101 protein-coding genes (2 of these 101 only partly in view) are annotated in these 111,990 nt (G+C 73.9%); 41 read left to right on the forward strand and 60 right to left on the reverse strand.

Features of this window, described 5'->3' with window-relative positions; all coding sequences use genetic code 11:
• The 3 genes from ABZ873_RS03030 to ABZ873_RS03040 form a co-directional block, all read right to left on the reverse strand.
• On the reverse strand, positions 1-311 hold the 5' end (the start) of the coding sequence (locus tag ABZ873_RS03030) for a radical SAM protein (RefSeq protein WP_360864276.1). It extends 556 nt beyond the left edge of the window; only the first 311 of its 867 coding nucleotides appear in the window; the start codon lies at positions 309-311; its stop codon lies off the left edge, out of view.
• Positions 312-611: 300 nt separating this feature from the next.
• On the reverse strand, positions 612-836 hold the full coding sequence (locus ABZ873_RS03035) for a hypothetical protein (RefSeq protein WP_360864278.1): 225 nt from the start codon (positions 834-836) through the stop codon (positions 612-614).
• A gap of 84 nt (positions 837-920) precedes the next feature.
• Entirely contained in the window at positions 921-2,096 is a 1,176-nt protein-coding gene (locus tag ABZ873_RS03040) for a helix-turn-helix transcriptional regulator (RefSeq protein WP_360864280.1), read from the reverse strand.
• A gap of 115 nt (positions 2,097-2,211) precedes the next feature.
• On the opposite strand from ABZ873_RS03040, the gene ABZ873_RS03045 reads away from it, so the two are divergent.
• Complete coding sequence (locus ABZ873_RS03045) at positions 2,212-2,745, forward strand: flavoprotein (RefSeq protein ID WP_360864282.1); 534 nt, start codon at positions 2,212-2,214, stop codon at positions 2,743-2,745.
• A 283-nt stretch (positions 2,746-3,028) separates the two neighbouring features.
• Entirely contained in the window at positions 3,029-3,874 is an 846-nt protein-coding gene (locus ABZ873_RS03050) for a nitroreductase/quinone reductase family protein (RefSeq protein ID WP_360864517.1), read from the forward strand.
• On the opposite strand, the gene ABZ873_RS03055 is transcribed toward ABZ873_RS03050, so the two are convergent.
• The 4 genes from ABZ873_RS03055 to ABZ873_RS03070 all read right to left on the reverse strand — a co-directional run bounded on the left by ABZ873_RS03055 (position 3,768) and on the right by ABZ873_RS03070 (position 9,847).
• Complete coding sequence (locus tag ABZ873_RS03055; RefSeq protein ID WP_360864284.1) at positions 3,768-5,114, reverse strand: HAMP domain-containing sensor histidine kinase; 1,347 nt, start codon at positions 5,112-5,114, stop codon at positions 3,768-3,770. The genes ABZ873_RS03050 and ABZ873_RS03055 overlap by 107 nt on opposite strands.
• 169 nt (positions 5,115-5,283) lie before the next feature.
• Entirely contained in the window at positions 5,284-5,487 is a 204-nt protein-coding gene (locus ABZ873_RS03060) for a hypothetical protein (RefSeq protein WP_360864286.1), read from the reverse strand.
• Positions 5,488-5,599: 112 nt separating this feature from the next.
• Positions 5,600-7,327, reverse strand: coding sequence for an MFS transporter (locus tag ABZ873_RS03065; protein WP_360864519.1), 1,728 nt, complete (start codon positions 7,325-7,327; stop codon positions 5,600-5,602).
• 612 nt (positions 7,328-7,939) lie between these two features.
• A complete protein-coding gene (locus ABZ873_RS03070; RefSeq protein ID WP_360864287.1) occupies positions 7,940-9,847 on the reverse strand; it encodes a D-alanyl-D-alanine carboxypeptidase in 1,908 nt (635 codons plus the stop codon).
• A 1,643-nt stretch (positions 9,848-11,490) separates the two neighbouring features.
• Here ABZ873_RS03070 and ABZ873_RS03075 point away from each other — a divergent pair.
• From ABZ873_RS03075 to ABZ873_RS03085, 3 genes are all read left to right on the forward strand, one after another.
• Positions 11,491-12,228: a GPP34 family phosphoprotein gene (locus ABZ873_RS03075; RefSeq protein ID WP_360864289.1), complete on the forward strand. Its 738-nt coding sequence runs from the start codon at positions 11,491-11,493 to the stop codon at positions 12,226-12,228.
• Positions 12,229-12,437: 209 nt separating this feature from the next.
• Positions 12,438-13,319 (forward strand): helix-turn-helix transcriptional regulator, encoded by an 882-nt coding sequence (locus ABZ873_RS03080; RefSeq protein WP_360864291.1) that lies wholly within the window; start codon positions 12,438-12,440, stop codon positions 13,317-13,319.
• Between the two features lie 222 nt (positions 13,320-13,541).
• Positions 13,542-13,751: a DUF397 domain-containing protein gene (locus tag ABZ873_RS03085; protein ID WP_360864293.1), complete on the forward strand. Its 210-nt coding sequence runs from the start codon at positions 13,542-13,544 to the stop codon at positions 13,749-13,751.
• A 292-nt stretch (positions 13,752-14,043) separates the two neighbouring features.
• Here ABZ873_RS03085 and ABZ873_RS03090 read toward each other — a convergent pair whose 3' ends face one another.
• Entirely contained in the window at positions 14,044-14,925 is an 882-nt protein-coding gene (locus ABZ873_RS03090) for a hypothetical protein (RefSeq protein WP_360864295.1), read from the reverse strand.
• Between the two features lie 70 nt (positions 14,926-14,995).
• Complete coding sequence (locus ABZ873_RS03095; protein ID WP_360864521.1) at positions 14,996-15,499, reverse strand: hypothetical protein; 504 nt, start codon at positions 15,497-15,499, stop codon at positions 14,996-14,998.
• A 514-nt stretch (positions 15,500-16,013) separates the two neighbouring features.
• Between ABZ873_RS03095 and ABZ873_RS03100 the strand changes: the two genes are divergently transcribed.
• From ABZ873_RS03100 to ABZ873_RS03115, 4 genes are all read left to right on the forward strand, one after another.
• Entirely contained in the window at positions 16,014-16,796 is a 783-nt protein-coding gene (locus ABZ873_RS03100; protein ID WP_360864296.1) for an SDR family oxidoreductase, read from the forward strand.
• Between the two features lie 40 nt (positions 16,797-16,836).
• Positions 16,837-19,425: a bifunctional FO biosynthesis protein CofGH gene (locus ABZ873_RS03105; protein WP_360864298.1), complete on the forward strand. Its 2,589-nt coding sequence runs from the start codon at positions 16,837-16,839 to the stop codon at positions 19,423-19,425.
• Between the two features lie 598 nt (positions 19,426-20,023).
• A complete protein-coding gene (locus tag ABZ873_RS03110) occupies positions 20,024-21,064 on the forward strand; it encodes an ADP-ribosylglycohydrolase family protein (RefSeq protein WP_360864300.1) in 1,041 nt (346 codons plus the stop codon).
• Positions 21,065-21,130: 66 nt separating this feature from the next.
• On the forward strand, positions 21,131-21,991 hold the full coding sequence (locus ABZ873_RS03115; protein WP_360864303.1) for a TIGR03619 family F420-dependent LLM class oxidoreductase: 861 nt from the start codon (positions 21,131-21,133) through the stop codon (positions 21,989-21,991).
• Between the two features lie 15 nt (positions 21,992-22,006).
• Here the strand turns inward: ABZ873_RS03115 and ABZ873_RS03120 are convergent, their stop codons facing one another.
• The gene (locus tag ABZ873_RS03120) at positions 22,007-22,630 is read right to left on the reverse strand and encodes an NAD(P)H-dependent oxidoreductase (RefSeq protein WP_360864305.1); all 624 of its coding nucleotides are present in this window, start codon (positions 22,628-22,630) and stop codon (positions 22,007-22,009) included.
• 171 nt (positions 22,631-22,801) lie between these two features.
• Here ABZ873_RS03120 and ABZ873_RS03125 point away from each other — a divergent pair, with 171 nt between their 5' ends.
• A complete protein-coding gene (locus tag ABZ873_RS03125; protein WP_360864307.1) occupies positions 22,802-24,154 on the forward strand; it encodes an acyltransferase in 1,353 nt (450 codons plus the stop codon).
• Here the strand turns inward: ABZ873_RS03125 and ABZ873_RS03130 are convergent.
• From ABZ873_RS03130 to ABZ873_RS03140, 3 genes are all read right to left on the reverse strand, one after another.
• Positions 24,140-24,961, reverse strand: a complete 822-nt coding sequence (locus ABZ873_RS03130; RefSeq protein ID WP_360864309.1) for a hypothetical protein — start codon at positions 24,959-24,961, stop codon at positions 24,140-24,142. The two genes, ABZ873_RS03125 and ABZ873_RS03130, sit on opposite strands and share 15 nt — an antisense overlap.
• 74 nt (positions 24,962-25,035) lie before the next feature.
• Positions 25,036-25,326, reverse strand: coding sequence for a hypothetical protein (locus tag ABZ873_RS03135; protein ID WP_360864311.1), 291 nt, complete (start codon positions 25,324-25,326; stop codon positions 25,036-25,038).
• Between the two features lie 137 nt (positions 25,327-25,463).
• Positions 25,464-27,023, reverse strand: coding sequence for an APC family permease (locus tag ABZ873_RS03140; RefSeq protein ID WP_360864313.1), 1,560 nt, complete (start codon positions 27,021-27,023; stop codon positions 25,464-25,466).
• A 314-nt stretch (positions 27,024-27,337) separates the two neighbouring features.
• Here ABZ873_RS03140 and ABZ873_RS03145 point away from each other — a divergent pair, with 314 nt between their 5' ends.
• The gene (locus ABZ873_RS03145; RefSeq protein ID WP_360864315.1) at positions 27,338-28,426 is read left to right on the forward strand and encodes a DNA alkylation repair protein; all 1,089 of its coding nucleotides are present in this window, start codon (positions 27,338-27,340) and stop codon (positions 28,424-28,426) included.
• Between the two features lie 18 nt (positions 28,427-28,444).
• Here ABZ873_RS03145 and ABZ873_RS03150 read toward each other — a convergent pair whose 3' ends face one another.
• The 5 genes from ABZ873_RS03150 to ABZ873_RS03170 form a co-directional block, all read right to left on the reverse strand.
• Positions 28,445-29,920: an aldehyde dehydrogenase family protein gene (locus tag ABZ873_RS03150; protein ID WP_360864316.1), complete on the reverse strand. Its 1,476-nt coding sequence runs from the start codon at positions 29,918-29,920 to the stop codon at positions 28,445-28,447.
• The gene (locus ABZ873_RS03155) at positions 29,917-31,656 is read right to left on the reverse strand and encodes a D-aminoacylase (protein WP_360864318.1); all 1,740 of its coding nucleotides are present in this window, start codon (positions 31,654-31,656) and stop codon (positions 29,917-29,919) included. Before ABZ873_RS03155 ends, ABZ873_RS03150 begins: the two co-directional genes overlap by 4 nt.
• 31 nt (positions 31,657-31,687) lie before the next feature.
• A complete protein-coding gene (locus tag ABZ873_RS03160; protein WP_360864320.1) occupies positions 31,688-32,809 on the reverse strand; it encodes an LLM class flavin-dependent oxidoreductase in 1,122 nt (373 codons plus the stop codon).
• Positions 32,810-32,904: 95 nt separating this feature from the next.
• Positions 32,905-33,690, reverse strand: a complete 786-nt coding sequence (locus ABZ873_RS03165) for an SDR family NAD(P)-dependent oxidoreductase (RefSeq protein WP_360864322.1) — start codon at positions 33,688-33,690, stop codon at positions 32,905-32,907.
• A gap of 18 nt (positions 33,691-33,708) precedes the next feature.
• Positions 33,709-34,653 carry a TIGR03619 family F420-dependent LLM class oxidoreductase gene (locus tag ABZ873_RS03170; protein WP_360864324.1) on the reverse strand — a complete coding sequence of 315 codons (945 nt, stop codon included), beginning with the start codon at positions 34,651-34,653 and terminating at the stop codon, positions 33,709-33,711.
• Between the two features lie 166 nt (positions 34,654-34,819).
• Here ABZ873_RS03170 and ABZ873_RS03175 point away from each other — a divergent pair, with 166 nt between their 5' ends.
• Together ABZ873_RS03175 and ABZ873_RS03180 are read left to right on the forward strand one after the other, a co-directional pair.
• Positions 34,820-35,077 (forward strand): hypothetical protein, encoded by a 258-nt coding sequence (locus tag ABZ873_RS03175; protein WP_360864523.1) that lies wholly within the window; start codon positions 34,820-34,822, stop codon positions 35,075-35,077.
• A gap of 32 nt (positions 35,078-35,109) precedes the next feature.
• The gene (locus ABZ873_RS03180) at positions 35,110-35,451 is read left to right on the forward strand and encodes a hypothetical protein (RefSeq protein WP_360864525.1); all 342 of its coding nucleotides are present in this window, start codon (positions 35,110-35,112) and stop codon (positions 35,449-35,451) included.
• Positions 35,452-35,454: 3 nt separating this feature from the next.
• Here the strand turns inward: ABZ873_RS03180 and ABZ873_RS03185 are convergent, their stop codons facing one another.
• A complete protein-coding gene (locus tag ABZ873_RS03185) occupies positions 35,455-36,279 on the reverse strand; it encodes a hypothetical protein (RefSeq protein WP_360864326.1) in 825 nt (274 codons plus the stop codon).
• A gap of 128 nt (positions 36,280-36,407) precedes the next feature.
• Here ABZ873_RS03185 and ABZ873_RS03190 point away from each other — a divergent pair, with 128 nt between their 5' ends.
• Positions 36,408-36,851, forward strand: a complete 444-nt coding sequence (locus tag ABZ873_RS03190) for an NUDIX domain-containing protein (protein ID WP_360864328.1) — start codon at positions 36,408-36,410, stop codon at positions 36,849-36,851.
• Between the two features lie 17 nt (positions 36,852-36,868).
• Here ABZ873_RS03190 and ABZ873_RS03195 read toward each other — a convergent pair whose 3' ends face one another.
• The gene (locus ABZ873_RS03195) at positions 36,869-37,723 is read right to left on the reverse strand and encodes a trypsin-like peptidase domain-containing protein (RefSeq protein WP_360864330.1); all 855 of its coding nucleotides are present in this window, start codon (positions 37,721-37,723) and stop codon (positions 36,869-36,871) included.
• A gap of 243 nt (positions 37,724-37,966) precedes the next feature.
• Here ABZ873_RS03195 and ABZ873_RS03200 point away from each other — a divergent pair, with 243 nt between their 5' ends.
• A complete protein-coding gene (locus tag ABZ873_RS03200) occupies positions 37,967-39,370 on the forward strand; it encodes a ricin-type beta-trefoil lectin domain protein (protein ID WP_360864332.1) in 1,404 nt (467 codons plus the stop codon).
• A gap of 78 nt (positions 39,371-39,448) precedes the next feature.
• On the opposite strand, the gene ABZ873_RS03205 is transcribed toward ABZ873_RS03200, so the two are convergent.
• Positions 39,449-40,684 (reverse strand): amidohydrolase family protein, encoded by a 1,236-nt coding sequence (locus ABZ873_RS03205; RefSeq protein WP_360864334.1) that lies wholly within the window; start codon positions 40,682-40,684, stop codon positions 39,449-39,451.
• A 131-nt stretch (positions 40,685-40,815) separates the two neighbouring features.
• On the opposite strand from ABZ873_RS03205, the gene ABZ873_RS03210 reads away from it, so the two are divergent.
• From ABZ873_RS03210 to ABZ873_RS03225, 4 genes are all read left to right on the forward strand, one after another.
• Complete coding sequence (locus ABZ873_RS03210) at positions 40,816-43,866, forward strand: BTAD domain-containing putative transcriptional regulator (RefSeq protein WP_360864336.1); 3,051 nt, start codon at positions 40,816-40,818, stop codon at positions 43,864-43,866.
• A gap of 234 nt (positions 43,867-44,100) precedes the next feature.
• Entirely contained in the window at positions 44,101-44,304 is a 204-nt protein-coding gene (locus ABZ873_RS03215; RefSeq protein WP_360864338.1) for a hypothetical protein, read from the forward strand.
• A gap of 150 nt (positions 44,305-44,454) precedes the next feature.
• Complete coding sequence (locus ABZ873_RS03220) at positions 44,455-45,186, forward strand: class I SAM-dependent methyltransferase (protein WP_360864340.1); 732 nt, start codon at positions 44,455-44,457, stop codon at positions 45,184-45,186.
• Positions 45,187-45,299: 113 nt separating this feature from the next.
• Positions 45,300-46,136, forward strand: coding sequence for a hypothetical protein (locus ABZ873_RS03225; RefSeq protein WP_360864342.1), 837 nt, complete (start codon positions 45,300-45,302; stop codon positions 46,134-46,136).
• 9 nt (positions 46,137-46,145) lie between these two features.
• Here the strand turns inward: ABZ873_RS03225 and ABZ873_RS03230 are convergent, their stop codons facing one another.
• Positions 46,146-47,756, reverse strand: a complete 1,611-nt coding sequence (locus tag ABZ873_RS03230) for a FadD3 family acyl-CoA ligase (RefSeq protein ID WP_360864344.1) — start codon at positions 47,754-47,756, stop codon at positions 46,146-46,148.
• Between the two features lie 93 nt (positions 47,757-47,849).
• Between ABZ873_RS03230 and ABZ873_RS03235 the strand changes: the two genes are divergently transcribed.
• From ABZ873_RS03235 to ABZ873_RS03245, 3 genes are read left to right on the forward strand one after another with little or no spacing between them, the layout of a single operon-like run.
• Complete coding sequence (locus tag ABZ873_RS03235) at positions 47,850-49,001, forward strand: lipid-transfer protein (RefSeq protein ID WP_360864345.1); 1,152 nt, start codon at positions 47,850-47,852, stop codon at positions 48,999-49,001.
• Positions 49,002-49,008: 7 nt separating this feature from the next.
• A complete protein-coding gene (locus ABZ873_RS03240; RefSeq protein ID WP_360864347.1) occupies positions 49,009-49,476 on the forward strand; it encodes an OB-fold domain-containing protein in 468 nt (155 codons plus the stop codon).
• A complete protein-coding gene (locus ABZ873_RS03245) occupies positions 49,473-50,249 on the forward strand; it encodes an enoyl-CoA hydratase/isomerase family protein (RefSeq protein ID WP_360864349.1) in 777 nt (258 codons plus the stop codon). Before ABZ873_RS03240 ends, ABZ873_RS03245 begins: the two co-directional genes overlap by 4 nt.
• 73 nt (positions 50,250-50,322) lie before the next feature.
• Here ABZ873_RS03245 and ABZ873_RS03250 read toward each other — a convergent pair whose 3' ends face one another.
• From ABZ873_RS03250 to ABZ873_RS03260, 3 genes are all read right to left on the reverse strand, one after another.
• On the reverse strand, positions 50,323-50,817 hold the full coding sequence (locus ABZ873_RS03250) for a peptidylprolyl isomerase (protein ID WP_360864351.1): 495 nt from the start codon (positions 50,815-50,817) through the stop codon (positions 50,323-50,325).
• A gap of 68 nt (positions 50,818-50,885) precedes the next feature.
• On the reverse strand, positions 50,886-53,285 hold the full coding sequence (locus ABZ873_RS03255) for a PQQ-binding-like beta-propeller repeat protein (RefSeq protein WP_360864353.1): 2,400 nt from the start codon (positions 53,283-53,285) through the stop codon (positions 50,886-50,888).
• Positions 53,286-53,476: 191 nt separating this feature from the next.
• Entirely contained in the window at positions 53,477-54,268 is a 792-nt protein-coding gene (locus ABZ873_RS03260; protein WP_360864355.1) for a VOC family protein, read from the reverse strand.
• 356 nt (positions 54,269-54,624) lie between these two features.
• Here ABZ873_RS03260 and ABZ873_RS03265 point away from each other — a divergent pair, with 356 nt between their 5' ends.
• Entirely contained in the window at positions 54,625-55,272 is a 648-nt protein-coding gene (locus ABZ873_RS03265; protein ID WP_360864357.1) for a TetR family transcriptional regulator, read from the forward strand.
• A gap of 36 nt (positions 55,273-55,308) precedes the next feature.
• On the opposite strand, the gene ABZ873_RS03270 is transcribed toward ABZ873_RS03265, so the two are convergent.
• Together ABZ873_RS03270 and ABZ873_RS03275 are read right to left on the reverse strand one after the other, a co-directional pair.
• Positions 55,309-55,791, reverse strand: coding sequence for a nitroreductase family deazaflavin-dependent oxidoreductase (locus ABZ873_RS03270; RefSeq protein WP_360864359.1), 483 nt, complete (start codon positions 55,789-55,791; stop codon positions 55,309-55,311).
• Positions 55,791-57,017, reverse strand: coding sequence for an acyl-CoA dehydrogenase family protein (locus ABZ873_RS03275; protein WP_360864361.1), 1,227 nt, complete (start codon positions 57,015-57,017; stop codon positions 55,791-55,793). The genes ABZ873_RS03270 and ABZ873_RS03275 overlap by 1 nt, the downstream gene beginning before the upstream one ends.
• A gap of 135 nt (positions 57,018-57,152) precedes the next feature.
• On the opposite strand from ABZ873_RS03275, the gene ABZ873_RS03280 reads away from it, so the two are divergent.
• Positions 57,153-58,343, forward strand: coding sequence for an acetyl-CoA acetyltransferase (locus ABZ873_RS03280; protein ID WP_360864364.1), 1,191 nt, complete (start codon positions 57,153-57,155; stop codon positions 58,341-58,343).
• Positions 58,344-58,420: 77 nt separating this feature from the next.
• On the opposite strand, the gene ABZ873_RS03285 is transcribed toward ABZ873_RS03280, so the two are convergent.
• Together ABZ873_RS03285 and ABZ873_RS03290 are read right to left on the reverse strand one after the other, a co-directional pair.
• Entirely contained in the window at positions 58,421-58,777 is a 357-nt protein-coding gene (locus ABZ873_RS03285) for a MazG-like family protein (protein ID WP_360864366.1), read from the reverse strand.
• A gap of 481 nt (positions 58,778-59,258) precedes the next feature.
• Positions 59,259-59,465 carry a DUF4287 domain-containing protein gene (locus ABZ873_RS03290; protein ID WP_360864368.1) on the reverse strand — a complete coding sequence of 69 codons (207 nt, stop codon included), beginning with the start codon at positions 59,463-59,465 and terminating at the stop codon, positions 59,259-59,261.
• A 162-nt stretch (positions 59,466-59,627) separates the two neighbouring features.
• Between ABZ873_RS03290 and ABZ873_RS03295 the strand changes: the two genes are divergently transcribed.
• Both ABZ873_RS03295 and ABZ873_RS03300 read left to right on the forward strand, forming a co-directional pair.
• Positions 59,628-60,206, forward strand: a complete 579-nt coding sequence (locus tag ABZ873_RS03295) for an HD domain-containing protein (protein ID WP_360864370.1) — start codon at positions 59,628-59,630, stop codon at positions 60,204-60,206.
• 58 nt (positions 60,207-60,264) lie between these two features.
• Positions 60,265-60,963: a pyridoxal 5'-phosphate synthase gene (locus ABZ873_RS03300; RefSeq protein WP_360864372.1), complete on the forward strand. Its 699-nt coding sequence runs from the start codon at positions 60,265-60,267 to the stop codon at positions 60,961-60,963.
• A 30-nt stretch (positions 60,964-60,993) separates the two neighbouring features.
• On the opposite strand, the gene ABZ873_RS03305 is transcribed toward ABZ873_RS03300, so the two are convergent.
• Genes ABZ873_RS03305 through ABZ873_RS03320 form a run of 4 tightly spaced genes read right to left on the reverse strand, consistent with a single transcriptional unit; the run spans position 60,994 to position 62,600 of the window.
• Positions 60,994-61,173, reverse strand: coding sequence for a hypothetical protein (locus ABZ873_RS03305; protein WP_360864374.1), 180 nt, complete (start codon positions 61,171-61,173; stop codon positions 60,994-60,996).
• A 19-nt stretch (positions 61,174-61,192) separates the two neighbouring features.
• Positions 61,193-61,654, reverse strand: coding sequence for a maleylpyruvate isomerase N-terminal domain-containing protein (locus tag ABZ873_RS03310; protein WP_360864376.1), 462 nt, complete (start codon positions 61,652-61,654; stop codon positions 61,193-61,195).
• A 47-nt stretch (positions 61,655-61,701) separates the two neighbouring features.
• Positions 61,702-62,151 (reverse strand): OB-fold domain-containing protein, encoded by a 450-nt coding sequence (locus ABZ873_RS03315; RefSeq protein ID WP_360864378.1) that lies wholly within the window; start codon positions 62,149-62,151, stop codon positions 61,702-61,704.
• Positions 62,148-62,600, reverse strand: coding sequence for a DoxX family protein (locus ABZ873_RS03320; RefSeq protein ID WP_360864380.1), 453 nt, complete (start codon positions 62,598-62,600; stop codon positions 62,148-62,150). Before ABZ873_RS03320 ends, ABZ873_RS03315 begins: the two co-directional genes overlap by 4 nt.
• A 238-nt stretch (positions 62,601-62,838) precedes the next feature.
• On the opposite strand from ABZ873_RS03320, the gene ABZ873_RS03325 reads away from it, so the two are divergent.
• A complete protein-coding gene (locus ABZ873_RS03325; RefSeq protein WP_360864382.1) occupies positions 62,839-64,050 on the forward strand; it encodes an NAD(P)/FAD-dependent oxidoreductase in 1,212 nt (403 codons plus the stop codon).
• Between the two features lie 21 nt (positions 64,051-64,071).
• Here the strand turns inward: ABZ873_RS03325 and ABZ873_RS03330 are convergent, their stop codons facing one another.
• Positions 64,072-64,632, reverse strand: coding sequence for a MepB family protein (locus tag ABZ873_RS03330; RefSeq protein WP_360864384.1), 561 nt, complete (start codon positions 64,630-64,632; stop codon positions 64,072-64,074).
• 491 nt (positions 64,633-65,123) lie between these two features.
• Between ABZ873_RS03330 and ABZ873_RS03335 the strand changes: the two genes are divergently transcribed.
• A complete protein-coding gene (locus tag ABZ873_RS03335) occupies positions 65,124-67,358 on the forward strand; it encodes an acetate--CoA ligase family protein (protein ID WP_360864386.1) in 2,235 nt (744 codons plus the stop codon).
• A gap of 431 nt (positions 67,359-67,789) precedes the next feature.
• Positions 67,790-68,629 (forward strand): enoyl-CoA hydratase-related protein, encoded by an 840-nt coding sequence (locus ABZ873_RS03340; RefSeq protein ID WP_360864388.1) that lies wholly within the window; start codon positions 67,790-67,792, stop codon positions 68,627-68,629.
• A gap of 47 nt (positions 68,630-68,676) precedes the next feature.
• Here the strand turns inward: ABZ873_RS03340 and ABZ873_RS03345 are convergent, their stop codons facing one another.
• On the reverse strand, positions 68,677-69,456 hold the full coding sequence (locus ABZ873_RS03345; protein WP_360864389.1) for a VOC family protein: 780 nt from the start codon (positions 69,454-69,456) through the stop codon (positions 68,677-68,679).
• Positions 69,457-69,814: 358 nt separating this feature from the next.
• Between ABZ873_RS03345 and ABZ873_RS03350 the strand changes: the two genes are divergently transcribed.
• Positions 69,815-70,432 carry a flavin reductase family protein gene (locus tag ABZ873_RS03350; RefSeq protein ID WP_360864527.1) on the forward strand — a complete coding sequence of 206 codons (618 nt, stop codon included), beginning with the start codon at positions 69,815-69,817 and terminating at the stop codon, positions 70,430-70,432.
• Between the two features lie 156 nt (positions 70,433-70,588).
• On the opposite strand, the gene ABZ873_RS03355 is transcribed toward ABZ873_RS03350, so the two are convergent.
• The 3 genes from ABZ873_RS03355 to ABZ873_RS03365 are packed head-to-tail and all read right to left on the reverse strand — an operon-like array spanning position 70,589 to position 73,792.
• Positions 70,589-71,656 carry a Zn-dependent alcohol dehydrogenase gene (locus ABZ873_RS03355; protein WP_360864391.1) on the reverse strand — a complete coding sequence of 356 codons (1,068 nt, stop codon included), beginning with the start codon at positions 71,654-71,656 and terminating at the stop codon, positions 70,589-70,591.
• On the reverse strand, positions 71,653-72,852 hold the full coding sequence (locus ABZ873_RS03360; RefSeq protein WP_360864393.1) for an acyl-CoA dehydrogenase family protein: 1,200 nt from the start codon (positions 72,850-72,852) through the stop codon (positions 71,653-71,655). The genes ABZ873_RS03355 and ABZ873_RS03360 overlap by 4 nt, the downstream gene beginning before the upstream one ends.
• A 19-nt stretch (positions 72,853-72,871) precedes the next feature.
• Positions 72,872-73,792 (reverse strand): SDR family oxidoreductase, encoded by a 921-nt coding sequence (locus tag ABZ873_RS03365; protein ID WP_360864395.1) that lies wholly within the window; start codon positions 73,790-73,792, stop codon positions 72,872-72,874.
• Positions 73,793-73,941: 149 nt separating this feature from the next.
• Here ABZ873_RS03365 and ABZ873_RS03370 point away from each other — a divergent pair, with 149 nt between their 5' ends.
• Positions 73,942-74,868 (forward strand): cyclase family protein, encoded by a 927-nt coding sequence (locus tag ABZ873_RS03370; RefSeq protein ID WP_360864397.1) that lies wholly within the window; start codon positions 73,942-73,944, stop codon positions 74,866-74,868.
• Positions 74,869-74,921: 53 nt separating this feature from the next.
• Here ABZ873_RS03370 and ABZ873_RS03375 read toward each other — a convergent pair whose 3' ends face one another.
• Positions 74,922-75,629, reverse strand: a complete 708-nt coding sequence (locus ABZ873_RS03375) for a hypothetical protein (RefSeq protein WP_360864399.1) — start codon at positions 75,627-75,629, stop codon at positions 74,922-74,924.
• A gap of 240 nt (positions 75,630-75,869) precedes the next feature.
• Here ABZ873_RS03375 and ABZ873_RS03380 point away from each other — a divergent pair, with 240 nt between their 5' ends.
• Positions 75,870-76,592, forward strand: coding sequence for a hypothetical protein (locus tag ABZ873_RS03380; protein ID WP_360864401.1), 723 nt, complete (start codon positions 75,870-75,872; stop codon positions 76,590-76,592).
• Between the two features lie 149 nt (positions 76,593-76,741).
• On the opposite strand, the gene ABZ873_RS03385 is transcribed toward ABZ873_RS03380, so the two are convergent.
• From ABZ873_RS03385 to ABZ873_RS03400, 4 genes are all read right to left on the reverse strand, one after another.
• Entirely contained in the window at positions 76,742-77,233 is a 492-nt protein-coding gene (locus ABZ873_RS03385) for an ATP-binding protein (protein WP_360864403.1), read from the reverse strand.
• Between the two features lie 472 nt (positions 77,234-77,705).
• A complete protein-coding gene (locus ABZ873_RS03390; RefSeq protein WP_360864405.1) occupies positions 77,706-78,605 on the reverse strand; it encodes an acyl-CoA dehydrogenase family protein in 900 nt (299 codons plus the stop codon).
• 5 nt (positions 78,606-78,610) lie between these two features.
• Positions 78,611-79,768: an acyl-CoA dehydrogenase gene (locus ABZ873_RS03395; protein WP_360864407.1), complete on the reverse strand. Its 1,158-nt coding sequence runs from the start codon at positions 79,766-79,768 to the stop codon at positions 78,611-78,613.
• Positions 79,768-81,006, reverse strand: a complete 1,239-nt coding sequence (locus tag ABZ873_RS03400) for an amidohydrolase family protein (protein WP_360864409.1) — start codon at positions 81,004-81,006, stop codon at positions 79,768-79,770. Before ABZ873_RS03400 ends, ABZ873_RS03395 begins: the two co-directional genes overlap by 1 nt.
• Before the next feature lie 135 nt (positions 81,007-81,141).
• On the opposite strand from ABZ873_RS03400, the gene ABZ873_RS03405 reads away from it, so the two are divergent.
• The gene (locus ABZ873_RS03405; RefSeq protein WP_360864411.1) at positions 81,142-82,707 is read left to right on the forward strand and encodes an AMP-binding protein; all 1,566 of its coding nucleotides are present in this window, start codon (positions 81,142-81,144) and stop codon (positions 82,705-82,707) included.
• 57 nt (positions 82,708-82,764) lie between these two features.
• Here ABZ873_RS03405 and ABZ873_RS03410 read toward each other — a convergent pair whose 3' ends face one another.
• Together ABZ873_RS03410 and ABZ873_RS03415 are read right to left on the reverse strand one after the other, a co-directional pair.
• A complete protein-coding gene (locus tag ABZ873_RS03410) occupies positions 82,765-84,006 on the reverse strand; it encodes a zf-HC2 domain-containing protein (protein WP_360864413.1) in 1,242 nt (413 codons plus the stop codon).
• Positions 84,003-84,581 (reverse strand): sigma-70 family RNA polymerase sigma factor, encoded by a 579-nt coding sequence (locus ABZ873_RS03415; RefSeq protein WP_360864416.1) that lies wholly within the window; start codon positions 84,579-84,581, stop codon positions 84,003-84,005. Before ABZ873_RS03415 ends, ABZ873_RS03410 begins: the two co-directional genes overlap by 4 nt.
• Before the next feature lie 301 nt (positions 84,582-84,882).
• Here ABZ873_RS03415 and ABZ873_RS03420 point away from each other — a divergent pair, with 301 nt between their 5' ends.
• On the forward strand, positions 84,883-85,401 hold the full coding sequence (locus ABZ873_RS03420; RefSeq protein ID WP_360864417.1) for an EF-hand domain-containing protein: 519 nt from the start codon (positions 84,883-84,885) through the stop codon (positions 85,399-85,401).
• Between the two features lie 220 nt (positions 85,402-85,621).
• Here the strand turns inward: ABZ873_RS03420 and purU are convergent, their stop codons facing one another.
• A complete protein-coding gene (gene purU / locus ABZ873_RS03425) occupies positions 85,622-86,539 on the reverse strand; it encodes a formyltetrahydrofolate deformylase (RefSeq protein WP_360864419.1) in 918 nt (305 codons plus the stop codon).
• Between the two features lie 14 nt (positions 86,540-86,553).
• Entirely contained in the window at positions 86,554-87,000 is a 447-nt protein-coding gene (locus ABZ873_RS03430) for a hypothetical protein (protein ID WP_360864528.1), read from the reverse strand.
• Positions 87,001-87,220: 220 nt separating this feature from the next.
• Between ABZ873_RS03430 and ABZ873_RS03435 the strand changes: the two genes are divergently transcribed.
• The gene (locus ABZ873_RS03435; protein WP_360864420.1) at positions 87,221-88,507 is read left to right on the forward strand and encodes an ABC transporter substrate-binding protein; all 1,287 of its coding nucleotides are present in this window, start codon (positions 87,221-87,223) and stop codon (positions 88,505-88,507) included.
• A 51-nt stretch (positions 88,508-88,558) separates the two neighbouring features.
• On the opposite strand, the gene ABZ873_RS03440 is transcribed toward ABZ873_RS03435, so the two are convergent.
• Positions 88,559-89,932, reverse strand: a complete 1,374-nt coding sequence (locus ABZ873_RS03440; protein WP_360864422.1) for a hypothetical protein — start codon at positions 89,930-89,932, stop codon at positions 88,559-88,561.
• Positions 89,933-90,180: 248 nt separating this feature from the next.
• The gene (locus ABZ873_RS03445; protein WP_360864424.1) at positions 90,181-91,563 is read right to left on the reverse strand and encodes a transcriptional regulator; all 1,383 of its coding nucleotides are present in this window, start codon (positions 91,561-91,563) and stop codon (positions 90,181-90,183) included.
• A gap of 216 nt (positions 91,564-91,779) precedes the next feature.
• On the opposite strand from ABZ873_RS03445, the gene ABZ873_RS03450 reads away from it, so the two are divergent.
• From ABZ873_RS03450 to ABZ873_RS03460, 3 genes are all read left to right on the forward strand, one after another.
• Entirely contained in the window at positions 91,780-92,460 is a 681-nt protein-coding gene (locus ABZ873_RS03450; protein WP_360864530.1) for a bifunctional DNA primase/polymerase, read from the forward strand.
• A gap of 137 nt (positions 92,461-92,597) precedes the next feature.
• Entirely contained in the window at positions 92,598-93,518 is a 921-nt protein-coding gene (locus ABZ873_RS03455; protein ID WP_360864427.1) for an ABC transporter ATP-binding protein, read from the forward strand.
• Positions 93,515-95,158: a transporter gene (locus ABZ873_RS03460; protein ID WP_360864429.1), complete on the forward strand. Its 1,644-nt coding sequence runs from the start codon at positions 93,515-93,517 to the stop codon at positions 95,156-95,158. Before ABZ873_RS03455 ends, ABZ873_RS03460 begins: the two co-directional genes overlap by 4 nt.
• 70 nt (positions 95,159-95,228) lie before the next feature.
• Here the strand turns inward: ABZ873_RS03460 and ABZ873_RS03465 are convergent, their stop codons facing one another.
• Together ABZ873_RS03465 and ABZ873_RS03470 are read right to left on the reverse strand one after the other, a co-directional pair.
• Positions 95,229-96,134 carry an alpha/beta hydrolase gene (locus ABZ873_RS03465; RefSeq protein WP_360864430.1) on the reverse strand — a complete coding sequence of 302 codons (906 nt, stop codon included), beginning with the start codon at positions 96,132-96,134 and terminating at the stop codon, positions 95,229-95,231.
• A 252-nt stretch (positions 96,135-96,386) separates the two neighbouring features.
• A complete protein-coding gene (locus tag ABZ873_RS03470; protein ID WP_360864432.1) occupies positions 96,387-97,079 on the reverse strand; it encodes a metal-dependent transcriptional regulator in 693 nt (230 codons plus the stop codon).
• A gap of 224 nt (positions 97,080-97,303) precedes the next feature.
• Between ABZ873_RS03470 and ABZ873_RS03475 the strand changes: the two genes are divergently transcribed.
• The gene (locus ABZ873_RS03475) at positions 97,304-98,059 is read left to right on the forward strand and encodes an SIS domain-containing protein (RefSeq protein WP_360864434.1); all 756 of its coding nucleotides are present in this window, start codon (positions 97,304-97,306) and stop codon (positions 98,057-98,059) included.
• Between the two features lie 62 nt (positions 98,060-98,121).
• Here ABZ873_RS03475 and ABZ873_RS03480 read toward each other — a convergent pair whose 3' ends face one another.
• Positions 98,122-99,438 (reverse strand): PAS domain-containing protein, encoded by a 1,317-nt coding sequence (locus ABZ873_RS03480; protein WP_360864436.1) that lies wholly within the window; start codon positions 99,436-99,438, stop codon positions 98,122-98,124.
• A 409-nt stretch (positions 99,439-99,847) separates the two neighbouring features.
• On the reverse strand, positions 99,848-100,474 hold the full coding sequence (pdxH, locus tag ABZ873_RS03485; protein WP_360864532.1) for a pyridoxamine 5'-phosphate oxidase: 627 nt from the start codon (positions 100,472-100,474) through the stop codon (positions 99,848-99,850).
• Positions 100,475-100,709: 235 nt separating this feature from the next.
• Between pdxH and ABZ873_RS03490 the strand changes: the two genes are divergently transcribed.
• Positions 100,710-101,816 (forward strand): citrate synthase 2, encoded by a 1,107-nt coding sequence (locus ABZ873_RS03490; protein WP_360864438.1) that lies wholly within the window; start codon positions 100,710-100,712, stop codon positions 101,814-101,816.
• Positions 101,817-101,875: 59 nt separating this feature from the next.
• On the opposite strand, the gene ABZ873_RS03495 is transcribed toward ABZ873_RS03490, so the two are convergent.
• The 7 genes from ABZ873_RS03495 to ABZ873_RS03525 form a co-directional block, all read right to left on the reverse strand.
• Complete coding sequence (locus tag ABZ873_RS03495; protein ID WP_360864440.1) at positions 101,876-102,463, reverse strand: TetR/AcrR family transcriptional regulator; 588 nt, start codon at positions 102,461-102,463, stop codon at positions 101,876-101,878.
• A complete protein-coding gene (locus tag ABZ873_RS03500) occupies positions 102,451-103,188 on the reverse strand; it encodes an enoyl-CoA hydratase family protein (protein ID WP_360864442.1) in 738 nt (245 codons plus the stop codon). Before ABZ873_RS03500 ends, ABZ873_RS03495 begins: the two co-directional genes overlap by 13 nt.
• Positions 103,189-103,862: 674 nt before the next feature.
• Positions 103,863-105,023 carry an acyl-CoA dehydrogenase family protein gene (locus ABZ873_RS03505; protein ID WP_360864444.1) on the reverse strand — a complete coding sequence of 387 codons (1,161 nt, stop codon included), beginning with the start codon at positions 105,021-105,023 and terminating at the stop codon, positions 103,863-103,865.
• Positions 105,020-106,957 (reverse strand): biotin carboxylase N-terminal domain-containing protein, encoded by a 1,938-nt coding sequence (locus tag ABZ873_RS03510; RefSeq protein ID WP_360864446.1) that lies wholly within the window; start codon positions 106,955-106,957, stop codon positions 105,020-105,022. Before ABZ873_RS03510 ends, ABZ873_RS03505 begins: the two co-directional genes overlap by 4 nt.
• A gap of 8 nt (positions 106,958-106,965) precedes the next feature.
• Entirely contained in the window at positions 106,966-108,564 is a 1,599-nt protein-coding gene (locus tag ABZ873_RS03515) for a carboxyl transferase domain-containing protein (protein ID WP_360864447.1), read from the reverse strand.
• Positions 108,561-110,315, reverse strand: a complete 1,755-nt coding sequence (locus ABZ873_RS03520; RefSeq protein WP_360864449.1) for an acyclic terpene utilization AtuA family protein — start codon at positions 110,313-110,315, stop codon at positions 108,561-108,563. Before ABZ873_RS03520 ends, ABZ873_RS03515 begins: the two co-directional genes overlap by 4 nt.
• Positions 110,312-111,178: a TIGR03084 family metal-binding protein gene (locus ABZ873_RS03525; RefSeq protein WP_360864451.1), complete on the reverse strand. Its 867-nt coding sequence runs from the start codon at positions 111,176-111,178 to the stop codon at positions 110,312-110,314. Before ABZ873_RS03525 ends, ABZ873_RS03520 begins: the two co-directional genes overlap by 4 nt.
• A 320-nt stretch (positions 111,179-111,498) precedes the next feature.
• Between ABZ873_RS03525 and ABZ873_RS03530 the strand changes: the two genes are divergently transcribed.
• On the forward strand, positions 111,499-111,990 hold the 5' portion of the coding sequence (locus ABZ873_RS03530; RefSeq protein ID WP_360864453.1) for an alpha/beta fold hydrolase. Its footprint extends 1,134 nt past the window's final position; 492 of the gene's 1,626 nt are visible here — the first part of the coding sequence; it begins with the start codon at positions 111,499-111,501; its stop codon lies off the right edge, out of view.

Here is a 111,990-nt window from a genome sequence, read left to right on the forward strand (position 1 = left end):
CTCGTCGCCAGTTTGGCGCCGTGCGAGCTGATGGCCTCCCAGACGGCGAGCCGAATGTGCGTCATGTTCGAGAAGACTTCGACACCGAGCCCACGGGCGGACGCAGCGTGCGCGATCAGTTCGGGCAGGTACGGGTAGAGCGTCGGCTCGCCGCCGATGAACTGCACGTCGACTCCTCCCATGGCTGCGAACTCGTCGATCACCCGAACCCAGTCGGCGACCGTCATCGTCCCGTGGCCCTGGTCGGGTCCGGAGTCGGCGTAGCAGTGGTCGCAGCGTTCGTTGCAGAAGCCGGTGACCTCCAGCCACACGAACTTCAGTGCCCTGAGCTGGGGGGTGCAGTCGGGAAGGCCGCCGCAGGCAGGGCAGTAGGGGTCCGTGCCGCCGCACCGCGGGCACTTCGGTCCTGCGAAGATGCGTGGCCAGGTGGGGGTCAGAAAGCGCCGAGCACGATGGCGGCGAGGACGATCACCACACCCCGGTGCGGCCCCCGCGCGGGCAGCCCTTCGCGTGGAGCGTCGCGCCGCCCTCCGGGCCGCCGCCGGGGACCGGCGTCGCGCCGCAGGACGGGCAGCCGCGGGGCGGTGCACCGGCGGGAACCGGGCTCAGCTTCACCGGGGCTCGATGTTCTTGACCGCGGTGGTCAGCTCACGGCCGCCGCCGGCGGGACGGATGTAGGCGATCTCCGCCCACCGCGCGCCCGGGCCGTCGGCCGCGGTGACGTTCTCCACCCGCACAGCCATCAAGGTGCCCTCGGTGCCGGACGCGATGTCGCGCACCGGTTTGTGGAGCAGGGCGTGCGGGATGTCGGTTTCGGCGTGGTGTCGGGCGGCCATAGCGGGCTCCCTACCGTCGTCAGCGGGTGGTGAGACCAGCCTGACGCTCCGGAAGGGAGCGAATACTCACAGATCTGTGAGTGCCTACAGCCCGATCCAGCGAGCCATCCCCCCAAGGCCGTCCGGAGCCCGCCGGGACAGATGCACCAGCCCTCGGATCGTGGTCCGAGTGCCCGGCAGATGGCGTGTCTGCTCCGGCGCGACCTTTCGGGCCTGCGCAAGATGACACAGCGACGTCCTCGCTGAGCCCGCCTCCATTTCCACCAACGCCCGGTCCACGAGATACCGGGCTCGCCGGGACGTCAGCGTTGAAGCGGGGAGCTCCAGCGCGCGGGCCCGGCCGAGGGCCTGGTCGAAGTCGCCCAGCACGATCGACGTACCGATCTCGTGCAGCCGGACGTTCACCTGTCCGAAGCTGAGCCAGTGCACCTCGCCGGCATCGCCACCGACACGGTCCGCGAACTCCCGCGCCGCCGTCAGATGCGTCTCCACAGCGGTCCGGTCCCCGGCCTTCGCGGCCACCGTGGCCGCGCCCAGGTGGAGCTGCCCCGTTACCGCCAGGGCCTCACGGCTGGTTGCCCCGCCCAGGAGCGCCTGCCTGGACGAAATGAGCGGGATGGAGGTGGCGCACCGCCACAACGTCGCCCGCTTGTAACGCTGCACGGCCTCCAGGCACGGGTCCGACGCCTGTCCGGCGGCCCACCCCATCCGGTCCAAGGCGACGCGGGCGAGGTCCGGGTGGTCGAGTTTCAGCGCCACGTCGTGCGCCGTCCGGTACACCGACGCCAGAGCCTGCCACGCCGGCGTGGAGGGTGCCGTCCACGCCGTATGAGTCAGCTCCAGAATCAAGGGCGGGAGAGCCTTCGCTGCCGCGCGCAGATGCGTGGCTCGCACCTGCCGGCACAGCGCGTCCGCGGCAGCCACTGCCTCCGGCAGCGGGCGTACGGCGGGAAGTTCGGGGAGCGGACCGAGATCGTGCCGGTCGAGGGCCTCTCGGATGGGTGCGACCAGTGCGACCAGCCGGTCGGGAGGCAGGGAGGTCACGGCAGGAGGTCCTGTCAGCAGGGACGTGTCCACCCTGAGCGCCTGCGCCACAGCCGCGACGAAGCCAGGCGTTGCGGCGCGGGCTCCGCACTCCACCTGGTTCAAGAGGCTGAGGCTGTACGGGATGCGACTGGCGAGCTCGCGCTGTGTCAGGCGGGCGAGGCGCCGCTGCTCCCGGATTCGGGATCCGGCGTGGTCATCGTCTGGTGCGGGCATACCGGTCTCCGTCCACGACTCGTCACCATGGACGGTACCCACGCGCCGTGCGCCATGTGCGCCTTCGCCCCTGGACTCCTCGGGGAGCGGGGGAAATTGCATAGGCTCAGTCGTCATGACGACGAGGACTCTCTACCTGCTCTGCTCGGCAGCGCCGCCCGTGTTTGATGTCGCGCGGGTGGTTGAGGATGCGCAGGCGCGTGGGTGGGACGTGTGTCTCGGCCTGACGCCTACGGCCGCGGACTGGCTGGAGGGCAGGCTGCCCGGGCTGGCCGTCCTGACCGGGCACCCGGTCCGGAGCAGGTACAAGCGCCCCGGAGAGGTCGATGTGTGGCCCAAGGCGGATGCGGTGCTCGTTGCGCCGGCCACCTTCAACACCGTGAACGCGTGGGCACTCGGGCTCACGGACCGGTTCGTCGTCGGGGTCGTTGCCGAAGGCATCGGCAAGGGGATTCCGATGGCGGTGATGCCCTGCGTGAACGCGGCCTACGCCCAGCACCGCGCCCTGGAGCGGTCGTTGGCGGAGCTGCGGGAGATGGGCGTGCTGGTGCTGTACGGCGAGGGTGGGTTCGTACCCAACCGGCCCGGCGAGAAGGTCCCGTATCCGTGGGGGCTCGCCCTTGACGCCGTGGACGGTCTCGGCCGGTAGGCCGGCCCGGACGCACGAGAGCCTCTTGCTGCTTGACTGATTGCAGCCAGGACTCCTGGTCGTCAACTGCTGCGGGCTTTATGTGTGTTGTGGTTGTATGGGGGCGTGTCGCGTGACGCCGTCTACTGAGATGTGGGCCGGGCGGTGGTTGGGCAGGCACCTTTTCAGAGGACCGGGCCCATGGGCGTCTACGCCGCCGGCTACGGGTGATTTCTCTCGGTTGTTCCGCCGTTGTTGTCCGACGACGTATCGACGTGTGCATACCGTGAGGGATTACTTCTCCGTGTCATCTTTTGTTTCGTTCAATCAGCGTGTTATTGAGGAATTCAGGGCTTGTGGGGGGAAGGTCGGCGGGCCTTTCGAGGGAGCCGAGTTGCTTCTGCTCACCACCACCGGGGCCCGGTCCGGGACGTCGCATACCGTGCCCCTCGGGTTTCTCCGGGAGGGCGGCTCGCCGCTTGTTGTTGCTTCCGCCGGCGGGGCCGATCGGGATCCCGACTGGTATCGCAATCTGCTCGTCCGGCCCCTGGTGCGGGTCGAGACCGGGAGCGAGGAGTACGAGGCCGTTGCCGTGCCTGCCGTCGGGGATCGGCGCGAGGAGTTGTTCGCGCGGGTCGTGCGGGAGGAGCCCGGGTACGGGGAGTACCAGGAGCGCACCGCGCGCGTGATTCCCGTCGTGGTGCTCCAGCGGACGCATGAGGTGGACGTCGCCGAGGGCGGGATCGCCGGGAAACTGCTCGCCGTCCATGGCTGGCTGCGTGCCGAGCTGGAGTTGATCCGGCGGGAATCGGCCGCGTACGGCGGAGCCGCCTCCGTCGGAATGCAGTTGCGGCAGCATTGTCTGGCTTTCTGCCATTCGCTGGAGTTTCACCATCGGAGTGAGGACGGTGGGCTTTTCCCATACCTGGAGCAGCAGGAGCCCGGGCTGAGCGAGTTCTTCCGTCGGATCGAGGGAGAGCATCGGGTCATCGCCCGGCTCCAAGAGGAATTGGTACGGGCTCTCGACGCGCCCGGGGAAGATCTCAGCGGGCGCGTTCAGCGCATGAGTCGGGAGCTTGAGGCTCATCTCGACCGTGAGGAGGCTCAGTTGCTACCGGTGCTGCGGGCCCTGGGAGGGTCGGAAGGGTGATGTGCGCCTCGGCGCCGCCCTCCTCCCGGTTGCGGAAGACCAGGGCGGCGCCGAGGACCCGGGCCTGGCCCGCCGCGATGGTCAGGCCGAGGCCGTGCCCCTTGCTGGTGCCCTCCGTACGGAAGCGCTGCGGGCCCGCCGCGAGCAGGTACTCGGGGTAGCCCGGCCCCGCGTCGGCCACGGCCAGGGAGGGGCCGTCCACCGTGACCGTCACCGGGGCCGCTCCGTGGCGGTGGGCGTTGGCCACGAGGTTGCCCAGGATCCGCTCCAGGCGGCGCCGGTCGGTCTCCACCCGCGCCCCGGAGAGCACCCTCAGGGCGGTGTCGGTGCCCGAGGCGCGGATCGTACGGGCGGCCAGTTCGGCCAGGTCGCAGGAGTCCAGCTCGACGCGCTCGCTGCGGGTGTCCAGCCGGGAGATCTCCAGCAGGTCCTCGGTGAGGGCGCGCATGGCCCGCACCCGGTCCCGTACGAGTTCGGCCGGGCGGCCCGGCGGCAGCAGTTCGGCGGCGGCGTTCAGGCCGGTCAGCGGGGTGCGCAGCTCGTGGGCGACGTCCGCCGTGAAGCGCTGCTCGGCTTCGAGCTTGCGCTGGAGCGACGAGGCCATGGTGTCCAGGGCGCGGGAGACGGCCGCGACCTCGTCCTTGTTGCGCGAGCTGTCGTCGACGCGGGCGTCCAGGTCGCCGCCGCTGATGCGGCGGGCCACCTGCGCGGTCACGTGCAGGCGGCGGGTGATGCGGGTGACGCCGACGGCCCCGATGAGGAGGGTCACGCCGATGGCGAGGCCGGAGGAGCCGAGGATGGCCCGGTCCAGGTTGGCGATGGTGCGCTCGGCGCCGCGGAAGTCCACGGACACGGCTATGGCCGTACCGCGCTCGGCCGGGCCCGCGGCCCACATCACCGGGCGCCCGCGGTACGTACCCACCGCCGTGCCGCGTTTGCCGCCCGCGGCGAGGGCGCGCAGCTCCGGGGGCAGGCCGGCGGGGTCGATGCCCTCGCCGCGCGGCATGCGGGCGCCGTCCTCGTACGCCTCGATGGTGCGCTCCAATTTCAGGAGCGCCTTCTCGCGGGCCGTGCCGACGGTCTGGCGGGTCATGGCGCCGTGCACGAGGCAGCCCAGCAGTGCGGCGAGACCGCAGCACATGAGGGTGATGAAGACCGTGGCCTTCCAGGTCAGGGTCGAGGTCCAGGCGGGCAGACGCGGCTGCGGCCGCCGCCGCGCGCCGCGCTGCGTGTCGTTCATGGTCAGGTCACGGTAATGGGCCCGCCCCGGCGGGGGACCGGCGGGATCCGGCCTGTTCCGGCCGGTTCCGGTCGCTCACGGGTCGCTCACGGGTCGCTCATGATGCACCTGGGTCCGGACCGGCCCGTTCCGGGTCGCCCCGCCCCACCGGCCGCCCGCGTACCGCCCCTCAGCTCAGCCCGCTCGTCCGTTCCCCGATGCGGTCGCCCTGCGGAGTGCCGGCCCGCTTGAGTGCGGCCTTCGTGTGCGGGCCGCCCTTGACCTTGCTCCGGACCGGCCCGTCGAAGCCGTGGCCCTGCGGGCGCGGCGGCTGGGCGCCGCCCTGGGCCCGTTCGATGGCCGTGCGGACGTCCCGCTTCTGCTCTTTGCTCATCCCGTCGTCAACTCCCTCAGGAAGCACCCAATCGGACTACTGGGATCGTATGCACATATAGGGGTCTACGCACCCGGGCCGGTAGGCAAAGAATTCCGGCCAGGACGGCCGATCAGCGCCCCCCGGCCGCGACCGGAACGGGGCGCTCGGCCGCGACCGGAACGGGGCGCTCGGCCGCGCCCACCGCCACCCGCACCAGCTCCTCCGGGCACGGCGTGCCGCGCGGCAGCTGGTACTTCGCCGCCACCCGGTACTCCCCCGGCGCCGGAGCCAGCAGCTCCGTCCACACATCGCCCTCCGCGTCGGGCTCCGCCTTGAACAGGCACCCGGCCGCGTTCTCGTACTCCTTCGGCACGGACTGCCGCTCCTTCGAGCCGGCCGTCTCCTGCGGCGGCGCCACCGGCCTGCCCTCCGCGTCCACCAGCCCCAGCCACGGCGAGTGCGGGATCCGTACCAGCACCCGCCCGGCCTGCTTCACGTCCAGCACCAGCCGGTCGGCGCCCGCCCGCACCACGGTCGCGGGGCCCGCGACCAGGTCGGTGGGCTCCTGCACCTTGAACAGCTGCCAGTTCGCGTCGCCCCACACCTGCTGGAGGTACGGCAACCCCGCGCGCACCAGCTTCGCCTCGTCCTCCCCGCCCGAATCGGGTTTGTCGGCGGGCAGCACCACATAGTGCACGGCCCAGCGCTCCAGCCAGGCCCGGTAGCTGTCGGCGGTGAGGGTGTCGTCGTAGAAGAGGGGGTTGCGCTCCAGGTCGGCCTGCCGGTTCCAGCCGCGCGCGAGGTTCACGTACGAGGGGAAGGCGGAGGACTCGCGATGGCTGCTGACCGGGACCACCTCGACCCGGCCGCGCTCCGCGCCCGCCTTCTGGAGCTGGTCGACGAGGGGGGCCAGCTCGCGGTTCCAGGCGGCGACGGGGGTGGTGCGGACGATGTCCGTGATGCTGTTGAGGGTGATCCAGGCGTTCAGGCCGACGAGGGCGAGGAGCACGCCGTACCAGCGCCGGGTGCGCGGGACCTCGTAGGCGAGGGCGGAGAGCAGGACGGCGCCGCCGAAGAGCATCACCATGCGGGTGACGTTCGAGCCGACCTGGGAGTCGATCACCCAGGTCAGGAAGACGCCGAGGGCGTAGACGGCGGAGGCGATCCGGACCGTCTTCCAGCGCTTCGGCACGAGGAAGTGGATCAGCAGGGCGAAGAGGAAGGGCAGCCCGGCGGAGCCGATCTTCATCGGCTGGGTCCCGGAGAAGGGGAACAGCCAGGCGGACAGGCCGACGACGGCCACCGGGGCCAGCCCCAGCGCGTACGCACCCGGGCGCCGCCGGCTGAGGAACAGCGCGGCCGCGATCACCCCGAGGAAGAGCCCGGCGACAGGGCTGGCGGCGGTGGCGAGACCGGCCAGCGGGGCGGCGACGGCGGCCTTGGCCCAGCGCCGCTCGGCCCATTTGCGCGGCCAGCAGAAGACGGCGGCGACGGCGCCGAGGGCGAAGACGACGCCGAGGCCGAAGGTCACGCGGCCGGAGAGGGCGTTGCAGAAGAGGCCGTAGACCCCGGCCAGGGCGGGCCACAGCGGCTCGCGCACGGCGCGGCGGCAGCGGGTGAGGATCAGGGCGAGCAGGCCGGCCGAGACGGTGCCCGCGATCATCATCGTGGTCCGGACGCCGAGCATGTGCATGAGGTACGGAGAGACCACGCTGTACGAGACGGGGTGCATGCCGCCGTACCAGGCGAGGTTGTAGGCGGAGTCGGGGTGGCGTCCCACGAACTCGGCCCAGGCGTCCTGCGCGGCGAGGTCGCCACCGCTGTTGGCGAAGCAGAAGAACCAGACGACGTGCAGCACGGCGGCGACGGCGGTGGCAACGGCGACGGGGTGGCGGCGGAGGGGGTCGAGGGGGCGGCGGGCGCGGGGGCTGGCGGAACGGTCCTCCGGGGCGGCGGAACGGTCCCGCGGGCGGGTGGAGGGGGCCTCCGGTTCGGCGGGACGGTCCTCCGGGCGGGCGGCGGGAGCCTCCGGCCCGGCAGAGGGGGCTTTCGGTTCGGCGGAACGGACCTGCGGCCGGTCGGAGGGGGCCTCCGGGTCGGCGGAATGGCCCTGCGGCCGGACGGAGGGGGCCTCCGGGTCGGCGGAATGGCCCTGCGGCCGGACGGAGGGGGCCTCCTGGGCCGTGGAACGGTCCTCCGGGCGGCCGACGGGGGCCTCCGGCCCGGCAGAGGGGGCCTCCGGCCCGGCCGAACGGGCCTTCGGCCCCGCCGCGGGGACGGTGGGGGCGTCCGGGGGCGGGGGCGTTGCCGGGCCGCGGCTGTCCTGCTGCTCAGCGGTGCTCACTCCGCACTCCCCAACTCCCCGGCGCCTCAACACCTCGATCCGCACGGGCGCACACCTGCGTGCCCCGGTCCCAAGACGCGGACCGGCGCCCCGGGGTTGCCCGGGGCGCCGGAACCGCGGTGCGCGTCAGCCGACGCGCGTCAGCTTGCTGCCGATGCCCGGCGCCGCCAGATCGCTCTGGAGCGCCACCGGCACCTTGACCTGGCTGGCGCCGTCGCCGACGGTCAGCAGACCGACCTCCGTGCCCGCCTTGGCGGTCTGCGGCACGCTGCTGCCGCCGCCGTTGCCGAGCTTCACGTCCACGGTCAGCGAGGCCCAGCCGATGGCCTGGACCTCGGCAGTGGCCACGACCGGGGTGCGGCCGCCGAGCCCGTCGTCGACGTAGCCCACGACCTGGCCCTTCTCCACGACCTTCGCGCCCTCCAGGGACTTCTGGGTGGCGATGAGCAGCTGCTTGCTCGCGGCCAGCACGCTGTCGATGATCGGCGGCTTGTGCTGGGCGAGAACGGCGCCGACGATCAGCTGGTTGGTGTTGCCGATCTTCTTCTGGGCGGCGAAGAGGAGGTTTCCGCCGGCCTTCGTCGTCGTACCGGTCTTGATGCCGAGCGAGTCGTTGAAGGGGACCAGGCCGTTCCAGTTCCGCCATTCCTTGCCGGACGGGTCGGTCCACTTCGGCTTCTTGGTGATGTCGAGCAGCGTCTCGATCTCGACCAGCTTGAGGCCCAGCTTCACCTGGTCCTCGGCGGTGCTGACGGTGGTGGCGTCCAGGCCCGAGGGGTCGGTGTAGGTGGTGTTGGTCATGCCGAGTTCCTTGGCGGTGTCGTTCATCTTCTTGACGAACGCCTCCTGGGAACCGGCGTCCCAGCGCGCGAGCAGCCGCGCGATGTTGTTGGCCGAGGGGATCATGAGGGCGGCGATCGCGTCGTACTCGGAGATCTTGTCGCCCTCCTTGACGGTGTCGAGGGTGGACTCGTTGTTGACGGAGTCGTTCTTCTTGCCCTCGGTCTCGGCGGTCTTGTCGACGTCGATCATCGCGCCCTGCTCACCCTTCTTGATGGGGTGGTCGCGCAGGATGATGTACGCCGTCATCGACTTGGTGACGCTCGCGATCGGTACGGGCTTCTGCTCGCCGGACTGTCCGAGCGTGCCGAGGCCGGCGGCCGCCATGTACGCCTGGCCCTCGGCGGGCCAGGGGAGCTGGGGCTTGCCGCCGTCGAAGGTGTACGAGGACTTCGCGGTCATGACGAGCTTCGGCTCGGGGAGCGGGCGTACGAGCTGGACGATGCCGAGGACGACCGCCAGGAGCACGACGAGCGGGGTGTAGATCTTGATCCGCCGGACGGCGGTGCGGAGGGGGCTCGGCGGCGGGGGCGGGTTGTTGGTGAGGTCGGCCAGCATGTCCAGCGGCGGCTTGGGCGGCAGGGGCTGCTGGGTGGTGCGCTCGGTCCGGTCGGGGGCGCGGACGGTGGCCGCCTCGGGGGCGGGGCCCGGCGGGGGCGTGGCCGTGACCTTCTTGTCGAACCGGGGCCCGGCTTCGCCGGTCCGGAGGGGCACGAAGGTGCTGTCCTTGCCGGGGGCGGGGGCGGGCTTGCCGGTGCCGGGCGCGGCGGCGGCATTGCCCGTACCGGGCCGGTCGGTGCCGGGCTTGGCTGCGCCGGGCTGGTCGGTGCCGAGCTTGGCCGCGCCGGGCCGGTCGGTGCCGGGGGCGGCGGCCGTGCCCGTGCCGGGCGCGCCGGCGGGGTTGGCCGCGCCGGGCCGGTCCGTGCCGGGCTTGGCTGCGCCGGGCTGGTCGGTCTCGGGCTTCGGGGTGGCCGTGGCCGGCTTCACGGCGCGGAAGACGGTGGTGTTCGTGTCCTGGGCGGCCGGCGCGGAGTCCGCCTTCGGCGCCCGGAACACGGCGGTGGTCTCGCTGTCCTGCCCCTTCGGGGTGGGAACGGCGGCGGTGGTCTCACTGTCCGGGCCCGCAGCGGGCTTGGGCGCGCGGAACACAGCGGTCCGCTCGCTGTCCCCCTTGGCCGCGTCAACCCGAGGCACCCGAAACACAGCAGTCCGCTCACTGGCCTCCGGCCCACCCGGCGCGGCGTCCCCGCCGGGGCGCGCCTGGGCGCCACCCGCCTGGCCGGAGCCGCCCTGCTGCGCGGAGCGCTCGCTGGGGGCGACTGCCTCAGCGGAGCCCCCGCCCGAGCGGGCGCCACCCGCCTGGCCGGAGCCCGGCCCCTGCGGGGAGCCCGCCTTGGCGGCGTCGGCGCCGCCGGGACGCGTGTCAGCGCCACCCGGCTGGCCGGAAACAGCCTGCTGCGCGGAGCGCGCGTCGGCGCCAGCCGACTGGCCGGAACCGGACCCCTGCGGGGAGCTCTCGCCGGGAGCCCCGCCGGCCCGCTGGCCGGAACCCGACCCCTGGGCGGAGCGCGCATCGGAGGTGCTGTTGGCGGCGGAGGCCCCGCCGGGGCGGCGCTCATCGGCGCCAGCCTGCTGGCCGGAAACCGGGCCCTGGACGGAGCCGGAGCCCGCGCCGGCAGCGGAGGCCCCACCGGGGCGCTCACCAGCGGCGGAGTCAGCGCCAGAACGCTGGCCAGCGCCCGGAGGCTGCGCGGGGGTCGCCGCGTCGGCGGCGTCCTTGCTGGAGCGCGTGCCGGCGTCGGCAGGCCGGCCGGAGCCCTGCGCAGGGCCGGAGTCGGCTTCGGTCGGCTGGCCGGAAGGCGACGCCTGAGCGGACCCTGCGGCGGAACGATCAGCGCGGGCGCCGCCCCCGCCGGGGGACGGCCGCTGGCCGGAACCCTGCGCGGAGGCGGCGTCCTCGTCGGCAGCGACCGCCTGGCCGGAAACCGACCCCTGCGCGGAGCGCCCAGCGGCGTCCGAGCCTGCGGCAGCCGCGCGACCGGCGGCAGCTCCCGCGCCCCGGCCGAAGCCGGAGGGCTGGTCGGCGCCAGAGGCACGGTCTGCACCGGAAGCAGGGTTCGCGCCAGAGGCGCGCTCAGCCTCGGCGGCCCGCTCCGCGCCCGCGGCACGGTCCGTACCGGAAGCCCGGTCCGCAGCGGCGGAACGCTCGGCGCCGGAGGCACCGGAAGGCCGGTCGGCGCCGGAGGCGCGCTCAGCCTCGGCGGCGCCAGCCGTACCCGGGCGCGACTCCGCGCCCGAGGCACCGTCCGTGCCGGAAGCCCGGTCCGGGCCGGAGGGGCGCTCGGATTCGGAGGCGCGGTCTGCGGCGGGAGCCCGCTCGGGCTCGGAGGCGCGGTCCGCACCGGAGGCCCGCTCGGGCTCGGAAGCACGCTCCGGATCGGAGGCCCGCTCCGGCTCGGTGGGCCGGGCCGTCGAGGTGGGTGCGGTCGTCGACGGGTCCTCCGTGGAGGCCACCCAGGCCGCTACCGCCTCGCGGAGGGGGTCCCGTTCGGGTGGGGTGGTGGGGGCGGGGTCTCGGGGGCGGAAAACCGAGAGCCTCGGATCACGCTCCGCCGCTTCATCTACCGACTTGTCGGGGGACTCGCCCGCCACCGCTCCTCCTCATCGCCGTCACGTTCGGCTGTCCGAATGTCTAACAGTGTCCCGTCTAGGGGGCATCGCACCCGCGCCAGACGAGAACGACATAGTTGCCGGTTCCCCCACAAAGCGGCCACGCGCTCTCGACAGATGAATGTGAGAGGCGTCACCCTGTCACTCATCCACGCGGGGAGGCATGGATGGGCAGGAGCCGCAGAACAATTCCGGAGGAGCTTCTGCTGCTCGCCTTGGACCCGGCCACGGGTACCACGGCGCAGCCGCAGTCGCTCGACCTCGGCCTGGCCGGGGCACAGCTAGTGGAGCTGGCTCTGGCAGGACGGATAGCCCCTGATGGGGATCGTATCGCCGTGGTGATGCCACGGCCGACAGGAGATCCGACTCTGGACTCCGCACTGGAACTGCTGCGCAGGCGCGGCAGCCCGGTACGGGCCGTCCACTGGATCGGCGGACCCCGGCTGGGGCTCCGCCAGATTTACCTCGCTCATCTGGAGCGCTGCGGCATGGTCCATGCCGTCGCGGGACAGATGTGCGGAGTGCTGCCGACGACTCGCTACCAGGCGACGGACACGGACATCAGCCGGGAGATCCGAGCCCGGCTCGACAGTGCGATCCGCACCGGCGTACCGCCGGACCCGCGGACCGCGGCGCTCGCCGCACTGGCCCACGCGGTCGGCCTCGGCAAGCACCTGTACCCCGGCAACGAGGGGCGGTCGTCCAGGTCCCGGCTGCGGGACCTGATCCGGCACGACCCGATGGGCGGCCTCGTGGCGCACGCCGTGATGGACGTCCAGAACGGTGTGGCCGCACAGCCGCGCCGCGACCGCGCCCAGGCACCACCGGCCGCCCGGCCCACGGCGAGCGGCGTTCCGCTGCAGCCGCGCCGGACGGGTGCGATGGCCCGCGCGGCCGCGCACTGATCCACCGCACCAGAGCACCGAAGAACCACCACCGCACCGCCCTGGCGCGCGGGGTGGCGGGACCGGCGAACCGGCCCGCCACCCCGCGCGTCTGTGTTTTTCCCCGCCGTTCCCCAGCGCCGCCGCCCGCTTCGGTGGCAGTCTGCTCAGCATCAGACACGCAGAGAGACAGCTGCTGCACGACAGAAGAAGGCGGAGGTGCCGTTCACGTGGCGTCCAATGTCAATCCCACCGTCCGACGCCGCCGACTGGGAATGGAGCTGCGCAAGCTCCGCGAGGACAAGGGCATGACGGCCGAACAGGTCGCCGAGCGCCTCCTCGTCTCCCAGTCGAAGATCAGCAGGCTGGAGAACGGCCGTCGTTCCATCAGCCAGCGCGATGTCCGCGACCTGTGCGACGTGTACGAGGTCGAGGACCGCCGGCTGATCGACTCCCTCATGCAGATGGCGAAGGACTCCCGCCAGCAGGGCTGGTGGCACACCTTCGGCGACATCCCGTACAGCGTCTACATCGGGCTGGAGACGGACGCGGCCAGCCTGCGCACCTACGAGCCGCTGGTGATCCCGGGGCTGCTCCAGACCACCGAGTACGCCCAGGCCCTCGTCCGCGGCGCCTGGCCGGAGACGGCTCCGGTCGACGTGGAGAAGCGGGTCCAGATCCGGATGCACCGCCAGAAGCGGCTCTCCGAGACCGAGAACAACAACCCCGACCTCGGCCCGCTGCGCCTGTGGGCCGTGATCGACGAGGCCGCGCTGCGCCGGCGCGTGGGCGACCCCGGACTGATGACCCGGCAGCTGGAGTACTTGATAAAGCAGTCGGAACAGCCGCATGTCACCGTGCAGGTCATGCCCTTCGAGCTGGGCGCGCACCCCGGCGTGAACGGCCAGTACGCGATCCTCGAATTCCCGGACGCGGTCGACTCGACGGTGGTCTACATCGAGGGCGTGACGAGCGACCTGTACCTGGAGAAGGCCAACGACGTCCAGAAATACAGCGTCATGTACGAGCACCTGCGCGCCCAGGCCCTCGGCGTGGACCAGACCCGCGAGTTCATCGAGGACGCCATCAGGAGGTATTCCGAGATGAGCTGAAAGTCCAGGAATGCCGGAACCGGGGCGGCGGCGAGGAACGGCGCGGGACGGCGAAGGGGCGGCACCGTACACCGTCACCTACCGGCCACAGAAGACCCGAAACGAATATGCCACTCGGTCGGGTGAATGCCTCCTTCACCCGGCGGAAGCTGCGGGTAGCGTCCCTCACGTCGGCCGGAAATGACCGACGAGACACCGGAACTACTCGCACCGGAGAGAACCATGGCCATTCACCTGGGCTCGAACGACAACTGGGTCAAGTCCTCCTACTCCGCCAACAACGCCTGCGTCGAGGTCAAGTCCCCGGCCGCCGAGGCGATCGCCGTGCGCGACTCGAAGGCCCAGGACGGTCCGTCCCTCACCTTCGCGCCCGGCTCCTGGACCGCGTTCGTCACCGATGTCGCCGAAGGCCGGCCGGGGCGCCTGGTCTGAAGACCGCGTAGCGACCGCCCGCTGGACCTGGAGCCCTCTCGACCGACCCGCCGTCTTGGCCGAGGGGGCTCGGCCATGCCCGGCCGCATCCCGCCGGAGCGCTAGGCCGTCTCTTCCGGATCTTGCCGGGCCCGCGCTGCCCGGCACCGCACCTCATCCCCCAGACTCCGTCCGGGGGGACCCCCAGGTTGTCGGGACACCCGAGTACGTCCAGTACACGGGAGCCCCTCCGCCTTGCGATGCACGGCACCGGACAACGCGGGCTGACCCGACAAGATCCGGAAGAGACGGCCTAGCGGAGCTGGTCCACGTACCGGTCGGTCCCCGGCACCGTCGGGATGAAGGGGGCGACCAGCTCCACCCGGCCGAGCCCCGCCTCCGCGGTCTCCGCGTCGAGTCCGCGAAAGCGGTCCCAGCAGGCCCGGGGGTCCTCCTCCAGGAACCACAGCAGCGTGAGCCGGGTGCCGACGCCCTCCACCTGCTTGACGTAGGTCATCCGGTCCCCGGGCAGCGGGGTGGGCCGGAAGACGGTCACCATCGCCGCCGGGGAGCCGTGCAGCCGCCGCGGCAGGGCCCGCGAGCACAGCCACTCCAGCAGCTCGGCCCGCCGCTCGGGCCCGTCGGCGTCGATCACCTCCAGGACGAGGCCCGCGTACGGGTGGTCGAGGGCGTGCAGGTCCCGGGGGCCGGCGGCGCCGTCGCGGTAGACGGTCGCCGCGTGGTCCTGGAAGGCCGTGAAGACGTGGGTGCGGGCCTGGTGGACGCGGCCGTCGCGGTTGAGCCGCTTGTTGATGCCGACGGTCCACTTCATGTGCTCGTCGTAGCGGCCCTCGGTGATCCAGTACGTGGAGAGGTAGCAGCCGGCGGTGACCGGCTCGGCCACGGCGGACTTCTCCGGATAGCGCAGCTCCTGGAGCTCGCGCGTGGCCACCCAGCGGCGCCCGGCGTACATCCAGGGCATGGCCATCGCGCCGGCGTAGTAGTGGTCGTCCTCGTACCAGCGGTTGTACGCGTACTCGTGGCCCGGGTGCGGTTCCACCATGGTGATCAGCGCATGGCCGGGGCGGACCCCGTAGGGGCCGACGGACGCGAGGGCCGCGTAGTCGTCGGGGCGGGTGTCGGGGCGGGGGGTGTGTCCGGTGTCCTGCCCGGGGTCCTGCTCGCCTGTCGTCATGGCAACGGTCTAGCTGATGCCGCGTCAGAAGGGCAGCCCCGCGACGGCCCCGGACCGCCCCGGACCGCCCTCAGTGCGAGATGGCGACCTTGAGCAGCACGATGAGCAGCCCGAGGAAGAGGTTGATCGCGGCGGCCAGCGCCATCATCCGCCGCGAGGCCCCGGCCCGGCTGGCCGCGACCGTGCCCCAGCCGATCTGGCCGACCAGCGCGACGATGAGCGCGAGCCACACCGTCCCGTGCCCGCCCAGCCCGAACCACGGGCTGACGGCCACGGCGAGGGCGGGCGGGAGGGCCGCCTCGATGATGGGGCGTTCCTCGCGGGAGGTCTCCCGGACCACCCGCCAGCTCAGCCGCCGCACCATGCGGGCGCCGAACAGCCGGGCGAACACGTGTGCGGCCCAGAAGACGATGCCCGTGCCGAGGAGCAGTGCGATGAGCTGAAGCCGGGGGAAGGGACCGGGCGCGCCGGCGCCCACCACCACCGAGGCGGCCAGCATCGACCCGTACACGGCGCCGGAGTAGTCGGCCTTGCCGGCCGGCCGGTCCTGGCGGCGCGGTACGGGCGTCGTCACGTGCCCGCGGCCTGCACGGGCTGCCACTCGATGTCCTTCACGAGGCTCTTCCTTCCGCGCGGGGCAGTGGGACCACCGGGTACGGCCCATTGTGCGGCCGCCCGGCCCGGCGGGCATCCGCACGGGCCGGGGGCATCCGCGCGGCCCGGCGGGCATCCGCGCTGCCCGGGGCACTCGCACTGCCCGGCGGGCACCCGCACGGCCGGGGGCACCCGCGCTGCCCGGCGGGCATCTGCACGGCCCGGCGGGCATCTGCACGGCCCGGCGGGCATCTGCACGGCCCGGGGCGTCCGCACGGAGCGGGAATCCCGCACGGCCCGGGGCACCCGCGCTGCCCGGCGAGCATCCGCACGGCCAGGGCATCCGCACCGCCGGGCCGGGATCCGCACGGCCAGGGGCCCGGGGCCCGGCCCTCCGGCCCGCCCGGCCCTTCCCTCCGCCACCCGGCTCCCCTAGCCTGACGACCCGTCAGGTGCACCTCGTACCCCTACACACGCCGCCGCGGAGGACCGCCATGCTGCTGCAAGGGAAGACCGTCATCGTCTCCGGCGTCGGGGCCGGGCTCGGGCACCAGGTCGCCGCCGCCGTCGTGCGCGACGGCGGGAACGCCGTGCTCGGCGCGCGGACCGAGGCGAATCTCGCCAAATCCGCCGCCGAGATCGACCCCGACGGCCTCCGCACCGCCTACCGCACCACCGACATCGCCGACGAGGAGCAGTGCGAGGCACTGGCCGCGCTCGCCCGCGAGCGCTTCGGACGGCTCGACGCCGTCGTGCATGTGGCCGCGTGGGACTCGTACTTCGGGGGCCTGGAGGACGCCGACTTCGGGACCTGGCAGCAGCTCCTCGACGTCAACCTGCTCGGCACCCTGCGCATGACCCGGGCCTGCCTGCCCGCCCTCAAGGAGAACGGCGGGGCCGTCGTCATCATCGGCACGCAGTCCGCCGTGGCCGCGCCGAGCGAAGTGCGGCAGGCCGCCTACGCCTCCTCCAAGGGGGCGCTGACCTCCGCGATGTACTCCTTGGCGCGCGAGCTCGGGCCGTACCGGATCCGCGTCAACACCGTGCTGCCGGGCTGGATGTGGGGGCCTCCCGTACAAGCCTTCGTCACCTTCACCGCGCACACCGAAGGGGTGCCCGAGGCCGAGGTGCACGCCCGGCTCACCCGGCGGATGGCGTTGCCCGACCTCGCCACCGACGGGGACGTGGCCGATGCCGCCGCCTTCCTCGCCTCCGACCGGGCGCGGGCGATAACCGGCCAGTCCTTGCTGGTCAACGCCGGTGAGCTGATGAGATGAGCCCCTCCACCGGCGCCACGTCGGATCGTATGCTCGCCGTATGACCACTCCGAGTGACGCTCCGACCGACAACGCGATGCGCCGCGCGCTGCGCCGGGCCCGCGACGGCGTCGCGCTCGACGCGACCGAGGCGGCCGTACTCCTCCAGGCGCGCGGCGAGGCGCTGACCGATCTCGCCGCCTCCGCCGCCCGTGTCCGCGACGCCGGCCTGGCCGCCGCGGGCCGGCCCGGTGTCATCACGTACTCGCGCAAGGTCTTCATCCCCCTCACCCGTCTCTGCCGCGACAGGTGTCACTACTGCACCTTCGTCACCGTCCCCGGCAAGCTGCGCCGGGACGGGCACGGCATGTACATGTCCCCGGACGAGGTCCTCGCCATCGCCCGCGAGGGCGCCGCGATGGGCTGCAAGGAAGCGCTGTTCACCCTCGGCGACCGGCCGGAGGACCGCTGGCCCGAGGCCCGCGAATGGCTCGACGCGCACGGGTACGACGACACCCTCGCCTACGTACGCGCCATGGCCGTCCGGGTCCTGGAGGAGACGGGCCTGCTGCCGCACCTCAACCCCGGGGTCATGTCCTGGTCCGAGCTCCAGCGGCTCAAGCCGGTGGCGCCGTCCATGGGGATGATGCTGGAGACCACCGCCACCCGTCTGTGGTCCGAGCCCGGCGGCCCCCACCACGGCTCCCCCGACAAGGAACCGGCCGTGCGGCTGCGGGTGCTGGAGGACGCGGGGCGCTCGAACATCCCCTTCACCACCGGTGTGCTGATCGGCATCGGGGAGTCCTACGAGGAGCGCGCGGACGCCTTCTTCGCGCTGCGGCGGGTGCAGCGCAGCTATCACGGCATCCAGGAGGTCATCGTCCAGAACTTCCGCGCCAAACCGGACACCGCGATGCGCGGGATGCCGGACGCGGAGCTGGAGGAGCTGGCCGCGGCGATCGCGGTGGCCCGGCATGTGCTGGGGCCGGGCGCGCGCATCCAGGCGCCGCCGAATCTGGTGGACTCCGAGTACGCCCTGCTCATCGGGGCGGGCATCGACGACTGGGGCGGGGTCTCCCCGCTGACCCCCGACCACGTCAACCCGGAGCGGCCCTGGCCGCACATCGAGGAGCTGGCCGCGCGGACGGCGGCCGCGGGCTTCGCGCTGCGTGAACGCCTCACCATCTACCCGGAGTTCCTGGAGCGCGGCGAGCCCTGGCTGGACCCGCGGCTGCTGCCGCACGTACGGGCGCTGGCGGATCCGGGGTCCGGGCTGGCGGACGAGTCGGCCGAGGTCGTGGGCCGGCCCTGGCAGGAGCCCGACGAGGGCTTCGCCGCGTACGGCGGCGGCACCGGCCGCACCGACCTGCACACCGCCGTGGACACCGAGGGCCGCACCGGGGACCGCCGCGCGGACTTCGACCATGTCTACGGCGACTGGGAGGCCCTGCGCGAGGCGGCCGCGCCCGGCATGGCCCCCGAGCGCATCGACACGGACGTACGGGCCGCCCTCGCGCGGGCCGCGGACGACCCGGAGGGGCTGACCGACGCGCAGGCGCTGGCGCTGCTGCACGCGGACGGGCCGGCGCTGGACGCGCTGTGCCGGGTCGCCGACGACCTGCGGAAGTCGGTGGTGGGCGAGGACGTCACCTACATCGTCACGCGGAACATCAACTTCACCAATGTCTGCTACACCGGCTGCCGTTTCTGCGCCTTCGCGCAGCGGCGTACGGACGCCGACGCCTACACGCTCTCGCTGGAGCAGGTCGCGGACCGGGCGGCGCAGGCGTGGGAGGTGGGCGCGGTGGAGGTGTGCATGCAGGGCGGCATCCATCCGGACCTGCCGGGGACGGCGTACTTCGACATCGCGCGGGCGGTGAAGGAGCGGGTGCCGGGGATGCACGTGCACGCCTTCTCCCCGATGGAGGTGGTCAACGGGGCGACCCGCACGGGGATGTCCGTACGGGACTGGCTGACGGCGGCCAAGGAGGCCGGGCTGGACTCGATCCCGGGGACGGCGGCGGAGATCCTGGACGACGAGGTCCGCTGGGTGCTGACGAAGGGCAAGCTGCCGACGGCGGACTGGATCGAGGTGATCACCACCGCGCACGAGCTGGGCATCCAGTCCTCGTCCACGATGATGTACGGGCATGTGGACCAGCCCCGGCACTGGCTCGGGCACTTCCGGACGCTGTCCCGGATCCAGCAGGAGACGGGCGGGTTCACGGAGTTCGTGACGCTGCCGTTCATCCACACGAACGCGCCGGTGTACCTGGCGGGCATCGCGCGGCCGGGGCCGACGGTACGGGACAACCGGGCGGTGACGGCGATGGCCCGGCTGCTGCTGCACCCGCACATCCCGAACATCCAGACGAGCTGGGTGAAGCTGGGGGCGGAGGGGGCGGCCGAGATGCTGCGGTCGGGGGCGAACGATCTCGGGGGGACGCTGATGGAGGAGACCATCTCCCGGATGGCGGGCTCGGGTTACGGCTCGTACAAGTCGGTCCGCGACCTGGTGGCGGTGGCCTCCGCGGCCGGCCGCCCGGCGCGTCCGCGCACGACGCTGTACGGGGAGGTCCCGCAGGAACGCCAGGAGACGGCCCGCACCTCGGACGGCCACCTGCCGGCCCTGCTGCCGGTACTGGACTGAGGGGGGCGGGGGCGGGGACTGGGACTGGGCCGACTGATCGGGGACCCACATTCCGGCTGATCTTCCCCACCTTCCGAATCCGACCGAACCTGTCCACTACAGTGCGGATTCCGCACGCGGGCGCCGCGCAACGACCGACCCGGTCGGCGGGGGCGGCGGGCACCGGGGGTGAGAAGTGACCGACACACACAACAACGTCACGGCGTCCGCACCGACCACGGGACCCGTCCCCGTGCCGCCCCAGGGCCCGGCCGGCCCGGAAACACCGCCCCCCGCCGGGCCCACCCCGGACACCCCCACCGCCGAACGGGGCACCACGGGCACGGGCACGGCCCGCGCAGCAATTGCACCCGAGGCTGCGGCCCACGCGGCAGGCGAGCCCGAATCCGGGCTGCCGGGCACGAGTACGGCCCACGAGGCCGCCGGGGGCGCGGGCGCAGCCCCCGCGCACAGCGCGGGCGTGGCCCCCACCGGCGGGCAGCGCCGGGTGGCAGCCGGGGCGCGGACAGCCGCCGGAGGTGCCGCCGCGCCCGGTGGGGCCCGGGGTGGGCTCTGGGGGCGGGCTCAGCAGCAGGAGTTTCGGGGGCGGGTTCGGGGGGTGTTGCTCGGGGCGGCGCTGGGGGACGCGTTCGGGGGGCCGGGCGACCCGGGGCGGGGTGTGCACGGGGGCCGGCCCGGGGTCGTGGGTGCTGCGACGCAGCTCAGCCTGTTCACCGTCGACGGGCTCATACGGGCCCACGTGCGCCGCGACAGCGGTGCCTGGCATCCGCCCACCGACATCCACCGCGCCCACCGCCGCTGGCGTGCCACGCAGTACGACTGGGGCCCCGACGAGCGCCGCCCCGACAACGGCTGGCTCGCCCGCGAGGAATGGCTCTACGCCCGCCGCTCCCCCGACCGCGCCTGCCTCACCGGCTTCGCGGACGACACCCTCGGCACCCTCGACCGCCCCAAGAACCCCGACGCCCGCGGCGCCTCCGCCGCCACCCGCTCGGCGCCGTTCGGGCTGCTGATCGGCTGGGAGCCGTCCCTCGTCCTCCAGCTGACCGTGGAGTGCGCCGCGCAGAGCCACGGCCACCCCACCGCCCAGCTGTCCGCCGGCGCCCTCGCCGTCATCGTGCACGGCCTCACCCGCGGCGACTCCCTCGACTCCGCCGTCCAGCGCGCCCTCGGCCTGCTCGGCGCGCGCCCGGGGCACCGGAGCGTGACCGACGCCCTCCAGCGCGCCCTGGCCGCCGTCACCCAGGGCCCGCCCTCCGCCCGGGCCGTGGAAGCACTGGCCTCGGCCGAGCCGGAGGAGGAAGAGGAAGAGGCCGCCGCGGCCCTCGCCGTCGCCGTCTACTGCGCGCTCGTCGCCGAGGACTTCGTCCACGGGCTGCGCCTCGCCGCGCACCACGGCGGCGGCGGCCCGGCCGCCGCCGGGGCCCTGTGCGGGGCCCTGCTCGGCGCCCTGCACGGAGAAACGTCCCTGCCCGGCGCCTGGCTGGCCGAGCTCGAAGGCCGCGCCACCCTGCTGGAGATCGCCGACGACTTCGCGCTGGAGCTGACGCAGGGCCCCGCCCTGCACGGCCCCGCCGCGCCCTCCTCCGGCTGGACGGCCCGCTACCCGGTCGCCGACGCCGCCGCCCCGGCCGGCTGACGCCCCCTCAACAACGCCGCCCGCAGCCCGTACCGTGGCGGGTCCCACGTACCGGAGGTGTCAGCCATGCGGATCGCCACGACCATCTTCCTCACCGACCGCACCGTCTCCCCCGTCTCCCTCGCCCGCATCCTGGAGGAGCGCGGCTTCCACGGCCTGTACCTGCCGGAGCACACCCACATCCCGGTCAGCCGCGACACCCCCGCCCCCATGGGCGGCGAACTGCCCGAGATGTACGGCCGCACCCTCGACCCCTTCGTGGCCCTCGGCCAGGCCGCCGCCGTCACCGAACGGCTCGCGCTCGGCACCGGCATCACCCTCGTCGCCCAGCACGACCCGATCGGCCTCGCCAAGCAGGCGGCCACCCTCGACCACCTCTCCGCGGGCCGCCTCACCCTCGGCATCGGCTACGGCTGGAACGTGGAGGAGGCCGCCGACCACGGCGTCGAGTGGCGCACCCGCCGCGAGCTGGTGCGCGACCGGATGGCCCTGATGCGGGCCCTGTGGGCGCCCGAGCCGACGGCCCACGTGGGCGAGTTCTGCTCGGTCCAGGCCAGCACCGCCTTCCCGAAGCCCGCCCGGCCGCCGCGCGAGCTGGCCCCCGGCGTCCCCCTGCACGGCCCCCGCACGCTGATCGGCGGCGCGGCCGGCCCGAAGCTGTTCGCCGCGATCGCCGACCACGCCGACGGCTGGCTCCCCATCGGCGGAGGCGGCCTCACCGAGGCCCTGCCCGTACTGCGCCGGGTCTGGGAGACCGCCGGGCGCGACCCGAAATCCCTCCAGGTGGTCCCGTACGCCGTCCACCCCAGCCCCGGCAAGCTCGCCCACTACGCCGACCTCGGCATCGAGGAGGTCGTCCTCCAGCTCCCGTCCGCCCCGCGGGACGAGGTGCTGCGCCGGCTGGACGGCTTCGCCCAGTACCTCTGAGCGGCGGCCGCCCGCCTACTGCTCCTCGTGCGGGAAGCGGACGAGCGGCGCCGCGCCCGCGAAGAAGGTCTTCGCGCGGATCAGCGCCCGCTCGTCGTCCCGCACCTGGCCCGGCCGGGAGCCGTTGCCGAGCAGGACGCCGCCGAAGCGCATCCCCATGTACGCCGCCGTGTGGTGCAGGGAGGTGCGCAGCCCGTCGGCGACGATCTCGTCCCGGTCGGCCATGGCCGTGACGCCCCACAGGGTGCGCCCCGCCATCCGCCGCTTGAAGTCCAGACCGGGTACGCCGAGCCAGCCCGACCAGTAGTCCAGGTAGCGCTTGGTGTGCGCGGAGAGGGAGTACCAGTACAGCGGCGAGGCTATGACCACGTCGGTGGCGGCGAGCGTGAGCCGCCGCAGCTCCTCCTCCCGCTCCCCCACCGGCCAGGTCCCGTCCTCGTGCCGGCCGTCCTGGAAGTCGGGCAGCGGGTCCTTCGTCAGGTCCACCCAGTGCTGGGCGGTCCCGGCGGGCAGCTGCTCGGCGGCGGCCCGGGCCAGGATCTCGGTGTTGCCGTCCGGCCGGGCGCTGCCGAGGACGAAGAGGAACGTGCGCGGGGCGGCATCCGGGCCGGTGGCGCTGCTGCTGCTGTCGATGGTCATGTCCGCTGCTCCGATGCTCCGAACGGCAAGTACCTCGCATGCAACTCCGGCCCCGGGCAGCGGTATTCCACGGGACGCCCGCGCTCCACGACCCGCTGTGCGCGGCGGTGGCGGTGACCGGCGCCCGGCGGCGCCGCGGAGGCGTCGGCTATCGTCCCTGCGGTGAAGCTGATGAACCGACCCCTCCGGCGCCCGTCCGCCCCGCCCGCCGCCTCCGCCTCCGGTGCCCCGGCACCGGGCGCCGCCCGGCTCGGCTGGCTGGACGCGCTCCGCGGCATCGCCGCCCTGATCGTGGCACTGCACCACTTCGACGTGCTGCGCATGCTGCCGTTCGGGGGCACGATCTGGCGGAACTTCGACATGGGCCTGTTCGGCGTCATGCTGTTCTTCATCGTCAGCGGCTACATCATCCCCGCCTCGCTGGAGCGCCGGGGCGACGTCCGCGGCTTCTGGATAGGCCGGATCTTCCGGATCTACCCCGCCCTGATCGCCGCGTTCGCGCTCTCGATCATGATGCTGCCGAAGGGCGACGGCTCCGTCGCCCTCCTGCGCACCGGCGACGACCTCGTCTCCCTGGTGGCCAACGGCCTCATGCTCCAGGACCTGCTCGGCGTGGTCAACGGCATGAACGTCACCTGGACGCTCTGCTACGAGATGGTCTTCTACTTCCTCGTCACCGCCCTCTTCACCCGGAACCTGCACCGCCACAGCGCCCCCATCGCGGTCGCCCTCGCCGGCGTCGCCCTCGCCGTCGGCACCGCCGTCGGCAGCCATCTGCTGGTCTCCGGCCCCGGCTCGGTCCGCCTGCTCCTGCTGATCGTCACCCCGCTGGTGATCGCCGGTCTCGCCGCCGTCCTCAGCGGCAACCGCGCCCTGACCCAGGCCGGCGCCCTGCTGCTGGCCGGCGTCGGCCTGGTGCTGATCAGCCTCAACGGCCGCGCCCCCGCCTTCGAGACCTGGATGATCTTCGCGACGATGTTCGCGGGCACCGCGGTCTACCGGGCGCAGCACGGCCAGCTCGGCCGCACCCCCGCCCTGCTCGCCTGCGGCTTCGTCATCGTCGCGGGCGTGCTCGTCGGCTGGCTCCACAACCGCGGCGAGATCGTCGAGCACACCTGGACCGCGAGCTGGCAGTCCTGGTCCCTCTCCTACTTCGCCGCCTGGGCCTTCTTCGCCGTCGGCTTCCTCCTGCGCAAGCGGCACTTCCCGAAGGTCCTCACCTGGCTCGGCGCCGTCAGCTTCTCCCTCTACCTGGTGCACATCCCGCTGCTGCGCACCATCGAACCGGTCTTCGGCATCCCGCCGCTGCCCACCTCGGTCCTCGGCCGGATCGCCTGGACGGCGATCTTCCTCGGCGTGCTGCTCGCCGTCAGCCACCTGATGTACCGCTTCGTGGAGATGCCCATGCAGCGCCTGGGCCGCCGCGTGCAGCAGTCCGTGAACCGCCGCCACCCGGCGCCCCCGGCCCCGCCCGCCGAGCCCGCCCGCACCGCTCCGGTCCCGGCCGGCTCATCGGGAGGCTGACGGCTCCTCCGGCCGCTCCTGGGGCCAGAAGCGGGACAGGGCCGCCTCCTTGTACGGGGTCGGGGTCACGCTCAGGTCGCCGGCGAAGGGGCGGTCCAGGGCCACCACCAGGAGCAGGCTGAAGCCGATCAGAGCGGACACCGCGGCCACGAAGAGCAGTTGCATCCGCAGGCTGCGCAGGCCGAACAGGAACGTCAGCGGGACGATCACGAACGCGCCCCCGTACACGAGGACCTGGAGCAGCACCGGCAGCGAGGTCTCGGCCATGGTGACGCGGGCCCGGCGCTGGGTGTTGACGTCGCCCAGGCGGGTGACGGCCTCCGCGTAGAAGGTCTCGGCCCGGGGGCCGCGCGGCTCGTACGCGAGCAGGGCCTCGTACAGGCCGTGCGTCTGGGCGGCGGTGGCCTCGAAGCTGGGACGGCCCTCGCGCATCAGCGGCCACTGCACCTCGACCACCGCGTGGGTGTACGCGCCCACCGCGGTCTGGACGCGGGCGCGGTCGGCCGGGGGGAAGGCGTCGGCGCTGCGGACCACGGCGGCGAGCCCGCTGGCCTCGGCGGCGACGATGGTCTCGGTGTTCTCCCGCTGGGTCCACAGGGTGACCACGACGAAGGCCAGGATGATGCCGTAGATCGCGCCGAACATGCCGAGCGCGACCCCGACCATCTCGTTGTGCTCGCCGCCCGCGAGATGCGGGAAGCGGCGGCGGGCGGCCGCGCTCCCGGCGACGGCGAGGCCGGTGAGGCCGCCGACGAGGAGCACGGCGATGACGGACGTACTGAGGTGGTTGAGCAGCCAGAGGATCATGCGCTGCTCAACGAGCGGTCCGCGCCGACCGCCCCACCCGTTCCGCCCGGCCCGTTCCGCCCGGCGCGTTCCGCTCAGCCCGCCTTCGGGGTCTTCGGCAGGCCGGAGCCCAGGGCCGAGCCGGCGCCCGCGAGGGAGGTGTCCGTGGCCTGGGAGGCCGCTCCGACCGCGCCCGCGGTGACGCCGATCGCGGTCCTGGTGTCCTCGACGGTCTGCGCGGGGTGGTCGACGATCTCCAGGACCCGCCCGGCGACGGGCGGCGCCTGGTCGGCGGTGGCGTCGGCGTGCGCCGCGACGGGGGTGAGGGCGAGGGCGGCGCCCCCGGTCAGTACCAGGGAGGCGAGGGTGCGCTTGATGGCAGTCATGCCCGGCCCAACGACCCCACCGCACCCGGGGTCACCACCCGGAACACGAGGAGTGCCGGACACGCCGACGACCCCGGACCGGGGGGACCGGTCCGGGGCCGTCGTATGACTCACCCGGTTGACGTGCGACGCGGAGGTCAGCTCTCGTCGACCAGCGACGGCGTGGACTTCGTCAGGACCTCGCCGCGGAAGAAGGCCGGGCTGCGGCGCTCGGTGACGAACATGATCACCAGGCCGAGCGCGAGCAGGCCGACGCCGATGATGAACACGCTGCCCACGCCGAGGACCGTGGAGCCGGAGCCGTAGGCCGGGTCCCACATGTCGAAGAGGGTCTTGCAGAAGACCGCGGCCAGCAGCACCCCGCCGAGGACGGGGAAGACGCCCTTGAAGAACAGGTCGCGGGAGGAGCGGCGCAGCTCGGCGCGGAAGTACCAGGCGCAGGCGAAGGCCGTCAGCGAGTAGTAGAAGCAGATCATCAGGCCGAGGGCGAAGATCGTGTCCGTGAGGACGTTCTCGCTGACCAGGGTCATCACCGTGTAGAAGAGCCCGGTGGCGACGCCCGCCATGACGGTGGCGCGGCCGGGGGTCTTGAACCGCGGGTGGACCTTGGCGTAGGAGGGCGGCAGCGCCTCGTACGTGGACATCGCGAGGACCGTGCGCGCCACCGGGATGAAGGTGGTCTGCAGGGAGGCCGCGGCGGAGGCCAGGACGGCGACGAAGAGCAGGATGCCGAGGACCGGGCCCATCACGGGGCCGGCGAGGGCGGCGAAGACGTTGTCGGAGGTCTCCTCGTTGGCGAGGCCGAGTCCCTCGCCGCCGGAGCCGACGGCCATCTGGGCGGCGACGCCGGTGGCCAGGTAGGAGCCGACGAGGACGACCATCGCGATGAGCGAGGCGCGGCCGGGGGTCTTCGCGGAGCCGGTGGTCTCCTCGTTGGTGGCCAGGCAGGCGTCCCAGCCCCAGTACATGAAGATCGAGAGGGAGAGTCCGGCGGTGAAGGCCGCCATGGACTCGACCGCGAAGGGGTTCATCCAGGACCAGGAGAAGTCCAGGCCGGTGTCGAAGGTGCCCGCGGACGCCTTCTGGAAGGCCATGGCGACGAACACGGCGAGCACCAGCAGCTGGAGGCCGACCAGGCCGTACTGCACGCCCTTGGTGGCGGTCATACCGCGGTAGCTGATGGCGGTGGCGAGGGCGATCAGCGTCAGGCAGGTGGCGATGTGGACGAGCTTGTTGTCGTCGAGGGCGGCGATCGACGGATTGCCCGTGATCTCACCGGCCAGCAGCCAGAAGTAGGAGGTGGCGACGCCCGCGAGGTTGGAGAGCACGATGATCGTGGCGATCACCAGGCCCCAGCCGCACATCCAGCCGATGCGCGGGCCGAACGCCTTCACGGTCCAGGTGAAGGAGGTGCCGCAGTCCGGCATGGCCTTGTTGAGCTCGCGGTACGCGAAGGCGACCAGGAGCATGGGCAGGAATCCCACGAGGAAGATCGCCGGCATCTGCAGGCCGACCTCGCCGGCGGTGGAGCCGAGGGTCGAGGTCAGGCAGTAGACGGGGGCGACGGTGGAGATGCCGATGACGGCGCTGCCCAAGAGCCCTACGGACCCCTTGCCGAGGCCCTTGCCGCGGACATCGCCGTCGGCGACGCCGCTTACCGTGTCTCCGGCCCGAGGCCGCACGTCCAGCTGAGTCATGGGTCAGGACGTTAGATGCTGCGTTTTCCACATCTGGAAGTTTGAACTCCGGAAGCCGGAGCCCTGGATTTCCTTCGAATCCTGAGACACGCAGCATTCATACGGACTTAATACAAGGTTCGCTGAGGCATCCACCCGTGGTTCGCGAGGAGCCACCGACGGCTTTTCGGCATACGGAAACCGCAGGCATGTCCGTTTTGGGCGTTTCCAAACTTTCCCTCGTGACTTTGCGGTGACCACTGGTAACAGCGGCCGTTCCCGCCCGCCGCCGCCTGCCCCCGCCCGTTGTCAGTGCCCTCCGCGACACTGGCCCCATGCCCACGGCCGATGAACTGCTCAGTGCGGAAACCGTCACCCACCTCGCCCGGCTGCTCGCCCGCGCGGCCGGCAGCCGGTCCGCCCCGGCCCTGCTGGAGCGCGCCCGCTCGCTCGACGGGCTGTCCTACAGCGGCCGCGTCGCCGCCATCCGCGATGCCGTGCTGGCCGACCTGCCCGCCGACTGGCCCGGCTTCGAGGCCGTGGTGCGCACCGCCCTCAGCGATCCCGCCTTCACGGGCTGGATGACCTTCCCGGTGAACGAGGCCGTCGCCGTGCGCGGCCTGGCCGCCTTCGAGCCGGGCCTCGCCCTGCTGCGCGCGCTCACCCCGCGCCTGACCGCCGAATCCGCGGTACGGCCCTTCCTGCGCGCCGACCCGGCCCGCGCCCTGGCCGTCGTACGGGAATGGACCGGCGACCCGGACCCGCACGTACGGCGCCTCGCCAGCGAGGGCACCCGGCCCCGGCTGCCGTGGGCCCCGCAGCTGCCCGCCTTCGTCGCGGACCCGCGCCCCGCCCTGCCCGTCCTGGACGCCCTCTACCGCGACCCCTCCGACTATGTCCGCCGCTCCGTCTCCAACCACCTCAACGACATCAGCCGCGACCACCCCGCCCTGGCCGTGGAGACCGCCGCCCGCTGGCTGGCCGCCCCCGACGCCACCACGGACCGCGTGGTCCGCCACGGCCTGCGCACGCTGATCAAGGCCGGCCGGCCGGAGGCCCTGACCCTGCTGGGCCACTCCCCGGACGTGGCGGTCGCGGTGGACGGGCCGGTGGTGACCACCCCGCGGATCGCCGTCGGCGACCACCTCGTCTTCGACTGGGCGGTCACCAACACCGGCACCCTCCCCGCCGAACTGGTGATCGACTACGTGGTGCACCACGCCAAGGCCAACGGCACCCGCACCCCGAAGGTGTTCAAGCTCGTCACCCGCGCCCTGGCCCCCGGCGAGACCCTGGGCGGCACCCGGCGGCACTCCTTCAAGCCGATCACCACCCGCCGCTACCACTCCGGCGAGCATCTGGTGCAGCTCCAGGTGAACGGCCGGGTGCGCGGCGAGGCCGCCTTCTCCCTGGAGGCGCCCTGACCCCGCCCGCGGGACGGCCTAAGTAGTCCAGACGATCGACTGCACCTCGCTGTAGGCGTGCAGGGCGTAGGAGCCCACGTCCCGGCCGACCCCGCTGCGCCTGAAGCCGCCGAAGGGGGCCTCCATGTTCCGGCCGACGGTGTTCACGCCCACCCCGCCCGCGCGCAGCCGCCGCGCCACGCGGAAGGCGCGCGCCGCGTCGCGGGACCACACGTAGCTGATCAGGCCGTAGTCGCTGTCGTTCGCCAGCCGGACCGCCTCCTCCTCGTCCCCGTCGAAGGGGACCACCACGACCACCGGCCCGAAGATCTCCTCCCGGGCCACCCGCATGTCGTTCGTGCAGTCCACGAGGAGGGTCGGGGCCACGTAAAAGCCCCTGCCCGCCTCCCCCGCGCCGCCGACCACCGGCCGCTCGCCCCCGTACGCGATCCGCGCGCCCTCCTTCCGGCCCAGCTCGATGTACGACTCCACGCGGTCGCGGTGCTCCGCCGAGATGACCGGGCCGACCACCGTGCCCCGCTCGCCCGGATGCCCGACCTTCATGTGGGCCAGGTATCCGGTCAGCTTCTCGACCAGCTGCCCGTAGACCGACCGGTGCACGATCACCCGGGTCGGGGCGGTGCAGATCTGCCCGGAGTAGAAGGAGAAGGTAGTGCCGATGCCGCGCACCGCCGCGTCCAGGTCGGCGTCGTCGAGGACCACCGCCGCGCCCTTGCCGCCGAGCTCCATCAGCTGCCGTTTCATCGTCCGGCCGCAGACCTCCGCGATGCGCTGCCCGACGGCCGTGGAGCCGGTGAAGGACACCATGTCCACGTACGGGGAGTCCACCGCGGCCTCGCCGACCGCCACCCAGCGGCCGTTCACCACGTTGACCACGCCCGGCGGGGCCCCCGCCTCGTGCAGGGCCTGCGCCATCCGGAACACCGACAGCGGGTCCTGCGGGGCCGGTTTCACCAGCACCGTGTTGCCCATGGCCAGGGCTGGTGCCACCTTGCCCGCCGGGTTGGCCCACGGGTTGTTGTATGAGGTGATGCAGGTGACCACCCCGACCGGCTGGCGCACCTCCAGCGCGCCGAGCACGGCCGCGCCGCCCATCGGCCCGGCCTCGGTGAGCTGCGGCGGCAGCCCCTTCTCCACCGGCTCCAGCGCGCCTCTCGCGTACCGCCGGAAGCGTGCCACGCCCACCCCGACCTGCATCGCGCGGGCGATACCGGCCGGGGCTCCGGTCTCCGCCTGCGCGAGGGCCGTCCACGGCCCGGACTCGCGCTGCATGATGTCCGCCGCGCGGTCCAGGATCGCCGCGCGTTCCTCGGGCCTGGTCCGCGACCAGCTCCCGAAGGCTTCGGCCGCGGCGGCCGCGGCCTCGGCGACCTGCTCGCGCGATGCCTCGGGGGCCAGCCCGACGACCGTCTCGTCGGCCGGGTCGATCACCTCGTAGTGGCCGCCGGCCGGCTCCACCCACGCGCCGCCGATGTAGAGGGGCTGGGCGCTCACCGGGTGCTCACCGTCCTCGTGTCCCGGCCGGAGCGCAGCACGATGCCGGGGACGGCGCCCGTCACCTCGTCGTCGCGGACGGTCTCGACGCCGTTGACCCGTACGGAGACGATGCCGATGGCCCGCGCGTCCAGCCGGGGGCTGTTCCCGGGCAGGTCGTGCACGAGCGTGGCCGGGCCCGCCTCGATCCGCTCGGGGTCGAAGAGCACGAGGTCGGCGTGGTAGCCCTCGGCGAGGCGGCCGCGCTCGCGCAGCCCGAACAGCCGGGCCGGGTCGTCGGTGAGCATCCGTACGGCCTGCTCCAGCGGCACCAGCTTGCGGCCGCGCAGGCAGTCCCCGAGGAAGCGGGTGGTGTACGGGGCTCCGCACATCCGGTCCAGATGGGCGCCGGCGTCGGAGCCGCCGAGCATGACGTCCTCGTGCTGCCAGGTCTCGGCGCGCAGGGCCCAGCTCGCCGGGTCGTTGTCGGTGGGCATCGGCCACAGCACGGTGCGCAGCTCGTCGTGGGCGCAGATCTCCACCAGGCAGTGGAAGGGGTCCTGGCCGCGCTCGGCCGCGATCTCGCCGACGACCCGGCCGGAGAGGCCCGCGTTCTCCTTGCTGTAGGTGTCGCCGATGACGTAGCGGCCGAAGTCCGCGAGCCGCCGGAAGACCCCGGCCTCCTTGCTGTCGGCGCGGCGCAGCAGTTCGCCGCGTACGCCGGGATCGCGCAGCGCGGCGATCCGCTCGGGGACGGGCAGGCCCAGGATCTCGCCCCAGCCGGGGATGAGGTTCAGGGCGCAGAAGGTGCCCAGGGACATGTTCATGGGGGTGAGGATCGGCATGGTGAGCGCGACGATCCGCCCGCCGGCCCTGCGGGCGCGTTCGCTGGGGACCAGCTGGCGCGGGACCCGTTCGGGGACGGAGGCGTCGATGGTGAGGACGTTCCAGTTGAGCGGCCGGCCGGCGGCGGCGCTCATGGCGACGAAGAGGTCGATCTCCTCGTCGGAGAACTGGTCGAGGCAGCCGGCGACGATCGCTTCGAGCTGGGTGCCCTCGTGCTCGGAGACCGCGCGGGAGAGCGCGAGCAGTTCCTCGGGGCGGGCGTGCCGGGAGGCGACGGGGGCGCCCGAGCCGTCGGAGTGGGTGGAGGACTGGGTGGTGGACAGGCCCCAGGCACCGGCGTCCATGGCCTCGTGGAGCAGGTCCAGCATCTGCCGCAGCTGCTCGGGGCTGGGCTGGCCGCCGACGGCGTCCTCGCCCATGACGTGCCGGCGCAGGGCGCAGTGCCCGACCATGAACCCGGCGTTCACGGCGATCCGGCCCTCCAGGGCGTCCAGGTACTCGCCGAAGGTGGACCAGCTCCAGTCGACGCCCTCCTCCAGGGCCGCCAGCGCCATGCCCTCGACCTTGCTCATCATGCGGCGCGTGTAGTCGGCGTCCTCGGGGCGGTCCGGGTGGAGCGGGGCGAGGGTGAAGCCGCAGTTCCCGCCGGCGACGGTGGTGACGCCGTGGTTCATGGAGGGGGTGGCGTACGGGTCCCAGAAGAGCTGGGCGTCGTAGTGGGTGTGCGGGTCGACGAAGCCGGGGGTGAGGACGAGGCCGGTGGCGTCCTCGCTGGTGCGGGCCTCCTCGGTGACGGTGCCGGGGGCGGCGATGACGGCGATGCGGCCGTCGCGTATGCCGAGGTCCGCGATGCGGGCGGGGGCGCCGGTGCCGTCCACGACGGTCGCGCCCTTGATCAGATGGTCGAGCATGACGTCCCTTCTGCCGGTGCCCCCGCGGGGGTCAGGCGGCCTGGCGGAAGCGGGTGGTGCGGTGGACGGGGTCGGTGTCGATCTGCGGGATCACGTGCTCGCCGATCAGCTTGATCGTGGTCATCGTGTCCTCGTACGAGACACCGGTCGGCAGTCCGAAGGACAGCTGGTCCGCGCCCGCCTGCTCCCAGCGCTTGCACTGGGCCCGGACCTCCGACGGGTCGCCGCAGATCAGCAGTTCCTCCGCGATCAGCAGCTCAATGATCTCCGCGTTGTAGGCGGGCAGTGTCTCGGGCCACTGCGGGATGGCCTCGGGGCGCGGGAAGGTGTCGTGGTAGCGGAAGACCAGGGACTGGAAGCGGTTCATGTTCGCGTTGACGGCGATCTCGACGGCCTTGTCGTGGGTCTCGGCGCAGATCGCGGTGGAGGTGACCATGACGTTGTCGTTGACGAAGGCGCCGATGGCCCTGGCCTCGCGGACGGCGGTCTTGTACTGGTCGAGGACCCACTCCATGTCGGAGACCTTCTGCACGCTGAACCCGAGCACGCCGAGGCCCTTGCTCGCGGCCATGGCGTACGAGGACGGGGACCCGGCGGCGTACCACATGGCCGGGTGGGCCTTCCCGTACGGCTTGGGGAAGACCTTGCGCGGCGGCAGCGACCAGTGCTTGCCCTGGAAGCCCTCGTACTCCTCCTGGAGGAACATCTTGGGGAACTCCGCGATGGTCTCCTCCCAGATCTCCTTCGTGGCGTTCATGTCCTCGATGCCGGGGAGGAAGCCGAGGATCTCGTGGCTGCCGGCGCCGCGGCCGGTGCCGAATTCGAAGCGGCCGCGGGAGAGGTGGTCGAGCATGGCGACCTTCTCGGCCACCTTGACCGGGTGGTTGACCGGGGCGAGCGGGTTGAAGATGCCGGAGCCGAGGTGGATGCGTTCGGTGGCGTGGGCGAGGTAGCCGAGGAAGACCTCGTTCGCCGACAGGTGCGAGTACTCCTCCAGGAAGTGGTGCTCGGAGGCCCAGGCGTACTTGAAGCCGGAGCGGTCGGCCTGGATGACGTACTCGGTCTCCTCGACGAGCGCCTTGTGCTCCGCCTCGGGGTCGACCTTGGACCGCGCCTCGGGCACGTAGCCCTGCACGAAGAGCCCGAATTCCACGGGGGTTCACCGTCCTTTGATTTCTGACGAGCCGTCAGATTTGATGCCCCGACTGTTCCACCGGCGGGGCGGGAGCGTCAAGAGCTGACGCTCCATCAGGCGATGCTGACGCCCGCCGTCCATCCGCCGTCGATGACGAACGGCTGGCCGGTGATGTAGGAGGAGTCCTCGCCGGTCAGGAACAGCGCCAGCCGGGCGACCTCCTCCGGGCGCCCCACCCGCCCCAGCGGCACCACCCGGCGGTAGAGCTCCGCCATGGCCTCCCTGGCCTCGTCGGTGAGGTGCGCCGGGTCCAGCAGGCCGGGGTTGGCCATCGGGGTGTCCACCGCGCCGGGGCACACCGCGTTGACCCGGATCCCCCGGGGCGCCAGCTCCAGGGCGGCCACGCGGGTCAGGCCGAGGACGGCCGCCTTCGTGGCGGCGTAGGCGCCGACGCAGGCCATGCCGGTCAGGCCGGTGTACGAGGAGGTGTTGACGATGGTGCCGCCGCCCGCGGCGGCGATCTCGGGGGCCACGGCCCTGATGCCGAGGAAGGCGCCGGTCTGGTTGACCCGGACCACCTGCTGGAACTCCTCCAGCGGGGTCGCGGTCAGCGCGTTGAAGCGCAGGATGCCCGCGTTGTTGACCAGGCCGTCCACATGGCCGAAGGTCTCCTTCGCGGCGGCGACGGCCGCCGCCCAGTCCTCCTCCCGGCCCACGTCCATCCGTACGTACCGGGCCCGGTCCGCGCCGATCTCCTCGGCCACCGCCGCGCCCTGCTCGTCCAGCACGTCCCCGAGCAGCACCTTGGCGCCCTCGGCGGCGAAGAGCCGGGCCTCCTGCTCGCCCTGGCCGCGCGCCGCGCCGGTGATGAGGACGACGCGCCCGTCCAGCTTGCCCATGCCGGGGCTCCCTTGCGGCTAGGTGAGGTGCGGGGCGACCTCGGCCCCGAAGGCGGTTATCTGGTCGACCAGTTCGGCGCGGTCGCGGCTGCGGAAGCGGACCTGGATCTGGTCCACGCCGAGCTCCGCGTACTCCCGCAGGGAGGCGGCGAGCGCTTCCGGCTTGCCGGTCAGGGTGCGGCGGCCGGTGTCCCAGCCGGGCTCGCCGACGTACAGGGGCTCGGTGAGGGCGCCGACCTCGAAGGGCGCCCCGACCCCGGCCTCGGCGCGCAGTTCCCTGATACGGGCGATCTGCGCCGGGAGCCGGTCGCGCGGGTCGCCCTGCGGGAGCCAGCCGTCCCCGCGGACCGCGGCCCGGCGCACGGCGGCGGCCGAGGAGCCGCCCACCCAGACGGGCACCCGCTCCTGCGCGGGGCGCGGCAGCTGGCCGAGGTCCCGGAAGGCGAACAGCTCCCCCTCGAACTCCGGATACTCCTCGGGCCCGAGGGCCGCCCGCAGCGCGTCCAGCGTCTCGTCCAGGACGGCCCCGCGCCGCGCGAAGTCCACGCCCAGCACCTCGAACTCCTCCGGCACATGCCCGGCGCCGACCCCGAGGATCAGGCGGCCGCCGGAGAGGTGGTCGAGGGTGGCGTACTGCTTGGCGCTGATCAGCGGGTGACGCAGCCCGAGGACCGCGACATGGCTGAGCAGCCGGACCCGCTCGGTGATCCCCGCGAGGAAGGACAGCGTGGCGACGGGGTCGTACCAGACGGTGCTCATGGCCCCGGCCAGCCGGCGCGGGACGGCCACATGGTCACAGGTGGCCAGATACCCGAACCCGGCCCCCTCGGCGGCCCGCGCCACGGCGGCGAGATCGGCCGCCCCGGCCGACGCCTCCCAGGGCTCGGCGTAGAGGGTGCTCTGCGACTGCACCGGCAGCTGCATCCCGTAGACCAGCCGCCCTTCCGGAAACACACGCCCCATAACGCTCCCGCCTCCCCATCACCCACGAACCCGCCCGGCCACCGCGGGCCCCATGGTGATACCTGACACCCCGTCAGACAAGACCCGTGCCCCGATCGCGCGGGGCGCGGACATTGCGGGTACGGGTGCGTACCCGTACCCTTCTCTCATGGGAAGGAGCACCCTCATGGCCGACGCCAACATCCGCATCCCCGAAGAAGCCAAGGACAGACTCGCCGCCATAGCCGCGGCCGAGGGGCTGTCGCTGCGCGCCTACCTGGCGCGGCTCGCGGAGACCCTGCTCACCCCGGCGGAGCGCGCCGAACGGGCGGAGCGGGCGCGCGCCGCCCTGCACGCCTGGACGGGCTACGCCCCGACCCCGGCCGAGCAGCGGGACCTTGACGACGAGCTCGACCGGCGCCTGGCGGAGGCGAGGGACCGGTGACGGAAACGCACATCGTCCTGGACGAGACGGCCATGCTGGCCGCCGGCCAGGGCAACGTCCTCGCCTCCCGGCTGATCCACCGGGCGCACGCCGAGGCCGGCTGGTTCCTGTACGCGCCCACCTGCGCACTGGTCGAGGCGGACCGGGTCCGGCCCGGCACGGCGGAGCACCTGGCCGCCCTGCCGGGCATCACCATCCTCGACCTGGACCTGCCCGCCGCACTGGCCGTCGCGGGGCAGGACACCTGGGCCGCCGCACACAGCCGGTACGCGGCCCAGCCCACGCCCGAGCGGCCGGACGGCGCGGTCGTCGCCACGGTCTTCCCGAAGCGCTGGGAGGGCGAACCGGTGCGCGTCCTGGATCTGACCGACTGAGGGTCAGAAGCCCTGGGGGCCCATCGCGATGACCGGGTTCGCGGACGGGTCCAGGAACTGGAGGAGGGTGCGCATGCCGTCCTTCGGGATGCCTACGCAGCCCTGGGAGGGGCCGTCGTGGTCCACGTGGAGCCAGATGTTGCCGCCCTTCTCCTCGCCCTCCGGCTTGACCGGGTCCAGGGGGGAGTTGCCGGGGCGGCGGTTGAAGTCGATGGCGACGACGTAGTCGAAGGAGCCCTCCAGGGACTCGCCGTTCACCCCGCGGCCCGTGGCCACGAAGCCGTCGCTCTCGTCGTACGGGAGCCTCGTGCCCGGCGGCTTCGTCAGCAGGCCGCCCGCGTCCGTCAGGGGGAAGACGCCGACCGGTGAGGTGAGGTCGCCGTACGCGCGCTCGGTGGACCAGCCCTTGGCGCCGTTGCGGGCCGGCCAGCTCTGGACCTTGGTCCAGTCGGCCCCGGCCGACGGCCGCGTGTACAGGGAGGCGGTCGACTCCGAGGAGTCCTGCGCCTTGCCCGTGACCAGGACCAGCTGCCGGGAACCGGCCGGGATCCGGGCCCGGGTGGCCTCGCTGATGCCCGTCAGGCCCTGCATCACCGAGCGCGGGACGTCGCGGGCGGCGCGGGGGGCGGCCGCCGGGCGGGAGTCGGTGCGGGCGTGCGCGGGGGCGCCCGCCGTCCCGGCCGGGTCATGGGCCACGCACACCCAGCCGACGGCGAAGGTCATCAGCCCGAGGGCGGCCGCCAGTGCGGTGCGGCGCCCCGTGAACGTCGTACGGGGCTCACGGGCCGCACGGGCGGTGCGGGAGCTGGCTCGACGGTTCTCGCTCATCAAATCGACCGTACAGCAGGACCCCCGCCCGGCCCGGCCTCCCGCGTCCCGCGTCCCGCGCGCCCCGCCCGCCGGATGCGCCCACCAGTGCGATCCACGGCCCCGCGTTCGACGCGTACGCTGATCCGATGAGACGAACTCCACGGCATGCGGCGCGCGTTGTCATCCTCTCCCCGGACGGGGCGGTGTTCCTCTTCCGGGAGAACAACGTGGAGGTCGGCATCCACTGGCTGCCGCCCGGCGGTGGCATCGACCCCGGGGAGACCCCGGAGGACTGCGTGCGGCGGGAGCTGCGCGAGGAGACCGGCTGGACCGACCTGGAGCCGGGCCGGCTGCTGTGCACCTGGGAGCACGACTTCACCCATCAGGGGATACCCGTACGCCAGCACGAGCACATCTACGTCACCACCGGCCCGCACCGCGAACCGGTGCTGGAGGCCCCGGACATCCACTGGCAGTGGCTCCCGGCGGACCGGCTGGCCGCGCTCGGCGAGCCGGTGTGGCCGCCGCGCCTGGCGGAGCTGCTGGCGGACACCCCGCGCGAGCCGGTCCACCTCGGGCTGCTGGCGTAGGCCCTCGTACCGCCCTTCTAGCGGGACGTGGCCCTCGTGTAGAGGGAGGCCGCGTAGTCGCCCAGGACCGTGCTGGTCGAGACGTCGTCCGTGTCCCCGCCCGTGAGGACCCCGATGATCTTCCCGTCGCGCGCGATCCACGCGCTGCCGCTCGTACCGCCCGGGAAGTCCGCGCAGTCGAACCGCTGCTGCGTCGCGCTCTCGCGCACCGCGACCGCCGTGCAGGTGCGCGGGATCTTGCGGTCGGCCGGGTAGCCGGTGACGGTGACCTCCTCGCCCGCGCGCCCACTGGTGTCGAGGACGGCCCCGCCGGTCACCTCCTCGATCCGGCGGCCCTGCGCGTCCGGGGCGAGCCGGGCGAAGGCGAGGTCGAAGTCGTCGTCGGTGCCCTCGGCCCAGCGGTCGTCCTCGAAGACCTCCTCGATCTTCCACGTGCCGTAGGGGGCGGCCCCGTTCGCGTAGGCGGGGGCGAAGACGGCCGCGCCCTCGCCCTGGTCCCCGTCGAGCAGGCAGTGCCCGGCGGTGACGATCATGTTCTTGCCGGGGCTGCGCACCACGGTGGCGGTGCAGAAGTGGTCGCTGTCCAGGCCGTTGGTGAACAGGGCCCCGGTGAAGGCGGCCGGCCCGCCCGGCTGCGGTGTGACGGCGGGCGGCATGCCGGTGCCGGACGGCGCGGGCGACAGCTGGGGCCGGGCGGCGGCCGCCTGGGAGCGCGGGGAGGCCGAGGAGGAGGCCGAGGGCTGCGCGGCCTTCGCCCGTACGGAGGTGCTCGCGTCGGGCGGCGGCGCCAGCTCGGCCACCGCGGCGGAGGCCCCGAGGGCGGCCGCGGCGCACAGCACCGCCGTCACGACGGACCGCTTGTCCACCGGCATGATGATCCTTCCGCTGTGCTCCTGCGAAGCATGCCTTGGCGGCCCGGCCGGGTGCAAGGCAGCGGAGACCGCCGCCCGCGGCCGTCCCGGAGGTGGCCGGGAGGCCGCCACCGGTCCCGTACGGACGCCAACTCGGCCAATTGCAAAGCTGTTTGGCCGATTGACCTATCATCGCCTCGATTCCCGCCGCCCCACCTCTACCCGGGGCGGGGGAAGTGAACCCGACGAGAGGTCGACGAGAACGTGCGATTCACAGGCAAGCACCGGATATCCGTCGTGGTCGCCGCGGCGGCCGTGGCCGCGATCGCGGGAAGCCTCCAGCTCCCGGCCACCGCCTTCGGCACCGAGGACACCGGGAACACCGGGAACACCGGAACCATCGCCGCCGCCTCCGCCTCCGCCTCCGACGCCCCCACCGCGGCCACCGCCGCCACCGCCCCCACCCCCGAGACACCCGAGGCGCACGCCGAGGACTCCGCCGTCCAGGCCACCGACGGCACGGCCTTCCGGGGCGGCGTCCTGTCCCTCGACACCCCGGCCCCCCGCTCCGCCGCCCGCTCCTCGGCCGCCGCCGCGCCGGCCGCCCCGGCCGCGGAGGCACCCGTACCGCCCCAGGGCGAGGGCTGGAAGCTGAGCGGGGCCACCCAGTGGCTCAGCACCGGCTACACGATCAAGTTCTACGACCAGAAGTCCGCGGACTGGCTCGGCCCCTACGTCCAGGCCACCGCCGCCGACCTGCGCCGCATCACGAACCTGCCGGTCACCGTCGACACCAGGCCCGTCGGCTGGGAGTACGTCCGCCCCAAGGGCGAGGTCGTCATGGGCGTGCTGTCCCGCCCCTGCGTGCCCCCGGCCGAGGGCGGCACCATGGGCAGCAAGGGCTGGAAGGTCGTCCGCGACGGCAGCGGCACCGCGAACCTCAGCTGCGGTTTCACCAGCTCCTCGGTCCCCGCCACGGTCACCAGCGGCCACGCCTACATCGACGCCTCCTTCTTCACCGCGGCAGGCAAGCCCACCGCCGCCATGGGCGAGACGTACATGCGCAACCACATCAGCCACGAGATCGGCCACACCCTCGGCCTCGCGCACGCCAACCGCAGCATGACGAAGAGCGACTGCGTGAAGGGCACCGACTCGGGACAGTTCCCGGTGATGTGCTCCCCCACGTACGCCTACCAGGACAAGCGGGCGGGCACGTACGTCCAGCAGTACGACGTCCAGGGCCTGCGCCTGCTCGCCTCGGGAGCCGGAGCCGCGCTCTCCCCGCAGGGCCGGATCACCGGACTCGGCGGCAAATGCCTCGACGTCAAGGGCGGCAAGGCCGCGAACGGCACCCGGATCCAGCTCCACACCTGCAACGGCACCGCCGCGCAGTCCTGGATCCTGGGCAAGGACGGCACCTTCCGCGCCTTCGGCAAGTGCCTGGACAACGCGCGCAACGCCACGGCGAACGGCAACAGGATCAGCCTCTACGACTGCAACGGCAGCGCCGCGCAGCGCTGGTCGGTGAACGCCAGGGGCCAGATCGTCCACGTGGCCTCGGGCAAGGTCCTCGACGTGACGGGCGGCGCCACCGCGAACGGCACGGTGGTCCAGCTGTACACGGCGAACACGAACAAGCGGCAGGTCTGGGTCGCCCCGAAGTGACCCCCGGCGGCCCGCCCCGGCGCCACGGGGCGGGCCGCCCCGGCCCACGGGGGCGGGCCGCCCGCGCGTCCGGGGCCGTCAGGCCGCGGAGGTGCCCGGACCCGCCCACAGGCCGTCCGGGGTGAGCCCGAGCAGGTCGATGGCGTTGCCGCGCACGATGCGCTCCACCACGTCCGGCGCCAGATGCCCCATCTGGGCCTCGCCGACCTCGCGGGACTTCGGCCAGGTGGAGTCCGAGTGCGGGTAGTCCGTCTCGTAGAGGACGTTGCCCACGCCTATGGAGTCGAGGTTGCGCAGGCCGAAGGGGTCGTCGAAGAAGCAGCCGTGGACGTGCTCCGCGAAGAGCTCCGAGGGCGGCCGGGTGACCTTGTCCGCGACCCCGCCCCAGGCCCGGTTCTCCTCCCAGACCACGTCCGCGCGCTCCAGGATGTACGGGATCCAGCCGATCTGGCCCTCCGCGTACATGATCCTCAGCCCGGGGAAGCGCTCGAACTTGCCGCTCATCAGCCAGTCGACCATCGAGAAGCAGCAGTTGGCGAAGGTGATGGTGGAGCCGACGGCGGGCGGGGCGTCGGCGGAGGTGGACGGCATGCGCGAGGAGGAGCCGATGTGCATGGCGATGACCGTGCCGGTCTCGTCGCACGCCTGGAGGAAGGGGTCCCACTCGTCGGTGTGCACCGAGGGCAGGCCCAGGTGCGGGGGGATCTCCGAGAAGGCGACCGCGCGCACCCCGCGCGCGGCGTTGCGGCGGACCTCGGCGGCGGCCAGCCGGGCGTCCCAGAGCGGGATCAGGGTGAGGGGGATCAGGCGGCCGCCGGCCTCCGGGCCGCACCACTCCTCCACCATCCAGTCGTTGTAGGCGCGCACCCCGAGGAGCCCGAGCTCGCGGTCCTTGGCCTCGGTGAAGGTCTGGCCGCAGAAGCGGGGGAAGGTGGGGAAGCAGAGCGCGGACTGGACGTGGTTGACGTCCATGTCCGCGAGCCGGTCGGGAACCGAGAAGGACCCCGGGCGCATCTGCTCGTAGGTGATGACTTCCAGTTTGATCTCGTCGCGGGCGTACCCGACCGCGGTGTCGAGGCGGGTGAGGGGCCGGTGCAGGTCCTCGTACACCCACCAGTCGCCGACGGGTCCGTCGTCGCCCGGCGCTCCCATGACGGGGGCGAACCTGCCGCCCAGGAAGGTCATTTCCTTCAAGGGGGCGCGGACGACGCGCGGTCCGCTGTCGCGGTATCGGGCGGGGAGCCGGTCCTGCCAGACACGGGGAGGCTCCACCGTGTGGTCGTCCACCGAGATGATCTTGGGGAAGGTCTCCATGTCCTTCACCGTAGCGCCGATCTGACGAACCGTCAGCTGGTTGGACCGGGATCGGTCAGGTACGGGCTGACGGGTACACGCGAGACAGGGCAGACTGGCCCTTACACCGATGGAAGGCAGGGGGACGACAGATGGACGGCGTACCGGCCATCCCGCACCCGCGGACCCACCCCGAGGCCCGGACCGCCCCCGGCGCCGGAAGCGGAACCCCGGCCGGAGGCCAACCGGAAGCCGCCGCGGGCACCGGTGAATCCCGGTTCGCCGTCCTCGGGCCCGTCCGCGCCTGGCGCGGCGCCGAGGTCCTGCCCTCCGGCACCCCGCAGCAGCGCGCCCTGCTCGCCGTCCTGCTCCTACGCGACGGCCGCACCGCCACCGCGCCCGAACTGATCGACGCCATCTGGGGCGAGGACCCCCCGCAGCAGGCCCTGGCCACCATCCGCACCTACGCCTCCCGCCTGCGCAAGGTCGTCGCCCCCGGGCTGCTCGTCACCGAGTCCGGCGGCTACGCCATCCGGCTGCGCTCCGCCGCCACCCTCGACCTCGGCGTCGCCCGCACTCTCGCCGCCGACGCCGAGACCGCCCGCACCGCCGGGGACCGCACCCGCGCCCGGGCCCTGCTCACCCGCGCCCTCGACCTGTGGGAGGGCGAACCCCTCGCCGGGGTGCCCGGCCCGCACGCCGAGACCGAGCGCACCCGGCTCGCCGAATGGCGCCTCCAGCTGCTGGAGACCCGCCTCGACCTGGACCTGGAGGTCGGCCACCACGCCGAGGCCGTCTCCGAGCTGACCGCCCTCACCGCCGCGCACCCGCTGCGCGAACGCCTGCGCGAGCTGCTGATGCTCGCCCTCTACCGCAGCGGCCGGCAGGCCGAGGCCCTCGCCGTCTACGCCGACACCCGCCGGCTCCTCGCCGACGAACTGGGCGTCGACCCGCGTCCCGAACTCTCCGCGCTCCAGCAGCGCATCCTGAACGCCGACGCCGATCTCGCCCGCGCGGAGGACCCGGCACCGGCCGCCGCGACCGCACCTGTGAGGCCCGCCCAATTGCCCGCGACCGTACCCGACTTCACCGGCCGCTCCAGCTTCGTCGACGAGCTCGGCGCCATCCTCTCCGGCGGCGCCCAGGACCAGGTCATGGCCGTCTCAGCGCTCGCCGGCATCGGCGGCGTCGGCAAGACCACCCTCGCCGTCCACGTCGCCCACGCCGCCCGCCCCCACTTCCCCGACGGCCAGCTCTACGTCGACCTCCAGGGCACCGAGGCCCGCCCCGCCGAACCGGAGGCCGTGCTCGGCTCCTTCCTGCGCGCCCTCGGCACCCCCGACACCGCCATCCCCGACTCCCCCGCCGAGCGCGCCGCGCTCTACCGCTCCACCCTCGACGGCCGCCGCGTCCTGGTCCTCCTCGACAACGCCCGCGACGCCGCCCAGGTCCGCCCGCTGCTGCCCGGCACCGCCGGCTGCGCCGCGCTCGTCACCAGCCGGGTCCGCATGGCCGGGCTCGCCGGGGCGCACCTGGTCGACCTGGACGTGATGAGCCCCGAGGAGGCCCTCCAGCTCTTCACCCGGATCGTCGGCGAGGAGCGGGTGCGCAGCGAACGCCAGGCCGCCCTGGCCGTCGTCGGCGCCTGCGGCTTCCTGCCGCTCGCCATCCGCATCGCCGCCTCCCGGCTGGCCGCCCGCCGCACCTGGACCGTCTCCGTACTGGCCGCCAAGCTCGCCGACGAGCGCCGCCGCCTCGACGAGCTCCAGACCGGGGACCTCGCCGTCAAGGCCACCTTCGAGCTGGGCTACGGCCAGCTGGAGCCCGCCCAGCAGCGCGCCTTCCGCCTCCTCGGCCTCGCCGACGGGCCCGACATCTCGCTGTCCGCGGCCGCCGCCGTGCTCGACCTGCCCGAGTACGACACCGAGGACCTGCTGGAGGCTTTAGTCGACTGCTCCCTGCTGGAATCCGCCGCGCCCGGCCGCTACCGCTTCCACGACCTCGTACGCCTCTACGCGCGTGCGTGCGCCGAGCGCGACGAGCAGCCGCCGAGCGGGCGCGAGGCCGCCCTCGACCGCCTGCTGGACTTCTACCTGGCCACCGCCTCCGGGGTCTACGCCCTGGAGCGCCCCGGCGACCGGCTGCCCGCGCACCTCTCCGACACCCACTACCCCGGCCTGGTCTTCGCCGAGCCGCGCACCGCCCTGGACTGGCTGTACGCGGAGGCGGACCCGCTGCTGGCCTGCGTACGCCAGGCATCCGTACGCCAGGATTCCGCGGGCCGGGCCGGCGCGCGCGACGGCGGGACCCCGGTGCTGCGCCGGGCCGTGGACCTGCTGTGGGCGGCGAAGGACCTGGCCGAGTCCGGGGCCAACTCCAAGCAGTACGAGTCGGCCGCGGTCGCCCTGCGCGACGCGGCGCAGGCCGCGAAGGACCCGTACGCCGAGGGCCGCGCCCGCACCACGCTCACCAATGTGCACCTGGTCGCGGGCCGCTTCACCGAGGCCGACGACGAGGCCCGCGAGGCCACCGCGCTCGCCCGCGAGGCCGGGGACCCGCTGCCCAGCTGCTGGGCGCCCAACGACCGCGGGATCATCGCCCTCTACCAGGCCCGGTACGCGGACGGCGAGCGCTACCTCCTGGAGGCCATCGAGGGCTTCCGCGCCGACGGCAACCACGTCGGCGAGGCCAGCGCCCTGTGCAACCTCTCCCGCATCCACGTGCAGCTGGGCCATCTCTCCAGCGCCATAGACCTCGCCCAGCAGGGCATCGCCATCTACGACCGGATGGGCCTGTCCCTGCGCCTGGCCAACGGCCGCTACGCGCTCGGCATCGCCCTCACCCGCGCCGGGCGGCTCGCGGAGGCCCTGACGGAGCTGGCCGAGGCGCTGTCGCTGTTCCACGAGAACCGCCAGCCGCTGTGGGAGGGCGTCACCCACTTCCGGCTGGCCGAGGCCCACCTGGCCGCGCGCCGGCCCACGCTGGCCGCCGCGCACGCCGAGCAGGCCATCGCGCTGCGCGGGATCGGCGGGGAGTGGCGGCGGGCGACCGTGCTGACGGTGCTGGGCAAGGCGCTGCGGCGGCTGGGCCAGACGGACCGGGCGCGGGCCTGCTGGCGGGACGCGGAGAGCGTCTTCAAGCAGCTGGACTCGGCGGAACTGGCCGACGTACAGAACCTGCTGGCCACGGAGATCGCGGCCTGACCGGCCGGGGGCGGGCCTTGACCGGGCCTGACCGGCCGGGGCGGGCCTGACCGGGCCTGACCGGCCGGGGCGGCCGATGAACGGCGCGTTCATCGTTCGTTTATCGCGGGACGGCACGATAGGTGCATCGACCCGGTGCGTCGGGGGACATCCCGGGCCGTTTGGAAGGATCACCCGTTCGGCGGTCGTCGGGGGAATCGCCGAACGGGTCCCACCCATCCATCAGGAGAACCGATGACGACGAACGAGAACACCCTGCCGACCGACGGCACCATCAAGCCGCTCGACAACCACGCCTCGGGAGTCGAGATCGAGACCCTGGACAACCACGCCTCGGGCATCGTGATCAAGCCCGCCGACGAGAACGCCGCGGACGCGGACCTCGCGGGCGAGGAGATCCGGACGCTGGACAACCACGCGTCCGGCCCGCGCCCGTAACACCGCTCCACCCGGGGGGACACGGGGGTACGGGGGGAACACGGGGGAGCAACGGGGGAACGGCGGTCGTGGTGGCCCGGAGGGGGAGCCACCGCGACCGCCGTCCGCGTATGCCCGGACGGCCGCCCGGCGGCGGCATAGGCTGGAGGCGTGTTCTCCTCCCACGGGCCGAGCGTCCGCGAACTGGCCGTGCAGGGCCTCTCCTCCGTCGAGCGGGGCTACGACCTCCTCGCGCCGAAGTTCGACCACACCCCCTTCCGCACCCCGGACCGGATGCTCGACGCCGTCGAGGAGACCCTGGCGCAGACCGGGGGCACCTTCGGGTCCGGGCTGGACGTGTGCTGCGGCACCGGCGCCGGCACGGCCATGCTGCGCCGGCTGTGCCGGGACCGGATCACCGGCGTGGACCTCAGCGCGGGCATGCTCGCGCGGGCCCGCCGCGCACACGCCGACGACGCGCGCGTGGACTTCGTACGGGCCGACGCGCGGGCCCTCCCGCCGGAGCTGGCGGACCGCTACGACCTGGCGGTGAGCTTCGGCGCCTTCGGTCATTTCCTGCCCCCGGAGCGCCCCGCGCTCTTCTCCGGCGTCCACGCCGCGCTGCGCGCGGGCGGGGTCTTCGCCTTCCCGATCGGCGCCCCGCTGCCGCCGGGCTCCCCGGTGTGGTGGGCGGCGACGGGCTTCGACGCGGTGATGCGGCTGCGCAACGCGGTCTGGCGGCCGCCGTTCGTCATGTACTACCGCACCTTCCCGCTGGGCGGGGTGCGCGCGGACCTGCACGCGGCCGGTTTCACGGTGGAGACGGTCCCCCTCGCGCACTTCGGCCGGCAGCCGGACGGCACCCCGCGCTGGCGGCTGGTGCTGGCCCGCCGCCCGCTCTGAGGAGGCCGGGGGCGGGCTTGGCGGAACGCCTGCGTCGGCCCCGGGGCGCCCGGCACACTACGTGAGAAAGCGTCAGACGGCCTGCGTACCGCCCTCACGCCCTGGAGCCGCCGGTGTCGTCCCGCGAAATGCTCGTCACGCTCAATCCGGTCCAGGCGGCCAACGGTGTGATCCTCCCCGTCGAGCTGCCGACCGGCCCCGTCCGCCTGCGTATCCCGCCCTGCCGGCACGGGGACCTGGTCCGGGTGCGCGTGGGCTCGGAGGAGGTCCTGCTGCGCGTCCATGTGTCCGGTTCGGGCATGGCCTGGATCGCGGGCGCGGGCGGGATCACTCCCCCGGCCGACGGCTCCGCCGGTCCTCCCGCCGGGGCCCCGGCCGGAAGCCCGCCCCCGCCGCCGGGCAGTGCGGGCAGGCGCACCGGCCTCGTGGCCGTGCTGGCCCTCGCCGCGGTGATCACCGCCGTCGTCCTGCTGGCCGGCGGCGGCGGGGACGACGGGGACCGGCGCGACGACGCCCGGCCCGCCGCCACCGCGAGCCCCACCGCCTCCGGCCTCTGGAGCCCGGCGCCCTCGTCCCCGTACTCCGCGGCGACCGGCGTCCCCTCCGCCTACCCGACGCGCTACGACCCCGTGCCGAGCAGGGAGCCCAGCCCCGAGGCCAGCCCCGAGGCCAGCCCGGAGCCGAGCCCCTTCGACCGGGGCACCTGCCTCAACGGCCGGCTGCCGGACTCCACCACGCCCACCACCGTCACCGGGGTCGAGGAGGTGCCCTGCTCGGCCTCCGACGCGCACTACCGGGTGATCGAGAGCCTGCCGGGCACCTCGGACCTGAACGCCTGCAACAGCAACTCCCGCACCCAGTACGCCTTCTCCTACCGCTACACCCGCGGCGGCACCGTCCTCAACCAGTACGTGTACTGCCTGGTCGGCATCGGCTCCTACGCCCGCTGACGGCCCGGCTCAGCGGGCGCGCAGGGTCCGCTTGAGGATCTTCCCGCTCGCGTTGCGCGGGAGTTCCGCGACGAACTCCACCGCCCTCGGCACCTTGTAGTTGGCCATCTCGCGCCGGGACCAGGCGATCAGGTCGTCCGCGGTGAGGGTGGAGCCGGGGCGGCGGACCGCGTACGCCTTGCCGACCTCGCCCAGCCGCGGATCGGGGATGCCGACCACCGCCACATCGGCGATGTCCGGGTGCAGGCCGAGCAGTTGCTCGATCTCCGCCGGGTAGGCGTTGAAGCCTCCGACGATGAACATGTCCTTGATCCGGTCGGTGATCCGCAGATTGCCGGCCGCGTCGGTGACGCCCACGTCGCCCGTGCGCAGCCAGCCGTCCGCCGTGATCGCCGCGGCGGTCCCCTCCGGGTCCTCGAAGTACCCGCGCATGACGTGGTGGCCGCGGACGGCGATCTCACCGGCCCGGCCCGGCGGCAGGTGGCGGCCCTCCGGGTCCAGGACGGCCACCTCGGTGCCGGGGATGGGCCGCCCGGAGGTGGCGGCGATGACCTCCGCCGGGTCGCCGCGGCGGCACATGGTGACGATGCCGCTGGCCTCGGAGAGCCCGTAGGCGGTCAGGACGGTGGCGACGCGCAGTTCGGTGCGGAGCCGTTCGACCAGCCGCAGCGGGACCACGGCCGCGCCGGTGACGACCAGGCGCAGCGCGGAGAGGTCGTGGTGGGCGCGTTGCGGGTGGTCCAGGAGGGACTGGTGGAGCGTGGGAGGGCCGGGGAGTACGGAGATCCGCTCGGCGGCGATGTGGGCGAGGACGGTGTCCACGTGGAAGACGGGCTGCGGGACCATCGTGGCGCCGCGCATCAGGCAGGCGAGGATCCCGGCCTTGTAGCCGAAGGTGTGGAAGAAGGGGTTCACGATCAGGTAGCGGTCGCCCTCGCGCAGTCCGGCGAGCTCGCTCCACACCTCGTAGCAGCGCAGGGACTGGGCATGGGTGATCACCGCGCCCTTGGGGCTGCCGGTGGTGCCGGAGGTGAAGATGATGTCGGAGGGGTCCTCGGGGCGGATGGCCTCGGCGCGGGCGCGCACGTCCGCCGCCGGTACGCCGTCCCCGCCCGCGAGGAAGTCCTTCCAGGTGCGGAAGCGGGCGGGGGCGTCTTCGGCGAGGACGACCACCTGTTCCAGGTGCGGCAGTCCGGGCAGCGGTCCGCCGCCGGGGCCCTCGGCGGCGGCCCGGCGCAGGGAGGCGACGTAGGAGGTACCGAGGAAGGTGCCGGTGACGAAGAGCAGCCGGGCCCGGCTGCGGGCCAGGACGTAGGCGGCTTCGGCGCCCTTGAAGCGGGTGTTCAGCGGGACGAGCACCGCCCCGGCGGAGACGGCGCCGAGGGCGGAGACGATCCATTCGAGGGTGTTGGGGGCCCAGACGGCGACCCGGTCCCCGGGCTCCACCCCGGCCGCGAGGCAGGCGGCCGCGGCGCGCTCGACGCGTGCGCCGAGCTCCGCGTAGTCGATCCGGACCCGCCCGTCGACGACGGCCTCGCGGCCCGCGTGCCGTGCGGCGGCCGACCGGACCAGGCCGGCGATGGTTCCCCAGCGCAGGTCACCGCGTACGTCCTCGCCCATGCGTGTCACCTTCCCGCGAACCCAGTAGCTGACTATCCGTCAGATTAGCTGTACCCTTCGCGGCTGTCAGTACTGGTGCACCCGGAGGTGGCGATGGCGGCAACGCTCAAGGACGCTACGGCGATAGTCGGCATCGGGCAGACCGCCTTCGCCAGACGGCTCCCGCAGTCCGAGAAGGAACTGGCCTGCCGGGCCGTCCTCGCGGCCCTCTCCGACGCCGGCATCGACCCCTCCGAGGTCGACGCCTTCGCCTCCTACACCATGGAGGAGACCGACGAGGTCGAGGTGGCCAAGGCCATCGGCGCCGGCGATGTCACCTTCTTCTCCAAGGTCGGCTACGGCGGCGGCGGCTCCTGCGCCACCGTCGCCCACCTCGCCGCCGCCGTCGCCACCGGCCAGGCCACCGTCGGCGTCGCCTGGCGCTCCCGCAAACGCGGTTCGGGCCCGCGCCCCTGGAAGAACACCGCCGTCCAGCTGCCCACCCCCGGCCAGTGGACCCGCCCCTTCGGCCTGCTGCGCCCCGCCGACGAGATCGGCATGCTGGCCCGCCGCTACATGCACGAGTACGGCGCCACCCGCGACCACCTCTTCAACGTGGCCATGGCCTGCCGCAACCGGGCCAACTCCAACCCCGCCGCGATGATGTACGAGCGCCCGCTGACCCGCGAGATGTACATGACCTCCCGCATGATCAGCGACCCCCTCTGCCTCTTCGACAACTGCCTGGAGACCGACGGTGCGCTGGCCTGCGTGGTCGTCTCCGCCGAGCGCGCCCGCGACTGCCGGCAGCGGCCCGTCTACGTGCACTCCGCCGCCCAGGGCCTGCCCGCCCAGCACCACGGCATGGTCAACTACTGGAACGACGACCCGCTGTCCGGCCCCGCCTGGACCGCCGCCCGCCACCTGTGGAAACAGGCCGACTTCGGCCCCGAGGACGTGGACGTCGCCCAGATCTACGACGCCTTCACCCCCCTGATCCCGCTCTCCCTGGAGGGCTACGGCTTCTGCGGACGCGGCGAGGGGGCCGCCTACACCGAGGGCGGGGCCCTGGAGCTGGGCGGCCGGCTCCCCCTCAACACCGGCGGCGGGGGCCTCAGCGAGGCGTACGTGCACGGCTTCAACCTGATCAACGAGGGCGTCAAGCAGCTGCGCGGCAGCTCCACCGCCCAGGTCCCCGGCGCCGCGACCTGCCTGGTGACGGCCGGCGAAGGCGTCCCCACGTCCGCGATCCTGCTGAGGAGCTGACCGCCCGATGAGCACCGCTTCCACCTCCTCCGCCGCCCCCGGGGACGGGCTGCTGCGGCCCGTCCCCGACGAGGACGGCGCCCCCTTCTGGGAGTACGCCGCCCGCGGCGAGCTCCGCGTCCAGGCGTGCGGATCCTGCGACCGGCTGCGCTTCCCGCCCCGCCCCTGCTGCCCGCACTGCCGGTCCTTCGACAGCACCTGGCGCCGCATGAACGGCCGCGGCCGCATCTGGTCCTGGGTCCGCCCGCACCCGCCGCTGCTGCCCGCCTACGCCGCGCAGGCCCCGTACAACGTCGTCCTCGTGGAGCTCGCCGACGCCCCCCACATCCGGCTCGCCGGGAACCTGGTGGCAGCGCCCGACGCCCCGCTGGACTCCGTCGACCCGGCCCGGCTGCGCATCGGCGCCCGCGTGCAGGTGGCCTTCACCGAGGTGGGCGGGATGGCCGTACCGCGCTGGCTCCTGGAGCGGCCGTGACCGTACGGACCGAGCGGGACGAGGCCACCGGCGTCGCCGTCGTCACCCTGGACCGCGCGCACCGGCACAACGCCCTCGACCTGGCCACCGCGGCCGCGCTCACCGAGACCTGGCGGGAGCTGCGCCACGCGGACGGGATCCGGGCGGTGGTGCTGACCGGCGCCGGTACGGCCGCCTTCTGCACCGGCATCGACCGCGGGGCCGAAGTCCCGCAGCCGGCCTCCCCCTACTCGGCGGACGATCCGCTGCTGGCGGTCGGCCCCAAGGCGTGCGACCTGTGGAAACCGGTGATCGCCGCCGTCAACGGCATGGCCTGCGGGGGCGCCTTCTACCTGCTGGGCGAGGCCGATTTCCTGATCGCCTCCGACACGGCCGCCTTTTTCGACCCGCACACCAGCTACGGCATGGTCAGCGCCTACGAGGCCGTGTACATGGCCCAGCGCATGCCCTTCGGGGAAGCCGCCCGCATGGCGCTGATGGGCACCGCCGAACGGCTCTCGGCCCGCCGCGCGCACACGATCGGCCTGGTCTCGGAGCTCACCGCCCCGGCGGAGCTGCTGCCCGCGGCCCTGCGGGCGGCGGGGATCCTGGCCGGCTTTCCGACGGAGGCCGTGCAGGGCACCGTACGGGCCCTGTGGTCGGCGAAGCAGGCCGCGCTCCAGCAGGCCCTGGCCCAGGCCCCGGCGCTGATCGCGCTGGGGAACCTGCCGCCGGAGCGGCAGGCGGAGCTGTTCGCGGCCCGCCGCTCGGCGCCCGAGCCCCGCGTGCGCTGACGGGCGCCGCGCCCGGACATGGCGGCGGCCCCGGCCCCCGGGAGGGGGACGGGGCCGACCGGGAGGCGGTGGATCAGCCCTCGACGACGCCGGAGGCCGCGATCTCGACCTTGCCCTTGGGGGCGCCGGACTGCGAGCCCAGGGCCTCGATCTGGTCGACGAGCTCCTTGCCCTCGACGACCTCGCCGAAGACGACGTGCTTGCCGTCGAGCCACGAGGTGACGACGGTGGTGATGAAGAACTGCGAGCCGTTGGTGTTGCGGCCGGCGTTCGCCATCGACAGCAGGTACGGGCGGTCGTGCTTCAGCTGGAAGTTCTCGTCCTCGAACTTCTCGCCGTAGATGGACTTGCCGCCGGTGCCGTTGTGGTTGGTGAAGTCACCGCCCTGCAGCATGAACTGGGGGATGACGCGGTGGAAGCCGGAGCCGGCGTAGCCGTAGCCGTTCTGGCCGGTGGCGAGCTCGCGGAAGTTGCGCGCCGTCTTCGGGACGACCTCGTCGAAGAGGCTGAAGACGATGCGGCCCGCGGGGGCGCCGTTGATGGTGATGTCGAAGTAGACGTTGCTCATGGGGTCCATCCTGTCACTCCCGGTGCGGTGCGCTACCCGGCGGGGCCGCGGCCCCGCCTTCGCGCAGCTCAGCCGCCGGTCCGCGTGCCGGTCCCCTTGGCCGCGTCCAGCGCGTACACGCAGCGGTCCTTGCTGCACGCGTACACCACGCCCGCCTCGGCCACCGGGGCTCCGGTGATCTCCCCGCCCGTGGCCAGCTTCCAGCGCAGCTGGCCGCCCGCCGCGTCCAGGGTGTACAGGCAGTGGTCGGCCGAGCCGAAGTGCACCCGGCCGTCCGCGACCGCCGGCAGGCCGGTGATCTCGCCGCCCGCCGCGAACCGCCACTTCGGGGTGCCGGTGACCGCGTCGAGGGTGTAGAGCGCGCTGCCCGCGCCCAGGTGCACGTTGCCGCCCACCACCAGCACCGGGTCGGAGGACTGCCGCGACTCCGTCGCGATCCGCCAGCGGTCCTGGCCGGTGGCCGCGTCCAGGGCGTAGACGGTGCCCAGGTAGTCGGCGAGGTACACCCCGCCGCCGGTGACGGCCGCGCCCGGCGCGAAGGCGGGCGGGGCGAGGAACACGGCGGGGGCCTCGAAGTGCCAGCGGACCCGGCCGGAGGCCCGGTCCACGGAGATCACCCGGGTACCGGCCGCGACGTAGACGTTCCCGTCGGCGGCGGGCGTGACCCGTACGGGGACGTTTCCGCAGGCCGCCGCGTCACCGATCGGGTAGGACCAGGACTCGCGGCCGGTGCGGGCGTCCAGGGCGCGCAGCCGCGCGTCCTGCCACACGTACACCGTGCCGTCGTGGAGGACGGGGGCCGCCTCCGGGGTCTCGAAGTCGCTCTGCGCGCCGGTCAGCTCCCACAGCGTCTGCCCGCCGGCCGCCTCCCGGGCCTGCACCCCGCCGCCGCGGGTGGCGGTGACGACGGTGCCCCGGTCGGCGCGCAGCGCGTACACCCAGGCGTCGGTGGACAGCCGCCACCGCTCGGTGCCGTCGGAGGCGTCGAGCGCGTAGAGGGAGGGGCCGTCGGAGGCGTGGATCCGGCCGTCGGAGACCGCCATGGACCAGGCGACGTCGCGGGTCTTGAACTGCCTGCGGCCGCTCGCCACGTCCAGGGCGTGCACCTCGAAGGAGGTCACGTAGAGCAGGTTCCCGGCGACGGCCGGGGTGCCCCACACCTCGTTCGACATGCGGAAGCGCCAGGGCCGCCAGCGGCCGCTGTCCGGGGCCGCGCCCTGTCCGGGTACGGAGCGGGTCGCGGGGGCGAGGGAGGAGGCCGCGGGCGTGGAGCCGTCGGGGCGGCGCACCCAGCCGGTCGCGGAGTCGGTGGAGGCGTGGGCCGCCGGGGCCGCCGCGGTGGCGCGCGGGCCGGGCCCGATCGGCACCGGGGAGCCGCCGAGCCGCACCGGCTCGCCGGAGGGCACCGGGGCCATCGGCGGGTGGTGGGGGCGCTGCGGGACGGCCTGCCCGGTGCGCGGGTCCACCCAGCCCTCGACCCCGCGCGGGCGCCGGTGCGTGGCGGCCTCGGACACCGGGGCGCCCCCGCCGCCGCGTCCGCCGGCGCCGGGCGCGGGCACGGAGACGGCGGTACGGTTCCCCGCGCGCCGGGCCTCGATCATGGCGACGGCCCGGGAGGGCAGCCAGGCCGAGGCGGTCCCGCTGTCGTCGCCGCCGTCGAAGAGGTGCGGGGCGAGCTGCGCCTGGAGGTCGGCCGGGGTGGGCCGCAGGGTGGCGTCCATCTGCATGCAGGACTCGATCAGGGGCCGCAGCTCCTCGGGCAGCCCCTCCAGGTTCGGTCCCTCGCGCAGCAGCATGAACACCGTCTCCACCGGGTTGGCCCCGTGGTAGGGCGGGTGTCCGGTGGCGGCGAAGACGAGGGTCGAGCCGAGCGAGAAGACATCGCTGGCGCCCTTGACGCTGCGCGAGTCCTTGGCCTGCTCGGGCGACATGTAGGCGGGGGTGCCGACGGCGACGTTCGTCATGGTCAGGCGGGTGTTGGAGACCCCGCTGGCAATACCGAAGTCGATCACGCGCGGGCCGTCCTCGACGACGAGCACGTTGGACGGCTTGAGGTCGCGGTGGACCAGCCCGGCCCCGTGGATGGACTGCAGGGCCTCGGCGATACCGGCCGCGAGCCACCGTACGGCCTGCGCGGGCATGGGCCCGCACTCGTTGACGATCTCCTCCAGGGAGGGCGCCGGCACGTAGGCGGTGGCCAGCCAGGGCACGGCGGCCCGGGGGTCGGCGTCGACCACGGCCGCCGTGTAGAAACCGGACACCGCGCGGGCCGCCTCCACCTCGCGCGTGAACCGCACGCGGAAGAGCTGGTCCTCGGCGAGCTCGGTCCGTACCGTCTTGATCGCGACCCGTCGTCCGGACGCGGACCGCGCGAGATAGACCAGCCCCATGCCGCCGGCGCCGAGCCGTCCCAGCACCTCGAAGGGGCCGATCCGTCTCGGGTCGTGCTGCGTCAGCTGCTCCACCACTCGCCTCCACACCTCCCCGTACGGGCCGTTCACCGGGCCCGCTCCCACCGGCACGGGGCCCTGCCCCGTGCAGCGTCTCACCCCGGGGCGCAGCCCGGGTCGCGCACCCCGATTCTGTCAGGCCCGGGCCCGGTCCGGCCCCGGCACGTCGAGCGGCGCGGTGTGATCTGCCCGGCGCGGCGCCCGCCGGGCTAGGCGTCGGTCTCCGTGCGGGGTTCCGAGAGGAGCCCGAAGACCGCCCCCTGATTGTCCGCGACGACCGCGATGCGGCCGTAGGGGGTGTCGAAGGGGTCGGCGGTGACCCGGCCGCCGAGCCGCTGGACCAGGGCCACGGACCGGTCGCAGTCGGGGACGGCGAAGTAGGCGAGGAAGTGCGCGGGCATGATCTCCGGGAAGGCGTCGGTGATCAGGCTGCGCCCGAGGACGGCGGTGTCGGTGCCGGGCGCGCTGCCGGGCGGGGACCAGATCCGGTACTCGACCCCGGCGTCGTCCTGGTCCTGCGGGACATAGCCGAAGACCTTGGCGTAGAAGACGTCGACGGCGTCGCGGGCGCGGGTGTAGACCTCGCTCCAGCAGTACGTGTAGGGCTCCTGCTGGGCGTCGAAGCCGTGGTGGGTGCCGGGCTGCCAGAGGCCGAAGACGGCGCCGCCGGGGTCGGCGGCCATGGCGGCGGTGCCGTAGGGGCCGACGGGCATCGGGTCGATGACCATCTGGCCGCCGGCGGCGCGGATGCGCTGGGCGCAGGCGTGGGCGTCGTTGGTGTAGAGGTAGACGCCCCAGACGGTGGGCATACGGCCGTCGGGCTTGGGGGCGAGTGCGGCGACGTTGCGGCCCCGGCTGTACGCCTGCGTGTAGTGGCCGTAGTCGGCCGCGCCGTCGCCGAAGGTCCAGCCGAAGAGTTCGCCGTAGAAGCGCTTGCCCGCCTCGACGTCCGGAAGTGAGGCGTCCACCCAGCAGGGGGAGCCCTCCACGAATGCGGCCATGGGCCTGGTTCCTTCCGTTCTGCGCGGTTCTGTACCAGGGCGTGTACCCCTCCCAGCTCTTTCAGCCATGATCCGCCCGAAGACTTGTCCACAGCCTGTTGACAAGACTATTCGGGGGAAACCTTGCGGAACCGGGCACCCTCGGGGGCGGTCGGTGACGTCCTGCGCCGGGTCGTCGCCAGGGCCGCGCCGGGCCGCCACCGGGCCGCCACCGGGCCGCCGCCCGACCGCCGCCGGGCGGCCGGATTCCGCGCGCGCGGACGCCTCGTACGGGCTCCCGCCCAGGCCAGGGCCCCCGTGACCCCATTTGCAGGCGGCCGAATAGCGCGCCGATCCCCCCTCGGTAAGCTGACGACATGACAGGACAAGTACGCACCGTCGACGGGCGTGTCGCCGGCCGGCGCGGCCAGGCGACGCGGCAGAAGCTGCTCGACTGCCTCAGCGAGATGCTCAGCTCCTCGCCGTACCGCGACGTCAAGGTGATCGATGTCGCCCGCAAGGCCGGTACCTCCCCCGCGACCTTCTACCAGTACTTCCCGGACGTCGAAGGCGCCGTCCTGGAGATCGCCGAGCACATGGCGGCCGAGGGCGCGCAGTTGACGTCGCTCGTCGAGGGCCGCACCTGGGTCGGCAAGTCCGGCTGGGCGGCCGCCGAGGAACTCGTCGAGGGATTCCTGGAGTTCTGGCGCCGCAACGATGCCATCCTGCGCGTGGTCGACCTCGGTGCCGCCGAGGGCGACAAGCGGTTCTACAAGATCCGCATGAAGATCCTGAACTCGGTCACCAACTCCCTGACGGAGTCGATGAAGGAGCTCCAGGCCAAGGGCAAGGTCGACAAGGACGTCAGCCCCGCCGCCGTGGCCGGCTCCCTGGTCGCGATGCTGGCCGCGGTCGCCTCGCACCAGAAGGGCTTCCAGACCTGGGGGGTCAAGCAGGCCGAGCTCAAGCCGAACCTGGCACTGCTCGTCCACCTGGGCATCACGGGCAAGAAGCCGACGCGGTAGCGGCGCGGGCCGGGCACCCGCGGCGGATGCCCCCGGTCAGCGCCGTTCCAGGCGGAACAGCCGGATCTCCCGCTCGATGCGCGCCTGGTACGTCGCGTACGGCGGCCAGAACCCCAGCACCGCGCGCCACGCCGCCGCACGCTCCTCCCCCGACAGCAGCCGGGCCCGTACGGCGATGTCCTTGCCTTGCCAACTCACGTCCGCGTCCGGGTGCTTGATCAGGTTCCCGGTCCACGCCGGGTGCCCGGGGCGGCCGAAGTTGGAGCCGATCAGGATCCAGCTCCTCCCGCCGTCCTCGGGCATGCAGGCGAGCGGGGTGGTGCGCGGCTCCCCCGTCCTCGCGCCCCGGGCGGTGAGGATGACGCCCGGCAGCATCCGGGCGCTCAGCAGCACCCGGCCCCGGGTCAGCCGGTGCACCGCCTTGTCCAGGGCGGGGACGAAGTGCGGGGCGACCCGGGCGAAGAGCCGGGTCGAGGAGACCTTCTGCATCAGCCGGACCCCGGCGGCGGTACGGGCCATCAGACGGCCACCTTCACCTGGGCGGAGCCGGCCGCACCGACCTGTACGCGGGCCACCGCGGCCGGGGCCGGCGCGAACAGCCCGGCGCGGTCCGCGGCGTGCGCGCGCAGCCGGTGGACGGGCCCGAAGAGCAGTTCGTCGGCCGCCGCCCGCTTGAAGTACAGGTGCGCGTCGTGCTCCCAGGTGAAGCCGATGCCGCCGTGCAGCTGGACCGCCTCCCCCGCCGCCGCCCGCAGCGCCTCCAGCGCCTGGGCCAGGGCCAGGCCGCCCTGCTCCGGGTCCCAGGCCGCGTAGTAGGCCGCCGAGCGCGCCGCCTGCACCCGTACGTACAGGTCGGCCAGGCGGTGCTGGACCGCCTGGAAGCTCCCGATCGCGCGGCCGAACTGCTCGCGCCCGCGGACGTACTCCACGGTGCGGGCCAGCGCCTGCCCGGCCGCGCCGGCCGCCTCGGCCGCGAGCACCGCGGCGGCGGTCCGCCCGGTGGCGGCGAGCGCCCCGGGCACGTCGGCTCCCTCGTCCCCCAGCAATTCGGCCCGCACGTCGCGCAGTTGGACCCTGCCCTGCGGCCGCGTCTCGTCGAGCACCGGCTGCCGGGTGCGTACGAGCCCGCGCGCGTCCTCCCGTACGAGGAACAGCAGCGTGCGGGAGCGCGCGAAGCCGCCCGCGTGCGCGGCCACCAGCAGCAGCGGGGCGCTGTGCCCGTCGAGCACCTGCGCCGCCTCCCCGTACAGCCGCCAGCCCCCCGCCTCCGGCCGGGCCTGCACCCCGCCCGCGCGGCCACCGCCGGCCCACTGCCCGGCAGCGTCCTCGCCGGTCAGCGCCAGCGCGGTGGCCAGGGCCGGGCCGGGCACGGCCAGGGCGGCGGTCAGCCCGCCCGACGCCAGCGGCGGCAGCAGCGCGGAGCGCTGCGCGGCGGTGCCGAGGGCGGCGACCAGGGGCGCGCAGAGCGCGGCGGTCGCCAGCAGCGGCGAGGGCAGCAGCGCCCGGCCCGTCTCCTCGCAGGCCAGCGCCAGATCGCCGGGGGCGCAGCCGACCCCGCCGTACTCCTCGGCGACGGCGATCCCCGGCAGCCCGACCTCCCGGGCGAGCCGCCGCCACAGCTCGCGGTCGTACCCGGCGCCGGTGCGGACGGCGGCCTTGACCTCGTCGGGGCCGCAGCGCTTGGCCAGGATCTCGCGGAGGGTGCGGCGCATCTGCTCCTGCTCCGCGGTGAAGGCGGCATCCATCGTGGGGCTCCTCCTGGCGACGACCACATCTGACGGCGCGTCATATTAGGCAGCCCGCCCCGAGATGCCCAGAGGAATCCCGGATCCATCTGCACCGCCTAGCGCCTGACGGTCCGTCAGCTGTACGGTCCCCCCATGCCCACACCCCTCGAAGGCATCCCCTCGCCGCGCCGCCGGGTCGCCGTCGTCGGCGTAGCCCTCTCGGACTGCGGCCGGGTGGACGGCCCCACCCCCTATGCCCTGCACGCCCAGGCCGCCCGCCGCGCCCTCGCCGACTCCGGCCTGGACCGCTCCGCCGTCGACGGCTTCGCCTCGGCCGGCCTCGGCACCCTCGCCCCCGTCGAGGTGGCCGAGTACCTGGGCCTGCGCCCCACCTGGGCCGACTCCACCTCGGTCGGCGGAGCCACCTGGGAGGTCATGGCCGCGCACGCGGCGGACGCCATCGCCGCGGGCCACGCCAACGCGGTCCTCCTGGTCTACGGCTCGACGGCCCGCGCCGACATCAAGGCCCGCCGCCGCACCGCGAACCTCTCCTTCGGCGCCCGCGGCCCCCTCCAGTTCGAGGTCCCGTACGGCCATACGCTGATCGCCAAGTACGCCATGGCGGCCCGCCGCCACATGCACCAGTACGGCACGACCCTGGAGCAGCTGGCCTCCGTCGCCGTACAGGCCCGCGCGAACGCGGGGACGAACCCGGACGCCATGTTCCGCGACCCGATCACCGTCGAGGACGTGCTCTCCGCCGAGATGATCGCGGACCCCTTCACCAAGCTGCACTGCTGCATCCGCTCGGACGGGGGCTGCGCGGTGCTGCTGGCCGCGGAGGACTACGTACCGGACACGGCCAAGGCCCCCGTCTGGATCCTGGGCTCGGGCACCTCCGTCTCGCACACCACGATGTCGGAGTGGGAGGACTTCACGGTCTCCCCCGCGGCCGTCTCCGGCCGCACCGCCTTCGCCCGCGCCGGCCTGACCCCGGCGGACGTGGACCTCGCGCAGATCTACGACGCCTTCACGTACATGACCCTGGTGACCCTGGAGGACCTCGGCTTCTGCGCGAAGGGCGAGGGCGGCCCCTTCGTGGAGAAGGGCCGCCTGCTGCGCACGGGAGACCTCCCGGTCAACACGGACGGCGGCGGCCTCTCCGCCTGCCACCCGGGCATGCGCGGCCTCTTCCTCCTGGTGGAGGCGGTCCGCCAACTCCGCGGCGAAGCGGGCGCGGGCCAGGTCACGAAGCCGGACGGCACCCTCCCCCGAACCGCCCTGACCTCAGCCACGGGCGGCTGGTTCTGCACGTCGAGCACCATCCTCCTGGGCCGCACATAGCCCGGCGCCCACACCACCTCGCCCTGCCCCCGAGCACCGGGCGAAGCCCGACGCGGGGGAGCACCCGTACCCGCTGATCAGGCGAGCCCGGAGTCCCGTACAGGCATCCGGTCGACAAGCGCCTCAAGGCGTTTCTCGAACTCCTTGCGGCCCTCACCGGGGCTGATGGTCTCCAGAGCGACGAGCGCCGTCACCGCGACGTCCACCAGTTCCTTCATGACGTCGTCCATGGAGTGCGACCGCCCCTTGCGGGGATTGGCCCCGTTCACCCCGTGGACGGCCTCGGCCACCTCCCCGAACTCCTCCCCGACCTTGAGGACCCGGAACAGGACCACCTCCCGCGGGCTCAGATCGCCGACGCTGTCGTCCAGCCACCGCTTGATGCGCCGAATCCGCTCCCACGTCTCGTCGTCGCCGTGCAACTCGCCGTCCATGGCTCTCCTTACGGGCGGGCAGGATCAAAACAGCAACGACACAAACGCGCCGACCGTCGCGGCGACGCCCACGCCGCTGGCCAGCTCCGCGCGGTCGGCCATCCGCCCTGCCACCGTGCACGCACGAACAGGCGAGCAGCCAGCCGACGAAACCACGCAAGCCGAAGGCGTGATCGTACGACCACAGCACCTACCTGCCCAACGCCAAAGGCCGGCAGCCACCGCCCGGCCGAACTGAATCCGCGCCTGCGACGTGCACCAGCCCCAAACCACCAGCGGCCGCCGTCCTGCGGCCGCCCGTAGCGATCACCGGCGGCCCCTGCCCGGCCCAGGCCGATCGCCGGCCGCTGAGCCGACGGGGACACGCAGCGATGTGACGCGCCCCGGGCTCCGCCCGGACGGCCGGGCCGCCCCGAGGGTCTTTTGCCGCCCCGGCCCGTTCCTTGGGGGGGCTTCCCCTCCCGCCCGCGCGGCTCCCGCCCTACTTCCCCTCCGCCAGCGTGTCCGCCACCAGCGCGTTGGCATGCCCGTGCCCCAGCCCGTGCTCCGCCTTCAGCCAAGCGACAAGCTCCATGTGCTTGCTCAGCGGCGAAGCCCTGATGAGGTCCTTCCACTCCCCGATCGGCCGCCCGTACTTCTTCTCGATCGACGGAAAGTAACTCGCGGGCCCCTTGACCACCTCGGCCATGACACAACTCCTCGCCACTAAGCAACCGTTGCACCCTCGCGGCGCCCCGTGTCACAGATATGACTGCACAACTCCCGAAAACTCATCGCCGTCCCCAAACATTTCTCATCCAGACCAACAGGCCAGCGAGCACGCAACCGACCGACCGACCTAGGAGACCCCATGGCCGACGATCTCTCCGCAGTGGCGCGCTTCCTCTTCGAGGCCGGCACGCTCAAGCACACCCGGCGCACCGGCTGGTGGATGGCCGGTGTCGACAATCCGGAGAGCGTCGCCGAGCACTCCTGGCGTACGTCCCTCATCGCCTCCGTCATCGCGAAGCTGGAGGGCGCCGACCCCGCGCGGGCCGCCTTTCTCGCCGTGTGGCACGACACCCAGGAGACCCGCACCGGCGACGTCAACCACCTCGGGAAGAAGTACGCGACCGGCGCCGACCCGCAAGCGGTGACGGCGGACCAGACCACCGGTATGCCCGAGGCCCTGGCGGCCACGATCCAGGAGCTGGTGGCCGAGTACGAGGGGAAGGAATCCCCCGAGGCGGTCTGCGCGCGTGACGCGGACAAGCTGGAGTGCATGCTCCAGGGCATCGAGTACCGGGCGCAGGGTTACGCGGCCGCGCAGCGCTGGATCGACAACAGCCGGGCCAGGCTCACCACCGAGACGGGCAAGCGGCTGGCGGAGGAACTGCTCAGCGAGGACCCCATCGGCTGGCTGCGGGCGGCCGTCGGCGAGACCGGCTGAGCCCTGCATACACCTCGGCGGGACATCCGTAGCGGCGCGGATGGTGTTCGATGGCCGCATGAGCAGCAGTGACGAGAAGACCACCACAGGCGACGACTTCCGCCGCACCCTGCACGCCCTCCGTGTCTGGGACTCGTCCCTGCCCGGCTTCGACGTGGCGGAGGCGCCGGCCGGTCCCCTGGCCCTGTTCCACGAGTGGTTCGTGCACGCCGCGCGGGCCGGGCAGCCCGAGCCGCACACGATGAGCCTGGCGACGGTGGACGCCGATGGCCGGCCCGACGTACGGACGCTGATGCTGCACGACGCCGACGCGCGCGGCTGGCACTTCGCCTCGCACGCCACGAGCGCCAAGGGCGCGCAGCTGGCCGCGCACCCGGCGGCCGCCCTCGGGTTCTACTGGCCGACGGTGGGCCGGCAGATCCGCATCCGGGGCGAGGTCACGGCATGCGGGCCGGAGGAGAGCCGGGCGGACCTCGCGGTCCGCTCGCGAGGCGCGCTGGCCGCCGCGCTCACGGGGCGGCAGAGCGAGGTGCTGGGCTCGGTGGAGGAGCTGATGCGGGCCTCGGCGGCTGCCTGGGAGCGGGCGGGTGCGGAGCCGGAGGCGCCGGCTCCGACCTGGACGCGGTACGTACTGGCCCCCGCCGAGGTGGAGTTCTTCCAGGGGGACGCCGCCCGCAGGCACATCCGCCTGCGCTACCGGCGTACGGAACCGCAGGCAGGCGCGGACTCCTGGGTACGGGAGCTGCTCTGGCCCTGAGCACCCACCCCGCGGAACAGGACCGGCCTCCTACACCTCGGGCTCCCACGCGATCAGCTGCTCGAACACCCGCGGATCCCCCTCGGCCTCCAGGTCGTCCAGCGTGAGGCGGCCCCACATGAAGAGAAGCACCTGCTCGGCGGTACCCGTGGCCGAGGCGGAGGCCGAGGCGGGCGCCGAAGTGGCCCCGGCCGCAAGGGGCGCGGCCAAGCCCCGGTACCGTCCAGCGTCAGCAGCCAGGACCGCCCCTCGGTGACGTGGTAGTGGATGGTGGATGGTGGATGGTGGCGGGCTCGTGCGGCCACGCGACCGGCGTGGAGTTGCAGGTGTCGAGGAACTCGGCCACACCGTCGACCGCGACCTCCACCGGCATCGGCCGCACCGCACCCCCCGCGAGCTGGGCGTCGTACGTGTGCACCAGCAGCTCGTGCACCCGGCGCCGGGCCACGCCCCTGGCGTTCGCCGGTGACACCCCGGCGCGCCACCACGTCCAGCACCCGCGCTCCGGACCGGCCTCGCGCAGCGTACGGAGCAGCAGCTCGTTCGACTCGTCGTACCAGGCCAGCAGCGTCTCGCGCTCGCGCCGCACCTCCCCGGCGTCCCTGACCGGCGGAGCCTCGGCCGGGCCCGCGGCGACGATCGCGGCCCACCAGCGCCGGCCCGTACCCAGGTGCCGTACCAGGTCGAACAACGTCCACCCGGGGCAGGACGGCACCGGCGCGTCCAGGCCGGGAGCCCTCAGCCCCCGCCCTCCCCCTCCGGCACAAAAACCGCCACCCAGATCCCCTCCCCGGCCTCCCCGGCCTCCCCCGCCTCCCGGAACCCGACCCGCAGAGCCATCCCCACCCGCAACGCCCCCACCGGGCAGTCCACCACCTCGGTCATCATCCGCGGCCCTTCCGCAAGGTCGACCACAGCAGCCACATACGGCACGCGCGCCCCGAACGGCGGCAGGTCGTTCCGGTGGACCACCGACCACGTGTACAGCGTGGCCCGCCCGCTCGCCGCCTCCCACGCCACCCGCTCCTCCCCCGCCCAGCAGAACGGGCAGAACTCCCGCGGGTAGTGGTGCGCCCGACCGCACTCCGCACACCGGCGCAGCAGCAGCCGGCCCTCGGCGGCAGCGTCCCAGTAGGGGCGGGTGAAGTCGTCGATCTCCGGGAGGTCGTACCGCACCCCGCCGCTCACCGGAAGAGTCCGAACGCCGCGTCGAGGGACCAGACCTGCCAGGACATGGCGAACAGCGCGACCAGCGAGATGAGCGCCATCATCGCGTTCTGCCCCTGCTCGGCCCAGTCGTGGATCATCAGCACCAGATACAGCAGGTTGAGGACCAGCCCCCCGACCAGCGCCACGGGCGTCAGGAACCCGAGCACCAGCCCCATCCCCAAGGCCAGCTCGGCATAGACGACGACGTACGCCATCACCCGCGGGCGCGGCGCGACCACCCGTTCGAAGCCGCCCCGCACGAAGCCCCACCGATGCTTACCGGCCACCTCACCGGCCCACGCGATACCGGTCCCCCGCTCGAACCAGCCCTTCTTGTCCTTGTGCCGCCAGCTCTCCAGCCACCACAGGCCGAGCCCGATGCGGAGTACGGCGAGCCATTCGGCCCCACTGAGCCAGACGGTCTGCATCTGCGCCTGCATCCCTCACCCACCCAACCACCGGACCGCACCACATATCTGACGGTACGTCAGTTCACCGGATCGTACGGAATCCCGCAAGGCCGCAGACAGCGCGAGCCCAACCCCCGCCCCGCGGCCGGTCCCCACCGTGACCGATCCGCAATCGATTCCCCGCCCGACCGAGACCCATCAACCCAGCGTGGCGATACGCTCACACCTCATGCCCGGAGTCCCCACACCCCCCGACATGACCACCCAGCCCCGCCCCGTGTACGTCATCGGGGCCGGCCCCGGCGGCCTCGCCGCGGCCGCCGCGCTGCGCGCCCGCGGGGTCCGTGCCGTGGTCGTCGAGAAGTCCGACACCGTCGGCTCGTCCTGGCGGCGCCACTACGACCGGCTCCACCTGCACACCACGCGCCGCCTCTCCGCCCTCCCGGGCCTGGCCATGCCGCGCCGCTTCGGGCGCTGGGTCTCGCGCGACAACGTCGTGCGGTACCTGGAGAAGTACGCGGAGTTCCACGAACTGGAGCTCGTCACCGGCGTCGAGGTGACCCGCATCGACCCCGCCCCGGAGGGCGAGACCGGCTGGACGCTCCACGCCACCGGCGGGCGGGAGCTGGCGGCCGCGGCGGTCGTCGTCGCCACCGGCTTCAACCACACCCCCCGGCTGCCCGACTGGCCGGGCCGCGAGACGTACACCGGCCGGCTGCTGCACGCCGCCGACTACCGCTCGCCCCGGCCGTACGAGGGCCAGGACGTGCTCGTCGTAGGCGTCGGCAACACGGGCGCGGAGATAGCCGTCGACCTCGTCGAGGGCGGCGCGGCCCGGGTGCGGCTGGCGGTGCGCACCGCCCCGCACATCATGCGCCGCTCCACGGCGGGCTGGCCGGCCCAGCGCAGCGGGATCCTCGTCCGCCGGCTGCCGGTGCGGCTCGTGGACCGGCTGGGGGCGCTGGTGGCGCGGGTGTCCGTACCGGACCTGTCGGCGTACGGGCTCCCGCGCCCGGCCACCGGCCTGTACAGCCGGGTCCGCGAGGGGGCGATCCCGGTGCAGGACGTCGGCCTCGTCGACGCGGTGCGGAGCGGGAAGGTGCAGGTGGTGGCGGCGGTCGAGTCCTTCGACGGCGAGGAGGTGCTGCTCGCGGACGGCTCGCGGATCACCCCGGACGCGGTGGTGGCGGCGACGGGCTACCGGCGTGCGCTGGAGGGCCTGGTCGGCCACCTCGGCCTCCTGGACGGCCGCGGCCGTCCACTCGTGCACGGCGCCCGCACCTCCCGCCGCGCGCCGGGCCTGTTCTTCACCGGCTTCACCAACCCGATCAGCGGCATGTTCCGCGAGATGTCCCTGGACGCGGAGAAGATCGCCCGAGCCGTCCCCCGCCACCTGGGCCCCCGCCCCGCCGCCGGCAACACCGGCCCGAAGCCGACGAACCTGCCACCGGTGGCTCCGCTGGCGTAGGGGCGGGCGATGCCGGGGCCCTCACGGGCGGCGGTACAACCGCACGGCCCGCTCCAGGTCCACGCCCGCCCCCTCCCCGCCCACTTCGAGGAAGCACTCCACCTGCCAAGCCTGCGCGGCGGCGGCGGTGCGGTTGGTGGTGGCCACCCAGGGCGGATACACCCGGAACCCCCGCTTCCCACCCCGCCCACCCTCAGCCACGACCCCGTGCCGCCGGAGCACGTCCGGAGGGAACACGAACTGCCCGAAGTGCTCCCCGTCCCGACTGCCGATGACAAACAAGTCAACGGAATCAGAGACGTCAAAGGGCTGAATGGGCCCACCCGCCTCCCGCTTCCACACGGTCACGAACTGCCCGACCTTGGTGGGCGTGGTCCGGGCAGCCCGATACCGCACGGCAAGCCCGTCGAGCCGGAACGTATGCGCGGCGTACTCAGCGCTCTCGGCCTCAGCCACAGGCTCCGAACACACGAACCCACAGGGGTCATACACAAGCTCCTTGACCACCCGCAGATCCCCGTACACGGCGCCACCCCACTCCCCGGCCCCGCACTCACCCGCCCGAACCCGCTCAGAACCCATCCCCCCACCCTCCCACGCCCCTACGACAACGGACCCGGGGCGCGGCGCATCGCCGCCCGGCCGCCAGCCCAGCCCCGCCCTCAGGGCGCCTGGTCGCCGTAGCGCGTCGCCGCAGCGGTGTGCGGCCGTGGCCGGGCCCGCCCAGCGGGCGCAGCGCGCGGGCAGCGCCCCCGGCACGCCCGCCGCAGGCGAACCGCGCCGCCCCGCCCGCAGGGCGCCCGGCCGTCGTAGCGCGCCGGCCCGGCGGGGGTGGCCGGGGGCCGGCGGCGCGGATAGGTGCGGGCCGCCCCGGGCTGCCGCCCGCCCCCGCGCGCCCGCGGCCGGTTCGTGCTCTGGACCCGCCCGCGCGGGATCTGGCACCGTTCACCTCATCGCCCCATCAGCGGGCCCCGCCCCGCCCCGCCTTTCCTCGCGCAGCACTGTTCCTGACGGCGCGTCAGTTGCGTAATCTGACTACACGTCAGTTTCAACGAGCAGGAGCGGGCGGAACGATGCTTGGATCTACTCACGGCACCCTCACCACCGACTTCCGCGCACGTGTCGATGCCTGCGGGAAGACCCCCAGGATGGCCGTCCACTCGTCCGCGGCCCCCTCCGCCGACGACGCGGTCCCCCTCGACGTCAGCGGGCGGCCGCTGCACGCCGACGTCCCCGACCTCGACCGTTTCTTCCGGCCCGAGTCCGTCGCCGTCATCGGCGCCTCCGACGCCGACGGCCGCCCCAACACCGGCATCACCCGCCAGCTCATCGCCTGGGCCGAGCGCGTCGGCGCCCGCATCCACCCCGTGCACCCCACCCGCCCCACCGTCTTCGGCCGGGCCTGCCACGCCTCCGTCGCCGACCTGCCCGAACAGGTCGACCTCGCCGTCCTCCTCGTCTCCGACCCCCTGCCCGTCGTCGAGGAGCTGGCCGAGGCCAAGGTCCGCTTCGCCGTCGCCTTCGCCTCCGGCTTCGCCGAGACCGGCGGCGAGGGCGCCGCCGCCCAGGAGCGCCTCGGCGAAGCCGTCCGCCGCTCCGGGCTGCGCCTGCTCGGCCCCAACACCAACCTCAACGCCTTCGAGCGCTTCCGCGACGACCTCGACGGCCCGGCCATCGCCCTGATCACCCAGTCAGGCCACCAGGGCCGCCCCGTCCACACCCTCCAGGAGCTCGGCATCCGCCTCTCCCACTGGGCCCCCACCGGCAACGAGGCCGACCTGGAGACCGCCGACTTCATCTCCTACTTCGCCGAGCGCCCCGAGGTCGGCGCCATCGCCTGCTACGTCGAGGGCCTGAAAGACGGCCGCTCCTTCCTCCTCGCCGCCGACCGGGCCGCCCGCAACCGCGTCCCCGTCGTCGCCGTCAAGGTCGGCCGCACCGAGACCGGCGCCCGTACCGCCGCCTCCCACACCGGGAAGCTCACCGGCGCGGACACCGTCGTGGACGCCGCCATGCGCCAGTTCGGCGTGATCCGCGTCGACGGGCTCGACGAGCTCCAGGACACCGCCGCCCTCCTCGCCCGCGCCCGCCCCCCGCAGGCCGACGGCGTGGTCGTGTACTCCATCTCCGGCGGCACCGGCGCCCACTTCTCCGACCTGGCCACCGAGGCGGGCCTGCACCTGCCCACCCTCCCGCAGGCCAAGCAGGACGAACTGCACCAGTGGATACCGGACTACCTCAGCGTCGCCAACCCCGTCGACAACGGCGGCCACCCCGTCGGCGACTGGCGCGGCCGGAAGATCATCGACGCGATCCTCGCCGACCCCTCCGTGGGCGTCCTCATCTGCCCGATCACCGGCCCCTTCCCGCCCATGAGCGACCGGCTCGCGCAGGACCTGGTCGACGCCGCCGAGCAGACCGACAAGCTGGTCTGCGTCATCTGGGGCTCCCCCGTCGGCACCGAGGACGCCTACCGCACCACCCTCCTCGGCTCCTCCCGCGTCGCCACCTTCCGCACCTTCGGCAACTGCATCACCGCCGTACGCGCCTACCTCGGCCACCACCGCTTCACCACCGGCTACCGCTCCCCCTTCGACGACGCACCCCGCACGCCCTCACCCTCGTACCGCAAGGCGCAGGCCCTGATGCGGCCCGGCCAGCAGCTCAGCGAGCACGCGGCGAAGCAGCTGCTGCGCGCCTACGGGATACGGGTCCCCCGCGAGCAGCTGGTGACCAGCGCGGCGGCGGCGGTGCGCGCGGCGGGGCTGGTGGGCTACCCGGTGGTGATGAAGGCGTCGGGGCCGCAGCTCGGGCACAAGACGGAGCTGGGGCTGGTCAAGATCGGCCTGACCTCGGCGAGCCAGATCCGCGACGCGTACCGGGAGCTGACGGACATCGCGCGCTACGAGGGCGTGCCGCTGGACGGGATCCTGGTCTGCCAGATGGTCGAGCGGGGGGTGGAGATGGTCGTGGGGGTCACCCATGACGAACTGTTCGGGCCGACGGTGACGGTGGGGCTGGGCGGGGTCCTCGTGGAGGTCCTGCACGACGCGGCGGTCCGCGTGCCGCCCTTCGGGGAGGACCAGGCGCGGGCGATGCTCGGGGAGCTGCGGGGGCGGGCACTGCTGGAGGGGGTGCGGGGGGCGCCGGCGGCGGATGTGGACGCGCTGGTGGAGGTGGTGCTGAGGGTGCAGAGGATGGCGCTGGAGCTGGGGGGTGAGCTGGCCGAGCTCGACATCAACCCCCTGATGGTGCTCCCGCGCGGCCAGGGCGCGGTGGCCCTGGACGCCCTGGCCATCTGCCACTGAGGCTCGCCGGCGCGGGGGTGGGCGGGCGCTGCCCGAAGCCGGTCCCGTCGGCGCGGCGGGATGACCGGGCTCCGCCCGGACCCGGTCCTCAAACGCCGGACGGGCTGGATTTGCCGACCGCCCGGCTTTTGAGGTCCGCACACCGATCCGGGCCGAAATCCAGCCTCGCCTGGGGGTACCGCCCAGCGGTAGCTGGGGGAGTTTGAGGCGCGGGGTCCGGGGCGGAGCCCCGGGAAACGGAGAAAGGGCGGGGCGGGGACGGCTCCGCGCAGCGACACCCCCGCACCCCCACCGGCCCGCGTCCGACCAACCCCGAACCCCGGAACCGCCCCGCGTTCAAGCCGCCCCGCGCACCGCCATCACCCGCACCCAAGCCACCCGCACCCCCCACCACCCACGCCCGCTCCACCCACCCCGAAGGGACCCACCCCATGACCGCCGCCCCCGAGGACGAAGTCCTCCACCGCACCGAGAACTCCGTCACCTACATCACCCTCAACCGCCCCGCCAGCATGAACGCCCTCACCCCCACCCAACGCGACCGCATCATCGCCCTCCTCCACACCGCCTCCGCCACCCCCACCACCCGCGCGGTCGTCCTCACCGCCACCGGCACAAGCTTCTGCGCCGGCGCCGACCTCCGCGGAACCCCCGCAACCACCACACCCCCAGCGCCAACTCCCGCCCCAGCCCCCGCCCCCACACCCGCCCCCGGCGACATCACCCGCATGATCCGCCACGGCGCCCAACGCCTCCTCACCGCAGTCCTCGACTGCGAAAAACCCGTCCTCGCCGCCGTCAACGGCACGGCCGCCGGCATCGGCGCCCATCTCGCCCTCGCCTGCGACCTCGTCATCGCCGCCGAAAGCGCCCGCTTCATCGAGGTGTTCGTGCGCCGCGGACTCGTCCCCGACGGCGCCGGCGCGTACCTGCTGCCCCGTCTCATCGGCCCGCAGAAGGCCAAGGAGCTGATGTTCTTCGGCGACGCCGTCCCCGCCGCCGAAGCGGCCCGCCTCGGCCTGGTCAACCGCGTCGTCCCCGACGCCGAGCTCCAGGACACCGCCCGCGCCTGGGCCGAACGCCTCGCCCAGGGCCCCACCCGGGCCCTGACCCTGACCAAGCAGCTGGTCAACGCCTCCCTGGACGGCGACCGCGCGGCCTCCCTCGCCGCCGAGGCCACCGCCCAGGAGCTCAACATGAGCACGGCCGACGCCCACGAGGGCCTGGCGAGCTTCGCCGAGCGCCGCCCGCCGAAGTACCTCGGCCGCTGATCCCCCAGGCCCCCCGGCCCCTCACGCCCCCCGCTACCCACGCCGCACTACATCCCCGGCTGCGGCCTCAGCAGCGCGAACACCGCCCCCGCCGGATCGACCACCCACGCCATCCGCCCCACCTCCGGGATGTCCTCGGCCGGCATCATCACGCTGCCGCCCCGATCCTCCACGGCCCGCACCGTCGCGTCCACCTCCGCGCAGTGGAAGTACGGGACCCAGCGCGGCCCCCCGGCCCCCTCGGCCAGCGGGGCGGCGCCGCCGAAGGAGGTGTCCTGCTGGTCGCCCTCGCCGAGGCTGAGCACCCGGTACGTCATCCCGGGCGCCTCCATCTCGGAGTGCCGCCAGCCGAACAGCCCCGCGTAGAAGCCGATCGCCGCGACCGGATCCGGTACCTGGAGCTCCACCCACAGCAGCGCCCCGGGGGCCGAGGTGAGCCCGAGCCCGAGGGTCTTGCCGGGCTGCCACAGCGCGAACTCGGCCCCCTGCGGGTCGGTGGCCTGCGCGAGCCAGCCCTCGCCCATGACGTCCATGGGCTCCATCCGGATCCGCCCGCCGCCCGCGGTGACGGCTTCGGCGGTGGCCATGATGTCGGAGGTGCAGAAGTGGGTCATCCAGGCGGCCGAGGCACCCTCCTCGGTGAGCGGCCCGATGGCGGCGACGGTCTTGCCGTCGACCTGGAAGAAGCCGTACCCGCCCGCCTCGGGCCCGGCGGAGACGAAGGTCCAGCCGAAGACGGCGCCGTAGAAGTCCGCGGAGGCGGCGGTGTCGGGGCTGCCGAGGTCGAGCCAGTTGGGCGATCCGGTACGGAAATCAGTGCCGAGCATGGTCCCTCCGGGGTCCGGACGAGCGTACGGTTCCCCGCCACCATGCCGACCCGGCCCCGACCCCCGCCCCCACAGACCCACCCACCCACCGGGTTTCACCCGTGCGGGGGCACCCCGCCGGCCCCACGCTCCCGGCCGGGGCGAGACCGGCCCCGAGCCAGGCCCGGACCGGCCCGACGTCCCCCAGCCGGGAGCCGGACCCGGACCGGCCGGAGGCCAAACCCAGCCGGGCCGAGCCGGACCCGGACCGGGCCCGGCCAGGCCGGGAGCCGGGCCCGGCCCGGCGTGCGGCTCACCGCACCCCGGCCGCCCGCCGGGCTTCCCATCTGACGAACCGTCAGGTTCAATCGGTTCTGTGATGGGACACGCAGGGATGGCGGCCACCGTCGTCCGATATCTCAGGTCAGCCGGCTCCCCCACCGCCGCCCCGGCCGTCGACGCGTTGCCGCGGCCCGAGTTGCGGGCCGTCGGGGAGGACGAGCGGGCGCCCGTCGGACCCGCCGAGTTCCGGGCCGTGCTCGGGAACTTCGCCAGCGGGGTCACCGTGATCACCGCACCGCCCGGCCCCGGCGAGGAGGCCCCGGCCGGCTTCGCCTGCCAGTCCTTCGCCTCGCTCTCCCTCGACCCGCCCCTGGTCACCTTCATGGTGGCCCGTACGTCGACCACCTGGCCCCGCATCGCCCGCGCCGGGGTGTTCTGCGTGAACATCCTCGGGGCCGAGCAGGGCGCGCTGTGCCGGTCCTTCGCCGTCAGCGGCGCCGACAAGTTCGCCGGGGTGGCCCACGCCCCCGCCCCCGTCACGGGATCCCCGCGCCTGGACTCCGTACCGGCATGGATCGACTGCCGGATCCACGCCGTCCACACGGGCGGGGACCACCTCATCGTCGTCGGCCGGGTGGTGGCCATGGGCGCGGCGGGAGAGGGCTCGCCCCTGCTCTTCCACAAGGGCCGCTTCGGCCGCCTGACCACCGACTGACGCCGGCTCAGCCCGCGGCCCCCTGCCGACCAGCGCCGCCCGCGGGCTCAGCCCGAGCCCGCCGGCCCCGCCTCCGGGCCCCCTCCCCCGGCCTCAGCCCGCGGATCCCACCCTCGGGCCCGCCCCCGGGCCCCCGCCCCCGGGCCCGCCCCCCCCTCAGAACGTCAGCACCCCCCGCGCCACCCGCCCGCCGTGCGCGTCCGCCGCCGCCTTCGCGAAGTCCTCCACCGGGTAGACCTCCGTCACCAGCTCGTCCAGCAGCAGCCGGCCCTGCCGGTAGAGGTCCGCGTACAGGGCGATGTCGCGCTGCGGGCGCGAGGACCCGTACCGGCAGCCCATGATCGTCTTGTCCAGGTAGAGGGACGAGACCTGGAACGACGCCTCCTCCCGGAACCCCGGCACGCCCAGCAGCACCGCCTGCCCGTGCCGGTCGAGGAGGTCCACCGCCTGCCGGATCAGCCCCACGTGCCCCACGCACTCGAAGGCGTGGTCCGCCCCCGTCGGCAGGATCTCCCGCACCGCCGCCGAGGAGTCCGCCCCCGCCGAGGCGTCGACGAAGTGCGTGGCCCCGAAGCGCCGGGCCACCGCCTCCTTCGCCGGGTTCGCGTCCACCGCCACGATCGTCGTGGCCCCGGCGATCCGGGCGCCCTGGAGCACGTTCAGCCCGATCCCGCCGGTCCCGATCACCACCACCGTCTCGCCGCGGTCGACCCGCGCCCGGTTCAGTACCGCCCCCACCCCCGTGAGCACCCCGCAGCCGATCAGCGCCGCCGAGGTGAGCGGGATGTCCGCCGGGATCTTCACCGCCTGGACCGCCTTGACCACCGTGCGCTCCGCGAAGGCCGAGTTCGAGGCGAACTGGAACAGCGGCTTCCCGCCCCGCGAGAAGGGCTGCCCCGGCGCCCCGATCGCCTTGCGGCACATCGTCGGCCGGCCCCGGTCGCAGTCCGCGCACGCCCCGCAGTTGGCGAGCGTCGACAGCGAGACGTGATCGCCCGGCACCACGTGCGCCACCCCCGGACCGACCGCCTCCACCACCCCCGCCCCCTCGTGCCCGAGCACCACCGGCCGCGGGAACGGGATCGTCCCGTCCAGCACCGACAGATCGCTGTGGCACAGCCCGGCCGCACCGACCGCGACCAGCACCTCCCCCGGCCCCGGATCGCGGACCTCCAGGTCGTCGACCACCTGGGCCTGCTCGCCGTCGAACACGACACCTCTCACCTGGGCTCCTTAGGCAGGCCGAGCACCCGCTCGGCGATGATGGTGCGCTGGATCTCGTCCGAACCGCCGTAGATCGTGTCCGCGCGGGTGAACAGGAAGAGCCGCTGCTCCTCGTCGAGCCCGTTCTCGTACGGGAGTTCCGGCGCCCAGGACCCGGCGCCCGCGGCCGCCGCAGCGCCCCGGACCTCCACGGCCAGCTCCCCGAGCCGCCGGTGCCAGCCGCCCCACAGCAGCTTCGCCACGCTCGGCGCGCCCGGGTCCCCGCCCGCCGCCAGCGTCCGCAGCGCGTTCCACCGCATGGTGCGCAGCTCGGCCCACTGCCGTACGAGGCGGTCGCGGAGCACGGCGTCGGCCGCGCCCGAAGCCGCGTACAGCCGCAGGACCCGCTCCAGTTCGGCGGCGAAGCCGATCTGCTGGACGAGGGTGGAGACGCCCCGCTCCCGCGCGAGCAGTCCCATGGCCACCGGCCAGCCGTTCCCCTCGCCGCCGACGACCTCCGCCGCGACCGCCCCGTCGAAGAACACCTCGTTGAACTCGGAGGTCCCCGACAGCTGCCGGATCGGCCGCACCTCCACCCGGCCCGGCTGGTCCATCCGTACGAGGAGGAAGGACAGCCCCCGGTGCCGCCGCGAGCCCGGCTCGGTGCGGGCCAGGACGAAGCACCAGTCGGCCTCGCGGGCCAGGGAGGTCCAGATCTTCTGCCCGGTGACGCGCAGCAGCCCGTCGGCCCGGTCCCGTACGGCCGCGGTACGGACCCCCGCGAGGTCGGAACCGGCGTCCGGCTCGCTGTACCCCTGGCACCACAGTTCCTCGCCGCGCGCGATGCCCGGCAGGAAGCGGCCGCGCTGCTCCGGGCTGCCGTGGGCGAGCAGGGTGGGCGCGAGCAGGTTCTCCCCGATGTGGCCGACCCGGCCGGGCGCGCGCAGCGCCGCGTACTCCTCCGCCCACACCACCTGCCCGGTGAGGGACAGCCGCCGCTGCCCGTAGGCCCCGTCGGGGGCGTCCCAGCCCTGCCCGATCCAGCCGCCGCGGCCCAGCTCGCGCTCCCAGGCGCGGCGGACCCCGGCCCCCTCGTGCTCGCTGCCCGGGCCGCCGAGGCCGCGGGCGTGCGCGTACGGGCCCACCAGGTGCGCGGCCAGCCAGGCGCGGGCGCGGCCGCGCAGCTCCTCGTCCTCGGCCCCGAAGGCGAAATCCACGCCGGTCCCCCTTCGTCCGTCAGGCGTTGGGGCGGTCCTTGGCGGCCGCCGCCCTGGCCATGGCCTCCAGCTGGGCCAGCATCGGCATGGGGTCGGTGCCGACGGTCCCGGGCAGGAGGCCGGCGATCCGCTCCGGGGTCCAGGGGCCTTCGGCGTACGCGGCGCGCAGCTCGCGCGGCTGCGCCCATACGGCGATCTTCGGTCCGGCGATCGTGTACACCTGCCCGGTGATGGGCTCGCCGCCGGCGGCGCGGGCGCGGTCGGAGAGCAGGTAGGTGACGAGCGCGGCGACGTCCTCGGGCTCGCCGATCTCCTTGAGCTCCATGGGGACGTTCGCGGACATCCGGGTGCGGGCGACGGGCGCGACGGCGTTGGCGGTGACCCCGTACTTGGCCAGGCCCAGGGCGGCGGAGCGGACGAGGGAGATGATCCCGCCCTTGGCGGCGCTGTAGTTGGCCTGGGCGACGGAGCCCTGGTGGTTGCCGCTGGTGAAGCCGATGAGGGTGCCGGAGCCCTGGCGGCGCATGACGGCGGAGGCGGCGCGGAAGAGGGTGAAGGTGCCCTTGAGGTGGGTGGCGACCACCGGGTCCCACTCCTCCTCGGTCATGTTGAAGAGCATGCGCTCGCGCAGGATCCCGGCGACGCAGACAACCCCGTCGACGCGCCCGTAGTGGGTGAGGGCGGCGTCGACCACGCGCTGGCCGCCCGCCATGGTGGAGATGTCGTCGGCGACGGCGACGGCCTCGCCCCCGGCCGCCTGGATCTCCTTCACGACGCCGTCGGCTATCTCGCTGGTGGGCTCGCCGCCCTCGATGCCGACGCCGTAGTCGTTGACGACGACCCGGGCGCCCTCGGTGGCGGCGGCGAGTGCCACGGCCCGTCCGATGCCCCGGCCGGCGCCGGTGACGGCGACGACCTTGCCTGCCAAGAAGTTCCCCACGCCGGCCCCTTCCCGCGTTTTCTGACGGACCGTTAGATTTTAGGGGCAGCCGGACGCCGGAGCACAAGCCCCCGCACACACCCGGGCCCCTCTCCCCCCTGTCCCGTCTCCGCCCCTCTCCGCATCCACGCAAGGAGCCGTCGAAGCCGATGACCCTGCCCGCCGAGTTCCACGACATCGCCGCACGCGTCAACAACTGGGGCCGCTGGGGCGCCGCCGACGAGACCGGCACCCTGAACCTGATCACCGACGAGGTGGTCCGCGCGGCGGCGGCGGAGATCCGCACCGGCCACCGCGTCCCCCTGGCCCTCCCCCTCAAGGAGGACGGGGTCCAGGCCGGCCTGATCCCCGGCCGGACCAACCCCCTGCACACGATGGTGCAGATCAACCAGGAGCTCTTCGGCCCGGGGACGGTGGCGTGCAGCGACGACACCGTCAGCATGGGCCTCCAGTCGGGCACCCACTGGGACGCCCTCACCCACGTCTCGCACTCGGGCCGGATCTACAACGGCCGCCCCGCCGCCACGATCACCGCGCACGGCCGCGCCGAGTTCAGCGGCATCGACAAGGCCGGGCCCGTCGTCTCGCGCGGGGTCCTCCTCGACGTGGCCCGCGCGAAGGGCTTGGACCGGCTCCCGGGCGGGCACGCGGTGACCCCGGAGGACCTGGCGGAGGCGGAGGAGCACGGCCGGGTCACGGTCGGCGCCGGGGACATCGTCCTGGTCCGCACCGGCCAGATCCAGGTCTACCTGGCGGGCGACAAGCACGGCTACGGCTTCCCCTCCCCCGGGCTGTCCGTCCGTACGCCCGAGTGGTTCCACGCGCGGGACGTGGCGGCGGTGGCCAACGACACCCTGACCTTCGAGATCTTCCCGCCGGAGATCGAGAACCTGTGGCTGCCGGTCCACGCGCTCCACCTGGTCGAGATGGGCATGCACCAGGGCCAGAACTGGAACCTGGAACCCCTCTCCACAGCCTGCGCGGACACCCGCCGCTACACCTTCCTCCTCTCAGCCATGCCGGAACCCTTCGTAGGCGCGGTAGGCACCCCGGTCTCCCCGGTGGCAATCCTCTGAGGGGCGGGGGTGTGCGCCCCGGGCAGCCGCCCGGGGCGCACACCCGGCCCCCGTCAGCCCTTTGCGCAGATCACGTCGTACGGGCGGCCCACCGCCAGGGTGAGTTTCATCGGCTCCGTGGTGCCCGGCGGGCATTCGGACTCCGTCTTCGTCAGGCCCAGGACCTTGTACGTGCCCTTGGCCGCCGAGGCGCAGGGGATTTCCTGGGCCTTCGCGTCGATGCAGTCGCCCTGGACGAGCTGGCCGCCGCCCGCGCCCGCGTCGCCGGGGTGGTCGGCGGAGAGGTTGCGGCCGCAGACCGTGTTGGTCGGGATGCCGCTCTTCTTGCCGGAGCCGTACGAGATGCTCACCTGGATCATCAGGTCCGTGCCCGCCGGGCACTGGATCGCGCCCGGGAACATGCTGGCGTCCTTGATGTCGATCGCCTTGAAGGTGGCGCCGGAGGCCGAGCACTTCTGCGGGCGGTAGCCGTCCGGCGGGTTGTCCGGGTCCGGGCCGCCGCAGTCGCCGACCTTCCAGGAGCTGGAGGTGCCGGAGGAGGACTCCGGGTTGCCCGGGTCCTTCGGCGGCTTGGCGGCGGAGGGGGAGGAGCCGGCCGAGGCCGATGTGCCCTTGCCGTCGGTGTCCTGGTTGTCCTTGCTGAGGATGCGGTAGCCGCCGATGATGCCGATGGCGACCAGGACGACGACCAGGATGATGGGGAACTTGCCGCCGGAGCGCTGCGGGGGTGGCGGAGGTGTCACCTGGTACGGGTTGGCCATGGCGGATCTCCTGAGGGTGAGGGTGGGGAGGGGTGGCGGCGGCCACAGGGACGCGGCATGAACACCTCATGGTTCCACCCGGGACTGACAGCCCCCGCCTCCGCCGGTCCCGCCCCGCCCCGCCTCCGCCGTCCCGCCCACGCCGCCGACACGCCCAACCGCCGCCAACCCTGCCCGCGTTGAGCGGAAGCGGCGCTACCGTGCCAGGTGACCGGCTTCGCGCGCGGAGGGGGAAGGTTCATGGGCGTTCGGTTCACCGGGGACTTCGAGACCGACGCGGCCTGGGGCCGCGCGCGGCGGCAGCTCCAGGCCGTCGACCGGGCCGCCGAGCCCTCCGACGCGCGCTGGCACCTCTGGCAGGGCATCGACTGGGACCGCCTCGAACCCCTCCCGCAGGACGAGCTGGTCCGCCCCCTGCTGGCCAAGCTCGCCGACATCCCCCGCACCGACGTCGTCGTCACCGGCACCCGCTTCGGCCGGCCCGGCGGCGCCACCGGGCTGCTGGGCACGGCCGGGCCCGGCGCGCGGCCCGAGGACATGTCCCGCTGGACCGGGGACGAGATCCGCGCCTGGGCGGCCCGGCACCCCGGCCGGCGGTTCACCCTCACCGTGACCGTCACCCTCCCCGTCGGGCGGGGGCCGGTGCGGCCCGGCTCCGTCGTGGAGATCCTGGTCCACGAGCTGGCCGCGCACGCCGAGCCCTACGCGGACTTCCTGCGCGCGGAGGACTCCGTACCGGGCCTGGGCGTCCTGACCAGCGCCGCCGAGCAGCACCGGCGCCTGCACACCGGCACGCCCCGCTACCAGCTGCTGGGCGCCTGCTACCTGGAGCGCTTCCCCGGGCAGGACGACGGGCCCGCCTTCTGCGAGCGGGCCCTGGGGGACACCGCCGCCGAGCCGAGCCTGCCGTCGAACGTCGTCCGCCTGGTCCCGCAGCGCCACCGGCGGCCCCGCGAAGCCTGAGGGGGGCGGCGGCGCGCATGCACGCCCCGAGCACGACACGGCGGCCGCCACCCCGCGACCCGCACTCGTCAAGGCCAGCCTTGGCGTCCCCTCGCGTCGAATCGCTCCCCACCAGGGTGATCACCTGGTGACGAACCGTCAACACCTCGTTAGAGGTACAAGCGCGGTTCCCGCCTCGGAGGGTGAACTTCGGGAGAGCAGCCCAGCGGCTCCCGCGACGGGCCGCCGCCGGTCGCCGCGTCCGAGGCCGCCTTCTGCGCGCGGTCGATCTCGCACCAGATGCGTTTGCCCGCGCCCTCGCGCTGCCAGCCCCAGCGGTCCGCGAGCCCGTCGACCAGCTCCAGACCCCGGCCGCCCGTGTCCTCGCCGCACGCCTGCCGGCGGGCCGGCGCCCGGTCGCTCGCGTCGGCGACCTCCACCCGCACCCCGGGTCCGCCGAACAGCATCCGCAGCACGGCCGGACAGCCCGTGTGCACGACGGCGTTCGTGACGAGCTCGGAGATGAGCAGGATCAGCGTCTCCGCCAGCGGCTCGTCGTCCCCTATGCCCGACCCCGCCAGCCTCGACCGTGCCCACCGCCGGGCCCGGCCGACCTCGGCGGGATCCGCGCCCACTTCCAGCTGAACCTGAAGCACCTGCACCGCTCACACCATCCGAACCGGCGGACACTTCGCCTCGCGACCGACGGGATCACCTGGGGGTACCTCCGGGCCGTGACCCAGGGGTTGTGATCCCCTTCCGGAGCAGCATGGTTGACGTACAGTCACCACAACAAGCGCTTCGGGCATATTCCCGCGCGAAGGAGTAGGCGTGGTGCATACTGTGCGACGCTCGCGCCGCTCAACCGCTCGCATTCGTCGGAGCGTACCGGAGTAGGCCCCCGACTCCGGGCCGTAACGAGGTACCCGTAGGACACAAACCGATATCAACTCTCTGTAATCGGACATGCGTCCCGCGCTGTTCTTCCCGTGCCCCGCGCCCGGCTCCCCCGCGCGCGCCGACCCCCGTACGGTGCTCCGCGCGCCCGCCCCGGCCCCCCGGCCCGGTCACAGCGAGCGACGAGAAACCCGGCCCCGGCCGCCAACCCGCACGCGCCTCACCCCCGCCCCCGCCTCACCCCAGCAGCTCCCGCGCCAGCAGCTCCTCCGCCTCCCCCGCCGTCCGCCACTGCTCTGCCCGCACCCACGCCCGTTTCAGGTGCAGGTGCACATCCGCCTCCCAGGTGAAGCCCATCCCGCCGTGCACCTGGAGGCAGTCCCGCGCGTTGCGCACCGCCGCCTCGTCCGCCAGCAGCTTCGCCGCCGCCCCTTCGCCGCCGTCGCCCGTCACCGCCGCCGCGCGGACCGCCGTACGGGCCAGCTCCGCCCGGACCAGCATCCCCGCGCACAGGTGCTTGACCGCCTGGAAGGCCCCGACCGGCCGGCCGAACTGCTCGCGCCGCCCCGCGTACTCCACCGCCAGCTCCACCGTCCGCAGCGCGCTCCCCGCCTGCAGCGCCGCCGTCAGCAGCGCCCCCTCCTCCCGGTACGCCGAGGCGTCGCCGCGCTCCGCCACCCGGTGCAGCGGGGTCAGCGGGTCCACCGAGCGCACCGGCTCCCCCGCCGGGACCGCCGCCGCGCCCGGCACGGCGCCCAGTACCGCGTCCGCCGCGTCCAGGTGGGCCACCAGCGGCCCGCCGAGGTCGAAGGCCGTCACCACCGCCGTACCGTCCGCCGCCCCCGGTACGGCCCCGGCCGCCAGATGCGTGGCCACCAGCGGCCCCGGCACCAGGGCCCGCCCGGCCTCCTCGAAGACCAGCACGGCCTCCGGCAGCCCCAGGCCCACCCCGCCCTCGGACTCCGGGAGCCGCAGCGCGAAGAAGCCCGCCGCGCCCAGCTCCCGCCACAGGGCGCGGTCCACCCCGGCCCCGGAGTCCACGGAGGCGCGCAGCGCCTCCCGTCCGTACCGGCCCGCCAGCAGCTCCCGTACGCCCGCCCGCAGCGCCCGCTGGTCCTCCGTCGGCTGGAAGTCCATCCCGCTCACCGGTCCTTCGGGAGGCCGAGGATCCGCTCGGCAACGATGTTCCGCTGGATCTGCGAGGTGCCCGCCGCGATGGTGTACGAGAGGGACGAGAGCCGGTCCAGGGTCCATTGCTCGTCCAGCGACAGGCAAGCGGCTCCCAGGACCTCCGCCGCCGTGTCGTAGAGCTCCTGGCGGGCGTGCGAGTAGGCCAGCTTGAAGACGGAACCGCCGACGCCCGGGACCCCGCCCGCCGAGCGCCCGGCCTCGCTGACGTTCCACTGCGTGAGCCGCCACAGCGCCCCGAACTCCCCGTGCAGACGGCCCAGCCTGCGCCGCAGCACCGGATCGTCCCAGCGGCCGTTCGCGCGGGCCGCGCGGGCCAGCTCGCCCAGGGTGCGGCGGCAGGCGACCACCTCCCCGACGAAGGCGGTGCCCCGCTCGAAGGACAGGGTGACCATGGTGACCCGCCAGCCGTCGTTCTCCGCGCCCACCCGGTTCGCGACCGGGACGCGGACCTCGTCGAGGAACACCTCCGCGAACTCCGTGGAACCGGCGAGCGTGCGCAGCGGCCGTACCGTCACCCCGGGCGCGTCCATCGGCAGGGCCAGCCAGCTGATGCCCCGGTGGCGGGGCGCCTCGGGATCGGTGCGCACCAGCAGCTCGCACCAGTCGGCGACCTCCGCGTGCGAGGTCCAGATCTTCGACCCGGTGACCACGTACTCCTCGCCCTCGCGCACCGCCCGCGTACGCAGCGAGGCCAGGTCGGAGCCGGCGCCGGGCTCGCTGAACCCCTGGCACCACACCTCCTCGCCGCGCAGCACCGGCGGCAGCCAGCGCGCCCGCTGGCCGGGCGTGCCCTCGGCGGCGATGGTCGGTCCGGCGTGCAGCAGCCCGACGAAGTTCGCACCGACGTACGGGGCCCCCGCGCGCTCCGTCTCCTCCAGGAAGATCAGGTGCTGGGCCGGGGTGGCCCCCCGGCCGCCCGCGTCCACCGGCCAGTGCAGGCCCGCGTACCCCGCCTCGTACAGGCGGCGCTGCCAGCCGAGGTCGTAGGCGCGGCGGCCCGGCCAGTCGTCCGGGGAGGGGCGGGCGGGCAGCTCGGGGAGGGCCTTGGCGAGCCAGCGGCGCAGGCCCGCGCGGAACTCCTCCTCCTCGTCGGTGTACGTGAGATCCATCAGCGGGCCGGGTTCCGGGCCGGGCCGGGGTCCGCGCTCCGGTCCGCGTCCAGGTCCAGCCCGAGCATGCGGATGGCGTTGCCGCGCATCAGCTTGTAGACGGTCTCGTCGTCCAGCCCTTGCACGTGGTCGAGGGCGACCTCCTTGGTGTGCGGGAAGGTCGAGTCGACGTGCGGGTAGTCGGTCTCGAAGGTGGCGTTGTCCCGTCCGACGACGTCGAGCGAGGCGATGCCGTGCTTGTCGCGGAAGAAGCAGCAGTAGATCTGCCGGTAGTAGTACGTGGACGGCGGCTCCGGGATCAGCCCGCGGACGCCGCCCCAGGCCCGGTGCTCCTGCCAGACGTCGTCGGCGCGCTCCAGGGCGTAGGGGATCCAGCCCATCTGGCCCTCGCTGTAGGCGAGTTTCAGCGTCGGGAACTTCACCAGCACCCCGCTGAACAGGAAGTCCATCATCGAGGCCATGGCGTTGTTGAAGCTCAGCGACGCCTGCACGGCGGGCGGCGCGTCCGGGGAGGCGGCGGGCATCTGGGAGCTGGACCCGATGTGCATGTTGACCACCGTGCCGGTCTCCTGGCAGACGGCGAAGAAGGGGTCCCAGTAGCCGGAGTGGATGGAGGGGAGCCCGAGGTGCGTGGGGATCTCGGAGAAGGTCACGGCGCGCACTCCGCGGGCCGCGTTGCGCCGGATCTCGGCCACCGCGAGGCCGATGTCCCAGAGCGGGATGATGCACAGCGGGATCAGCCGGCCGCCGCTGTCGCCGCACCACTCCTCGACCATCCAGTCGTTGTAGGCGCGGACGCAGGCGAGGGCCACCTCCTTGTCGTGCGCCTCGGCGAAGGTCTGCCCGCAGAAGCGCGGGAAGGTGGGGAAGCAGAGGGACGCCTCGACGTGGTTGAGGTCCATGTCCGCCAGGCGCGCCTTGGGGTCCCAGCAGCCCTGGCGCATCTCGGCGCGGGTGATGCCCTCCAGGGTCATGTCGTCGCGGTCGAAGCCGACGGCGGCGATATTGCGCTTGTACGGGAATTTCAGGTCCTCGTAGATCCACCAGTCGGCCGGCGGTCCGTCCGGGTCCATGGTGATCACGTACTTGCCGCCGGTGTACTGGAGCTCGCCGATTCCGGCGGTGAGCGGCCGGGGCCCGCGGTCGCGGTACCTGGCGGGCAGCCAGACGTCGAACAGGTGCGCGGGCTCGATCACGTGGTCGTCGACGCTGATGATCCGAGGCAGTTCCTGGTCCATGGCGGCTCCCCAATCTGATGGATCGTCAGAAACAAGCTAGCGGCGCCACCCCTGGACCGACAAGCGGCGGAGCCCTACGCTCTCGGCTTGACCTGACTGGTCGTCAGATGCTGAGCGGATGCGAGGGGGCCCGGGATGACGGACGGCGGGGAAACGCGTGCGGTGGCCGAGGACCTGAGCCGGTCGCGCACCCTCTGGGAGCTGGTCTCCCGCCGGGCCGCGCTCACCCCCGGCGTCACCGTCCTCATCGAGGCGGCCGACGATCCCGCCGACGACCGCCGCCTCACCTTCGGCGCCCTCCGCGACCGCGCCGAACGCGTGGCCGCCGGCCTGTACGCCCGCGGCGTACGCCCCGGCACCGTCGTCGCCTGGCAGCTCCCCACCCGCATCGAGAGCGTGCTGCTCTCCACCGCCCTCGCCCGCCTCGGCGCCGTGCAGTCCCCCGTCATCCCCTTCTACCGGGACCGGGAGGTCGGCTTCGCCCTGCGCGAGTCCGGCGCCGAGTTCTTCGCGGTCCCGGGCGTCTGGCGGGGGTACGACCACCGCGCGCTGGCCCACCGGGTCGGCGCCCGCGGTGTCTTCGACGCGTACGAGGACCTGCCCGAGGGCGATCCGGCCGTACTGCCGCCGCCCCCGGGCGCGGGGACCGACGTACGGTGGATCTACTGGACCTCCGGCACCACCTCCGACCCCAAGGGCGTGCTGCACACCGACCGCTCCCTCATCGCGGGCGGCTCCTGCCTCGCGCACGCGCTGCGGCCGGGGCCCGCCGACGTCGGCTCGGTCGCCTTCCCGTACGCGCACATAGGCGGCCCGGACTACCTGGTGATGCTGCTCCTGTACGGCTTCCCCGCGGTGCTCTTCGAGCGGTTCGCGATGCCGGACGCGCTCGACGGCTACCGCCGCCACGGGGTCACCGTCGCCGGCGGCTCCACCGCCTTCTACTCGATGTTCCTCACCGAGCAGCGCAAGACCCCCGGCGTCCCCCTGATCCCCACCCTCCGCCTCCTCGCGGGCGGCGGAGCCCCGAAGCCGCCGGAGATCTACCACGCGGTGGTCCGCGAGATGGGCTGCCAGCTGACGCACGGCTACGGCATGACCGAGGTCCCGATGATCACCATGGGCGCCCCGGACGACACCCCCGGCCACCTCGCCACCACCGAAGGCCGCCCGCCGGAGGGCATGTCCCTGCGCATCACCGCCCCGGACGGCACCCCGCTCCCGCCGGACACGGACGGCGAGGTCCGGCTGCGCGGGGAGGCGGTCTGCCAGGGCTACCTGAACCAGGACCCGGCGGCGCGGCTCTTCGACGCCGACGGCTACCTGCGGACGGGCGACCTCGGCCACCTCACCCCGGACGGCTACCTGGTCCTGACGGGCCGCAGCAAGGACGTCATCATCCGCAAGGGCGAGAACATCTCGGCGAAGGAGATCGAAGACCTCCTGCACCGCCTCCCGTCGGTGGCGGACGTGGCCGTCATCGGCCTCCCGGACCCCACCCGGGGCGAACGCGTCTGCGCGGTGGTCGAACAGCCCCCGGGCACCGCCCCCCTCACCCTCCCCGCCCTCACCACCTACCTCCGCGCGGAGGGCCTGTCCCCCCACAAACTCCCCGAGCAGCTGGAGCTCCTGGACTCCCTCCCCCGCAACGAGTCCCTGCGCAAGGTACTGAAATACAAGCTGCGGGAGCGGTTCGCGTGAGGGGTCTCCAGGGGGCTCCGGGGGCTCCAGGGGCTCCCGAGAGCGGGAGCCCGCCCCCTACAGCCGGCTGAGCGAAGCCGCCGCGAACAGGACGTCGCGGATGGCTTCGCGGTCGCCGTGCTGGCCCACCGCGGCTTCCTCCGGGGAGATGTGGCCCGCCGCGAGCTGGCAGAACTCGATGCCGTCCAGGGCGATCTCCGCCACCGTGCGCTCCGGGGACGGCTTCGCCGCCGGGGAGTCCAGGGCGATGTCCCAGCCTCCGCCGCCCGCGCCCTCGATCTCCAGGTGCAGGGTGCGGCCCGGGGCTCCCGCCGCGACCAGGCCGCGCGGTGGTGCGGCCAGGCCCGCGCGGCGGCGCTGGGCCAGGGCGCCCGGCAGGAGGCGGGCCGCCAGGTCGATCATGCCGTGCAGGTGCGGGCCGGACGGGGGCTCGTACGGGTAGTCCACCGCGTCCGCGATGTCCCACGCGTGCACCCAGCACTCGAAGGCACGCTCCAGGAAGGCGTCACCGAGCGGCAGGGTGAAGGCGCCGTAGTCCACGGCCAGCTCGGCGACGCCGCGGCCCGCGAAGGACACCGTACGGACCAGCGTGTGGCCCTGCTGCCGCCACGGCTCGCGCACCTGACGGGTCGGCGGGTGCGGCAGCGCCCGCCAGAAGTGCTCCGTACGCGCCGTCGGACCGCCCGGCGGGGCGGCCGGGCCGAGCGGGTCGTCGAGGCCGAGGGCGGAGGCGACCAGCCCGTCCACCGTCATCAGGTGCCCGATCACCCCGGCGACCGTGGTCCGCTGGGTGCGCCGCCGCTCCTCCTCGAACCACTTGAGCCGCACCGGGGTGTGCCATTCCGCGTCCCCGAAGTCCTGGAGCAGCGCGTCGAGCCGCGCGGTCTCGGTGTCGTACGGACTCGCCCACCCCGGCACCGGGATCCGCGCCGGCCGCTTGCCCAGGCAGTCCTCCAGGACCCGCGAGCGCAGCAGCGGCTTGAGGTCCAGGGTCTCCTCCGGGTGCAGCAGCCCCACGGCGTCCCGCAGCCGCAGCGCCTCCTCCGCGCACGGCGCGCACTCGGTGAGGTGGTCCTCCACCGCCCGGGTCTCCTCCGTCGAGCAGGCGGCCAGCGCCCACGCCCCGAGCAGGGATTTCAGCACCGCGTGCGAGGGAGGCGGCGGGGGCGACGCGGCCGGGAGTCCGCGCGGGGCGTGCGCGGGGTCCAGGTCGTCGGCGGCGCCGCGGGGGCCCGGTATCCGGGCCTGCCCGCCGGGACGCTCGTATCCGTCGTCGGGCGACTGGGCAGGGCCGTTCATCGAGGTGATCCGTATTCGCGCGGGCCGTAACCGGACTGGGCGGTGTCCTCCTGCGGGAGGGCATTGGCGGTCGACAGCAGCTGGAGGCCGAGCCGCAGCCGGCGGCGCGCCTCGTCCTCGCTGATCTGGAGGTCGGCGGCGGCCTGCCGGTAGTCCCGCCGCTTGAAGTACGCCAGTTCGAGCGCGGCGCGCAGCGGTGCGGGCATGGAGGTGACGATGTAGTCCGCGCGGGCGGCGGCGTTGGCGGTGCGCACCTTCTGCTCCAGCTCCTCGCGGGAGCCGCGCCCCAGCTCGGCCTGGCGCAGCCGGGCCACCGCCTGCCCCTGGGTGATCCGGGCGACCCAGGAGCGCAGGGAGCCCTGCTTGGGGTCGTAGGCGTCCGGGTTCTCCCAGATGTAGCCGAAGACCTCGCGGGTGACGCGGTCCGCGGCCGTCTCGTCGCCCAGCACCCGGTGCGCGAGGCTGTGCACCAGCGAGGCGAAACGGTCGTACAGCTCACCGAGCGCGGCGGCCTCGCCGCGGGCCAGGCGCTGCTGCATGCGGCGGTCCCAGCGCGGTGGTACGTCCTTCGGCATAAGTGCCCCCAGCCGTGTGTCGACCCAACGAATGTAGTGGGCACTTGGCGGTTCGCGCCTGTTTTGCGGGAAGCGGGCTCCGGATGTGCATCCTCCGTGATAGGGGCGTCGCACGGCGTGAACGGTGGTGCGGCGCGGGGCACATGAGCACAGGTGTACGCGCCCCGCCGCGCTCCCCGTGCGCGGGTTCGATGCGGCCGCCTCCTTGACCGCTTCGCTTAACGCGCAGGCCACATAGGGCTTACGCTCCTGCCTTGTCTTGAACTGATCCCCACGCACACGTGAAGGCGGAACGCCGCTTATGGACAGCGCAGAGTACGAGCGCAAGATCGCCGCCCGATTCGCCACGTTCGACCAGGACGGCTCCGGGTACATCGACCGGGAGGACTTCAGCGCCGCCGCGCGGGCGGTCCTGGCCGAATTCGGCACCACGGCGAGGTCGGACAAGGGCCAGGCCGTCTTCGGCGGGGCCGAGGCGTTCTGGCAGGGCATGGCCGGTATCGCGGACGTCGACGGCGACCAGCGGGTGTCGCGCGAGGAGTTCATCACGGGCGCCGCGAAGCGGCTGCGGGACAACCCGGACCGGTTCGCGGAGATCGCGCGGCCGTTCCTGCGGGCCGTGATCGCGGTGGCGGACCCGGACGGCGCGGGGGCGACGCCGGAGGCGGCGGCGCGGGTGCTGAGGGTGCTCGGGACGGCGCCGGAGCTCGCGGGCGAGGTGGCGCGGGCGCTGGACACGGACGGGGACGGGAGGATCTCGGAGGCCGAGATCCTGGCGGCGTTCGCGGGGTACTGCGGGGTGGAGGCGCCCGACGCGTAGCGCTTGCGGCGCGGCGCGGCGCGGAGGGGCCGGGCCGGGGGTCGCGCCCCCGGCTGCCCTGCCTCTGCCCTGCCCGGGGTGCACCCTGCCCCGCACCCGTGTCCGGGCCCTGCGGGCCGGCTTCCCGGGCCGCCGCCCCGGACCCCGCGCCTCGAACTCCCCCGGCAACCGCTGGGAGGTACCCCCGGGCGGGGCCGGATGCGCCCCCGCTGACCCTTCGCTACGCGAAGACCACCGTGCGGGAGCCGTTCAGCAGGACGCGGTGTTCGCTGTGCCACTTCACCGCGCGGGCCAGCGCCTGGCATTCCACGTCGCGGCCGACCGCCACCAGCTGGTCCGGGGTGACCTCGTGGCCCACGCGCTCGACCTCCTGCTCGATGATCGGGCCCTCGTCCAGGTCGGCCGTCACATAGTGCGCCGTCGCGCCGATCAGCTTCACGCCCCGCGCGTGCGCCTGGTGGTACGGCTTCGCGCCCTTGAAGCTCGGCAGGAACGAGTGGTGGATGTTGATGATCCGCCCGCTCAGCTCCTTGCACAGGGTGTCCGACAGCACCTGCATGTACCGCGCCAGCACCACCAGCTCGACGTTCTCGGCGCGCACCAGCTCCAGCAGCTGCGCCTCCGCCGCCGCCTTCGTGTCCTTCGTCACCGGGATGTGCACGAACGGCACCTCGTACGAGGCGACCAGCTCGGCGAAGTCGGTGTGGTTCGAGACCACCGCCGCGATCTCCACCGGCAGCGCCCCGATGCGCGAGCGGAACAGCAGGTCGTTGAGGCAGTGGCCGAACTTCGAGACCATCAGGACGATCCGCATCCGCTCCTCGGAGCGGTGGATCTGCCAGTCCATCCGGAACGACTCGCCGATCGCGGCGAAGCTCGCGCGCAGCTTCTCGACCGTCACCACCGGCTCGGCCTCGAAGTGGACCCGCATGAAGAAGAGGCCGGTCTCCCGGTCTCCGAACTGCTGGCTGTCCACGATGTTGCAGCCGGTCATGAACAGGTAGCTGGACACGGCGTGCACGATGCCCTGCTTGTCGGGACATGACACGGTCAGGACGTACTGGGGCAGCGGGGACTGCGCAGACTGCGGGGACTGCTGGGGCTGCTGGGCCGGGGCCTCGTTGTGCGGGTCGCTCATGACCGCACAGCCTTTCACACCGCGCGGGTCAGCATCCTCAGCACGGCGAGCGAGGCCGGCCGCAGGTCCGGGTCGTCCCCGTCGGCCTCGGCCAGCCGTACGTGCGCCTCGCGCGCGGCACGTACCGCCTCGGGCCAGGCGTGGTGCTCCAGGTAGGCGGAGACGGGGGCGTCGGGGCCCACGTGGTGCAGGATGCGCAGCACCCGCAGCACGGCGAGGTCGACCAGGGTCGCCTCCTGCGAGTCGCGGAAGATCGTGCCGACGTACTTCTCCGCCGACCAGCTGTCGAGCCAGGTGTCCTCGACCAGGCGGTACACGGCGTCGGTGACGTCCCCGTACCCCTCGGCGCCGGCCAGCCACGTGTCCTCGTGGAAGGCCGGGTCGGAAAGCATGTGGAGCGCGGAGCGCACATTGCCGCGCCAGCGCCACCAGGGCATGTCGTTCAGGGGCATGCCGCCCATGGTGGAGGAGCGGCCGCCACGTTTGGAAGAGTTCTTCGAACCTTGGGCGAATGTCACGCTTGCGATCGTACGTTCCCGTACGGGGCGATCTTGAAGGGCCCGGGGCGGCGGGCCGCCCCCGGCTCCGCCCCGCCCCCACCCCCGCAATTCACCTCGGCGTCACCGCATGTTGTGTCCATCTCGCTCGACAGTTACCGCGGAAGCGGAATGGTGCGTGGACATGACCACCTCGCGACGCGTCGCCCCGCTCTCCCGCACCGTCCTCGCCACCGTGCTGGGTGCGTGTCTCGTCGCCGGCTGCGGGACGCTGCCCGGGGGCTCGGGGGGCTCCGGGGAGACCGTCACCGTGCTGACCTTCGCCCCGGAGGGCACCAAGGCCACGAACATGCCCGGTATGACCGGTATGGCGAAGGCGTACGAGCGCTGGGCGAACGCCCAGGGCGGCCTGTCGGGCCGCAGGCTCCGGGTGCTGACCTGCAACGAGAAGAACACCGCGAGCGGCGCCGCGGACTGTGCGCGCAAGGCCGTCGCCGAGAAGGCCGTCGCCGTCGTCGGCTCCTACAGCCAGCACGGCCGCGCCTTCATGGCCCCGCTGGAGGCGGAGGGCATCCCCTTCATCGGGGGCTACGGGGTCTCCTCGGAGGAGTTCCAGTCGCCGCTCTCCTACCCGGTCAACGGCGGCCAGCCGGTGCTGATAGCCGGCGCCGGCCACCAGCTCAGCCGGGCCTGCGACCAGGTGGCGCTGGTCCGCCCGGACACCATCGCCGGGGACACCCTTCCGGTGCTGCTCAACGCCGGGCTGCGCGCCAACAAGATGGCCGACGCCTCCGACATCCGGGCCGCGGAGGACTCCGCGGACTTCAAGCCGCAGGCCAGCGAGGCGCTGGCGTACACCACCGGCGGGAAGGACAAGGAGAAGGAGAAGGGCTGCGTGACCGCGGTCCTCGGGGAGCGCACCGAGACCTTCTTCGACGCGTTCCGGCGCACCGATCCGCAGCGCCGCAAGCCGCAGATCTCCTCCGTGCTGGGCAGTGTCAGCCAGTCCCTGGTGGACCGCACGGGCGGCCGGGAGAGTCCCTTCGAGGGCGCGTACCTCACGAGCTGGTACCCGGTGGCGTCGGATCCGCTCTGGGAGCCGATGCGGAAGGTGGTCGCGGAGCACGCCTTCGGGGACGACGACGTGAACCCGGACGACAGCGGGGTGCAGACCACCTGGATCGCCTACACGGTGCTCGCGGAGGTCATGAAGCGCTTCAAGGACGACGAGCACGTGGACGCGCGCAAGGTGAAGCGGGCGCTGAACGAGGCCCAGCCGGTGCGGACCGGCGGCCTCACCCCGGATCTGAGCTGGCGCTACCAGGACATGCGGGCCGTCGCCGGCTTCCCGCGGATCGTCAACGGCCGGGTGACCTTCCAGATCGTGCAGTCGGGGCGGCTCGTGGCGCAGCCGGGCGAGGAGTCCGTGGACATCACCCCGACGCTGGAGGCGGCGCCGCGCACGGCGTGACCGGGGCCTGGACGGGGGCGTGACCCGGCCCACGGGAGGGCCGGGGCCGCCTCAGAGCTGCGACTTGTCGCGCTTGGTGAGTCCGTACTTGGCCGCGATCGTGTTCCACAGGGCCGCGGCCGATTCCTTGGCCTTGGTGGCCTCGCCGCTGGACCGGTTGCCGTCGGCGGCGTTCTTGGTGGTCTTGGCCTTGCCGTCCTTGCACTTGTCCTCGTCCACGTCGTTCGCCCAGTCCGCGTAGCTGTTGTCGGCGTCGGCGGACGCCTGCCACGCCTTGGTCAGGGACGCGGACAGCTTGGCGTGGTCCGGGAGCTTGTCCACCTTCAACTCCTGGAGGCGGGTGATCAGTTCCTCGCGCTGGCGGGCGGCGTCGCGCAGGTCGGAACCGGCCTGGTCGAGGTTGGCGCAGGTCTTGATGTCGTCCACGGCCTTGATCACCGAGGCGCGGCTGTCGTTGCTGTCGGCGAGCAGCTTGTCCAGCTGGACGGCCTGCGGGCGGGCCGCGTCCACGGGGGCCTCGCCGCCGGGGGCGGGGGTGCCGCCGGTCGCGGCGGGGGTGCCTGCGACGGCGCCGGGGTCGTTGTTCTGCGGCTTGCCGTCCCCGAGCAGCGAGCCGACGCCGAGGCCGACGACGGCCAGGCCGATGACGACGGCGGCGACGATGGCGGGCGAGACCTTGCGGGGGGCCTCCGGCGGGGGCGGGGGTGCGTACGGGCGCTGCGCGTGCGGGTGCGCCGGCGCCTGCGGTGGCTGCGGCTGCGGCTGCTGCGCGCGGGGCGGGTAGGGGCGCGGCGGCGGCTGCCGCAGCACGGGCTCCTGCACGGGCGGCAGATGCTGCGTGTGCCCGGCGGAGTCGTCGTCCCCCCGGAACAGCCCGTCGAACCCCTCGACCCCGGCTCCGCCACCGGCGGGCACGGGCGGAATGTACTGCGTGGCGGCCTCGTCGTGCGCGGGCGCCGCCGGCACCGGCGGGATGTACTGCGTGGCCGCCTCGTCGTGCGCGGGCGCCGCCGGCACCGGCGGGATGTACTGCGTCGCCGCCTCGTCGTGCGAGGACGACAGGTACTGCGGGCCGCCCTCGTCCCCCCGCACGGGGGGCACGTACTGCGTCGCCGCGTCGTCGTACGCGGCCGGACCCGGCGCGGGGGGCGCCGGGTACTGCGGGCCGCCCCCGTCCCCCGGGACCGGCGGGATGTACTGCGTCGCCGCCTCCGGCAGTGGCGGGTAGCCGTAGCCGTGGGGCTGGCCCGGGCCGTCGTAGCCGGGGCCCACCACGTGGCCCGCTTCGGGGTACGCCTGCGGGTAGCCGTAGGCGGCGCCGGGCTGGGGCTGCTGCTCGGGGTGGGCCGGGTACCCGGGCGCCGGGTCCGGGGTCCATGGGGTGCCCGGCTGGGGAGCGGCGCCCCCCTGTCCGTTCTGCGTCACCGGGACTCCTCCTCCGACTCGCCCGTACGTGCGGAACCGCCGGCCCACGCTACCCCGTACCGCCCCACCCCACCCAGCCCACCGCCAGGCCGTCTCTTCCGGGGCCCGCCGGGCCCGCGCTGCCCGGCACCGCACCTCGCCGCGTTGTCGGGGCACCCGAGTACGTCCAGTACACGGGAGCCCCTCCGCCTTGCGATGCACGGCACCGGACAACGCGGGCTCACCCGACAGGCCCCGGAAGAGACGACCTAAGCCACCGGCACCTCCAGCCTCGCCCCGAACTCGCGGACCGCCGACTCGTCCCGGTACGGGTCCAGGCGCGTGCGGAAGTCGTCCAGGTACTCCGCGCCCCGGTTCGAGCGGAGGCCCGCCAGGAGTTCCGCCGCCTCCGTGGCCGTCCGGCACGCCTGTTCCACCTCGCGCTGCTGCACCCGCGCCGCCGCCAGCAGCAGCAGGCCGATGGCCCGGCGGCGCGCCTTGCCCGCGGGGAGGGCCCGTAGCGCCTCCTCCGCCTGCCGGGCCGCCGCGTCCGCCTGGCCCAGGTCGCGGTGGCAGTGGGCCAGTTCGTCCGCGAGGTACGCCTGGTCGAAGTGCCGGATCCACACCGGGTCGTCGCCCGACTCCGGTTCCGCCCGCTCCAGCGCGCTCACCGCCCGCGAGGACAGCACCGCCGTCGCCCGCGCGTCCCCGAGCAGCGCGTGCCCGCGTGCCTCGGCCGCGTAGTACATGGCCTCCACCCGCGGTGTGACCTGCCCGCGCGTGCCCTCCTGCGCGGCCCGCGCCAGCTGCGCGATCTCCCGCGGGTTGCCCAGCTCGGCCGCGAGGTGGCTCATGGACGCCGCCAGCACGTACCCCCCGTACGCCCGGTCCCCCGCGGCCTGCGCCAGCCGGAGCGCCTGGATGTAGTACCGCTGGGCGAGCCCCGGCTGGCCCGTGTCCACCGCCATGTAGCCCGCCAGCTCCGTCAGCCGGGCCACCGAGGCGAAGAGGGCCCGCCCGACCGGTTCCCGGTACGAGCCGCCGATCAGCCCGGAGACCACCGAGTTGAGGTAGTGCACGACCACCGGCCGCACATGCCCGCTGCCGAAGCGGTGGTCGAGCTCCTTCAACGCCTCGGTGGTCGCCCGCACCGCCTCCACGTCCGACATCCCGACCCGGGAGCCACCGCTGCGCGCCACCTGCGTGTCCGCCCCGGTGATCAGCCAGTCCCGGCTCGGCTCGACCAGCGCGGACGCGGCCACGCTGGAGCCCGCGAGGAAGTCGCGCCGGCCCACGTCGCTGCGCCACAGCTCGCAGACCTGCTCGATGGCGCCGACCACGGTCGGGGAGAACTGCAGCCCGACGCCGGAGGCGAGGTTCTTGCCGTTGGCCATGCCGATCTCGTCGATGGTGACGGTCCGGCCCAGTTTCCGGCCGAGCGCCTCGGCGATGATGCCGGGCGCCCGGCCGCGTGGCTGTTGCCCGCGCAGCCAGCGGGCCACGGAGGTCTTGTCGTAGCGGAGATCGAGGCCGTGCTCGGCACCGCACATGTTCACACGCCGGGCGAGCCCGGCATTGGAGCACCCGGCTTCCTGGATGAGCGCCTGGAGCCGTTCGTTCGGCTGGCGGGCGACGAGAGTCCTGGCTGCCATGAAAACCCCCTGCTGACCGCGGGTGATCCGTTGGAATGATCACTTCCCGCCTGATGTGCGGAGAATCTTCCGCTCTGCGTGGTGTCGCTACCCAGCGACAGCGCCCCGGCCTCCTACGCGCCCCCACACATGCATCAGTGCGCCCCATATGCAGGATCGATGCTCCGCCCGCCCAGGGGTTCAGCCCCGTAACCCCGGGTGACCCGGGCAGTTGTGATGGGCGTGGAAGAGACCATCGGAGTCACGGAGACCGCACCCATTCCCAAGCAGCGCGGCGAGCAGCTGCTGGACCATGCCGTGCGGTACGCGGAAGAACGGCACTGGGATGTCTTCGCCGGCACCTGGCTGGAGGCGGGCGACGGCCGGGAGGTGTGCTCCTGCGGGACCGCGGAGTGCCCGGCGCCCGGAGCGCACGCGGCCGTGAAGGACTGGGCGGGGCACGCCACCGGCAGCGCGGTGCAGATCCGCCGGGTCTGGGGCAAGAACCCGGCGGCGTCCATCCTGCTGCCGACGGGCCGCAGCTTCGACGCCCTGGACGTCCCGGAGTCGGCCGGTTTCCTGGCGCTGGCGCGGCTGGACCGGATGCAGCGCACCCTCGGGCCGGTCACGCTGACCCCCGACCACCGGATGCTCTTCTTCGTCCTGCCGGGCGCGGGCGCCAAGATGACGGACCTGGTGCGCAACCTGGGCTGGATCCCCTCCGCGATCGACCTGGTGGCCCGCGGCGAGGGCGAGTACGTGGCCGCCCCGCCCACCCGCTACGGCGGCCGCGGCGCGGTGCAGTGGGCGCGCCGGCCCACCCCCGCGAACCGCTGGCTCCCGGACACCGAGGAGCTGATCGACGCCCTCGCCTACGCATGCGGCAGCGAGGCGGCGGCCGAGCGCAGGCGGCGCTAGGGCTGACGGGGCGGGGCGGAGGGCCGGTCCGGGCCGTCGGGCCGTCGGGGCCGTCGGGGCCGAAGTCATGACATAAGTAACTGCTGGGCCTCGCGCGCTCCTCCTATGGTGAGGAAGGAACGACCAAGGGGGACGCGATGAGAGGCAGGCGCATGCCGGACCAGGGCGCTGCGACGGGTGGAACGCACGGGGCGGACGGAACCGCTGGTGCGGACGGGACCGCCGGTACGGACGGGACCGCCGGTACGGACGGGACGGGCGCGGCGCGGTCCGCGCCGCCCGCCGTACGGATCGAAGGTCTGTGGAAGCGCTTCGGCGAGCAGGTGGCCGTCGGCGGGATCGATCTGGAGCTGCCCGCGGGCCAGTTCATCGGTCTCGTCGGCCCGAACGGCGCGGGCAAGACCACGACGCTGTCCATGGTGACGGGGCTGCTGCGCCCGGACATGGGCCGGGTGGTCGTCGCGGGGCACGACGTCTGGGCGGACCCGACCGAGGTGAAGGCGCGCATCGGCGTCCTGCCCGAGGGGCTGCGGCTCTTCGAGCGGCTGTCGGGGCGCGAACTCCTCGGCTACATGGGCCGTATGCGCGGACTGCCCGGCGAGGAGACCGACAAGCGGGCCACGCAGCTGCTGGACGTCCTGGACCTGGCGGGCTCCCAGCACAAGCTGGTCGTCGACTACTCCACCGGTATGCGCAAGAAGATCGGCCTGGCCGCCGCGCTGCTGCACAACCCCGAAGTCCTCTTCCTGGACGAGCCCTTCGAGGGAGTCGACCCGGTGTCGGCGCAGACCATCCGCGGAGTGCTGGAACGTTACACCGCGTCCGGCGCCACCGTCGTCTTCTCCTCCCACGTCATGGAGCTCGTCGAGTCGCTGTGCGACTGGGTGGCCGTCATGGCCGCCGGCCGCATCCGCGCCGCGGGCCCCTTGGCCGCCGTACGGGGCTCCGCGCCCTCCCTCCAGGCCGCCTTCCTCGAACTGGTCGGCGCCCAGGGGCGCGGCGCGGCCGGGGACTCCCTGGACTGGCTCGGCGGGAACTCCGGGACGGTCGCGCGATGAGCGCGCCCACCGCCCCGGCGGGCCTCGCCGCCGCCCCGGCGCGCGCGGCCGCGCCGGCCTCGCTCACCCCGGTCTTCGTCCGGCTCAAGCTGTCGCTGCTGCGCAACGGCCTCAAGGGCTCCTCGAAGCGCAAGGCCGCCTACTTCTCGACGCTGGCCTTCGCAGTCGTCGTCGGCTTCTTCCTGACCCTGGGCCTGGCCGTGCTGCGCGGCAACACGCACGCCGGCACCGTCGTGGTCCTGCTGGCCGCCATCCTGGCGCTGGGCTGGGCCTTCATGCCGCTGTTCTTCCCGACCGGCGACGAGACCCTGGACCCGAGCCGGCTGGTGATGCTGCCGCTGCGCCCGCGGCCGCTGGTGCGGGCCCTGTTCGCGTCCTCGCTCGTCGGCATCGGGCCGCTGTTCACGCTCTGCCTGGCCGTCGGCTCGGTGATCGCCGTCGCGCGCGGCGCCGCCGGGATCGCGGCCGCGGTGGTGGGCGCCCCGCTGCTGCTGCTCGGCTGCGTGGCCCTGGCGCGCGCCGTGGCCACGGCCAACGTACGGCTGCTGACCAGCCGCAAGGGCCGTGACCTGGCGCTGCTCAGCGGGCTGCTGATCGCGGTGGGCGCGCAGCTGGCGAACTTCGCCAGCCAGCGCCTGTTCGAGGCGGGCGGCCTGACCACGCTGGAGCCCGCCGAGGCCGTGGTGCGGTGGCTGCCGCCCGCGACCGCCGTCGGCATGGTCGACTCGGTGAGCGAGGGCGCCTATGCCCGGGCCGCCGCGCAGCTCCTCCTGACCCTGGCGGCGCTGGCCGGTCTGCTCCTGTTCTGGGAGCGCAGCCTGACCCGGCTGATGGTCACCCCGGACGGCTCCACCCTGGCCGCGGCAGGAGGCGACAAGGAGCGCGGCGCGGGCGGCCTGTGGTCGCTGCTGCCGGAGGGGCGGACGGGCGCGGCGATGCAGCGCACCCTGCGCTACGCCGTCCGCGACCCGAAGACGAAGGCGTCGTGGGTGACGGCGCTGGCGATCGGCGCGATCGTCCCGGTCTTCAACGCCCTCCAGGGCACGGGCTCGGTCTATCTGGCCTGCTTCGGGGCGGGCATGCTCGGCGTGCAGATGTACAACCAGTTCGGGCAGGACACCTCGGCCTTCTGGATGGTCGCGCAGACCATCTCCTCGACGCACGACGCGTACGTGGAACTGCGGGCGCGGGCCGTCGCGCTGGCGCTGGTCACCGTCCCGTACACGGTGCTGGTCACGGCGGTCACGGCCGCGCTGACCGGCGACTGGCGGGTCTTCCCGGCGGGGCTGGGGCTGGCGCTGGCCCTGGTGGGCTCGATGCTGGGCACGGGGGCGGTGGCCTCGGCCCGCTTCCCGTACTCCATCCCGACGGACGGCGCTTTCAAGAACGTCGCCCCGGGGCAGGGCGGGCTCGCCTGGGGCGGCATCCTCGGCGGCATGCTGGGCTCGGCGCTGGTGTCGGCGCCGGTCATCGCGCTGACGATCTGGATGAAGGTGGCCGACCGGTACGACCTCGCCTGGTTCGCCCTGCCGGTGGGCGCGGTCTGGGGCGTGCTCGCCACCTGGGCGGGGCTGCGGCTGGCGGCGCCGACGGTGGCCCGGAAGCTGCCGGAGATCCTGTGGGCGGTCAGCAAGGGCTGACGGCCGGGCGGTCCGCCGGGTCCTCCGCCGGGCCGCCCGCCGGGAGCGCCCGGCCTGCGGAGCCACGGGCCTACGGGGCCTGCGGCGCGTCGGCCAGGACTTCCTCCAGGAAGGGCTCCAGGACCCCGCGCCAGGCCGTCGGCTGGTCGTAGTGGAGGTAGTGCCCGGCGTCGGGGATCTCCGCATACCGCCCGGCGGGCAGGACGCGGACCATCTCCTGGGCCTCCGCCCGGCCCAGCTCGCCGTCGAGACCGCGGACCACCAGGGTCGGGCAGCGGACCTGGGCCAGCTCCTCCCAGTGCGCGTCATGGACCCAGGTCTCCCGGGCCGTGAGCATCTGGCGGCGGGAGAACAGCGGGCGCCAGCCGTCCGCGGCCTCCCGCATGACCTCGGCGAAGAAGGCCCCGCGGCCGGGGTCCGGCCGCTCCACCCGGGGATCGTCCTCGCCGAACCAGCGGCGGGCCGCGTCCTGGGTGGGGAAGGGCAGCGGCCAATGGTGGAACCACTCCTCCCAGGCGCGCTGGGAGGCGGCCCCGAGGGCGGAGGCGCGCATGTCGCAGATGACGAGGGCGGCGACCAGGTCCGGTCGGCGGGCCGCGAGCTGCCAGGCGGTGAGCGCTCCCATGGAGTGCCCTACGAGGGTCACGGGCGCGAGGCCCAGCTGTTCCACGGCGGCTTCGGCGTCGGCGACGAACGCCTCCCGGCCCAGGGCGGCATGCGGGGCGGGAGCGGTGGGGCCCGCGGGCGGGCGGGCGCTGTGGCCGTGACCGCGCTGGTCCAGGGCGACGACGCGGTGGCGCTCGCGGAGCCAGTCGGCGGTGCCGGCCCAGTGGGAGGCGCGGCCCATCAGGCCGTGCAGTAAGAGCACGCCGGGACCGCCGCCGGGGCGGGGAGCCGGATCGGCGGGGGGCTCGTGGAACTCCCAGGCGGCCAGGCGGACTCCGCCGGCCCCTGTCACATCGATGCGCTGTACCACCGCAGATGCACCCCCTTCGCTCCCCGCCAGACTATCGAACCCGCATTCGAAAACAGGGTTCTCGCCGACAACACCGCTCTTTCGAGTGACCTTGCTCAAGGATTGGCCGCCGCTGCCGATGGAGATCCTTCCAGCAGGGAGGCGGGCCGATCGGGGAAGACGGTCCGAGGGGAAGACCTTGAGAGCTCGGGGCTCCAGGTCGCAAGGGGAGGATCGGTCCCGGCGCCGGGAGGCGCCGGGACCGCCCTCGTTTCAGCGCTTGGCCACGAACACGTGCGAGGCGATCTCCGCCTCCAGCTCGGCGGCCTCGCCACCGCTGCCGACCAGCACGCCCCCCGGGGACTCGGTCACGCTCACCACGGAGCCGGGCTGCACGCCCGCCCGCCGCAGCGTGTACATCAGCTGGGCGTCCGTCTGGATCGGCTCCCCGATCCGGCGCACGACCACCGTCTTGCCGTCCGTGCCCGGGTCGAGCTCGGCCAGGCTGATCATGCCGTCCTCCAGGAACTGCTCGGCCTCGGCCTTCTCGCCCAGCTCCTCCAGCCCCGGGATCGGGTTCCCGTACGGCGACTCCGTCGGGTGGCGCAGCAGCTCCAGCACCCGCCGCTCCACCGCCTCGCTCATCACGTGCTCCCACCGGCACGCCTCGGCGTGGACCTGCTCCCACTCCAGGCCGATGACGTCGACGAGCAGACACTCCGCGAGGCGGTGCTTGCGCATGACGCGCGTCGCCAGGCGGCGGCCCTCCTCCGTCAGCTCCAGGTGCCGGTCGGTGGCCACGGCCACCAGGCCGTCCCGCTCCATCCGCGCCACGGTCTGGCTCACCGTCGGACCGCTCTGGTCGAGCCGTTCGGCGATGCGGGCGCGCATGGGGACCACACCTTCCTCCTCCAGCTCAAGGATGGTGCGGAGATACATCTCCGTGGTATCGATCAGTCCGGACATTCGTGCCCCTCGGATTGCGTGCGCTGGCCCTGTCCCCAATTCTGACGCATCCGGCCGACAACCGTCCCGTGCCGACGGTCAAGAGCGGTCCCGGACATCTCCCGGACACCTGCGCGCGGATCTTCCGGCGCGGGATTGACGCCCGTATTGACAGGCCCTTGGTCCAGACCGCACGGTGAGCGGCGGACACGGACGCACCCCATCTCTGGAAGGGCCATCGGCGTATGAGCGAGAGCAAGCTGGCCGGGCAGTTCTTCGACGCCGCCATCGGCCTGCTGGAGCGGGTGCGGGAGGAGGAGGCCGGGCGCATCGCCGAGGCCGGCGGCCTCATCGCCGACGCCGTCGCCTCCGGGAACCGGCTCTTCGCCTTCGGTGCCGGGCACTCCTCCCTGCCCGCGCAGGACGTCGTATACCGCGCCGGCGGGCTCGCCCTGATGAACTTCCTCGCCGTCCCCGGCACCGCCGGGGTCGATGTCATGCCCGCGACGCTGGGCAGCGCCCTGGAGCGCGTCGACGGCCTGGCCGGAGCCGTCCTCGACAGCAGCCCCGCCACCGACGGCGACGTGCTGGTGATCATCTCCCTCTCCGGGCGCAACGCCCTGCCCGTCGAGATGGCCATGAACGCCCGCGCCCTCGGCCTCAAGGTCATCGGCGTCACCTCCGTCGCCTACGCCACCGGGACCCGTTCCCGGCACGTCTCCGGCACCTTCCTCAAGGACCACTGCGACGTCGTCCTCGACAGCAAGATCGCCGTCGGTGACGCCGAGCTGAGCCTCGACGGCATCGACGCCCCCTTCGCCCCCGCCTCCACCGTCGTCACCAGCGCGATCATGCAGGCCGTCATGGCGACCGCCGCCGGCGAGCTGGCAGCCCGCGGCCTGGAGCCGCCGCTGCTGCGCTCCGGCAACGTCGACGGCGGCCACGAGTGGAACGGCCGCGTCATGCAGGAGTACGGCGACCGGATCTTCTTCCGCCACTGACCGGCCCAGGGTTCCGCCACTGACCGGCCCAGGGTCCCGTCACTGACCGGACCCGGCTTCCGTCACTGACCGGACCCGGGCGGGGAGGCCAGGTCCAGGTCGGCCGCCACCCGCCCCGCCACCTCCTCCGCGTACGCCGCGTCCGCCCGCTCGAAGGCCGGGCGCGACGGCCCGCGCAGGAAGGTCAGCGCCCCCAGGGTCCGCCCCCGGCTGCGCAGCACCGTGCACAGCACGTGCGCCGCGCTCTCCGGCCACTGCCGGGCCCGCGCCCACTCCGCGTCGGCCTCCCCGCGCGGGGCGCTGGTGCGCACCGAGCCGATCCGGTCCAGCGCCTGGAGCACCGGATGCCCGGCCGGGTAGCGCACCGGGATCGACCCCGGGCCCGGCAGCGCCGGGGGCGAGGCGGCGCACCGTACGAGCCGCTGCCCCGCTCCCCCGGGCGCGGCGTCCGTGACGTCGAGCAGCGCCTGCTCGGCGAAGCCGGCGAGCGCGAAGTCCAGCCGTACGGAGGCCGCCTCGGCCGGGTCCTCGCACTCCGCGGCCGCCCGCCCCGCGCGGTGCAGCTGGTGCGAGCGGAACCGGGCCTGCGCGGTGTCCAGCTGCTCCTGGCGGGCCTCGGTGACGTCCTGGATGAGCCAGCCGACACCGAGCGGTACGGGTTCCTCCGCGAGCGGCGAGGCCAGCCGCAGGAATCCGCACCGCCAGCACCGGCGCCGTACCCCCTCGGCCGTGCGCACCGACACCCACATCTCCACCGGCGCGGGCGGCGCCCCTTCCGCGAGCACGTGCGCGAGGGCGCCCTCCAGCTCCTCCACGCCCTGGGCCAGCAGCTCGCCGAGCGGCCGGCCGAGCAGGGCGGTGCGGCCGGTCCCGAAGGCCCGCGCGGCGTGCGCGTTGACCACGGCGGGGCGCAGGTCGACGTCGACGAGGACGAGGCCCCAGGAGGCGTCCTCCATCAGGGCCTCGCTGAGCGCGATGGCCCGCTCCAGGTCGATCTGCGCGTGCACCTCGCTGAACGCGCAGTACACCCCGGCGGGCTTGCCGTCGGCGCCCGGCACCCCGGCCGACTGGGTCCGTACGAGGACCCGGCCGCCGTCCTTGGTGAGCAGCGCGAACTCGTGCACGTGGCGGCCGGGCACCTGCTGGGCGGACAGCAGTCTGTCCTGCACGTCCTGGGCGTCGGCGGCGCGCACCGCCCACCCCTCGAACCCCTTGCGCCCCACGGCCTCGCCCGCGGACCAGCCCAGGATCCGCTCGGCCTCGCGGTTCCAGTGGGTGATCACGCCGTCGGAGTCGAACGCGCACAGCGCGGCGTCCATCCCGTCCAGCAGGGCGGCGAGCAGATCGTCGGTGGTCTCGTTACGCCCGGAAGCAGTCACCTGGAACCCCCAGCAGGTGTTCGCGTATGCGGCACGTCAGATCATTGAACTCGAACGTGACGCGGGCCACACCGGTTTCGCCGGATTGGGCCCGGAAATCCCGCCGGGCCGCCCACCGCGAAAAAGGGTTGTGACGCACGGGGCGGGTGCCTAGGCTCTGAGGTACACGAGAAGGGAGGTGGTTCCCGCAATGTACGGAAACCGGACGCGTGAGGTGGCTGCGGGCTAGGGCCCGTCGTCAGCAGCGCACCCAGTGCGGTGCCCGGCGGAACCGCCCGGCGCCAATCCCAAGCAGTCACCCGACCCGCGGGCTCGCCGGCACGTCCGGCCGGCTCCTCTCACTGCAGGAGAGGACCCGAGCCCGCGGGTCGTCTGCGTTCCCGGCCCCCTCCGGCGGCCCGCCGCGGCTCTACGGGGCCAGCCGCTCCACACGCCAGGCGCCGCCGTCCTGGACGTAGCGCAGCCGGTCGTGGAGCCGGTTCTCGTGGCCCTGCCAGAACTCCACCGCCTCCGGCGTCACCCGGTAGCCGCCCCACTCCGGCGGTACGGGGACCTGCTCGCCCTCCGGATACCGCTCCTCCAGCTCGGCGTAGCGCCGGTCCAGCTCCGTGCGCGAGGCGATCACCGCGGACTGCTCGCTCGCCCAGGCGCCCAGCTGCGAGCCGTGCGGCCGGGAGCGGAAGTACGCGGCCGTCTCCTCACGGCCGATGCGGGCCGCCGTACCGGTGACGATCACCTGGCGGGCCAGGGGGTGCCAGGGGAAGAGCAGGGCCACGTACGGGTTCGCGGCGAGCTCCCGGCCCTTGCGGGAGCCGTAGTTGGTGAAGAAGACGAAGCCCCGGCTGTCGAACTGCTTGAGCAGCACCGTGCGCGAGCTGGGCCGCCCGTCGGGGGTGGCCGTGGAGACGACCATGGCGTTCGGTTCGAAGAGGTGCGAGGCCGCGGCCTGCTGGAACCACCGGGTGAACTGCTCCATCGGGTCCTCGGCGAGGCTCTCCGCGTGGACGGTCTCCGAGCGGTACTGCTGGCGCATCATGGCGGGGTCAATGTCCTGATCGGTCACGCCGCCATCCTGCCGCAGCCGTACCGGCGGCGGTGTGCCGTATGTCACGCTTCCGCAGTCGGGGCGGAGCGGCCAAAATCTTGGGGCCGGTCCGAAGGTCCCCGTACGGGTGACCGTCGGCCGCGCCGGGCATCAACGGGGATGACCGCGCCGGACCGCGAGTCACGCCGGGAGCCGCGCGTGTTCGCACTATCTGAGGAGCCGCCTGATGTCCGACTTCGTACCCGGGCTCGAAGGGGTCGTCGCGTTCGAGACGGAGATCGCCGAACCGGACAAGGAAGGCGGATCGCTCCGCTACCGGGGCGTCGACATCGAAGACCTCGTCGGCCACGTCTCCTTCGGGAACGTCTGGGGCCTGCTGGTCGACGGTGCCTTCAACCCCGGCCTGCCGGCCGCCGAGCCCTTCCCGATCCCGGTCCACTCCGGTGACATCCGCGTGGACGTGCAGTCCGCGCTGGCGATGCTCGCCCCGGTGTGGGGTCTGAAACCGCTGCTGGACATCGACGCGGAGACCGCCCGCGACAACCTCGCGCGCGCCGCCGTGATGGCGCTGTCGTACGTCGCCCAGTCCGCCCGCGGCCAGGGCCTGCCCATGGTGCCGCAGCGGGAGATCGACAAGGCGGAGTCCGTCGTCGAACGGTTCATGATCCGCTGGCGGGGCGAGCCGGACCCCAAGCACGTCAAGGCCGTGGACGCCTACTGGACCTCCGCCGCCGAGCACGGCATGAACGCCTCCACCTTCACCGCGCGCGTCATCGCCTCCACCGGCGCGGACGTGGCCGCGGCCCTGTCGGGGGCCGTCGGCGCGATGTCCGGGCCGCTGCACGGCGGGGCGCCCTCGCGCGTGCTCGGCATGATCGAGGAGATCGAGCGCACCGGGGACGCCGTGGCGTACGTGAAGAAGACCCTCGACAAGGGCGAGCGGCTGATGGGCTTCGGCCACCGCGTCTACCGCGCCGAGGACCCGCGCGCCCGCGTGCTGCGCCGCACCGCCAAGGAGCTGGACGCCCCGCGCTACGAGGTGGCCGCCGCGCTGGAGAAGGCCGCGCTGGAGGAGCTGCACGCGCGCCGCCCGGACCGGGTGCTCGCCACGAACGTGGAGTTCTGGGCGGCGATCATGCTGGACTTCGCGGAGGTCCCGGCGCACATGTTCACCTCCATGTTCAGCTGCGCCCGTACCGCCGGCTGGTCGGCGCACATCCTGGAGCAGAAGCGCACGGGCCGCCTGGTGCGGCCGTCGGCCCGCTACACGGGGCCGGGGCGGCGCGACCCGCGGGAGATCGAGGGCTACGCGGACATCGCCGCGACGGCCTGACGGCCCGCCGCGCGAGGGCGCCGCATCCCCGGGGCGGGGGTGCGGCGCCCTCCGCTGTTTCACGGCAGGGCGGCGTCGAGGACGCGGGACCACTGGGCGACGACGCGGGCCCGGCGGGCGGTGTCGTCGGTGAGGACGTTCGCCAGGCCCAGCCCCCGGGCCATGTCCAGCAGGCCCTGCACGGTCTCCCGTACGCCGGGTACGGACTCGTCGGCGCCCAGCAGTTCCACGGCGATGCGGTGGGTCTCGCGGCCGACGCGGGCCTCCAGCTCGGTGACGCGGGGGCGCAGCTGCTCCTCGTTGGAGGCGGCCACCCACAGTTGCAGGGCGGCGCGGAAGAGGGCGCCGGTGTAGAGGTCGACCAGGGCTTCGACGACGGCCGGGCGGGCGGCGGGGCCGGCGTGGAAGAGCTCGCGCAGGGCGGTGGAGCGCTCCTCGGCCACGTACTCCACGGCGGCGGTGAACAGGTCCTCGCGGGTGGGGAAATGGTGCTGGGCCGCGCCGCGGGAGACGCCGGCGCGTTCGGCGACGACGGCGACGGTGGAGCCGGCCCAGCCGTGTTCGGCGAGGCAGGCCACGGCCGCCTCCAGCAGGTGGCGGCGGGTGACGCGGCTGCGCGCCTGCTTGGGGGCGGTCACAGCGACCATGCGGGGTCCCGGCGTTCGAAGCGGGCGGTGATGCCTTCGCGGGCCTCGGCGGAGGCGAAGTGCCGCGCGGACAGGGCGGTGAGGGCGGCGCCGTCCCGCGCGAGGGCGTCCCGTACGGGGGCGTTGACCAGGCGCTTGGTCGCGGCGAGGGCTTCCGGGCCGGCCTTGCGGAGGCCCGCGAGGACGGGGGCGAGGGCGGTGTCGACGTCGTCGCTGTGCAGGGTGAGCAGGCCGATGCGGGTGGCTTCGGCGGCGCCGAAGGGCTCGGCGGTGAGGAGGTAGCGGGCGGCGGCGCGGGGGTCGAGGCGGGGCAGGAGGGGGGCCGAGATGACGGCCGGGACCACGCCGAGGTGGGTCTCGGTGAAGGCGTACGTGGACTCCGGGCCGGCGGCGGCGATGTCGCACACCCCGAGCAGCCCGAGGCCGCCGGCGCGCACGTGCCCGGTGACCCGCGCGACGACGGGCCGCGGCAGCGCGGCGATCTCGGCGAGCAGCGCGAGGAAGTCGGCGGGGTCGCAGGGGGCCTTGAGATCGGCCCCGGAACAGAAGGTCCCCCCAGTGTGGGTCAGCACGACCACCCGCACGGTGTCGTCCTGGGCGGCGGACGCGAGCGCGTCCCGGAGGGCGGCCACGAGCCCGGCGGAGAGGGCGTTCCGGTTACCGGGGGAGTCGAGCGTCAGCGTGGCGACGCCGGCCTGTGTTACGGCACGGACGGGTGAAACCATGTCTCCTCCGGAGGGGGGCTGGGGGTCGTACGGGGTGCCCTGCGGGCGGGCTCGGCGGTATCGGGGCGGTAGCGGGGTGCTGCCCTGCGGGCGGCTGGGCGGTGCGGGGGTGGGGCGGGGCCCCTCCGGAGTGTCTCCTCGGCTCGCGCCTGCGGGCAAGGTCGTTCCGTACGGGGCGGTCACGCGCTCGACCTGCGGGGACCCTCCTGCGCGTCCCCACCCCACCGGCGGATCCGGCAGCGCGGGGCGCGACCCTGCGGGCAACCGGCCCGTACAGGGGCGGGGCGGGGCCCCTCCGGAGGGACTCCTCGGCTCGCGCCTGCGGCCTCGGTCGCCCTGTACGGCCTGGGTTGCGCGCTCGACCTGCGGGGACCCTCCTGCGTGTCCCCACCCCACCGGCGGATCCAGTAGCGCGGCCCTGTTCCCGTGCGGGACTTCGGCGCTCGGTGCCGGCTTTGCCGGATCGGGGGATCCCCGGGTGGGCCCGTGGGGGATTCCGCTGAGGGGGGTGGGGACGGGGTGGGGTGTCCCCGCAGGACGAGCGCGCAACCGCCCCGTACGGGACGAACCCCGCCGCACGCGCGAGCCGAGGAGATACCCCACCCCGGCACCGCCCCCCGACCCGTACCGGTCCCGCCGAGCCGCCCGCAGGGCAACCCGCAGGGCAAGCCGCCTCAGTAGGACTTGGGGAGGCCCAGGGTTTGGTGGGAGATGAAGTTCAGGATCATCTCCCGGCTCACCGGGGCTATGCGCGCCACGCGGGACGCGGTGATCAGGGAGGCCAGGCCGTATTCGCGGGTGAGGCCGTTGCCGCCGAGGGTGTGGACCGACTGGTCCACCGCCCGGACGCACGCCTCCGCCGCCGCGTACTTCGCCATGTTCGCCGCCTCGCCCGCGCCCACGTCGTCCCCCGCGTCGTACAGCGCCGCCGCGCGCCCCGTCATCAGGCGGGCCAGTTCCAGCTCGATGTGCGACTGCGCCAGCGGATGCGCGATGGCCTGGTGGGCGCCGATCGGGTCGCGCCAGACCTGGCGGGTCTTCGCGTACTCCACGGCCCGGCCCAGCGCGTGCCGGCCCATGCCGATCGCGAAGGCGGCCGTCATGATGCGCTCCGGGTTGAGGCCCGCGAAGAGCTGGAGGAGCCCCGCGTCCTCGTCCCCCACCAGCGCCGAGGCGGGCAACCGCACCCCGTCCAGCACCAGTTCGAACTGCTTCTCCGCCGCCTGCAGCTCCATGTCGATCACCGACCGCGAGAACCCGGCGGCATCCCTCGGCACGATGAACAGGCACGGCTTGAGCCGCCCCGTCCGGGAGTCCTCCGTGCGGCCCACGATCAGCGTGGCGTCCGCGATGTCCACCCCGGAGATGAAGACCTTGCGGCCCGTCAGGATCCAGTCCTCCCCGTCCCGCCGGGCCGTCGTCGTGATGCGGTGGGAGTTGGAGCCCGCGTCCGGTTCCGTGATGCCGAAGGCCATCGTGCGGCTGCCGTCCGCCAGCCCCGGCAGCCACCCCCGCTTCTGCTCCTCCGTCCCGAAGCGGGAGATCACCGTGCCGCAGATCGCGGGCGAGACGACCATCATCAGCAGCGGGCAGCCCGCCGCGCCCAGTTCCTCCAGGACGATGGCGAGTTCCGCGATGCCGCCGCCCCCGCCCCCGTACTCCTCGGGCAGGTTCACCCCCAGGTAGCCGAGCTTCGCGGCGTCGGCCCACAGCTCGTCGGGGTGGCCGCCCTCGCGGGCGATACGGGAGAGGTAGTCGCGGCCGTAGCGGCCGCCGAGGGCGGCCACCGCCGCGCGCAGTGCCTGGTGCTCTTCGGTCTCGATGACGGGGCTCATGCTGGCGTTTCCTCCTGGACGACGGCGAGCAGGGCGCCGAATTCGACCTGTTGGCCGGTGACGGCGTGGAGCGCGGTGAGCGTGCCGGAGGCCGGGGCGAGGATGCGGTGTTCCATCTTCATGGCCTCCAGCCAGAGCAGCGGCTGCCCGGCGGTGACGCGGGTGCCGGGGCCCAGGCCCTCGGCGACGCGGACGACGGTGCCGGGCATGGGGGCGAGCAGGGAGCCCGGCTCCGTCCGGTCCTGGGGGTCCGGGAAGCGGGGGACGGGGGTGAGGGTGTGGGCGCCGAGCGCGGAGTCCACGTAGACCTCACTGCTGTTCGCATGGTGTTTCACGTGGAACATCCGCCGGATCCCGTCGACTTCGAGCGTGACGAGCTCCGGGGTGGCGGCCAGCACCCGGATGCCGGGGTGGTCGACGAGGCGGGTCCCGCCGGGCTCGTACCGGACCTCGTACTCGGCTCCGCCCGCCCGGTAGCGGCGGATCTGCGGCTGCGAGCGGAGGTTGCGCCAGCCGCCGACGCGCGCGGCGAGGGGCTCGTCCGGGGCGGGCGCGGCCGCGGCGAGGGCGGCGGCGACGGCGGCCGGGGCGGGGTCCGGGCCGCCTTCGGTGAGGGCGGCGAGGTGGCGCTCGTAGAAGCCGGTGTCCGGCCGCGCGGCGGCGAACTCCGGGTGGCGCAGGGAGCGTACGAGGAGCTCGCGGTTGGTGGTGAGCCCGTGGACGCGGGCTCCGGCGAGGGCGTGCGCGAGGACACGGACGGCCTCGGCACGGCTGGGGGCGTGGGCGACGACCTTGGCGAGCAGCGGGTCGTAGTGGACGCCGACGGTGTCCCCGGCGGTGAACCCGGTGTCCACGCGGACCGCGCCGGGCACGTCGAGGGTGTGCAGCACGCCGGTCTGCGGGCGCCAGTCCCGCGCGGGGTCCTCGGCGTACAGCCGGGCCTCGACGGCGTGCCCGGCGGGCTCGGGCGGCTCCGGCGGCAGCGCGGCGCCCTCGGCCACGCGCAGCTGGAGGGCGACGAGGTCCAGGCCGAAGACGGCTTCGGTGACGGGGTGTTCCACCTGGAGCCGGGTGTTCATCTCCAGGAAGTACGGGCGGCCGTCGGCGGTGACGAGGAATTCCACGGTGCCCGCGCCCCGGTAGGAGACGGCGCGGGCGGCCGCGACGGCGGCGGTGTGCAGGCGGGTGCGCAGGCTCTCGGGCAGGCCGGGGGCCGGGGCCTCCTCGATGACCTTCTGGTGGCGGCGCTGGAGGGAGCAGTCGCGGGTGCCGAGGGCCCAGACGGTGCCGTGGGCGTCGGCGAGGATCTGCACCTCCACATGGCGGCCGCGTTCCACGTACGGCTCGGCGAAGACCTCGCCGTCGCCGAAGGCGGAGGCCGCTTCGGCGGAGGCGGCGTGCAGGGCCTCCTTGAGGGCGTCCAGCTCGCGGACCACGCGCATGCCCCGGCCGCCGCCGCCCGCGGCCGCCTTGAGCAGCAGCGGCAGATCGGCCTCGGTGGCGGTGGCCGGGTCGACGGGGTCGAGCAGGGGCACCCCGGCGGCGCGCATCAGCTCCTTGGCCCGGGTCTTGGAGGCCATGGCCTCGATGGCCTCGGGCGGCGGGCCGATCCAGGTCAGGCCGGAGCCGAGCACGGCGCGGGCGAAGCCGGCGTTCTCGGAGAGGAAGCCGTAGCCGGGGTGCACGGCGTCGGCCCCGGCGGCCAGCGCGGCCTTGATGATCAGCTCGCCGCGCAGATAGGTGTCGGCGGGGGCCGCGCCCGGCAGCCGTACGGCGGCGTCGGCATCGCGGACGTGCAGGGCGCCGGCGTCCGGGTCGGAGTGCACGGCGACGGTGGCCAGGCCGAGGGCGCGGGCCGTACGGAGGATCCGCACGGCGATCTCGCCCCGGTTGGCGACGAGCAGGGAGCTGATCGGGGTGGTGTTCTGGGTCATCTGCGGGCTCACATCCGGAAGACGCCGAAGCCGCCACGGGCGCCCTCGACGGGGGCGTGGTGGACGGCCGACAGGCACAGGCCGAGGACGGTACGGGTGTCGCGCGGGTCGATGACGCCGTCGTCGTAGAGCCGCCCGGACAGGAACATCGGCAGGGACTCGGACTCGATCTGCGCCTCCACGAAGGCCCGCATCCCGGCGTCCTGCTCCTCGTCGTACGGCAGCCCCTTCGCGGCGGCGGACTGCCGGGACACGAGGGAGAGCACCCCGGCCAGCTGCTGCGGCCCCATGACGGCGGATTTGGCGCTGGGCCAGGCGAAGAGGAAGCGCGGCTCGTAGGCGCGGCCGCACATGCCGTAGTGGCCGGCGCCGTAGCTCGCGCCGATCAGTACGGAGAGGTGCGGGACGCGGGAGTTGGAGACCGCGTTGATCATCATCGCGCCGTGCTTGATGATGCCGCCCTGCTCGTACTCCTTGCCCACCATGTAGCCGGTGGTGTTGTGCAGGAAGACCAGCGGGATGTCGCGCTGGTTGGCGAGCTGGATGAACTGCGCGGCCTTCTGCGACTCGGCGCTGAACAGCACCCCTTGGGCGTTGGCGAGGATGCCCACCGGGTAGCCGTGCAGGCTGGCCCAGCCGGTGACGAGGCTGGCGCCGTAGAGCGGCTTGAACTCGTCGAAGTCGGAGCCGTCGACGATCCGGGCGATGACCTCGCGGGGGTCGAAGGGGGTCTTGAGGTCGGGCGGGACGATGCCGAGAAGGTCCTCCGGGTCGTGGAGGGGTTCCTGCGCCTGCGGTGGTTCCGCGTACGGCCTGCGGTGGTTCAGCCGGGCCACGACGCGGCGGGCCCGGCGGATCGCGTCGTACTCGTCGAGGGCGTAGTGGTCGGCGAGGCCGGAGGTGCGGGCGTGCATGTCGGCGCCGCCCAGGGACTCGTCGTCGCTCTCCTCGCCGGTGGCCATCTTGACCAGCGGCGGACCGCCGAGGAACACCTTCGAGCGGTCCTTGATCATGATGGTGTGGTCGGACATGCCGGGCACGTACGCGCCTCCGGCGGTGGAGTTGCCGAAGACGACGGCGACGGTCGGGATGCCCTCGGCCGACAGCCGGGTCAGATCGCGGAAGATCGCGCCGCCCGGGATGAAGATCTCCTTCTGGGACGGCAGGTCGGCGCCGCCGGACTCCACCAGGCTGATGACGGGCAGGCGGTTCTGCCGGGCGATCTCGTTGGCCCGCAGCGCCTTCTTGAGGGTCCACGGGTTGCTGGCGCCGCCGCGCACGGTGGGGTCGTTGGCGGTGATCAGGCAGGTGACGCCCTCGACGGTGCCGATGCCGGTGACCATGGAGGCGCCGACGGGATAGTCGCTGCCCCAGGCGGCCAGCGGGGACAGCTCCAGGAAGGGGGTGTCCGGGTCGAGGAGCAGTTCCACGCGCTCCCGGGCCAGCAGCTTGCCGCGGTCGCGGTGCCGGGCCGTGTACTTCTCCCCGCCGCCCGCCAGGGCCTTGGCGTGCTCGGCGCCGAGGGCGTCGAGGCGTTCCAGGGCGGCCGTACGGGCCGAGGCGTACTCGGGGGCGTGCGGGTCGACGGTGGTGCGCAGGCGGGTCATGGGCCGGTCCCCTCCGGGGGCGGGAGCAGGTGGGTCGGGATGTCGAGGTGCCGGGCGCGCAGCCATTCGCCGAGGGCCTTGGCCTGGGGGTCGAAGCGGTGGCCGGAGGCGACCCCGTCGCCGAGGATCCCGGTGACGGTGAAGTTCAGGGCGCGCAGACCGGGCAGGACATGCCGCTCTACGGCGAGCGGGGCGGTCTCGGGCAGCAGCTCGCGGAAGCGGTCGACGGTGAGGGTGCCGCACAGCCAGGCCCAGGCTTCGTCGGCGCGCGCCGTGGCATCGTCCCCGCGTACCCAGACGCCGACGTTGGCGTCCCCGCCCTTGTCCCCGCTCCGGGCCCCGGCCAGCAGGCCGAGGGGGGCGCGGACGGTGGGGCCGTCGGGAACGGCGGGGCCGGTGGGGGCTGCGGCCGTCGGCGGACCGGGCGGTGGGACGACCGGTGACGGGCCCGGGCCCGCCACCGGCCCCGGCGGCGGGATCGGCAGGCGGGTGCCGTCCGGGAGGACCGCCGTGTGCGGGACCTCCGCCGCCGGGACGGTGGTGGCGGTGAAGACCCCGTACGGCTGGGCCGGTCCGGGCGGCGCGGTGACGTGGAAGCCGGGGTAGCTGCCGAGGGCCAGCTCGACCGCGGCCGAGGTCAGCGCCCGGCCCACCCGTTCCGCCGAGGGGTCGCGCACCACCAGCCGCAGCAGCGCGCTCGCCGTCTCCTCGGTGCCGGCGTCGTGGTGGTCGGTCCGGGCCAGGGTCCAGCGGGCGTCGGCGATGCCCTCCAGGACCCCGGCGAGCTGGTCCCGTACGAGCTGGGCCTTGGCCTCGATGTCCAGGCCCGTCAGGACGAAGACCACCTCGTTGCGCCAGCCGCCGAGCCGGGTCACGCCCACCTTGAGCTCCGCGGGCGGCGCCTCGCCCCGTACGCCGCTGACGCGGACCCGGTCGGGGCCCTCCTCGGTGAGCCGTACCGTGTCCAGCCGGGCCGTCACGTCCGGGCCGAGGTAGCGGGCGCCCTGCGTCTCGTACAGCAGCTGGGCGGTGACCGTGCCCGTCGAGACCACCCCGCCCGTCCCGGGGTGCTTGGTGATCACCGCCGAGCCGTCCTCGGAGACCTCCGCCAGCGGGAAGCCGGGGCGGCGCACGTCGTGGGCGGTGAAGAAGGAGTAGTTCCCGCCGGTGGCCTGGGTGCCGCACTCCAGGACATGGCCCGCGACCACCGCCCCCGCGAGCCGGTCGTGGTCCTCGGGCGCCCAGTCGAACCACCAGGCGGCGGGCCCGCTGACCAGCGCGGCGTCCGTGACCCGGCCGGTCACGACCACGTCCGCGCCGGCCCGCAGGCAGGCGGTGATCCCGGCGCCGCCGAGGTAGGCGTTGGCGGTGAGGGCGCCCTCGTGGCGGGCGCTGAGGTCGTCGCCCTCGACGTGGGCCACGGAGACCGGTACGCCGGTCTTCGCGGCCAGCGCCCGTACCGCGTCGGCGAGTCCCGCCGGATGCAGACCGCCCGCGTTGGTGACGATGCGGACGCCGCGCTCGTGCGCGAGGCCGAGCGCTTCCTCCAGCTGGCGCAGGAAGGTCCGGGCGTAGCCGAGGCCGGGGGTTTTCAGGCGGTCGCGGCCGAGGATCAGCATGGTCAGCTCGGCGAGGTAGTCGCCGGTCAGCACGTCGAGGGGGCCGCCGGTGAGCATGTCGCGTACGGCGTCGAAGCGGTCCCCGTAGAAGCCGGAGGCATTGCCGATGCGCAGCGGCCGCCGCTGGCTCATCGCCGCTCCCCCGGCGCGCCGTCCTGCCCCGGCCGCTCCCCCGGCGCGCCGTCCGGCTCCTGCCCCGGCCGCTCCCCCGGCGCGCGTCCCGCGCCCGCCGGGCCGGCGAACGCCTGGGCGATGTCGAGCCAGTGGTCCGCGTCGGGGCCGGTGGCGGTCAGGGCCAGGTCGGCGCGGTGGGCGCGCTGGGTGGCCAGCAGGCAGAAGTCGAGCGCCGGGCCGGTGATCCGCTGCGCGGCGCCGGGCGGGCCGTACGTCCACACCGCCGAGCCGTCGGGGGCGGTCAGCTCCACCCGGAACTCCTCGGCGGGCGCGGGCAGTCCGCGTACGGCATAGGCGTAGTCGCGGGCCCGTACGCCGATCCGCGCCACGTGCCGCAGCCGGGCCGTCGGCGCACGGCGCACCCCGAGGGCGTCCGCGATGTCCTGGCCGTGCGCCCAGGTCTCCATCAGGCGGGCGCTCGCCATCGAGGCGGCCTTCATCGGGGGCCCGTACCAGGGGAACCGGGCCTCGGGCGAGGCGGCGGCGAGCGCGTCGTCGAGGGCGCGGCGGGTGGTGCGCCAGCGGGCGAGCAGGACGGCGGGCTCCAGCGCGGCGCCCTCCTCCGCGCCCGCGTCCACGAAGGTGTCGGGCGCCTTGAGCGCTTCCCCGGCCAGGCGGCCGAAGCCGGCGGCGTCGGTGAGGGAGAGCAGGGAGGCCCGGTCGGTCCAGTGCAGGTGGGCGATCTGGTGGGCGATGCTCCAGCCGGGCGCGGGGGTGGGAAGCGCCCAGTCCGCTTCCTTCGACCCGGCGACGAGGAGGTCGAGTTCGGTGCCTTCCTCGGTGAGATCGGTGAAGACGGCGACGGCGGACGGATCGGGCACGGTTGCGCTCCCCTCTCGGCGTGAGGGGAAGACTGGCAGCACCCGGGAAAACAATCAAGCACGCTTGCATGATTTTCTGAGAAGCCGCCTCCTTCCCGCCAGTCGCACCAAAGCGCCGCCCGCGCACGGAAGTTGACCCCTGGACCGGGAGGCCGCAGCTCCCGGGCGCGCCCCCCGCCGTCCCGCCCGGGGGCGATTCAGGCCGTACGCCGGAAAGCGGCGGAACCGTCACCGGATGTCCCGTCGATACTGAACCCTCCGCTCCGCCCCCGGAACGGTCGCACCACGTCCGCGCCACTCGACTCCGAGGAGGAACCGGCGTGACCCCGGCCGCCCGCACCACCCCCGTCTCCCTCTATCCCGAACTCGACGCGACCGCCCTCGGCGCCTTCGTCACCGCCCTGGAGTGCGGCGACGTCACCGGCCTCGCCCCCGCCCGCGCCGCCGAGGCCGCCCGGATGCGCGGCGTCGCCGTCTTCACCCGCGGCAAGGTCACCGGCGCCGAGGGGAAGCTCCTCGACGCCGCGCTGTGGCGGCACACCGGGGCCGGGCCCCGCCCTGCGGTGGTCATGCCCGCGCCGTGGAGCGGCCTGGGCTGGCTGGCGTACGCCGTCCAGGCCACCCTGTTCGCTGCCCGCGGCTACGACGTCCTCGCCTACTCCGCCCGCGGGTTCGCCGGCTCCGAGGGCCAGGCCGACATGGCGGGACCGCTCGACGTCGCGGACGGCCGCCGCGCCCTGGACCACCTGCTCGCGCGCGCCGCCGGCCCGGTGACGCGGATCGGCTTCCTCGGGACCTCGTACGGCTCGGGC

Source organism: Streptomyces sp. NPDC047014 (genome assembly GCF_040644195.1).
Taxonomy (GTDB): domain Bacteria; phylum Actinomycetota; class Actinomycetes; order Streptomycetales; family Streptomycetaceae; genus Streptomyces.

Coding starts and splice junctions, on each gene's coding strand:
- ABZ873_RS03415 (WP_360864416.1), bottom strand. CDS start 84,581: ATGCCGAAGGACGTACCACCGCGCTGGGACCGCCGCATGCAGCAGCGC.
- ABZ873_RS03055 (WP_360864284.1), bottom strand. CDS start 5,114: ATGAACGACACGCAGCGCGGCGCGCGGCGGCGGCCGCAGCCGCGTCTG.
- ABZ873_RS03435 (WP_360864420.1), top strand. CDS start 87,221: ATGACCACCTCGCGACGCGTCGCCCCGCTCTCCCGCACCGTCCTCGCC.
- ABZ873_RS03195 (WP_360864330.1), bottom strand. CDS start 37,723: ATGCCGGTGGACAAGCGGTCCGTCGTGACGGCGGTGCTGTGCGCCGCG.
- ABZ873_RS03340 (WP_360864388.1), top strand. CDS start 67,790: ATGACCGCCGCCCCCGAGGACGAAGTCCTCCACCGCACCGAGAACTCC.
- ABZ873_RS03270 (WP_360864359.1), bottom strand. CDS start 55,791: ATGGCCCGTACCGCCGCCGGGGTCCGGCTGATGCAGAAGGTCTCCTCG.
- ABZ873_RS03265 (WP_360864357.1), top strand. CDS start 54,625: ATGACAGGACAAGTACGCACCGTCGACGGGCGTGTCGCCGGCCGGCGC.
- ABZ873_RS03175 (WP_360864523.1), top strand. CDS start 34,820: ATGGCCGACGCCAACATCCGCATCCCCGAAGAAGCCAAGGACAGACTC.
- ABZ873_RS03170 (WP_360864324.1), bottom strand. CDS start 34,653: ATGGGGCGTGTGTTTCCGGAAGGGCGGCTGGTCTACGGGATGCAGCTG.
- ABZ873_RS03180 (WP_360864525.1), top strand. CDS start 35,110: ATGCTGGCCGCCGGCCAGGGCAACGTCCTCGCCTCCCGGCTGATCCAC.
- ABZ873_RS03215 (WP_360864338.1), top strand. CDS start 44,101: ATGACGACGAACGAGAACACCCTGCCGACCGACGGCACCATCAAGCCG.
- ABZ873_RS03475 (WP_360864434.1), top strand. CDS start 97,304: ATGAGCGAGAGCAAGCTGGCCGGGCAGTTCTTCGACGCCGCCATCGGC.
- ABZ873_RS03520 (WP_360864449.1), bottom strand. CDS start 110,315: ATGAGCCAGCGGCGGCCGCTGCGCATCGGCAATGCCTCCGGCTTCTAC.
- ABZ873_RS03060 (WP_360864286.1), bottom strand. CDS start 5,487: ATGAGCAAAGAGCAGAAGCGGGACGTCCGCACGGCCATCGAACGGGCC.
- ABZ873_RS03515 (WP_360864447.1), bottom strand. CDS start 108,564: ATGACCCGCCTGCGCACCACCGTCGACCCGCACGCCCCCGAGTACGCC.
- ABZ873_RS03455 (WP_360864427.1), top strand. CDS start 92,598: ATGAGAGGCAGGCGCATGCCGGACCAGGGCGCTGCGACGGGTGGAACG.
- ABZ873_RS03290 (WP_360864368.1), bottom strand. CDS start 59,465: ATGGCCGAGGTGGTCAAGGGGCCCGCGAGTTACTTTCCGTCGATCGAG.
- ABZ873_RS03320 (WP_360864380.1), bottom strand. CDS start 62,600: ATGCAGACCGTCTGGCTCAGTGGGGCCGAATGGCTCGCCGTACTCCGC.
- ABZ873_RS03140 (WP_360864313.1), bottom strand. CDS start 27,023: ATGACTCAGCTGGACGTGCGGCCTCGGGCCGGAGACACGGTAAGCGGC.
- ABZ873_RS03510 (WP_360864446.1), bottom strand. CDS start 106,957: ATGACCCAGAACACCACCCCGATCAGCTCCCTGCTCGTCGCCAACCGG.
- ABZ873_RS03335 (WP_360864386.1), top strand. CDS start 65,124: ATGCTTGGATCTACTCACGGCACCCTCACCACCGACTTCCGCGCACGT.
- ABZ873_RS03470 (WP_360864432.1), bottom strand. CDS start 97,079: ATGTCCGGACTGATCGATACCACGGAGATGTATCTCCGCACCATCCTT.
- pdxH (WP_360864532.1), bottom strand. CDS start 100,474: ATGATGCGCCAGCAGTACCGCTCGGAGACCGTCCACGCGGAGAGCCTC.
- purU (WP_360864419.1), bottom strand. CDS start 86,539: ATGAGCGACCCGCACAACGAGGCCCCGGCCCAGCAGCCCCAGCAGTCC.
- ABZ873_RS03120 (WP_360864305.1), bottom strand. CDS start 22,630: ATGACCATCGACAGCAGCAGCAGCGCCACCGGCCCGGATGCCGCCCCG.
- ABZ873_RS03155 (WP_360864318.1), bottom strand. CDS start 31,656: ATGCTCGACCATCTGATCAAGGGCGCGACCGTCGTGGACGGCACCGGC.
- ABZ873_RS03350 (WP_360864527.1), top strand. CDS start 69,815: ATGGGACACGCAGGGATGGCGGCCACCGTCGTCCGATATCTCAGGTCA.
- ABZ873_RS03250 (WP_360864351.1), bottom strand. CDS start 50,817: ATGAGCAACGTCTACTTCGACATCACCATCAACGGCGCCCCCGCGGGC.
- ABZ873_RS03380 (WP_360864401.1), top strand. CDS start 75,870: ATGGGCGTTCGGTTCACCGGGGACTTCGAGACCGACGCGGCCTGGGGC.
- ABZ873_RS03100 (WP_360864296.1), top strand. CDS start 16,014: ATGCTGCTGCAAGGGAAGACCGTCATCGTCTCCGGCGTCGGGGCCGGG.
- ABZ873_RS03130 (WP_360864309.1), bottom strand. CDS start 24,961: ATGATCCTCTGGCTGCTCAACCACCTCAGTACGTCCGTCATCGCCGTG.
- ABZ873_RS03345 (WP_360864389.1), bottom strand. CDS start 69,456: ATGCTCGGCACTGATTTCCGTACCGGATCGCCCAACTGGCTCGACCTC.
- ABZ873_RS03085 (WP_360864293.1), top strand. CDS start 13,542: ATGGCCATTCACCTGGGCTCGAACGACAACTGGGTCAAGTCCTCCTAC.
- ABZ873_RS03460 (WP_360864429.1), top strand. CDS start 93,515: ATGAGCGCGCCCACCGCCCCGGCGGGCCTCGCCGCCGCCCCGGCGCGC.
- ABZ873_RS03505 (WP_360864444.1), bottom strand. CDS start 105,023: ATGAGCCCCGTCATCGAGACCGAAGAGCACCAGGCACTGCGCGCGGCG.
- ABZ873_RS03190 (WP_360864328.1), top strand. CDS start 36,408: ATGAGACGAACTCCACGGCATGCGGCGCGCGTTGTCATCCTCTCCCCG.
- ABZ873_RS03125 (WP_360864307.1), top strand. CDS start 22,802: ATGAACCGACCCCTCCGGCGCCCGTCCGCCCCGCCCGCCGCCTCCGCC.
- ABZ873_RS03205 (WP_360864334.1), bottom strand. CDS start 40,684: ATGGAGACCTTCCCCAAGATCATCTCGGTGGACGACCACACGGTGGAG.
- ABZ873_RS03145 (WP_360864315.1), top strand. CDS start 27,338: ATGCCCACGGCCGATGAACTGCTCAGTGCGGAAACCGTCACCCACCTC.
- ABZ873_RS03325 (WP_360864382.1), top strand. CDS start 62,839: ATGACCACCCAGCCCCGCCCCGTGTACGTCATCGGGGCCGGCCCCGGC.
- ABZ873_RS03430 (WP_360864528.1), bottom strand. CDS start 87,000: ATGGGCGGCATGCCCCTGAACGACATGCCCTGGTGGCGCTGGCGCGGC.
- ABZ873_RS03445 (WP_360864424.1), bottom strand. CDS start 91,563: ATGGCAGCCAGGACTCTCGTCGCCCGCCAGCCGAACGAACGGCTCCAG.
- ABZ873_RS03330 (WP_360864384.1), bottom strand. CDS start 64,632: ATGGGTTCTGAGCGGGTTCGGGCGGGTGAGTGCGGGGCCGGGGAGTGG.
- ABZ873_RS03115 (WP_360864303.1), top strand. CDS start 21,131: ATGCGGATCGCCACGACCATCTTCCTCACCGACCGCACCGTCTCCCCC.
- ABZ873_RS03045 (WP_360864282.1), top strand. CDS start 2,212: ATGACGACGAGGACTCTCTACCTGCTCTGCTCGGCAGCGCCGCCCGTG.
- ABZ873_RS03295 (WP_360864370.1), top strand. CDS start 59,628: ATGGCCGACGATCTCTCCGCAGTGGCGCGCTTCCTCTTCGAGGCCGGC.
- ABZ873_RS03490 (WP_360864438.1), top strand. CDS start 100,710: ATGTCCGACTTCGTACCCGGGCTCGAAGGGGTCGTCGCGTTCGAGACG.
- ABZ873_RS03390 (WP_360864405.1), bottom strand. CDS start 78,605: ATGGACTTCCAGCCGACGGAGGACCAGCGGGCGCTGCGGGCGGGCGTA.
- ABZ873_RS03260 (WP_360864355.1), bottom strand. CDS start 54,268: ATGGCCGCATTCGTGGAGGGCTCCCCCTGCTGGGTGGACGCCTCACTT.
- ABZ873_RS03400 (WP_360864409.1), bottom strand. CDS start 81,006: ATGGACCAGGAACTGCCTCGGATCATCAGCGTCGACGACCACGTGATC.
- ABZ873_RS03395 (WP_360864407.1), bottom strand. CDS start 79,768: ATGGATCTCACGTACACCGACGAGGAGGAGGAGTTCCGCGCGGGCCTG.
- ABZ873_RS03450 (WP_360864530.1), top strand. CDS start 91,780: ATGGGCGTGGAAGAGACCATCGGAGTCACGGAGACCGCACCCATTCCC.
- ABZ873_RS03165 (WP_360864322.1), bottom strand. CDS start 33,690: ATGGGCAAGCTGGACGGGCGCGTCGTCCTCATCACCGGCGCGGCGCGC.
- ABZ873_RS03285 (WP_360864366.1), bottom strand. CDS start 58,777: ATGGACGGCGAGTTGCACGGCGACGACGAGACGTGGGAGCGGATTCGG.
- ABZ873_RS03105 (WP_360864298.1), top strand. CDS start 16,837: ATGACCACTCCGAGTGACGCTCCGACCGACAACGCGATGCGCCGCGCG.
- ABZ873_RS03405 (WP_360864411.1), top strand. CDS start 81,142: ATGACGGACGGCGGGGAAACGCGTGCGGTGGCCGAGGACCTGAGCCGG.
- ABZ873_RS03035 (WP_360864278.1), bottom strand. CDS start 836: ATGGCCGCCCGACACCACGCCGAAACCGACATCCCGCACGCCCTGCTC.
- ABZ873_RS03370 (WP_360864397.1), top strand. CDS start 73,942: ATGACCCTGCCCGCCGAGTTCCACGACATCGCCGCACGCGTCAACAAC.
- ABZ873_RS03420 (WP_360864417.1), top strand. CDS start 84,883: ATGGACAGCGCAGAGTACGAGCGCAAGATCGCCGCCCGATTCGCCACG.
- ABZ873_RS03135 (WP_360864311.1), bottom strand. CDS start 25,326: ATGACTGCCATCAAGCGCACCCTCGCCTCCCTGGTACTGACCGGGGGC.
- ABZ873_RS03210 (WP_360864336.1), top strand. CDS start 40,816: ATGGACGGCGTACCGGCCATCCCGCACCCGCGGACCCACCCCGAGGCC.
- ABZ873_RS03090 (WP_360864295.1), bottom strand. CDS start 14,925: ATGACGACAGGCGAGCAGGACCCCGGGCAGGACACCGGACACACCCCC.
- ABZ873_RS03375 (WP_360864399.1), bottom strand. CDS start 75,629: ATGGCCAACCCGTACCAGGTGACACCTCCGCCACCCCCGCAGCGCTCC.
- ABZ873_RS03075 (WP_360864289.1), top strand. CDS start 11,491: ATGGGCAGGAGCCGCAGAACAATTCCGGAGGAGCTTCTGCTGCTCGCC.
- ABZ873_RS03240 (WP_360864347.1), top strand. CDS start 49,009: ATGAGCACCGCTTCCACCTCCTCCGCCGCCCCCGGGGACGGGCTGCTG.
- ABZ873_RS03040 (WP_360864280.1), bottom strand. CDS start 2,096: ATGCCCGCACCAGACGATGACCACGCCGGATCCCGAATCCGGGAGCAG.
- ABZ873_RS03185 (WP_360864326.1), bottom strand. CDS start 36,279: ATGAGCGAGAACCGTCGAGCCAGCTCCCGCACCGCCCGTGCGGCCCGT.
- ABZ873_RS03300 (WP_360864372.1), top strand. CDS start 60,265: ATGAGCAGCAGTGACGAGAAGACCACCACAGGCGACGACTTCCGCCGC.
- ABZ873_RS03280 (WP_360864364.1), top strand. CDS start 57,153: ATGCCCACACCCCTCGAAGGCATCCCCTCGCCGCGCCGCCGGGTCGCC.
- ABZ873_RS03410 (WP_360864413.1), bottom strand. CDS start 84,006: ATGAACGGCCCTGCCCAGTCGCCCGACGACGGATACGAGCGTCCCGGC.
- ABZ873_RS03495 (WP_360864440.1), bottom strand. CDS start 102,463: ATGGTCGCTGTGACCGCCCCCAAGCAGGCGCGCAGCCGCGTCACCCGC.
- ABZ873_RS03235 (WP_360864345.1), top strand. CDS start 47,850: ATGGCGGCAACGCTCAAGGACGCTACGGCGATAGTCGGCATCGGGCAG.
- ABZ873_RS03500 (WP_360864442.1), bottom strand. CDS start 103,188: ATGGTTTCACCCGTCCGTGCCGTAACACAGGCCGGCGTCGCCACGCTG.
- ABZ873_RS03230 (WP_360864344.1), bottom strand. CDS start 47,756: ATGGGCGAGGACGTACGCGGTGACCTGCGCTGGGGAACCATCGCCGGC.
- ABZ873_RS03275 (WP_360864361.1), bottom strand. CDS start 57,017: ATGGATGCCGCCTTCACCGCGGAGCAGGAGCAGATGCGCCGCACCCTC.